The sequence below is a fragment of the Pseudomonas sp. ANT_H12B genome, from assembly GCF_008369325.1.
Classification (GTDB): domain Bacteria; phylum Pseudomonadota; class Gammaproteobacteria; order Pseudomonadales; family Pseudomonadaceae; genus Aquipseudomonas.
The window spans coordinates 1-112678 of the sequence record NZ_VOBI01000004.1; the positions used below are offsets into that span (position 1 = coordinate 1).

The following is a 112678-nucleotide window of genomic DNA, read 5'->3' on the forward strand; positions in this document are numbered from 1 at the left end:
CACGAATTGCTTGATTCAGTTGTTAAAGAGCGGTTGGTTAAGATCTTTCGTCTCAACCGAGGCGCGCATTCTACAGCAGCCTCTGTTGCTGTCAAGCGGTTATTTTCCGAAGTTTTCAAAGTTTCCTTTGCAACTTCAACCACTTGCGCTTTCGATCTCTCGTTAGCGGGAGGCGAATTCTACAGCGTTACTCGCTGCTGTCAACACCTCTTTTACACCGCTTTCGACCGAGAAGATCGAATCGTTAAAAGAGCCAAACAACCTCGCTCTTTCAACTCCTTCTGGGCTTCGATGACCTGAAGCAACTCGCTGTCGAAAACTGCGTAACTCTTTGTTTACAAAAGAGTTTTCCGTTTCGACTGCGCCGGAAGTGGGGCGAATTATAGACTTCCAGAATCTGCCGTCAACCCTTAATTACGACTTTCTATCAATAACTGCCAAAAAGTCGGAAGCACGCACCTTCTTCTATATAGAAGAGCTCGCTCCAGCCTCCAGCCACCACTCGTCGCTTCGCAAGACGCGCGCCAGATTACGTGACATGTCTGGCTTAAGGATTGCAAAAGACGCTCCCAGCAGCCCCAGAACGACGTAATTCTGACGCGGCGGCACCTAATTAACGCTTAAAGGACTCCAGCGATGCGCTTGGTCAGTCACCGGGAGATGTAACGTGTCAACTCTCAATGAAATCGCAGCGAACCACGCGAAAATGGCTAAGGCACTAATAGAAGAGCCGACCGCGCTGAGCGAGCAGCCCCTTCAGCTCGTGGCCAGTTTCGAAGTTCCATCCATTGATGTGCAACACATGCCGCTGCACCTCATCGTTGGCGCCCAGGACACCCCCCCCCGGACAAACCGCTAGCTACTTGCTCTAACGATGCTTGATCTGCCGCCGCAGTAATCGTCGATCATCACTTCCTGACCTAAACTCAACTGAATACCAGCCCGTCAATGAGCGACGGGCGAGGCGTTCCCATGCTCGAAGCTTTAGAGGTGCCACGCGTGAAGCGCTTCGCCGTGAACGCTGCCGGACGAGATTTCGCGGTCGGCGACATTCATGGCCATTTCACGCGACTGCAGGCCGTTATAGATGCGGCCGGGTTCAACCCCTTGGTAGATCGCCTGTTCAGTGTTGGCGATCTGATTGACCGCGGGCCCGAATGCCGTGACGTGCTCGACTGGCTGACCAAGCCATGGTTCCACCCGGTGCGCGGCAACCATGACGACTACGTGGTTAATTTTGATACCTGCGACATCGTCAACTGGCTCTACAACGGCGGCGCATGGTTCGCGGATCTATCACTATTGGAACAGCAAGCATTCGCGGCGCAATTCGCCGAGCTCCCTATTGCCATCGAAGTCGACACAGCACATGGCCTGATCGGCATCGTGCACGCCGATTGTCCATTTCCATCATGGGAGCAGCTGCGAAAGGAACTGCAAATGCCAGAAAGCAACAAACACCTGCAACGGGTGCAGACCTTTTGCATGTGGTCACGAAGGCGGATCGATCAGCGGGAGATGCATGGCGTTCACGGCCTGCGCGCACTGGTCGTAGGGCATACACCGCTTGATACACCAGTCCGCCTTGGCAATGTGTTCCACATCGACACCGCCGGCTGGAAGCCGGACCGTGGTTATTTCACCCTCCTGAATCTCGAAACGCTCGAAGCCATCCCCGCAATACGACCAGACCGGGAATAACCTGACGACTGTTTATTTGACGAGTCGCGTTTCCTTGGAAGGTCTGTATCCGAAGTACGAGCTATAGCACTTGCTGAAATGGCTCGGCGACACAAAGCCACAAGCAACCAGCACGTCCACTTGGGATAGTTCTGTGTGCTGTAGGAGTCGACGCGCCTCGGTAATCCGCAATTCCATGTAATACCGTTGCGGCGTCGTGCCCAATTGCTCTTTGAACAAACGCTCAAGTTGGCGACGTGAACGACCGGCATAGACAGCCAGTTGCTCTAACTCCAAGGGCTCTTCGAGGTTGGCATCCATCAGCTTGACCACCTCGCGTAACGGCGCGCTCACACAGATATTTTCAGTCGGCTTGATGCGCCGGTAGCGAGACTCCTCGAATGCCAGGATGTCCTCGATACCTTCGACGAGGGCTTTATCGTGCAGTCCTTTGATCCAGCCCAGTGCCATATGAAATGCCCCGGAGGGACTGGAAGCCGTGAGCCGGTCTCGATCGATGATATAGGGCTCGCTACTGACCTGCGTCGCCTTGGAGATTTCCGCGAGTGCGGGGCGATGTTCGGGGTGTATGGCGCAACGATAGCCGTCAAGCAACCCTGCCCTGCCCAGGAACCATGCGCCATTCCATAACCCGGCCAACGTAATCCCCAGATCTGATGCAGTCTTCAGCAAGGTGATGAACTCATCATTAGCCTTGAGTTCTGTCCTGTAGCCGCCGCAAATGACCAGCAAGTCCAGCTCTTTAATCACCGAACCATCAAAACGGGCATCTGGCCGAATGATCAGGCCCAGGTCGCTGACGACTTCCCCATCGGACAAGCCGAACGTTCGGGAAGAGAACAACCCGGGTCGTAGCAGATTCGCGGTCACAATCGTGTCCAGCGATTGAGTAAATGCAGGCAGCGAGAAATGCTCAAGCAGCAGAAATCCTGCTCGAACCATTTGAGTAGTCTCACCGGGGTTCTCATTCAGATAGCGAAGATTTTTCCCCTTCATGCCTCCGCTAAATTGGCGTCGTTCGATCAATGTTCGAGCACTCTGTTGCGTTAACGAACATGTAGTTTGATACGTTTCTAATGCGCACCACCAGAGACAAATAAAGCCAAGTGCTGTGGCCCCTACCTGACTACACCGGCACCCTCCCCTTTCACGTCGTTCAGAAAGGCATGCTCAACACCCTGCGCCGCATCAGCGCCAGAAACATCAGTCGACGCCTTCGTCGACGAACTCGACCTGGTCAATCTGAGCCACTGTTGCTTCGAATCTGCGCATTCACTCCCTCCGTGCCTCACTCAGGTACTGCCGCGGACACATGCTAAACCGGGCGCGAAACTCGCGGGAGAAATGCGCGCCGTCGGAGAAGCCGCAGTCCATGGCAATTTGGGTGATGCTGCTGTGGCTGTTCACGAGCAGCCAAGCGCCGTACTCGACCCGCAACGAGCGTTGGAACTCCATGGGTGAAAGCCCCAGCGACTGCTGGAACGCCCGTGTCAGTTGGCGTCTTCCGAGCCCCACGTAGCGCGCGATGGCATCCAGGGTCGGTAGGCTATCCATGCGCTGCTCGATGTAGTGCGCGGCCTGACGCACTCGCTCATCCTTAATGTCCGCCAGGTTTGCGTAGAAGTGCGCCTGTGGCTGCCGCCCCTGGCGAATACCTTGCAGCATCATATGCCGCACCGCTTGCTGGGCTTTTTCCCGTCCGCAATGCCGGGCCACCAGGTACAAACCCAGGTCGATGGCTGCAGTCGAGCCAGCACAGGTGATCAGATCGCCCTCGTCGATGAACAGATGATCCACCGCCGCTGGGCTCTTGGGGAAACGTGCGCGAAATGCATCCAGCACATTCCAGTGCACACATACCGAACGACTTCCGACCACGCCCGCCTGCGCCAGGGCGAAAGTGCCCGTGCAGATACCCAGCAACCGCGTACGACTCTTCGCGGCGCGCTGCAGCCAGTCACGCAAGTTATTGGGTATTTGAGTATTGAGGTAATCGTTACCACCGCAGATGGCCACGTAGTCGAACTCTTCCAGGTTCTGTGCCAGTCCCCCGGACACCTCCAGTGCGATCCCCGCGCTGGAGGTTCTTGGCAATCCGTCGACGCTCATCACGCGCCACGCGGTATGGATCTGCCGGCTACCGCCACCCAGGTCGGCGGACAAGCGCAACACATCGATAAAGCCGGAAAACGCAGCCAGTGTGAATTGATCCAGAAGGACCAGTCCCACTGAAAGCTGCGGACGGCCTCCCATCTCGGGCCCGAGGGAGTCTGGCAGATGGCAATCTCGATTTATCTGAGTCATTTTTGTCATGACCTAACTATTCAACTTTAAGACCCCGAAGTGCAAGCGCTCGAATCAACGATACGAGCAAGATGCAGGTAAGGGGAAAAGTCCAACAACACCCCAGAGGACACACGATGAAACTGAAGACAGGTAAGAAAATCACCGTCGCTCTTTTAGTTACCGGCTGCATCTCCTCACAGGCCGCCATGGCTGAGCAGCAAAAGCTGACCGTTGCGCTGTATGGCGGTAACTGGGGTGAAGCGTTCCTCAAATGTGTTGCAGAACCTTTCACGCAAGCAACGGGAATTGCCGTTGCAGCAGAGGTCGGTACCTCGACCGTCACCCTGGCCAAGCTCCAGCAACAGAAGTCCAACCAGACAATTGATGTGGCCTGGATGGACGGCGGTATCAGCGAGCTGGCCTATGCCGCAGGGGTCGTCGCCGATCTTGATCCCGCGGCCATTCCCAACCTGAAAAACATGCTGGACAAAGCGGTCTACGTCAATGCCGGCCATACCTTCGCCGTCAGCAGCGGCTTTTATTCCCTTGGCCTGACCTACAACACCAAGGAAATCAAGGAAGCGCCTACCAGCTGGAAAGATCTGTGGAAGCCAGAGTATGCCGGCACCATCGCCCTGCCCTCGCCCGCCAACTCTTCCGGGGTGCCCTTCGTGTTTTTCATGGCCGATGTCTGGGGCATCGACCGAGCCAACCTGGAGCCGCTCTACACCAAGCTGGGCGCGCTGGACACTGCGCTGTTCTTCGACAGCTCAGGTGCCGCCACCAATGCCTTTCAGAGTGGCGAAGCGATCATCGGCGCGCACTTCAACGTCGGTGCCTGGGACTTGATCGACAAGGGCGCGCCCATCGGTTTCACCATTCCCAAGGAAGGTGCCTGGGCCACCGATGCGCGCCTGCACCTGATCAAGGGGGCAAAAAACAGCAAGGCAGGCGAGCAGTTCATCAATACCGCCCTGACGAAGGAAGCGGCGTCCTGCCTGGCTGGAAAGCTGTACCTGGGGCCAGCGGTGAAAGGTGTCGAGGTCACTGAAGACGTGGCCCGCAAGCTGCCATGGGGTGTGGGCGGTTCGATCGACAGTCTGCGGTTATTCGACTGGAGTCAGATCAACGCGCAGCGTGCCAGTGTCACCAACGACTGGAACCGCAAAGTCACCGCCAACTAGCTCAAGAGGTCTGCAATGTCAGTTTTGTTGAGCATCGACAGTGTCTGTAAAAGCTTCGGGCCGTTCCAGGCGCTGGACAACATCCAACTGGACATCGAGCAGGGCGAATTCATCGTTCTGCTCGGCCCCAGCGGTTGTGGCAAGACCACTTTGCTGCGCTCGATCGCCGGCTTCATGCAGCCCGATTCCGGCAGCATCGCGATCGATGGGCAGGATGTGAGTCGCCTGCCCCCGTACCGTCGGCCTCTGAATACCGTGTTCCAGAACTACGCCCTGTTTCCGCACATGACCGTGCTGGAAAACGTTGCCTACGGACCGCGGCGCCAGGGTGTCAATCGCACCGAGGCACGGCTCAAGGCTCGAGAGGCACTGACGATGGTCGGCCTGGAAGCCCTCGAAGAGCGTTTTCCCCGCGGCTTGTCCGGTGGCCAGCAGCAGCGCGTGGCCCTGGCTCGCGCCATCGTCAACCAACCGAAACTGCTGTTGCTCGACGAGCCGCTCTCGGCCCTGGACATGAAGCTGCGCAAGCGCATGCAGTTGGAGCTCAAGCACCTTCAGGCCAAGCTCGGCATCGCGTTCATTTTCGTCACCCACGATCAGGAAGAAGCGATGACCATCGCCGACCGTATCGTGGTGATGAATGCCGGACGAATCGAACAGGTCGGGGCCAGCAGCGAGATTTACAGCGCACCCGCCACGCGCTTCGTTGCCGACTTCATCGGCGAGGCCAACCTGATCGGCTATCAGGCCAGCGATAGCGGCGAGATTCGTTTGGACATTCGTCATACCGCCATCACCAGCCCCGCAAAAGACCTGTTGCCTAACGGGGTGGCGGTGCTGCGCCCCGAACATCTGCAGGTGCTGGATGGATCGAGTCCCGAGAGCGCCGGTTGCTGTGAAATCAACGGCACAGTGACCGATATTGTCACCGTCGGCAGCCATACCCTGGTGCATTCCCTGATCGACGGGCAATCGATCGTGGCGCGCACCATGGGGTTCCCCCGAGCCGACCTGGTCACCGGCAGCGCCGTGCGCCTGGGCTTCAATCCCGCGCATTTGCACCTGATCGGAGAGCCGGTATGAAACGCCCGGTGCTCGCCCCGTCGTTGATGCTCTTCGGCGCCCTGGCATTTTTCACAGCGTTCTTTCTCGCGCCTTTCGCCGTGGTGATCTTCGCCAGTCTGACCAAGGGCGCCGATCAGGCGTTCACCCTCGAGCACTACGTGAGGGTGTTGGGCGACCAGTACCACTGGGATGTGATTCTGGTGACTTTCCGCATTGCCGCGCTGACCACCCTGATCTCGTTGCTACTCGGTTATCCGCTGGCCTGGTATCTGGTGCGTGTCGTGAAATGGCGTGCCTGGCGCCGAGCCTGCGTGATCCTGCTGGTGGTGCCAATGTTCACCAGCAATATCGTGCGCTCGTTCGGCTGGATGGTGCTGCTGGGGCGTAAGGGGCTGGTCAATCAGAGTCTTCTGGAAGCCGGCCTGATCGATACGCCGGTACGTTTCCTGGGGACCGAACTCGGCATCCTGATCGGCATGGTATACATCCTGCTGCCGTTTATCGTGCTCGCGGCCGGCAATGCCCTGGCGCAGGTCGACCCGGCCTTCGAGCAGGCCTCCGAGGATCTTGGCGCCAGCCCCCGCGCCACGTTTTTCCATGTAGTGCTGCCGCTGACCATGCCCGGCATCATCTCCGGCTCGATCATGGTCTTCACCCTTGCGGCAAGCGCCTACGTCACGCCGGCCCTGCTTTCCGGCGGCCGGATCTCCGTGCTCTCGATGCTGATTTTCCAACAATACAGTTCGGTCTTCGACTTCAACTACGGCGGAGCGCTGAGCGTCGTGCTGCTGATCTTTACCCTGGTCATGGTCGGGCTGGCCGGACGTGTGGGCAGTATCCGGGGGAGCAATCAATGATCACTCAAATATTGGTCAGACTGGTGGCCTGGGCCGTGCTCGGTTACATGCTGCTGCCATTGGTCGTCATTCTCGGCGTCTCGCTGACCGCATCGTCATTCCTGGCCTTCCCGCCACAGGGCTGGACGCTGGACTGGTACGCCAAAATGCTCAGCGATCCGAGCTATGTGGCGTCCTTTGCCACAAGCACCCTTCTGGCCCTGGTCGCCACCTTTGTCGCCGTGCTGCTCAGCGTGCCGGCCGCCCTGGCGATGGCACGCTACGACTTCCCCGGCAAAGCCACGATCCTCGCCGCCCTGACATCGCCCCTGGTATTTCCGCACATCGTTCTCGGGGCGGCGCTCTTGCAGTTTGGTGGCTACTTCGGATTGACCCGCAGCTTCCTGGCGCTGTTGATCGGTCACACCATCATCATCTCGCCGTTCGTCCTGCGCTCGGTGCTGTCGATGCTGACACCCGAGCAGCGCGCCCTGGAAGAAGCCTCGAGCGATCTGGGCGGTACACCTTGGGCCACCTTCTTTTTAGTGGTGCTGCCGCAGATCCGGCCGGGGATCGTGACCGGGTCGATCTTTGCCTTCATCTCGTCATGGATCAACGTGGAGCTGTCGATATTCAACACCACGCCGGACCTGAACACCATACCGGTGAAGCTCTTCAACTACGTGCAGTACACCGTCGACCCGACCATTGCCGCTGCCTCCGGCGCCACCATCATTGTGGTCGTAGTCGCCGTGATCATTCTGGATCTGTGCATCGGTCTCGACCTTTTATCAGAACGCAAATAACCCCCTCATACATCCCGTAAGCCAGGAGTTCAGTCATGCGCATGCAAGACACGTTCGATGTCATCTATACCCATACCGAAGGCGAACCACTGTGCATCGTCCACAGCGGCATTCCCTACCCCGCCGGCTCGAGCATTCTGGCCAAGCGTACCTTTCTCGAGCAGAACTACGACTGGCTGCGCAAGGCATTGATGCAGGAACCGCGCGGCCACAAAGACATGTTCGGCGTGTTTCTCACCCCGCCTTCAAGCAGCGAGTTCGACGCCGGGCTGATCTACATGGATGGCAGCGTGTATTCGCACATGTGCGGCCACGGCACCATTGCCGTGAGCATGGCGATGGTCGCCCTGGGCCTGGTGCCGCGCGCCGCCGATGGCATCACCAAAATCCGCTTTGAAACCACGGCCGGCCTGGTGGTCGCGGAGGTGGCTTCGGAAGGTGAGAATGTGCTCTGGACCCGATTCGAAAACGTACCGGCCTACGTCGCCGCCCAGGACATCCCGATCCACCTTCCCGACTATGGCGACCTCAAGGCCGACCTGGTCTGGGGCGGCAATTACTTCGGCATCATCGACCTGACCGATTGCGGCTTGCGCATCAGCCCGGACAACGGCAGCGAACTGTCGCGCCTCGGCCTGCTGGCTCGCGACCAGATCAAGCAGCAGATGAAGATCCAGCACCCCACCGAGGCCCATATCAACGACCTCAATTTCATAACCTTCTGGCACCCGGCGACCATCGAAGGTGCGTTCTACAAGAACGTCCACGTCTTCAGCGCCGGCCAGCTCGACCGCTCTCCCGGCGGCACGGGCACCAGCGCGATGATGGCCATGTTCGAGGCCCGGGGGAAACTCGGCCTGAATCAACCCATCCTGTCCGAAGGACTGCTGGGCAGCGGCACCTTCGAAGGTTGCCTGCTCGGCGAAGTCGACCTCAACGGCACGCGCGCGGTGCGTCCGACCGTCAAGGGCACCGCCAGCATCCTGGGAACATCACGCTGGGTGATCGAACGCAATGACCCGGTCGGGGCAGGTTTCGTCATCAACTGACACGCTGAAGCGGAAAGACCTGTATGAGCCAAACGCCCGGGCACTTCCTCGGGCGTTTTGTATTGTGAGTATCGGAATGTTCCGGACAGCGCATATCGTTTGAAAGAAACAGGTGTGTGCAAAGGATTATGCGACCCTTCGTGACAAGCAGACTCGACTAATGAGCAAGCATGAGATTGGCCAGGTCAGCCTTGCCACTGTGCCTTCTGTGGCCAGCCGGTTATTGCCTGGCCCCTTGGCGCGCTTCGTGATCGAGCACCCGAATGTGCAGATCAGCATCCAGGACGGCACCGCCGATAGCGTCCAACAGTTCATGAAGTGCCCTATCCCCGCCAATGCCCCCCTCGTACGACTGGCTCATTGTCTGACGCCCAGTTCCCGCGTATTTACGCAAAATGCGGCTATCGACTTGCCAATATCGGCTTTTTCACCCCTGCCCCCCTCCCTACAGTGTGTACGACTTCAACGGCGAGCAGCGCTCGCCCCGTTCAGGAATCGTGCATGCCCAGCTTGTCTTTGCGTATCGAACGGATCGACCCGCTCACGCCCCAAATTCGTCGCCTGATTCTGGTCGCTGACGCTGACCACCCCCTGCCCGGTTTCACCCCAGGTGCGCATATCGAAGTGCAGATACCAGGCAGCAAACCCCTGTGGCGTGCTTACTCGTTGGTCAGCCTGCCTGATGCCCCTCACTACGAGATCGCTGTGCAGTTGGAGGACCAGAGCAGCGGCGGCTCTCGCTGGATGCACGGGGTACAAGTCGGTCAGCAACTGGTCGTACGTGCGCCCAAAAATCATTTTCCATTGGTGGCGCCAGCCAGTGATTACTTGCTGATCGCTGGAGGGATTGGCATCACCCCAATGCTCGGCATGGCCCGCTCGCTCGCTTCCCGCCAGCAGCCATTCACCTTGCACTATGCCGGTCGCGACGCAGACCGCATGGCTTATCTGGAAGAAGTCCTGGCGCTCGGCACCGCCCGATGCTGGATCAGCGGCGGCGATCCGGCTCAACGCCTGCCGCTGACCAGCCTGCTGGACTCACCCACGAGCGGACGCCAGCTCTATGTCTGCGGCCCCAAGCCACTGATCAGCAACGTGCTGCAAACAGCCCGCGAGCTGGGCTGGGACAACAGTCAACTGCACAGCGAATTGTTCATCGGCAGCCTCGACGGCGAGACCGAAGGCGCTTTTGAAGTGGAGCTGCGCACCAGCGGAGTCACGCTCCAAGTGCCCGCGGGCAAAACTGTGCTGGACGCAATGATAGAAGCCGATCTGGACCCGATGTTCGATTGCCGTCGTGGTGACTGCGGGGTGTGCGTGGCCCAAGTGCTCGAAGGCGCCGCTGACCACCGCGACCTCTGTCTGTCGGAGCGCGAACGGGCTGACGGCAGCTTCTGCACCTGTGTATCGCGCGCCTCCAGCGCTCGACTGGTGCTCGATTTGTAAAGTGCGCTGCTGCACCGCGCACCTCTTTATGGCGGTTTAAAAGGAGACATCATGATTCCCTCGAACGAACAGATCGCGGCTCTGGTCCGCGACGACAGCGTGCACAAAAGCGTCTACACCGACCCTCAGCTGTTTGACCTGGAAATGCAGCGAATCTACGGTCAGGCATGGATCTACGTCGGCCATGAAAGCCAGGTCAAAAACGTCGGCGACTACCACACCACGCGCATCGGCGACCAGGACGTGATTCTGGTTCGCGGCGCCGACAAAGGCGTCAACGTGCTCTACAACCGCTGCCCGCACAAAGGCGCCAAACTCGTGGCCGAGGGCGACGGCAACGTCGGTAAGTTTTTCCGCTGCCCCTACCACGCCTGGACTTTCAAACTCGACGGCCAGCACCTCTCGGCCCCTCTGAAAAATGCCTTCGAAGGCACCTGCTTCAACCCTCAGCACCCGGACTTCTCGATGGTCGGCCTGGCGCGGGTCGACAGCTATCGGGGCTTCGTGTTCGCCAGCCAGATCGATCACGGTCCAGACCTGAAAAGCTTCCTCGGCGGCGTGATCACTTCCATCGACAACCTCTGCGATCGCTCGCCAGTGGGCGAAGTCGAAGTGGCTGGCGGTATTTTTCGGGTCATGCAGCGCTCCAACTGGAAAGTCTTCTACGAAAACCTCCACGACACCATGCACGCTCGCGTCACGCATGAATCCTCGGTGGACGCGGCCCGCAGCGAGGCCGAATCCTTGGGAGAAATGCCTTTCGAACTGCTGATCATGGACGGCAACGGCGAGCCTTACGATTTCTGGGAGAAGCTCGAACTGCGCGCCTACAACAATGGACATGGCTACATGGAAGCGATCTTCGACCCGGCGGCTGCCGAGCGCGACGATGTGTCCAAGGCCCACTTCGAATGCCTGACCGATGCCTATGGCGAAGAACGCGCCCGAGACATCATGGGGATGAACCGCCACAACACCGTGATCTACGGCAGCGGCTCGCCCCACACCGTGTTCATGCAGTTCCGGGTGATCCGGCCGATGGCCGTCGACCGCACCCTGGTGGAAATCCAGACGTTCCGCTGCAAAGGCGCACCGGATGCCGTATTTGACCGGGCGCTGACGTACGCCAACGTCATCAACTCGCCCTCCTCCAACGTCATGCCCGACGACGTCGAAGTCTATGCCCGCTGTCAGGAGGGCAACATGACCCGTGGCGGTGAATGGATCAGCATGCATCGTTATGTCGGCACCGACCGCTTGCTGCCCGATGGCGCGGTCTCGACCAATGGCACCAGCGAGCTGCCAATGCGCAACCAGTTCGCCGCCTGGAAGCACTACATGACCGCCACCCTGATCGCCAAGGAGAGCACCCATGCTGCTTGATCGCACCTTCGATGTCTCGACTAACGCCCTGATTGCAGCGCAGGTGCCCAGCGAAAGCGTGCGCGAGATCGAGCAGTTTCTCTATCGCGAAGCACGCCTCCTGGATGAGCGCCGCTTCTGGGAATGGGACCAACTGTTTACCGATTCGGGCATGTACTGGGTGCCGCAACAACACGGGCAGGTCGACCCTTTCGAGCACATTTCGCTGTTCTGGGAAAACCGCATGCTGCGCGAAGTGCGCATTCGCCGGGTAGAGAACGTACGTAACTGGTCGCAACAACCACCGACCCGCACGGCTCATCTGGTGGGCAACGTGATGGTCGAAGGGCTCGATAGCCAAGGGTTGCTGGTGGTGAGCGCGACGTTCCAGGTCAGCGAATGGCGTCTTGAACAGCGCCAGTTGGCCGGGCGCTACACCTACAAGCTGGCCAGTCAGGACAGCGGCGGCTGGAAAATCCAGCTCAAGCGGGTTGACCTGATCAACTGCAACGATGTGTTCGCCAACCTTGAGGTCTTTGTCTGATGGGGCGCCCGACCGTATTGGCCCTGCATTATCAGAACGACGTTTTGCATCCTGACGGCCGCATCCGGGTCGGGCTCGCAGCCGATGATCCGGCACGTGACGCCGTGCTGGACGCCGCCATCAGGCTGCAGCAAGGTGCCCGCGCACGGGGCTGGCCGATCATTCATGTGCGCGTGGCGTATCGGCCGGACTATGCCGACCTGGTACAGAACGCGCCGATCCTGCGTGCCGTCGCGGCCAGTGGTGCCGTCCAGGAAGGCACTTGGGGCGCGCAGTTCCATGACGCGTTGCAACCGCTGGAAGGCCCGGACGAGTTCGTCGTCACTCATACCCGCATCAACGCGTTTTACGGCACACCGCTGGACACTCTGTTGCGTCAGCTCGAAACGCGACAGTTGCTGATCGCCGGCGTCGCCACCCACTCGGTGGTGGAAAGCACGGTACGGCATGCCGTCGATTGCGGTTTTGAGGTCACGGTGCTCGCCGACGCCTGCGCCGCCGCCCGCCCCGCGACTCATCTGGCGGCGCTGGACAGCATGCGGTTGATCGCCACTGTCACGGATGTCGCAAGCACCCTGGAGTCAATGCCATGAAGTCCATTCCTACTGCCAACCTGCAAGGTCAGGTGGCGATTGTCACGGGCAGCACCCAGGGCCTGGGTACTGACATTGCTCGTCAACTGTTAAACGCCGGCGCCAGCGTCATGCTGGTCGGCCGCAACCGTGACACCGGGGCGGCATTGGCCAGTGAGTTGGGTGAGCGGTGTCGTTTTGTCGCCTGCAATGTCGAACTGGACGAGGATATCGATGACTGTATCGACACAACGCTGGCCGCCTTCGGCCGTCTCGACATTCTGGTCAATAACGCCTGTGTCTACGACGATCAGGGGCTACAGTCAGACCGCGAGCAATGGTTGAACACCCTCAACATCAACCTGGTGTCGGCGGCAATTTTCGTACAGAAAGCTACGCCACACATGAATGAAGGCGGCACGGTGATCAACATCGGAAGCACCGGCGGTAAGTTCGGCGCGGCCGGGCGAGCCCTGTACCCGGCGTCCAAGGCCGGATTGCTGCAGCTGACCCGAAACCTTGCGGTGAGCCTGGCACCGGCTTCGATCCGGGTCATCAGCGTCTCGCCGGCCTGGACCTGGTCGCCGTCGGTGGCGAACCTGAGCGGCGGCGACCTTGCAATGGCCGACCGTGTAGGGGCTACCTTTCACCCGCTTGGGCGCGTCGGGCGCGGCGAGGAGATTGGCCAGGTGGTCGCCTTTCTGTGCAGTCATGGCGCGTCCTGGATTACCGGGGTGGACATTCCGGTGGACGGCGGTTTCTCGATCCTCGGCCCCGATCAGGGCCTCTCGCCCCGCGTGTGGTTCGAGCGTTTGCGTGACCCGGCCTGAATCGCTCGACAGCTCCCATTGAACAGCGCCAATAAAACCTGATGATGAGTCGATAACGAGGTAACACCATGGGCAAGATGATCACCGTAAAAGCCAGCGACGGCAGCGGCAGCTTCACCGGTTACCTGGCGCTACCCGCCAGCGGCAAAGGCCCCGGCGTGGTAATCGGCCAGGAAATTTTCGGCATCAACGCCAACATGCGCGAAGTGGCCGATTTTTACGCCGAGGAAGGGTATGTAGCCCTTGTACCGGACCTGTTCTGGCGACTGGAACCGGGTGTAGAACTGGGCTATACCGAAGCCGACTTCGCCCGTGCCATCGAGCTGTTTCAGCGCATGGACGTGGACAAGGCTGTCGATGACATCGACGCCAGTTTCAAGGCACTCAGCGATTTTCCCGAAGTCGAGGACGTCGGTTTCGGCTATGTGGGTTTCTGCATGGGCGGCAAGCTGGCGTACCTGACGGCGACGCGAACCGAAGCGGCCTGCTGCGTGGGCTACTACGGCATGGGCATTGAACAGTTGCTTGAAGAAGCCGACAACATCAAAGGTCACCTGGTGCTGCACTTCGCCGAACAGGATGGCTACTGCGACGCCAATGCCCGCACGCTGATCAGCCAGCGCCTGGGCAGACGCAACAACGTCGAGATTTACACCTACCCCGACGTTGACCATGCCTTCGCCCGCAACGGCGGCATGCACTACAACAAACCGGCCGCGTTGATGGCCCATCAACGCAGCATCGCCGCGCTCAAACAGGCCATCGGCCCGAACTACAACCTGTCCGAGCTGTGGGAAAAGCACATCGAGTTCGAGTTTGCCGTTCGCGATGTTTCGGCGACCATGGCGACCATGGTCGCCGAACCTTACGTCAACCACATTCCGACCATGACGGGTGGCGTGGGCTACCGCGAATTGAGCCGTTTCTACCAGAACCATTTTGTCCATGCCAATCCGCCAGACATGAAGCTGGTGCCGATCTCTCGCACTGTTGGCGCCTCGCAAATCGTCGACGAGTTCGTGATGTGTTTCACCCACACCAGTGAAATCGACTGGATGCTGCCCAACGTCGCGCCGACCGGTAAATACGTCGAAATTCCGATGCTTGGGGTCATCAAGTTCCGTGGCGACAAGCTCTGCCACGAGCACATTTATTGGGACCAGGCGAGCGTTCTGGTGCAGATCGGTCTGCTCGACCCCACCGGGCTGCCCGTGGCCGGTATCGAAACGGCGAAGAAACTGCTAGATGAACAACGGCCGTCCAATACGCTAATGGGCAAGTGGGCGGACAGCACCGAACAGTAATCGAACACTGCACCCTTGTAGGAGCGCGCTTGCTCCTACAAGGGGCAGCGTTTGATTATCTGATGGCAGCCGTCTGATGCGGCAGTTCGCCAAAGCGCTCACGATAGTACCGGGCGAAACGACCGAGGTGGCCAAAGCCATGTTCCAGGGCGACTTCGGTAATGCTCAAGTCACGACGGCCGAGCAAACGATCACGCACCGCTTCAAGCCGCAGGTTGCGCAACCGCTCCATGGGCGTTTGCCCGTAACAGCGCTGGCACAGGGTATTGAGGCTGCGCTCGCTCATGCCCGCCGCGGCTGCCAGTTCACCCAGGGAAAGCGCTTCACCCAGGCGACGGCGCATCAAGTCTTCGATCTTATGCAACTGCCGCAATGCCTGACGCTGTGTCGGCGACTCAACGACCGCCATCGGTGACCCGTCGACTTTCGGTGGGTGGGTCAGCAGGAACAGCGGCAGGCTTTCTTCCAGATGTCGCAACCAGTGAGCATGCACCGGCTCGCCCGCGCTGGCCCCCAGTTGTTCGAGCAAATCATCGACCAGGCGCAACCAGCCGCGCGCCTGACCGGTGTCGAGCCGATAAGCGGCAGGCAAGCTGAAATCAGCGGCCAGCCCTCCTTCGTCCACCAGCCGTTCCTGCATCAGCCTCAACAATGAGCGCGGCACCTTGAGCAGCAATTGTTCGCAGCCACTGTGCCAGACCAGGCGGGCCTGGCGATTGGGCGAGAGCACCGCCACCTGACCCTCCTCCAGCTCAAGCGTCAGCCCGTCGCACTCGATACTGGCCCGCCCGCGCAAAGGCATCTGCATCAACACGAAATCGGTAAAAGGCCGTGGTCGCACCTCAACCTCGGCGCCATAGCGCAGGACAAACAATTGGCAACGCCCCACTTCGGCGCGAAAAAACGCCGTGTCGACATTGCCACTGCGCCAACTCAGATCGTGTTCGACCAACTCACGAGCAAGCAGCCGATGACTTTCTTGCCGCGAGCGGCTGGTGAAGACCGGTGTTTGGCACAGCCTCGACAGATCGAGCCCCGTGCCGGCGCCAGGTATCGGGTTGCCCGATAGCGCAGCCATGGCTCAAAGCGACCGGTTTCGGCGAGCTTCGTTACGTTGCAGGGTGGTGCTCGGCGTTTCATCGAACAACTTGCGATACTCGCTGGAGAACCGTCCCAAGTGGGTAAACCCCCAACCCATGGCGATCACCGAGATATTGCGCGCCGAATTATCCTCGAGGATTTCCTGGCGAACCGCACCGAGCCGGTGCTTCTTCAGATACGCCATGGGCGACATGCCGAAGTACTTCTTGAAACCTTCGAACAGCTTGAACCGCGACACGCCGGAAGTCGCCTCGATGTCTTCCAGGTGCAGCGCTTCGCGGGCGTTTTCGTGGATGTACTGCTTGGCTCGAATCAAGTAGTGCGGCAGCTTGACGCCGAGCACATCGCGCAATTCATCGGAGTAGTTGTTCGGCTGGGCGAGGATCAACCCCTTGATCAGCGAACTCTCGATGTCGCGAGTGAAAAACGTCTGGTCATACAGCTCGCGACTGCGCTCCAGCTCGCCGATAAAGTAGCGAGCCATGCGCCACCAGGACGCGGAGGAACCGTTGACGGCGTCCATCACCGGCTCGAAACGCAGGGGGGTTTCCAATGGCCGCTGCAGCATGTCTTCAAGGGACTTGCGCATGGCCGCGCGGGTGATGACGACCTGGATCTTGCGGCAATCACCGTTGATCGACAGCTCCTGGTTTTCGTGCGGCGAGACAATGATTGCGCAGTCGCGATCGGACGTCGCCTGACAACCGTTCTTGGTCAAATGCTGTTCGCCGACGAGGGGTAGGCTGACGCTGTAGCTGTTCAGGTGTTCGGCGTCTTCGATACCGACCGTGACGTCGGTGCCGTACTCGATCACCCCCAGGGTCGTGGACATCGATTTGAGCACATTGCCGCTATGATGGAACTGAATGCGGTTGGGGTAGCTGGTCTTGAGCAGATGCGGCCCACAGATCCCGGCCATCCACTGCCGCGCACCATTGAGGTCATAACGCTCGATACGAATGTCACGAACATGTACATCAGGACTTGTACTGATCACGGGGCACCCACGGCTGTTTTATGAACGCGCTCTAACGGCACGCCTCTATTTGAAAGAGCAATCTTCATGCCGCGTGCCTCCCTCCGGGGGCCGGGCGAAATATGCGGATAACATTCACCGAATAATCGGATAGGAACAGCGCTACGTCAGAACCGTCCATGCGCTGAGCGCCCTTCTCACGCCGTAAACAAAGGTAGGGCGCTGCAAAAAAGAGCAGACGCCAAGAGGCCGCACGATAGACACGCATTGAATGGCGGGCGTGATTGGGTATTACCTGCCCAGATGAGCAGGCAGGTGTTACCCCCAGGAATTGTTGAAGAGCTGGAGACGAAAATCTTGCTCGGGTCGTGCTGATCGCTTACCAGAATTTCCAGGTGTAGGTGGTGATCAGGCGGTTTTCGTCGAAGTCATTACCATGGCGGAACTTGACGTTGATGTTGCGCAGTTCGACGCCGAGGTTCTTCAGCGGGCCGTCCTGGACCACGTAGGACAGGTAGATATTGCGCTCCGATTCGCTGTTGTCGCTGAGGGCGCCGCGATCGATGTCGGTGCCGCGCATGTAACGCGTCATCAGCTTCAAGCCAGGCACACCCACACCGGCGAAATCGAAGTCATAGCGCGCCTGCCAGGATTTTTCGTTAGGTTTGACGAAGGCGATGGCGGACCAGTTCACCAGGTAAGGCTGCGGCGCGTAACCGTTGAGCGTCGGGAACGTGCTGTCGCCGAGCATCCGCTGATAACCCAGGCCGAAGGAGTGGGCACCTTTGCGCAGGGTGGTCATGGCGCCGTAGGAGCGGTTATCGATGCGACCATACAAGGCGTCGCCATCTTCCTTGTTGTTGAAATAGCGCAAGTCGGTTTTCAGACCGTAACCGCCGCCCAGGTCGGCCAGGTAGGTAGCGCCCAGGTAATGCTGACGGTAGATGTCTTCCAACTGCCCGTAGAAATAGGTCCCGGTCAGCGCCGGAGTGAAGGCGTAGCTGGCGCCGCCAAAGTTCAAACCGTCGCTGCGGCGCTGCACGTCAGGCCCGTTGAACAAGTACATTTTTTCGCTGTTAGAGGATTCGCGGCCGCTGATTTCGGTGAAGCGCCCGCCCGTCAGTGTCAGCTTGTCCACCTCTTTGGACTCGACCAAGGTGCCGTGATACGTGGTGACCAGTTGCCGCGAATCGTCGGTGTAGGCCACCGGCAGCGTTGGCCGATGCTCACCGTATTTCAACTCGGTCTTGGAATAACGCACCTTCGCCGTGTAGCCGCCGCGGCCGTAATCGGTCGCCTGTTCTTGCTTGCTGACGCTATAGGGAATGATGCTGTCAGGCCCCCTGCCACCACCGCCGTCGAGCCGGTAGGCGTATTGCATCGAAGCATCCAGGCCAAACTGCAGCGGCCCCTCGGTGTAGCCCGAGATGAAGCGCAGGTCGAAGCCCTGGGTCCAGCTGCCGACTCGGGAGTTCTTCGGGTTTTCGCCCTTGAAGTCGCGATCGATATAAAAATTTCGCAAGCCCAGCCCCAGGTGGCTGTCTTCAACGAAGTCCGCCTGGGCCATCATCGGTGTAATCATTCCGGCCAGGCTGGCCGTCTGCACGCAACGGGTAAACCAACTCGCTTGAAACATAACTTATCCCCTCTTATTTAATGTGCGAACACATCAAGTAGCGGCGCGACCAAAGTGATCACTCCAATAGTTGGCAGTTGTTTCTTTATTAAAATATTCAGCATGAGTCGTTATGGTTGATGTCGGTCCGGTGAGACAGCCAGCACGCATCGAGAATGATTAGGCAGCATTGGCGCCAGAGTCTCTATCCTGTTATTTCGAGACTCATATCCGTTTACTTCGATTTTTCAATCTCTCCTCGTTCGTTCTGCCGCGTCCAGCCAGCTATGGCTGGGCCAATGCACATTGGCCAATTTTATGGACTGTGTTTGCCGACAAAGCGGATAGACCCAGGCGCTGGCAACTTATTTAATGCGGACACCAACAACTTATTGAATGCACGAATTATCCCGATGCAACGAGGTATCGATTAATGAGCAGTGCAAAAAGCGTCGAACAGTGGAAAAGCTTTATTGAGGGCTGTCTGGACTTCCGGCCGGCAGAAGGCATCTTCCGAATTGCCCGGGACATGTTTACCGAGCCGGATTTGTTTGATCTGGAAATGGAGTTGATCTTCGAGAAAAACTGGATCTACGCTTGCCACGAAAGCGAAATCGCCAACAAGCATGACTTCATGACGATGCGCGCCGGGCGCCAGCCGATGATCATCACCCGCGACGGAGACGGCCAACTCAATGCACTGATCAACGCCTGCCAGCACCGAGGCACGACCCTGACCCGCATCGGCAAGGGCAACCAGTCGACCTTCACCTGCCCGTTCCACGCATGGTGCTACAAAAGCGATGGCCGCCTGGTCAAGGTCAAGGCGCCCGGTGAATATCCGGAAGGTTTCGACAAAGCCACCCGCGGCCTGAAAAAAGCCCGCATCGAAAGCTACAAGGGCTTTGTCTTTATCAGCCTCGACGTCAACGGCACTGACAGCCTGCAGGACTTCCTCGGCGACGCCAAAGTGTTCTTCGACATGATGGTCGCCCAGGCGCCCACCGGTGAACTGGAAGTGCTGCCGGGCAAGTCTGCCTACACCTACGACGGCAACTGGAAACTGCAAAATGAAAACGGTCTGGACGGCTATCACGTCAGCACCGTGCACTACAACTACGTGGCCACCGTGCAACATCGCCAGCAGGTCAACAGCGAGAAAGGCCTGGCCGGTGCCGACACCCTGGACTACAGCAAGCTCGGCGCTGGCGACAAGGAAACCGACGACGGCTGGTTTGCCTTCCACAACGGCCACAGCTTGCTGTTCAGCGATATGCCCAACCCGGCGGTGCGCCCCGGTTACGGCACGATCATGCCGCGCCTGCTCGAAGAATACGGCCAGGGCAAGGCCGAGTGGATGATGCACCGGCTGCGCAACCTGAACATCTACCCGAGCATGTTCTTCCTCGACCAGATCAGCTCGCAGCTGCGCATTATCCGTCCACTGGCGTGGAACAAGACCGAGATCAACAGCTTCTGCCTGGGCGTGGTCGGCGAGTCGGATGCCGATCGGGAAAACCGCATTCGTCAGTTCGAAGACTTCTTCAACGTGTCCGGCATGGGCACCCCCGATGACCTGGTTGAGTTTCGCGAAGCCCAGCGCGGTTTCCAGGCACGGCTTGAGCGCTGGAGCGACATTTCCCGGGGCGTGGGCAAATGGGTCGAGGGTGCGACGCCCAACAGCGAAACCATCGGCATCTCACCGGCACTGACCGGCACCGAGTTCACCCATGAAGGCCTCTACGTCAATCAACATGGCAACTGGCAGCGCTTCATGCTCGAAGGTCTGGCGCGCAAGGCCGCCGAAGAGCAACCGTTGAAACTGCGTGAGGTGTGAACATGAATTCGCAACTGCAATACCGCATCGAGCAATTCTTCTACCGCAACGCTGAAGCCTGCGACGCTCAGGACTGGGATACGTACCTGTCGATGTTCAGCGACGACAGCGAGTTCCACCTGCCGCAATGGGACTCGGAGCATGTCTACACCACCGACCCGAAAAAAGGCATGTCCCTGATCTACTACCCCAACCGTGGCGGCCTCGAGGACCGGGTGTTCCGCATTCGCACCGGCAAGGCCGCGTCGACCATCCCGATGCCGCGCACCCTGCACCTGATCAGCAATGTGCGCATTGCTCCGTTGGACAACGACGAGCTGGAGGTGCGGGTTAACTGGCACACCCTCTACTACCGCCTGCAAACCGCCGAGCAGTTCTTCGGCCGCGCCACCTACCGCCTACGGCCCGATGGCGAGAGCTGGAAGATCAGCCGCAAGCATGTGGTGCTACTCAACGACACCATCAATTCGGTGCTCGATTTCTATCACCTCTGACTGGCGGAAATCTGGATCATGAGTCACAAGGTCGCGTTCAGTTTTGCCGATGGAAAAACCTTGTTCTTCCCGGTAAAGAACAATGAAATCCTGCTCGATGCGGCGCTGCGCAACGGCATCGATATCCCGCTCGACTGCCGGGAAGGCGTGTGCGGGACATGTCAGGGTCGCTGCGAGTCGGGACAATACAGCCAGGACTATGTCGACGATGAAGCACTGTCGGCCGACGACCTGCGCCAGCGCAAAATGCTGACCTGCCAGACCCGGGTCCAATCCGACGCGGCGTTCTACTTCGATTTCGCGTCCAGCCTGTGCAATGCCTCGGGGCCGGATCGGCTCAAGGGCATCGTGCGGGCCGTCGAGCAGGTGTCGCCGAACACCGCGATCCTGCACCTGGACGCCGGTGCCGATGGCCAGCACCTGGACTTTTTGCCCGGCCAGTACGCGCGGCTGCAAGTGCCGGGCACAGAAGGCAAGCGCTCTTACTCATTCGCCAACCGCCCCAACAGCAGCAACCAGTTGCAGTTTCTGATCCGGCTGCTGCCCGACGGGCTGATGAGCAATTACATCCGCGAGCGCAGCCTGATCGGCGACGAGATCATGCTCGAAGCGCCCCTCGGCGCCTTTTACCTGCGCCATGTCGACAAGCCATTGGTGTTTGTCGCCGGCGGCACCGGGCTCTCGGCGTTCCTGGGCATGCTCGATGAGATCGCCGAGCGTGGTGGTTGCGGGCATCCGGTGCATCTGTACTACGGCGTGCGCAACGCCGCCGACCTTTGCGAAACCGCGCGCATCGCGGCCTACGCAGAGCGGATTCCCGGCTTTCGCTTCACCGCGGTCATCAGCGATCCGACCCCGGACTGGAGCGGCAAGCGCGGTTACATCACCGAGCATTTCGACCTTGCCGAGTTTCGCGACCTGGACCTGGACATGTACCTCTGCGGGCCGCCGCCCATGGTCGAGTCGATCAAGCAATGGCTGGCCGTCCAGGCTCTGGACCAGACCCGCCTGCATTACGAGAAATTCACCGAAAGCAACACCTGACACTGGAACCCACAGCCAAAACAAATTTCCAGGCACCCGGACATTTTTTACTGCCCTCAACTAACAACTACGTCACGCGCGATGCGGACTTCACTAAAGGCGGCACTATGAAAAAACTACTCGTGGGTACACTGCTGGCGGCCAGCTGCGTGGCCAGTCTGCTGGCCCAGGCCCAGGACCCGGTGCGCATCGGTTTTATCACCACCCTCTCGACCCCCGCCGGTTACCTGGGTGAGGACTCCCGCGACGGTTTCCAACTGGCCATCGATCAGGAAGACGGCAAGCTCGGCGGTGTGCCGGTGAGCCTGCTGGTCGAGGACGACGGACTGCAACCGGCGCGCGCCAAGCAGATCATCGACCGCATGAGCCTGGACGGCATTTCGCTGTACACCGGGGTGATCTTTTCCAATGTGCTGGCGGCGGTGGTCAACACGGCGACCAAGGACGGCTTCTACATCAGCAACAATACCGGCCCTTCGAGCCTGGCTGGCAAGCAGTGCAAGCCCAACTACTTCGTGGCCTCGTACCAGAACGACACAATCCATGAAATGGCCGGTGTCGCGGCCAACGACCTGGGCTACAAGAAGATGGTCATCCTGGCCCCCAACTATCAGGGTGGGCGCGATGCGCTGGAAGGCTTCAAGCGCACTTACAAAGGTGAGGTCACCGAGATCTACACCAAGCTCAACCAACTGGACTTCTCGGTTGAGCTGGCACGGGTGCGCTCTCTGGCGCCGGATGCGATTTTCGAGTTCCATCCCGGCGGTGCCGGCATCAACTTCGCCAAGCAATACGGCAGCTCGGGCCTGGGCAAAACCATCCCGATGGTGGTGCCCGTGTTCTCCATGGACGAACGCATGCTCGCCGCCACCGGCGATGTCGCCAAAGGCATGAACATCGTGACCCTGTGGAACCCTCAGTCGAACAACCCGGCCAATCAGGCGTTCGTCAAAGCGTTCAGCGAAAAATACAAACGCGTGCCGACGGTGTATGCCGCTCAGACCTATGACACGGCGCGGCTGATCGGGGCTGCACTCAAGAGCGTGGACGGCAACATGAAAGACCCCGAGGCGTTTCGCAACGCCCTGCGCAACGTCAAGTTCGACTCGATCCGTGGCGATTTCGCCTTCGGCAAGAACCAGCATGCGGTCATCGACTGGTATTTGCTACGCGTAGAAGCCGACGCCAACGGCAAGCTGGTCCAGGTGCCGGTGAAGACCATCGCCAAATCGCAAGTGGACAGTTTCGCCGCCGAATGCGCCCTGTGATCCGACCGCTCGGTCTCGTGCCTGGCTGCGTCAGCGGCCGGCACTTTTCGTAGGACTCCCCAGCATGCTGCTACTCGAACAAATTCTTAACGGTTTGCAATACAGCGCCTTGCTGTTTTTGCTCGCCTCCGGCCTGACGCTGATCTTCGGCATCATGGGCGTCATCAACCTGGCCCATGGCGCCTTTTACATGGTCGGGGCCTTCTGCGCCGCCTACACCGCGTCGCTCAGCGGCTCGTTCTGGCTCGCCGGGCTGGCCGCGGTGGTCGGCTCCGCGCTGTACGGGCTGCTGATTGAAACCAGCATCATGCGCCGGCTCTACAGCCGCGATCACCTCGACCAGGTACTGGCCACCCTGGCCGTGGTGTTTTTCACCAACGAGCTGATCACGGTGCTGTTCGGCCGCAGCCCGCCCGCCATGCCGACACCCGAGTGGTATGGCACCTTCGTCGAAGTCCTGCCGGGGTTGATGTACCCGGTCAGTCGCTTGCTGTTCATCGCCGCCGGAGCACTGGTGGCGATTGCCATGTGGCTGCTGATCAACCACACCCGCCTGGGAATGCTGATCCGTGCCGGCGCCGACGACCACGAGATGGTCGGCGCACTGGGCGTGAACATCGCACGCCTCTACACCCTGGTTTTCGTCTTTGGCTGTGTACTCTGCGGACTCGCCGGTTTCATGGCGGCCCCGCTGCTGTCGGTGGAAATCGGCATGGGCGAAAAGGTCCTGATCACCACGTTCGTGGTCATCGTTGTCGGCGGCGTCGGCTCGGTGCGCGGCGCGCTCGCCGGTGCCCTGCTGATCGGCATGGTCGACGGCCTGGGGCGCGCCTATATCCCGCAATTGCTTGACCAACTGTTACCCGCCGAAGTCAGCGGCACCTTAAGTGGCGGACTGATTTCCGCCAGCGCCTACATCGTCATGGCCGTCGTCCTGCTGGTCCGTCCACGCGGCCTGTTACCCGCCCGCGCCTGAGGAGAACTACATGTCCCGTCGAGTCCTTATCGATCTGCTCTGCCTGGCGACGTTCGCCCTCCTGCCGCTGCTTGCATCGCTGTTGCACGAACCCTTTCTGGTCAGCCTGTTCACGCGCCTGGCGATCTACGGTATGGCCGCGGCCAGCCTGGACCTGCTGATCGGCTATGGCGCGATGATCAGCTTCGGTCATGCGGCGTTCTTTGGCCTTGGCGGCTACATGGTCGGCGTCATCGGTTTTCACACCTCCCAGGCCATGCCGTTGTGGGGCTGGGATGGCTCCAGCAGCGCGCTGATCGTCTGGCCGCTGTCGCTGCTGGTCTGCGCGCTGTTTGCCGCAGTGGTCGGCTATCTGTCACTGCGCACCAGCGGCGTGCAGTTCATCATGATTACCCTGGCGTTCGGCCAGATGCTGTATTTCGTCCTCAGCTCACTGTCGCTGTATGGCGGTGATGACGGCATCCTGCTCAACGAACGCAATACGCTACCGGGGCTGGATATGGAAAATCCGGTGCAGTTCTACTACCTATGCCTGGGGCTGCTGGTGGCGTGGCTGCTGTTCTGCCGGCGGCTGGTCAACTCGCGCTTCGGCTATGTCCTGCGCGGCCTCAAGCAAAGCGAACGGCGCAGCATCAGCCTGGGTTTGCACCCGTTGCGCTACCGGCTGAGCGCCTTCGTCATCGCCGGGGTCGGCGGCGGACTGGCCGGGATCTTGTGGGCCAACTACGCCATGTTCGTCAGCCCGGACATGGGCGCCTGGCACAAGTCCGGCGAGTTGATGGCGATGGTCATTCTCGGCGGTGTTGGCACCCTGCTCGGGCCGATACTCGGCGCGGCGGTATACCTGGGACTGGAGCAGGTGTTGAGCCTGTGGACCGAGCACTGGCTGTTGATCTTCGGCCCGTTGCTGCTGGTGGTGGTGCTGTTCGGCAAAAAAGGTTTGTACGGCCTGCTGCTCAGTCCGTGGCCCCGCTGGCGCAAGGCCCCGGCGCCGGAAAAACCGCCCGTCATCGTCAGCAGCGAGGCACGTTCATGAACCCGCAATTGTCGATCCAGGATCTGCATAAAACCTTTGGCGCGGTCAAGGCCACCAACGGTGCAAGCTTCGATATCGCCCCGGGGGAACTGCACGCCATCATCGGCCCCAACGGCGCCGGCAAGTCGACACTGATTTCGCAGATCGCCGGGGAGATCCGCCCGGACAAGGGGCGAATCTTCCTCAACGGCCAGGACATCACCGACGTGCCCGCCCATCAGCGCCCTCGCCTCGGCCTGGCGCGGGCCTTCCAGGTCAGTCAGCTGTATCCGGAGTTCACCCTGCTGGAAAACGTCGCCGTCGCGATCGCCGCCCGGGAGGGTCAGACCTTCGGCATGTGGAAACCCCTGACCAGTGACCGCCGCCTGCTGGACCCGGCGGCTGACTATCTGCAACGTGTCGGACTCGCGGCACGCGGCCAGGCCTTGGTCAGCGAGTTGTCCCACGGCGAACGGCGGCAGCTGGAAATCGCCCTGGCCCTGGCCCAGGAAGCTTCGGTGCTGTTGCTCGACGAGCCGATGGCTGGAATGGGTGCGGAGGAATCGGCGCGCATGACGCAATTGTTGCTCGAACTCAAGGGCCGCTACGCGATCCTGCTGGTAGAGCACGACATGGACGCCGTGTTCGCCCTGGCCGACCGCATTACCGTGCTGGTCTACGGCCAGACCATCCTGACCGGCAGCGTCGAGCAGATTCGCAACGACCCGCAAGTACGCGCCGCCTACCTGGGAGAAGAACATGCTTGAAGTCAGTGGATTACAGGCCGGCTACGGCCTGAGCCAAGTGCTGTTCGACATGCACTTGAAGATCGAACAGGGCCAGGTGGTATCGCTGATCGGGCGCAACGGCATGGGCAAGACCACCACGATCAAATCGATCATGGGTCTGCTCAAACCCACCGCCGGCAGCGTCTTGATCCACGGTCGGGAAATGCGTGGCGCGCCACCCTACCGCATCGCCCAGGCAGGGCTGGGATTAGTGCCCGAAGGCCGGCGCGGCTTTGGCAGCCTGAGTGTGCGGGAAAACCTGCTGGCCACCGCGACCCGGGGCAAGTGGGACCTGGCACGGATCTACCAGTTGTTTCCACGCTTGCAGGAACGCCAGGACCAGTTGTCAAAAACCCTCTCCGGCGGTGAACAGCAGATGATGGTGGTCGCCCGCGCCCTGCTGACCAACCCGCAATTGCTGATTCTCGACGAGGCCACCGAAGGCCTCGCGCCGATCATTCGCGAAACCATCTGGAGTTGCCTGGCGAACTTGAAAGCCGAGGGCGAGACGATTCTGGTCATCGACAAGAACCTCAAGGAAATGGCGCGGGTGGTCGACTGCCATCACATCATCGAAAAGGGCCGACAGGTGTGGAACGGAACCCCGGCGCAACTGGCCGAAACGCCGGAATTGTCCCGGCGTTACCTGGGGGTCTGAATCATTGGCTGCAGGCCCCCTTCGGGGGAACGGGCTTGTTCAAGGGTGCCCCGGTCGCTTTATTGCAGCGGCGAAAAGCTCGCCGGCAGGTAGATCGTCGAATGCATGTCGCGCAGTTGCGGGCCCGAGTTTTCCGGCGGCCAGACGCCGTCCTGCACGGCGCGGGTGCGCACGTCCAAGCGTTGTTCGAGCGAGGCGTAGGGCCAGATGTGCAGGTAACGCGGCAACTGACCGTCGGTGGCGTAGAAAGCCGCATACACCGGGGAGTATTGCGCGCCGGTTCTTGGCCCTACGGCTTTTTTCCAGCCCTTGAGCGTGGGTGCCAGCCCCGATGACACCAGGTCGTAGACGCGAAGTTCGTAGAACGGCCCGTATCGCCCGGCAGGTAGCGGCTGGATAAAGGGAAACAGCGTGTAGTTTTCCACACGCATGTCCGTCAGATACGCCTCGATGCCAAACGCATCGGCACTCGACAGATAACGTTCGCGCTCAATCTGGCGAGATGCCTCGTCGGCAAAACCGCGCAACACCGCGATCTGGTTCAGCGGGCCGATCTCCGACGCCCAGCAACCCATCAATTTCACGCAGGCGTCATCTGTGGCCAGGCGCTGCTCCAGACAATCCATGGCGGTGGCGACAGTGCGCACACGCACGGTGAACGTGATCAATTCGTACAGCTTCATGACAACCTCGATTCAGGACCAGACAAGTGCGTGGATGACTTTCATCCACGACAAAGAACCGGCGCAGCCGTTGCAGCGCGCCGGTCATGTAACCAGGCCGTGAAGCTGTCGCTATCACACGTCAGCTCCACGCTCAGGACGTTGCCACGCCACCGTTAAAAACCGGCGATAACCCCATCAACTCGAGCTTGCGGGTGAACTCACCCAGCCTTTGCAGTTTGTAGGCCTCCAGGTCAACGTCCTGGTAATCATAAAATCCCTGACCTTCGCGCAGTCCGTTGCGCCCCTGGGCCATATTCTCGGCAATGACCTTGGGCGGCAGGAAGCGTGGATCGATGGCTTCAGCCAGGTAATGCGAGGCATAAAACAGAATGTCGCCGCCGCCCCAGTCGATAAACTCGAGCATTCCCAGCACGGAGAAACGTAGACCGAAACCGACGCGAATTGCGGTGTCGATATCCTCGGCGCTGGCCACCCCCTCCTCGACCATTCGTGCCGCTTCATTCATCGCCAGCGCCTGGATTCTTGGCACGATGTAACCGGCTGCCGGGGAGCATTGCACGGGCACTTTGCCGATTCGCTTGAGCAATGCCATCAGGCGTTGCACCACCTGCGGGCAGGTGTCTTCGCTGCGGCTGACTTCGACCAGCGGCATCAGGAACGCCGGGTTCAGCCAATGGGCATTGACGAAGCGTTGCGGGTGCGTGACCAACGCCGCCAACTGCGTCACCAGGAAGGTCGACGTGGTCGATGCAATCACCGTTTCATCGGCGCACACCGCACTCAGCCAGGCGAAAGTCTGGGCCTTGAGCTCAAGCACTTCAGGCACCGCTTCAAACACGACGGCGGCGCTTTGCAAATCGCCGCCGCTGCCCTCGCGGTCACTCAGGTGTAAATGACTCATCGCGTGCTCGGCTTGCGCCGGTTCGAGTGATCCCAAGCGCACAAGTGTCGCCAGTTCGCCTTGCAAATGGCCCTCGATCTGTCGGAAGTAGCGGTCCTGCGTCGTCTCATCGCGTTGCTTGATATCGATCAGGGTCACCGGCAATCCGGCGAACATGAACGCCAGGGCAATGCCCTCGCCCATACGCCCGGCGCCGACGATGCAGATACGCTGCAGATCGGCGCTCATGCCTGCAATCCCTGGTTCAGGCACTGCGCCATTTCGCTGCGACTCAGTTGATCCAGCCCGAGGTTTTCCAACGTCCGACCCTGGGCATACAGGTCAATGCCACTGACCACCGTGGCCAGGCTCAACAAGCCTTGCGCAACCGGCGTCGGCACGCCGGCCCAGCGCCCGACCGACACCAGAAACGACAAGCCCAGTCGTGTGTCTTCGAGCATGTAGCGGTGCTTTTGCAGGTCAATGTCTTCACGCCAGTCGCCGCTGTCGGTCAGTTTGCCGTGGGCGCCGCGACCATACATCCACTCATCGCCGTCGCTGGCGTAGTGATCGGCCAGAGGGAAATGCGGCGCGCCATAGCCCAGCGCTTCACGAATGGCGATACGCTCGGCGTCGAGGGCATTGGTCACGCGGCGAATCGAAGGCACCGTGCCTTCGTTGTGAATGTCCCAGGTGTCGAAATGTTCGAGGGGACCGGCATTCATCAGGATCAGCGGTGGATGAATGATCGGCCCGGCGTTCATCAGTGCGCCACTGAGGGCATCCTCGATGGGTTCGACGCTGGGGTAAGCCTCGCGCAGTACGGCGAACGCCGACTCGCTCAACCGACTCGGAAAAACCCCGGTCGGCAGACGGGTCGCATAACCGCTGATCACTACCTGATTGTCGCCATGCTTGCGCGCCAGATAGGGCAAGGTGCCGGTTTCGGCGAACGCCACCTCGCTGCGGTTCCCCTCCTTCGCCATCGCCTGGGCGAACACCAGGCTGCCGAAGGTACCCGGCGGCAGGAACACCACTTGCCCGTCGCGCAACAGCGGTGCCAGTTCGGTGGCAAGGGCTTCGTGGGATGTCGACGGCAAGGCAATGACCAACAACTGCGCATCGGCCACCGCCTGTGCCAGGTCCGTCGTCAAGGTCAGCGCATCACCGGGCTGTCCCAGGCTCAGCTGACGTTCGCCACGAAAGTCGCGCACCACCAGATGACCGAGGCCTTGCAGTTTTTCCAGCGCAGCACTGTCCCGGCGCCACAGACGCACTGAATGGCCTTTTTCCGCCAGCTCCATCGCTGCCGCATAGCAACCGTGACCGCCGCCGATAACACTGATATTCATGAATGCACTCCTGTAGAAGAGCCTCGATCCTAGCAACGGCTCCGGCGCCCTACTGCCCGAAACACGCAACTGTCATTCCGATTCTGCAACGCAATAACCTGGTCGTGTGCGGCCACAATCCTTGTGGGACCGAGCCTGCTCGCGAAGGGGCCGGCACATTCAACATTTACATCGCCTGACACTCCGCTTCCGCGAGCGGGCTTGCTCCCACAATGGGTCAGGCGTGTCGACGCGGGAACACGCTGTCGCGGTCAAGATAGTTGAGGTGGGTGCAGCCCATCAGATTCATGGTCCGCGCCAGTTCATCCGTCAGCAGGTCCAGCGCCCGACCAACACCCGCTTCACCCGCCACCGCCACGCCGTACAGGGTGGACCGGCCCAGCAGCACGGCATCGGCGCCAAGGGCGAGCGCTTTGACGATATCGCTGCCACGCCGGATCCCGCCATCGAGCAGCAGGCTGAGTTTGCCCTTCGCCTGGGGGGCGATGGCCGCCAGTGCGTCGAGGCTGCCGAGGGCACCGTCCAATTGACGGCCGCCGTGGTTGGACACCACCACCCCATCGAGCCCCAAGGCGATGGCACGCGCCACATCCGCCGGATGCAACACGCCCTTGAGCAATAGTCGCTCGCCCCATTGGTCACGCAAACGCGCCAGCATGTCCCAGTCGAGCAAGGTGTCCATCTGCTTACCGATAAACGCCATCGACCCCAGAGGATTACGCTCGCTCGGCGGCAAGTAAGGTTCGAGGTTGCCCATGCCGGGCAGACCCGAGGGCCACATCACCTGCTTGAGCCAACGCGGGTGGCGGACCACGTCGAACTTGTTGCGCCAAGCCAACTGTCGCGGCCTGGCGTAACTGCGCCGGTCCCATTCGCGATTGCCCAGCACCATCGCATCACAGGTCAACACCAGGGTCCGGCAACCTACGGCGGCGGCCCGTTGCAGCAAGTCGTTTTGCACCCGAGGGTCGCGCATGGCGTACAACTGAAACCACAGTTCGACCCCAGGCGCCGCCGCGACAAGGTCTTCAAGTGAAGTGTTGGACGCAGTACTCAGGCTGAAGGGCAAGCCACGCGCAGTCGCAGCCCGGGCCAAGTGAATGTCGGCATCGCGGTGCAGCAGGCCGTTGTAGCCCGTCGGCCCGATCAGCATCGGCATTGGCAGCACCCGGCCGAGCAAGGCACGAGAAGTATCGGGAGCATGGCACGGCACCATGGCCCTGGCGTGCAGGCCATATGCACTGAACGCGTCGAGATTATCCTTGAGCGTCAGTTCGACCTCCGCACCGCCGCTGAGGTATTCCCAGACGAAGTAAGGCAATCGTCGCCGGGCCATGTCGGCCAGTTCGGCAATGCTGTGAACACGATTCAAGTCGGAGCCGGTATAGAAACGGCGCATAAGCAGTCCTTGAAGGGTGGGATAAAAACCGCTGCGAAAAAAAACCCGGGAGGAGCGATCCGGGCGAAGACAAACCAGCGTTAAAAAAGTACACGGATGCGCGGGCAGACCCGGAAGCCGCGAACGACTCCCGGGGGGATTTCAGAACTTCCAGGTGTAGGTAGTGACCAAGCGGTTTTCCTGATAATCCGCACCCGACGCACTGCCATTGCCAAAGCGCGTCTTGACGTCGATGCGACGCCATTCGAAACCGACGTCCTTGAGCGGCCCGCTTTGCACCACATAGCCGAGTACGATGTTGCGTTCACTTTCGACGTTCTGGTCAAGGGCATTGTTGCCCCGGTCGACACCCGTGCCGCGCATGTAGCGCGTCATCAGTTTCAGCCCCGGCAAACCGATGCCCGCGAAGTTGTAGTCATAACGCAGTTGCCAGGAGCTTTCGTTCGGTTTGACGAACGCCACCGTCGACCAGTTCACCAGGTAAGGTTGCGGCGCATAGCCGTTGAGCGTCGGGAATGTCGTTTCGCCGAGCATGCGCTGATAGCCGACACCGAAGGCATGGGCGCCCTTTTTCAGGGTCGTCATGACCCCGTAGGACTTGTTGTCAATGTCGCCGTACAGCGCCTTGCCGTCTTCGCTGTTATTGAAGTAACGGAGGTCGGTCTTCAAACCGTAACCGGCGCCCAGATCATGGTTGTAGGTCAAGCCCAGATAGTGTTGCTTATAGATATCTTCCAGCTGACCGAAGAAATACGTACCGGACAAGTTCGGCGTAAACGCATACGTGGCACCACCGAAGTTCAAACCGTCACTGCGGCGTTTAACGTTGGGACCATTGAACAAGTACATCTTCTCGGTATTGGAAGATTCCCGAGAACTGATTTCGGTAAAACGGCCACCAGTCAGCGTCAGATTAGCCACCTCTTTGGACTCGAGCTGCACACCGTGGTAAGTGGTGATCAGTTGCCGCGAATCGTCCATGTAAGCCACCGGCAACGTCGGACGAAGTTCACCGATCTTCAGTTCGGTCTTGTTGTAACGAACTTTCCCGGTGAGCGCTGCACGGCCATAGTCGCGCACTTGCTCACCCTTGCTGGTGTCGTACGGGATGATCGTGTCGGGCCCCCGGCCACCGCCGCCGTCCAGGCGATAGGCATACTGCGCCGAAAGGTCCAGGCCAAACTGCAGCGTGCCTTCGGTGTAACCCGAGATAGCGCGAAAATCGAAACCTTGGGTCCAACTGCCGATCCTTGATTGCGGCGCGTCGTGTTGTTTGAAATCGCGGTCGATATAGAAGTTGCGCATCCCCAGACTGACTTGGCTGTCGTCTACGAAGTCGGCGTGCGCAACCATCGGTGTGAAGATCCCCATCACGGCCGCAGCGGTGACGCCACGGCTTACCCAGCTCTTCTGAAACATCAAACTTTCCTTCTCTTTTTTACATGCACAAAGGCACGACTAGTGGAAGCAGATCAATTCAGCAAAAGTGCAACTTTGGCAGTCAATCCACAGTATTGTTTTTATAACCACTTACTGCAAAAAAGTCGTAACACAGCCATTCGCCAAAACAGCGACAACCGCTTTATAGTTATTTTAAACACTCAACGATTACGGAAAGTCTTATCGTTATCCTCGGGTTGAAACAATATCAGGAAGTTGCTTTTGAGGCATCTCCCAAGCAGTGGTAGGCGCGATTGAAATACACCAGGCCTTCTTGGCTTTCGCCATTGCGGATACCCAACACTTCGCAATAGAAAATCGTGTGCGATCCGACTTCATGAGCCTGGGCGATTCGGCAGTCGAAACTCACCAGTGATTCATCGAGCAGCGGCGCACCGCTTTCCAGAGTGCTCCAGGATGCGCAGGAAAAACGCTGCTCGGTATCGAGGTTACGGTTGGAGAACGCCCCCGATACCTCCTGATGACCCGGGGTCAGCACGTTCACGCTCAACACGCCGTTGCTCTTGAAATGCATGTTGGAAAACGACGAGCGATTCATGCACACCAACAGCGTCGGCGGCTGGTCGGTCACACTGCACACCGCCGAAGCGGTAAAGCCGAAACGCCCCGCGGGGCCATCGGTGGTGATGACCGAGACTGCGCCACCAAGCATTGCCATTGAGTTACGAAATCCAGTTGTATCGACCATGGTCTTACCCTCCGGTCTATCAAATATCCAGCACCAGTTTCTTGGACTTGGCCCGGGAACAGCACACCAGAATCTGGTCATTGGCGGACTTTTCGTCATCCGTGAGATAGACGTCGCGATGATCCGGTTCGCCTTCGATAACGTCGCACAAGCACGTGCCGCAAACGCCTTGCTCACAGGACACTTCAATCTTGATGCCCACGGCTGTCAGTGCATCGACGATGCTCTGGCCCTCGGCAACCTGCACCGTTTTGCCGCTGCGCTGGGCGACCACTTCGAAACCGACACCGGAGGCGTCGACTTCGACCTGGAAGTATTCCCGGTGCACATGATCGTCGGCGTACCCCGCTTCCAGGGCCTGGGCAATGACCCAGTCCATGAAACCGGCCGGCCCGCAGACATACACGTGTACGCCGGCTTGTGGAGTGCCCAGCACGTTTGGCAGGTCGAGTTTCTGTTCGGCGGCTTCGTCGTCAAAGTGGGTGTTCAACCGCGACGCAAACGCAGCGTTACCCAGCTCCTCGAGAAAGGCGCTGCGGCTACGCGAACGACCGCAATAATGCAGTTCGAAATCGCTGTCGCGCGCATTCAGCGCGTAGGCCATGGCGACCATCGGGGTGACGCCGATACCGCCGCCGATCAGGATCGAGCGCTTGGCATCGCTGGCCAGCGGAAAGTGATTGCGCGGCAGGCTGATCTCGATTTCGCGACCTTCTTGCAGCAGTTCATGCACCGCCACCGAACCGCCCCGCGAGGCCGGATCCTTGAGTACGCCCAAGCGATAGGCGCCGGCGTTAGCCGGATCACCGCACAGCGAATACTGGCGAACCAGACCGGTCTTGAGGTGGATATCGACATGCGCACCCGCCTCGAAGGCGGGCAAAGGCTGTCCCGTCGGATCACTCAGATCCAGTACGACAACACCTTCGCCCTGCTCTTCGCGTTTGCGCACGACGACTTTCAATAATTGATCGCTCATACAGGACCATCCCGATTTCGTTGTAAGGAGGCGCATCTGGGCACCCCCGGCTGCTTTTTCAAACCGTGTAACCGTGGCCTCAGCGCATGAAGATCCCGCCGTTCACGTCCCAGGTCGCCCCGGTGGTGAAGTAGGCATCTTCGCTGGCCAGCTGCACGATCAGCTTGCCGATGAACGCGGCGTTACCCAATTGCTTGACCGGGATCGCCTCTATCAGTTTTTCCAGGCGCTCGGGTGGCACGGCGGCGCGCACCGCTGGCGACTCGATAGGGCCCGGTGCGATGGCGTTGACCGTGACACCGGACGCCGCCAGTTCCTTGGCGAAGATCTTGGTCAAGGTGATGATGGCGCCCTTGGACGCGGCGTAATGCGCGCCGGTCGCGGTGCCACCGTTCTGCCCGGCCAGGGAGGCCATGTTGATGATCCGCCCGTAACCCCGGGCCGCCAGATAGCTGCCGAACACCTGGCAGCCGACAAAGGTGCCGCGCTGGTTGACGCTCACAACACGGTCGAACTCTTCCGGGCTGATCTGCATCACCGGCGTGGTCATGGTCATCGCGGCGTTATTCACCACCACCTGCAGTCCGCCCCAATGCGCCACGACGGCCGCCAGAGCGTCTTCGAAATCGGCCTTGCTCGACACGTCGAGCTTGAGCGCCAGAACCCGCTCGCCAGTGGCGTCGAGTTCAGCGGCGGTGGCCTGTGCCGATTCCAGCGAACGGTCGCTGATCACGACCCGGTAACCGGCGTTCAGCAGTTGTTCGGCGATGCTCTTGCCCAGCCCCTGGGCCGCGCCGGTGACCAATGCAACCTGTGTCATGGCAACGTCCTCAGAGGATGTAACCGATACCGGCGAGGGTATCGGTGGAGTTGATCAGTTGAATCAGCTTGCGCTGAATCTTGAAACTGTCGTCGCTGCGCACCAGTTCAAACGTGACATCGGCGGTGTACTGCTTGAGCACATCCTTGCGGAATTCGCGCAGGTTCTGCGCACAGCGCACGGTGACAATCCCGTCTTCATCCGACAGCACGCGAAAGCGCGACTGACTGCGCACGGTGCGCGCCCGCGGGGTGGTCGAAATCGATTCGCCGCTGGTCAAACGGGTGACACGCAACTGACGCATGTGGTGGTCGTCGTAGGCGTAGTTCAGGGTGTTCTCGAAGTCGGTTTCCAGCGGATCGATCGGGATGATGTAGGTCGCGTTCTCGGTCCACAGATCGAGCCATTCGACGAAATCGCCGTGGTCGAGCATGTCCGCTTCCTGCCAAATGAAAGCGCTGACTTGGTTGAGCAATTGCAGGTTGTTCATGGTGTTCTCCGTCACTCAGGCCGACATCATCTTTTTCCACTGCTGGTAACCAGCGCGCATGCCGGTCTCGGCGCTCACATCGCTCACCCGCCCGTCTTCGGATTCCTTTTCACCCGGCAAGCCGCGGTTGAGCATGATCCACAGATCGGTGCCGGCACTGGCGCCACGCTGTACGCGCTCCCAGGCTTCGGAATCGTCCGGAGTGCCAAAACCCATCGGCCCCTGGAAGTGCTCATGCAGACGCAGGCGATAACGGTTGGCCACGGCCGGGCCACCGTCCATGGTGATGACGGCGTGATGGATTTCGGTTTCGTTCACCGCGATCGGTTGCAGCACCCGGAAGAACGCCATGGAGCAGGCGATGTTCGGGAACAGGTTGAGGTTGAAGCCTGAACCACCGACCGCACGCACGATGCGACGGACCGATGCTTCGTCCTGGCCTTCGGCGCGCAACTGCGCGGCCAGGTCTTCGAAACGCTCCGGGATTGGCAGGTCGAGGTTGGCTTCCAGATCGACCAGGTCGGGGATCATCACCATCACGCTGTGGCCGTTGCCGAGGTCTTCGACGTAGCCCGGCCCTTTGACGAAGTCGAACAATTCCAGGGTCTGCTCATCCACGGACGACAGGAACGACTTGTGAACCAGCGGGAAGTGGTAGGCGTCGGTGGTGTTTTCCAGCTGGATCTTCCAGTTACCAGGGAAGCGGAAGCGGTGCTCGCCGCCCACCTTGACCGGGTAGCCGGCGCCCTGCTTCATGAACAGGTCGATCCATTTTTTCGCCGGGCCGAGGTAATCAACCAGCGGCTCGATATCGTCCTTGAAGGTGGCGAAAATCATGCCGTTGTATTCTTCGACACGCAGGCTGACCAAAGGCAGTTCGGCCTTGTCCAGGCAGTCGGCGTAGCTTTCCGGGTGCGGCACACCGCGCAGGCTGCCATCCAGGGCATAGCTCCAGCCGTGATAAGGGCAGACGAAACTGTTGGTCTTGCCCTTCTTGTGCTCGCACACCGTCGCGCCGCGATGGCGACAGCGGTTGAGCAGCACGTGCACATCCTTCTTGCGGTCACGCACGACGATCACCGGCTGTTTGCCGACGTAGGTGCTCTTGTAGCTGCCGGAGTCGGGAATCTCGCTGGCGTGGGCAACCCAGATCCAGGTGCTGTAGAAAATCTTCTCCAGCTCCTCGTCAAAGAGCTTCGCGTCGGTGTACAGCGAAGTGTGGACGCGGTCATGCAAGACCAGGTCGGCCGGACTGGTTTCCAGCGTTACAGTGTTTATCAGGTTATTCACGATTACTCCTCGTCGGCGTGGCCCGCCGACTTTGATAATTCTGGGTATTACTCGCCGGATTTACCGGGTACGGGCAAATGTGCGTCGCTGTTCCAGCTGTCCACCGGACGGCTGAACAGGTTCTCTGTCTGGAAGTGCGACATGCACCATTGCCCTTGCTCCCTGGCGAACCGCACGGTCAGGCGGGCGCTGTTGAGGTGCGAGGCACCCGAGGCAAAGGTCGAGGTCTGCAACATCACCCAACTGGCATCCGCGACATCGCCGCTGACCCGGATCAGTTCCGAGGTCAGGAAGTGCACGTTCAGCGAAAAGTGCGCCGGTTCGATCATGTAGGTCGCAAACATCGCTTTGATCGCTGCGCGCCCGCGGTAACCGCCGAAGCTGTTCTGGTACTTGGCTCCCTTGCCTTCCCAGACCGCCTCGACGGTGAACAATCCGGCCAGTTCGTCGAGCGGGGAATCCACGCCCAGCTCGTCGCACAGGAACATGTAGCGGTTCATGCAGGCGCGGATCGCGTTCTCGCTTTCCAGCTGCTCGAGCCGCTGCTCCAGTGCGCGCAAATGCTCTTGTGATGACATGGCGACTTCTCTCGACTCAGCGCTGGATGATCAGTTCGCGACCGGTACGGGCCTCGACCTTGCAGTACTTCCAGAGTTTGTAAGGGCCATCGCCGACTTCCGTGGTGCGAAACAGATTGCACGCGGCGTGGACGGTTTCGATATCTGGCACATCGGCCAGCAGATAAGTGGTCCAGGGCCAGCCAGCGGACGGGCCAACCATGCTCTGATCGTCGTCCATGTTGCCCAGCACAGTGACGCCCGGCAGGTCGGCGATGCCGTTCCACATGGCGCCGAACGCGGCCCAGACTTCCAGCGCTTCGGGGCGCGGAGCATCGAAAAAGTTTTGGTTGATGCCAATGCAGAACAGGACTCGCAGCGCTTTTTTATCGGTCATGGGGTTCACCAATCAGTAGGAAAAAAATTACAGGTAGCCAGGCAGCGGCTTGTTGCCGAAGAAGATTGCGCCCGCGTTCTGGTAGGTCATGTCGCCCATGAAGGCGTGCTGTGTAATGACTTGGGTGTCGTTGACGAAGCGCGACAGCGGACTGGTGCGGTAGACCCCGCTCATGCCCGAAAGCATTTGCGCGGTGCGCGCAACATCGGCCGCAACGCGGGTGGCGTGGGTCGAGGACAAGCGCAGCATATTGGTCTGTTCGACACTCACCGGATCGCCGGCCAGTACGCTGGCCCAGGCATCGTCGATGGACTGGTAGAACCAAGAACGCGCGGCGCGCAGCGACGCTTCGGCCTTGGCCATCTCGACTTGGGCCAGCGGCCGGTCGGACAACGACGGCGCACCGGTCACGGAGATTCGTCCACTGGCCATGCCGCTCAACTCATCGAGTGCCGCGCGAGCAACGCCGAGGCCGACCACCGACAAGACTTGAGTGGCGAAAGACAGCGACGGGTAGCGGAAGAACGGTTCGTCAAGATTCGACGGACCACCGCGCACGAAGGTCCACTCCTCCGGCACCACTACGCCTTCGACGACCACGTCATGGCTCCCGGTGCCGACCAGGCCAACGACGTTCCAGGTTTCCTCGATCTGCACTTTTTCCCGAGGCATCACCGCCAGGCGTGGCAGACCGAGCATCTCTCCGTTTTTCGGGCTGATGCCCACGCCGATCAGCGAGGCCCCCATGCAGCCACTGGAGAATTTCCAGCGCCCGTTGACCTCCAGGCCACCCTCGACAAAGGATGCAGGCTGCGGTGGGAAGATCCCGCCGGCGAACACCACGTCAGGCGAATCGGCATAGATTTTCTTGATGGTTTCCAGCGGCAGTGCCGCCAGGTAAACCGGGCTCATGCCGAAGCTGGCGACCCAACCGGCGGAGCCGTCGGCGATGGAAATATCTTCGACCATCTGGCAAAACTCGGCCGGCGAACGCTCGTCACCGCCGAAGCGTTTAGGCACCAGGGCCCGATAGACGCCGAGCTTGCGGAACTGCTCGATAACATCCTGAGAGATAAATTTTTGCTGGTCGAATTCTTCGTTCCGCGCACGCGCACGAATCTCGACCAGCAGTTTCTGAAACGCTTCATTCGCGGTGATCGGCACGCAGCGCTGGTGCTTCAGCTCGCTTGGCGCAGTCATGGGTTTCTCCATAGTAAGCATGACGATTACTCTTCCAGGCGCCGAACCAGCTCGCGGGCGACTGCACACAGCAGTTCGTCCGCGCCATGGGCGGCAATAAGTTGAAGGCCTACCGGGAGTCCCGAAGCGCTTTCCAGAGGAATGCTCAGGGCCGGATGACCAGAAAGATTGAAAGCGCGCACCAGGGACGTCATGCCCAGGGCGGCGCGAGTGTCGGCCGCATCGGCGACCAGCAAGGGAAAGTCGGGCATGGTCGGCATGGCCAGAATCGGAGTGATGGCCAGGGCTGCATTCACTTCTGCGGTAAACGCGCGGCGGATGATTTCGGCCTCTTCAACGGACTCGGCAGAGGTCAAACTGGCGGCTCGCAGGCGGTCGGCAACATCGTTACCGACTCGACCGGTTTGCAGAAGATGGCCGCATGCTGCCCAAGTTTCGGCATTAATGACCACCATTCCTGCACCATAAGCCGCCGACATGCCGGGCAGTGATTGCTCGACCAGCGTGAAGCGCGAACGGCCCAGGGCCTGGTTCACCACAGCGTGGATTTGTTCGTCGGCGTGTACCGCGACGACCCCAATAGAAAGATTTCCAGGCACCGATATCGACTGGAATGTCGGGTCGATGACGTGCATCGCGTCGATCAAACAGTCCATATCCCGTGCCAGCGGCCCAACGCAATCGAGGGTGCTGTGCGCCGGCATGACACCCTGACGGCTGACACGCCCGAAGGTTGGCTTGAGACCGAAAACACCACAGCACGCTGCTGGAATCCGCACCGAGCCACCGGTGTCAGTGCCCAACGCAAAGTCGCAAAGCCCCGCCGCCACTGCAGCCGCCGAACCACTGGAAGAGCCACCGGGGATGTGACCCGGATAGCGCGGATTGGACGCTGTGCCGGTCCAGGCGTTGAGGCCGGTGGTGCCAAATGCCAATTCATGAAGACTGGTTTTACCGGTGATCTGGCAGCCCGCATCCAAAACAGCCTGAACCACTTGTGCATGTTCGTCGGCTGCCGGTGCATCGGCCAGTGCGTGGCTTGAAGCACGGGTCGGGTAGCCCGCGATATCGATGGTGTCTTTCACCATGACCGAAAGACCACTCCCCCCTAAGGCTAAATCCTCGACAACGATCGACATGCTCTTTACCTGCTCGTTATGTGTCACCAGAACGGATGCCCTCGGCACGAAGGCCGGGGTGAATGCTTAAATCTAAAATCGTAATATTTACGTGAAATGTCAATTGAATTTTACCAAATAAAATAGTGTGTATTTTCGGTGCAACTTTCAGCCGAACGCACCGATGACGTGCAATTTGGTAACACCACAGCACAAGCCGCGCAAATACCAATATTTTGATAAATACGTTAATTATCAATTAGTTATTACATATTTAAGCGAATACGATCGACGAAACATTTCGCAAAACTCATGGCTGAAGATTGCGCAGATATAAAAATAAAAAAATAAATACACAGTAAAAAATGGCGTGAATAACACATAAAAAAATCGCTATTTATTGATGTTTTTTAAGTTGTTTTTTTGTCATTTTTTCCCTTCCTTGATCCAGATCAAGGCCTTATTCGGTATGGCGTGGTGGGTATTTTTCGCCCGCCTGAAATCATCCCTGCCAGGCCATCGCAACGCCTTGGCCGGATCGTCTTGTAATGCGTCGGCTGAAAGTCTGCGGTAACGGCGTTTTGCCATCTTTGGAAAATTTTCTGGCATGCAATCTGCTTTTGCCCTGGTTGCCTTCGATCGATTACTCATGATCGACCGGTACCCACGCGCTCGGTAACACGTCATGGGGTGCCGCAGCAGTTCGCCAAATAAAAACAGGGCCGTACCTTGGGCCGTACTCGCATCACATCGTGATCGGGGCGGCTGGCCATTAGCCTTTTGCAGCGTTGCAACTCTTCGGAGAAAGTCATGCTTTTCAGAAAAGCCGTGTCCACGTTGTTGTTGAGTGCCGCCTGCGCCGCCGCCGCGCAGGCTGAAGTGAAAATCGGTGTCATTACCTCCTCCACCGGGCCGATCGCACTGGTCGGGCTGCCACAGAAAAACACCGTACCCTTGCTGCCGACCCAGGCCGGCGACCAGGCGGTGAAGTACATTTCTCTGGATGATGCGAGCGACCCGACCGCTACAGTGAAGGCGTTGAAAAAGCTGATCGACGAAGAAAATGTCGATGCCATCATCGGCCCGAGCGGTTCGCCTAACGCCATGGGCGTGATCCAGTTCGTCGCCGAGGCTGGGGTGCCGTTGCTGGCACCGGTTGGCACCGCCGCGGTGGTGCTGCCCATGACCGAGCAGAAGAAATGGGTGTTCAAGACCACGCAGAACGATGACCTGATCGCCAAGGCGCTGTTCGAACACATGGCCAAAAAAGGCGTCAAGACGCTCGGCTTTATGGGCACCAGCGACCCCTATGGCGAGAACTGGTCCAAGGTCATGGCCGGCCTGGCAGCGCAGCAAAACATCAAAGTCGTGGCCAACGAGCGCTTCCAGCGCCAGGACACTTCGGTCACCGGACAGAGCCTGAAAATTCTCGCCGCCCGTCCTGACGCGGTGCTGGTCGCAGCGCCGGGGAGCTCGGCCGTGATGCCGCAGACCACCCTGTTCGATCAGGGCTATCGAGGTCAGGTCTACCAGACCCACGGCGCGGCACTGCAGGACTTTCTCAAGCTGGGCGGCAAGAAAGTCGAGGGCACCATCCTCGCTGCCAGCCTGATGCTGGTACTCGATGAAATCCCGGACAGCCACCCCTCGAAGAAAATCGCCAGCGACTACACCGCAGCCTACGAAAAGCTCAACGGCAGCAAACCGGCGACCTTCGGCGGTAACACTTTCGATGCCGGCCTGCTGTTACAGCAGGCGATCCCGATTGCGGCCAAGAAAGCCGCCCCCGGCACCCCCGAGTTCCGTGCAGCCCTACGTGATGCGCTTGAGCAAAGCCACGAACTGGCCGGCACCCAAGGTGTTTACAACATGACGCCGCAAGACCACAGCGGATTCGACGAACGCGGTCGCGAATTGATCGTGGTCAAGAACGGCAACTGGATGCTGTTGCACGACAACTGATCGAAACCCGGACGCACAGCCCGCTGCGCGCCCTGCCCGATTGCCGGCGAGTCGATCTGCGCCGGCAGGCGGGCCTGATATTCAATCTGTAGAAAAGAGCTCTCATTATGAATTTCCAGATAGCCTTGCTGCTGGGCCAGGACGGTATGACCAACGGCGCGATCTATGCGCTGTTGGCCCTGTCGATCCTCCTGGTGTTCACCGTGACCCGGATCCTGTTGATCCCCCAGGGTGAATTCGTGACCTACGGCGCCTTGACCATGGCCACTTTGCAGAGTGGACACCCGACTGCTCTGGTCTGGCTGCTGCTCGGCCTGACGCTGATCGATTGCGCACTCGATGTGTGGGGTGCGGCACGTTCGAGCCAGGCGTTCCGTTTTCCCAAACGCATTCTCGTCAAGCTCGGCTATGCCGGGCTGATGGCCGTGCTGATCAATACCTTGCCGCTGGCCGATTTGCCAATGGCGGTCCAGGCGCTGCTGACACTGGCGTTGGTGGTTCCGCTGGGGCCGCAGATCTATCGTCTGGTGTTCCAGCCGATCGCCTCGGCCAGTTCGTTGGTCCTGCTGATTGTGTCGATAGCCGTGCACGTCAGCATGGTCGGTATTGCGCTGTTGCTGTTCGGCCCTGAAGGCGCCCGCACCCGACCGTTCTCCGAAGCCGGCCTGGAACTTGGCCCGGTCACCTTTAACAGCCAGACACTCTGGGTACTGGCGGTGTCCCTGGGGCTGATCGTCGGGCTGTACCTGTTCTTCGAGCGCACGCTCTATGGCAAGGCCTTGCGTGCCACCGCGGTCAACCGCATGGGCGCCCGGCTGATGGGTATTTCGCCGACCCTCGCGGGCAAGTCGACCTTCCTGCTCGCCGCGCTGATCGGCACGCTGTCGGGGATCCTGATCGCACCAATCACCACGCTGTATTTCGATTCCGGTTTCGTCATCAGCCTCAAAGGCTTTGTTGGCGCGATCATCGGCGGGCTGGTCAGCTATCCGGTCGCCGCGCTCGGCGCTCTGGCGGTGGGCCTGATCGAAGCATTCTCAATGTTCTGGGCCAGTACCTATAAAGAAATCATCGTGTTCACTCTCATTATTCCGTTCCTGCTTTGGCGTTCGTTCACCAGTCGTCATGTGGAGGAAGAAGAATGAATCCGCGCTACCTGTTGCTTGCCCTGCTGCTGGTGGTGGGCGTCGCGCCGCTGCTGCTGCCGCCGTACTACGTCACCCTGCTCAACTATATCGGCATGTACGCCCTGGTGGTGTTGGGGCTGGTGCTGCTCACTGGCGTTGGCGGCATGACCAGTTTCGGTCAGGCCGCGTTCGTCGGGCTCGGCGCCTATACATCAGCCTACCTGACCACCACCGAACAATTGCCGGCCTGGCTGGCCTGGGCCGGGACGTCGCCCTGGCTGACGCTGCTGGTGGGCGTCGTGCTCACTGCCGCGGTGGCGCTGATTCTCGGCGCACTGACGCTCAAGCTGTCCGGGCATTACTTGCCGCTGGGCACGATTGCCTGGGGACTTTCGCTGTACTACCTGTTCGGCACCGTGGAATCCCTGGGCGGCCATACCGGCGTCGGTGGTTTGCCCTCGATTTCGTTGTTCGGCCTGAAGCTGGATAAAGGCGAGAACATTTTCTACCTGATCTGGGCCCTGCTGCTGGTGGCCATCGTCATCACTCAGAACCTCCTGAACTCCCGCGAAGGCCGCGCCATTCGCGCACTCAAGGGCGGCCAGGTAATGGCCGAGTCGATGGGGGTCAACACCTTCCGCTCGAAGATGGTGATCTTTGTCATCTCGGCGGTTTTCGCGGCAATTTCCGGCTGGCTCTACGCGCACACTCAACGCTTCGTCAACCCGACGCCATTCGGCTTGAACATGGGCATCGACTACCTGTTCATGGCCTTGATCGGCGGTGTCGGCAGCGTTTGGGGCGCCCTGCTCGGCGCGGGCATCCTGACCCTGCTCAAACAGTGGTTGCAGGACTGGTTGCCGCTGCTGCTGGGTAACACCGGCAACTACGAAATCATCGTGTTCGGCATCCTGATCGTGGTCCTGATGCAGCGTGCGCCCGGTGGTCTGTGGCCACTGCTGACGCGCCTGATACCTGCCCGCTTCAGGGTGCGCGCCAAGGTGCAGAACATCGACGCCAGCGCGGCGCCTCTGCCGCGTCGGCAACTGCCCATACATGGCGAGCTGATCCTTGAAGCCCGGCACGTGACCAAGCGCTTCGGCGGTCTGGTGGCCAACAACGACATGAGCCTGGAAATCCGCTCCGGTGAAATCCTCGCTCTGATCGGCCCCAACGGTGCCGGCAAGAGCACCATGTTCAACCAGCTCTCCGGTGTCGATACACCGACCTCCGGCGACGTGCTGTTCATGGGCCAGATGATCAACGGCCTAAACTCGCGGCAAGTGGCGCGTATGGGCATTAGTCGTACCTTCCAGCACGTGAAACTGCTCGGCAACATGAGCGTGCTGGAGAACGTCGCCATTGGCGCTCATTTGCGTGGCAAGCAGGGCGTGCTGTCGGCGGCCCTGCACCTGGATCGTCGCGAGGAAGCCGAGCTGCTCAGCGAAGCCAAGCGTCAGCTGGAGCGCGTAGGCCTCGGTGACTATCTGTATGAAGAGGCCGGAAGCCTGGCCCTCGGCCAGCAGCGGCTCCTGGAAATCGCCCGCGCGTTGTGCGCCGATCCGTGCCTGCTGCTGCTCGACGAACCCGCGGCCGGTCTGCGCCTGAAAGAAAAGGAAGCCCTTGGCATCCTGCTCAGCCGCCTGCGCAGCGAAGGCATGGCGATTCTGCTGGTCGAGCACGACATGGACTTCGTCATGGGCCTGGTCGATCGCGTAGTGGTGATGGAGTTCGGCCAGCGGATCGCCCAGGGCCTGCCCGAAGACGTACAGAAGGATCCGGCGGTACTGGAAGCCTATCTGGGAGGAGTTGAATGATGAACATGCAAGTGGAACCGCAACTCGCACCGCACAACCAGGTCAGCGACGCCGTGCTGGAGATCAAGGACCTGAGCGTGGCCTACGGCAAAGTCGAAGCGCTGAGCAACGCCAGCCTGACGGTCGGCAAGGGCCAGATCGTGACCGTGATCGGCCCCAACGGCGCCGGCAAGACCACCCTGCTCTCGGCAATCATGGGCGTGCTCGATTCCCGGGGCCAGGTCAACTTCGACGGCAGCCTGGAAACCTTGCCGGAAGTGGAAGTGATGGTCTCGCGGGGCCTGGGCCTGGTGCCGGAAAAACGCGAGCTGTTCACCAGCATGAGCGTGGCCGATAACCTGCTGCTCGGCGCCTTCCAACGCCATCGCCGAGGCGATCGTCGCTACAGCGAGACCCTGGGTGAAGTCTACGAACTGTTCCCGCGTCTGTGGGAGCGCCGCGAGCAACTGGCGGCGACGCTGTCCGGTGGTGAACGGCAGATGCTCGCTGTGGGTCGCGCGCTGATGGCCAAGCCCAAGCTGCTGATGCTCGACGAACCGAGCCTGGGCCTGGCGCCGCTGATTACCCGGGAGATTTTCCGCATCATCACGTCCTTGCGCGACCAAGGGGTCTCGATCCTGCTGGTGGAGCAGAATGCCCGCGCCGCGTTGCGGGTGGCCGATTACGCCTATGTGCTGGAAACCGGGCAGATCGCCATGCAGGGCCCGGCGCGGCAACTGGCGGACGATCCGCGCGTGATAGAAGCCTATCTGGGCCTGGCCAGCAAGCACCAGGAAATGCTCGCTAACTGACCGCCGCCCTGCCCCGGTGCCCGAGACGGCGCCGGGCTGGCGTCGAGCCCGACCTTTCGAGGTCTTTCTGAACATCCGGAGTCGCGATGAACGCTTCCCCCCCGCGCATCGGCATCGCCGGTGCGGGTGCCATCGGCTGCACCCTGGCAGCACGTCTGGCTGGCCGCGGCCATACGGTCAACGTACTGGCCCGAGGTGAAACCTTGTCGGCCATCCGCCGTGACGGCATTCACCTGTCCGATCTGGACGGCGACCATCATGTGCGGGTTCACGCCAGCGACGACGCCGCCAGCCTGGGCGAACAGGACCTGATTTTTCTCTGCACCAAGGCGCCAGCGCTGGCCAGCCTGTTACCGCAGATCCAACCGATGATCAGCGCCGAGACCGTGGTCATTCCGGTCGTCAACGGCGTGCCATGGTGGTACTTCCATGGCGAAGGCGGACGCTACGACGGGCAACGAGTGAACGCGGTCGATCCCCAGTCGATTCTTGGCGAAGCCCTGGACCTGCGCCATGTGATCGGCAGCGTGGTGTTCATTACCGCCCACTGCACAGCCAACGCCGTGGTCGAATCGCACACCCCGCACCTGATGATTTTCGGCGAACCCGACAACCGCCTCAGCCCGCGCCTGGAGCGTGTGCGCGCGCTGATCGAAAGTGCCGGAATCGAAGCGCGAGCCACCGAACGCATCCGCGACAACCTGTGGACCAAGATCATCGCCAATATCACCTCCAACCCACTCTCGGTGATTACCGGCGCCACCCTCGATCAGCTTTACGGCCTGCCGGAGTTGCAGGATTTGGTCCGCACCTGCCTGCACGAAACCCTGCTCACCGCCGCCGCGCATGGCGCGCGCGTGAGCATCGACCCACAGACCTTTCTCGAACTGGGCGCCGGCATGGGCGCCGTGCGCACCTCGATGCTGCAGGACTATGAGAAAGGCCGTCCCCTGGAGTTGGCCGCCATCGGCGACGCGGTGCTGGAGTTGGCCGATTACATGGCGATCCCGATGCCCGTCACTCGACACCTCATTGCCCTGGCGCGCTTTCGCGGCGAACAGGCCTGCCGCTGACTCACTACGACAAGGATTCCGACATGAACCACAGCCCATTGGAAAAACCGCAACAGTACAGCGACGAAGAATGGGCACTGCGCGTGCAACTTGCGCATTGCTACCACCTGGTGGATTTCTTTGGCTGGACCGAGACCATCTTCAACCATATTTCTGCACGCCTGCCCGGCCCGGCGCACCATTATCTGGTCAACCCGTTCGGCCTGAATTACACCGAAGTGACGCCGGCCAACCTGCTCAAGGTCGACCTGCACGGCAAGAGGCTCGAAGACTCGCCCTATGACGGCAACCCTGCCGGTTTCGCCCTGCACAGCGCAGTGCACGGTGCGCGTTCGGACATTCAGTGCCTGATCCACACGCACACCACGCCGATTTCAGCCATCGTCATGAAAAAGGCCGGTTTTACCCATAACGACTTTTACGGTGCGCAACTTTACGGACGGATCGGCTACCACACCTTCGAAGGCATCACGCTGTTCGATGACGAAAAAGCCCGGATGACCGACAGCCTCGGCGACAAGCACATCCTGGTGCTGCGCAACCACGGCATTGCCGTTGGTGAAAGCAGCATCGCCAAGACGTTTTTCCTGTTGTGGACGGTGCAGCGCGCCGCCGAAATCCAGTGTCAGGCCGGCGCGTTGGGCGGTGAAGACAATCCGCTGCCGGAGGCGATCAGCCAAAAGTGCGCAGAACTCACGGCCATGCTCATTCGGGACAGCGGCTTCGCTGTGAAATTCTTCGACGCCATGGTGCGCAAAATGCGTGCTGAACGCGGCCAATGCTGGTAAGCGCGGGAGCGTCCAATGGGTAACTCAGTAGAACTCGCACACCCGGCCACCTCCCCGGGGCTGGAAGAAATCCCGATCTCGCGCCTGGATATCCGGGGCCATTTACTCGGCTGCAATGACGCCTATCTGGCGCTCAGCGGTTACACCCGGGAGGACTTGCTGAACCAGCCGCATGAGCTGATCAATCATCCGCTGATGCCCAAGCAAGTCATCGACCGTATGTGGGAGACCCTGCGCAGCGGCGTGCCGTGGACAGCGCCCATGATGGGCCGCGATAAACAGGGCACCACCTTCTGGTGCAATCTCTATGTGGTGCCGCTGCTCGAGGGCGGTCAGTTGAACGCGCTGGGTACGGCTTATCACCCGTTGGACGCCGCCCAAAGCCTGCGAGCGGAGAAACTCTATCGACGCTTGAATGACGGCCTCAGACCGCTGACATTTGCCCGGCGCGTGCAGGAACACGCCAGCAGCCAGGGTATCGCGTGGCTCTTGGGCCTGATAGTCATGGGCGCCATGATCGGTGAACAGATCAACTTGGCACCGGGCCTGCTGGTGCTCGGCGGAATGCTCGCCTCGGCTTGGCAGTGGCGAGCCAGACAGCGCGCGGATGTCCGCCGGATCATGGCCCGACATGATCAGGTCTACAGCGATGCCTTGCTGGCATCGCTTCAGGACGGCAGCGCCTGCGTCGCCAGCCGTTTTGACATGGCGCTCAACAGCCAGAACACGCGGATGCGCACGGTCATGGCGCGCATCCGGATCAACGGCGAGACCGTGCGTCAACGCGCGCAAGAATCGTCGATGCTGGTGCAGGCCCAGTCGGGCCACCTGCAACGGCAACTTGAAGAAGCCGAGCAGTCCGCCGCCGCAGTCCATCAAATGAGCGCCACGATTCAGGAACTGTCGCGCAACCTGCAACACGCGGCCGAAGCGACTCAAGCCGTGGACCACCTGGCTCACGACGGCGACCGGATGTCCGGGCAGAGCCAGCGTTCGATGACCGGCCTGTGCACCTCGGTCGAAGAGATCGGTCAGGCGGTCAGCCGCCTGGCGGAATCGATCGAATCAATCAGCGGCGTCGCTCATGTGATTCGCAGCATCGCCGAACAGACCAACTTGCTGGCCCTGAACGCGGCCATCGAAGCGGCCCGTGCCGGGGAGACAGGACGCGGTTTCGCGGTGGTCGCCGATGAGGTGCGCAGCCTCGCTACCCGAACCCGCGAATCCACCGAACAGATCCAGCGCTCCATCGAGCAATTGCGCGACGGCAGTGCCCTGGCGTTGGCCACAGCACAACGCGGCGAATCGGCCGCGCGGGAATCCCGCGAGGATGTGGCCCAAGTACAAACGGCGCTGCGGCGCATCTGCGAGGAAGTCGGGCAGATCTCCGGCATGAGTTTGCAGATGGCCTCGGCCATCGAACAACAAGGTCAAGTCGCCCAAGAGATCAATGGGCAGATTTCCCAGATCGTGAGCCTGGCGCAAACCAGTAGCGATCAGTCCCGACGCAGTACCCAGATCGGCGAGGAGCTGCACCAACTGGCCAACTCCCAACTCGACCTGGCCCGGCGTTTTCTTCAGGGCTGAGCAGATCGACCCTCAAGCGTCAGGCCTGACGTCGCAGGGTCTCGGACGGCAGGCAGCCGTATTGCTTGCGGTACTGCATCGCAAAATGACCGAAGCTGGCAACCCCGTGACACAACAGAACATCCGTCACGCTGTCGGCCGGTCCGGCCTGCTGCAAGGCCACGTGTACCAGGGCCAGTCGACGGGTGCGGACATAGTCGCTGGGGGTTTGCTGGAGAAAGCGCGTAAAGCCATTTTGCAAGGTGCGGATGGACACTCCGCAGAACTGCGCCAGACTCGCCAGGGCAATGGGTTCTGCCAGGTGCTGCTCGATGTAGTCACGGGCCTTCTTGATGTGGTGAGGCATCGGCTGGCGCTGGTCCTGCAGCAGATCGACGGAGTAGTTGTGCGGCAACTGAGTCAGCAGCACCGACAGCAAATAGTCCGACAGGCTCCCGCCCATGGCTGAGGTGAGCAGCGACTGGCTGGCGTCGCCATACAACTGGCAGATGTAGTCCAGGGTGGTGCGTACCGTCGCCATGCCCTGATGCTCGGCATCGACCTGAATATCGAAGACCAATGGCTGACGCAAGCGCCGGTTTAGCAACACTTGCAACTGGCGTTCGAGCGCTTCGCGGTCGACCCGCAGAATCAGGTTGCGGCAGTCCTTGTCGATGCGGATAAAACTGCGCTCGGAAGGCGAAGAAATAGTCAGCCCGCCCTTGCGTAGAATCGCGCTCTGCTTACCCAGGCTGACCATGCCACTGCCTTCGAGGGTGACCCGAATCAGGTAATAGTCGCTGATGTCCCCGGCGTCGATTTCCACCGGCGCGCCGTAGTGCAGATCGAACAGCGCCGAACTGCCGAAGAACACACCATACAGCTGCGATTGTAGGGCGCCGCCCTGCTGCATTTTCATCTGATGGGGCCACAGGTAATGGCTGACCCGGTCCTTGACTTCGCCGAACCCGTCGGAACTCAGGAGGCAATGATGACGGAGCGAAGAGCTGTGATCGAGCATGCTTGAGCGCCTCCAAAAAATGACATCGTTACCCGCAGGCACATCGATAATTTAGTGGAAATGGAAAGCAATTTTCACGCCATTGAAACGCTTTCTGCGTCCCCGGAACAACCTCTGCGCCTGGCGCATAGAGACACGGCAAACAACGGCTTAAAAAGGTCTTGCAACACACAAGCCAAGCAATTGGCAACCTGGAACCGCACAACAAAACCAATAAACGCACCAGGGCAAGGCGCTCGGGTAACGACGGCGTCACCAATACACCCAACTGCAACAACCGCTGCCGCCGACTGACTGATTGCCAACCCTGAAGGGGCCAAACAGCATGACCAGCAAAACACCGACCGAGGTCACCCGTAAAAGCTATGCCTACGAATGGTATGTCGTTGCCGTTTGCATGCTGGCCTACACTTTTTCGTTTATCGATCGTCAGATCCTGGCGTTGATGATCGAACCGATCAAACACGATATGCAGTTATCCGACACCCAATTCAGCCTGCTGCATGGCCTGGCTTTTTCGCTGTTCTATGCCTTCATGGGCATGCCCATCGCGCTGCTGGCGGACAAATTCTCCCGACCGAAAATCATCGCCATCGGCGTCGCGTTCTGGAGCCTGGCGACGGCCCTGTGCGGGGTGAGCAAAAACTTCCTGCAGATGTTCATGGCACGCATCGGCGTCGGGATTGGCGAAGCGGCGCTGTCACCGGCCACCTACTCGATGCTCAGCGACATGTTCCCCCGGGAAAAACTCGGGCGCGCCGTGGCGATCTACTCTATCGGCTCGTTCATTGGCGGCGGTGTGGCCTTTCTGATTGGCGGCTATGTCATCGACTTGCTGAAGAACCTCGACAGTGTCGCCGTGCCGCTGCTAGGCGAAATGCGGCCGTGGCAGGTGACGTTTTTTCTGGTAGGCCTGCCGGGCGTATTGGTTGCCCTGCTGATTGCCCTGACGATTCGCGACCCGGCCCGCAAAGGCTTGAAACTGGACGCCGCGGGCAAGGTCCACGCGCCCAGCATGAAACAGGCGTTCAGGTTCCTGGCAGTGCACCGCAAAACCTTCTTCTGTCACTACCTGGGGTTTTCGTTCTACGCGATGACGCTGTTCTGCATGCTCAGTTGGACCCCGGCCTTCTATATGCGAAAGTTCGGCCTCGCCCCCAGCGATACCGGCTACATGCTCGGGATCGTGGTTTTGCTGGCCAATACCAGTGGCGTGTTTTGCGGCGGTTGGCTGATCGATTGGCTGGCGAAAAAAGGTTACAGCGATGCGCCGATCCGCGCGGGAGTAATTGGGGCAATCGGCATGGCCGTGCCCGCCATCGCGTTCACCCAAGTCAGCGAACTGTGGATGTCCGTAGCGCTATTGGCACCGGCGATGTTCTTCGCTTCATTTCCAATGCCGGCGTCAACCGCGGCCATGCAGATCCTGCCGCCGAATCAGATGCGAGCGCAAATCAGCGCGCTGTTCCTGCTGATCTCCAATCTGATTGGCCTGGGTCTTGGTACCACGCTGGTCGCGCTGCTCACCGACCGGCTATTCCATAACCCCGCCATGGTCGGCTCGTCCATTTCCCTGCTCGATGCCTTCGCAATCGCTTTCACCCTTCTCTTGCTGATCAAGGGTTGCCGACACTTTCGTGAGAGTCTCAAACACGAAGGCCTCGCCTGAAGGCTTACCTAAGGCACGCTCCGGCGTGCCTGCTGGTTTTTTGCCGCGAGCGGCGCGACAATGGCGCCCGCTATCAAATCCAGCTCACCAGAAAGACTACGCCAACCTTTATGACCACCCCGAAAAAGCGCCTGAGCCGATACAACCCCGCCAGCGCAGACTTCAAGAAGGAAGAGTTTCCCTTCTACTGGCTGGCTCGCCTGCATGGCCGCTACTCCATGGCCATGGAGAAAGCGCTGAAGAAAATCGATATGGACATCCCGCGCTGGCGGATTCTGTTTATTCTCAAGGAAAATGGCGAGTCGAGCATTTCGGAAATCTCGATCCATGCCATCGCGAAACTCTCGACCATTACCAAAATCGTGTATCGCATGAAAGCCGACGGGCTGGTAGAGACCAATACCAGCGCCAGTGACGGGCGGGTGACTCAGGTCTCGCTCACCGATACCGGCCGCCATACCATCGAAGAAATCCAGCACGGTACCAGCGATATCTTCCGCACCAGTTTCAAAGGCCTGACTGAAGCCCAGATCACCAAACTGAACGGAACACTGGAAAAAATATTCAATAACCTGCCGGAAGACTGACCCGCGACGACCAACCCTGTGGGCACTGGCAACAACCTGCACGCCTTAAATAGCACCAGTGCACAGCAGAAACCCGATGAATCGGATTTCTGCTTTTTACAGGCGCAGCATTCACCACCGATAGCTCATCCCTTTACAGGCAATCGCTCACTGCCTGGCGCAGTGCGTGGATTACAGAGCGGCCAAAGACCTGACCTTACGATTACCGCAATCTGCAGGACTTTTACAACCAGCACTTTCTGGGTCTCAAATACGATTGGCAGATCGGCACCGGCACCCTGCGTACCGACCCGCGACACTTCGACAACCGCCATGACCCGGATTTCTACACCTTCGGCTACTACGACGACGGCGTCACCAAAGGCAAGGTCGACAGTCGCCTGAGCAGCGCGCAATTCACCTACCTGGTGAACGGCCACACCTTCGCCGCCGGCCTACAACAAGTCAGCGCCGACAGCGATGCAGTCTGGTTGAGCCAGGGCGACGGCTCGACCGCAGCATTGCCCTGCGCCACGCCTCACCGCGCACCGAAGTGTCCACACAACGGGGCGCTAATATCACAACACGACGCATTGACGTACATGCCCACTATCTCCCATTTCAGAGAGCTGATATTCGACCCTGCGAGGCAGCTCGCCGAAATCAACCCGCTCAATCAGACCATCATTGGCCAGCTGCCGCAGTTTGACGTGACGGATAGCAATCGACCGGTAGCGAGAGAAGCAATGAAAGGTAAAGTGGCACGCATCCAGAGGCAAGTCTGAAAAGTCCACGCTTTTTTAAGCCAGAGCAATGCGCAGGCTGGCTTCGTAAACTGGAAATCAGCAAGCCTTTGAAACGCATCAAGTCGACAAGGCAACCCGTCCTATCCCGGCAAACTCAACTTCCACTTGCACCCCGGCCGGCGCCCAGTAGATACCCGTCCAGCTACCACTAGCCACCAGGTCACCGGCTCGCAAGGGGGTGCCCAGTGCTGCAGCGTGACGCGCCAGCCAGGGCAGCGAACTGAGCGGCTCGCCGAATGGATGGCTGCCAAAGCCGACGAATTCAGGCTCCCCGGCCACCCGCAACGTCACCTGTCGACTTGACCAATCCGGCATTTCTCCCAGCGTTTGCGGTGCACCGAGTACCAGCGCGCGGTTGAGTTGCTGGTCGGCCAGCCGAAGCAGTGGCGCGGCTTGATCGCCCTGCAGCCAGCGCGTGCCACAGAGTTCGATGCCCGGCATCCACACATCGACTGCCGCACGGGCCATGGCCAGATCAGTGTGGTGGTCGAGGTCTCGCGACAGGCGCACGATCAATTCCCCCTCGATCCCGAAACCGAAGGCATCGCCCGGCGGAACCTGCCAACCCGACGGGTGTACCGCCATTGCCGGTACCCCGGCGGCGCTGATCAGCCCTCCCGGAGAGCCGCCCAGTTTCCAGGCCGCTGGGGGCCCGGAGGCGAACCAGCCGAGGGTTTCCGCTACCTGGTGCTGCACCGCATAGGCTTCTGCTTCGCTAGCCAGTTTCAGGGTTGGCAACGGTTGTTGGCGCCCCTCACGCCAACCACGAATCAGGATGGCGGCCACCTGCGCGACCGCACTCACAATGCCAACTCAGTCTTCCGTCGGCGCAGTTGCGCAGGCGCCGGGCGCTCGCACGGCAGAAACCGGCCCCGACCCGCCTCACCGCGCGGCTCGCCGTCCCAGACTACCTCACCGCGAGAGAGCGTCATGGCCGGCCAGGCGCTCAGCGTCATACCCGCGTAAGGCGTGTAATCGACGTTGTGGTGCAGCATTTCGTTGCACAGGTGCACCGACTCACCTTCGTTCCAGATCACCAGGTCGGCATCCGCACCAATAGCGATGCTGCCCTTGCGCGGATACAGCCCATACATCTTGGCGGCATTAGTGGAGGTCAGCGCAACAAAGCTTTGCGCGGTGATGCGCCCACTGCGCACGCCTTCGGACCAGAGCAGTGCCATGCGGGTTTCGACACCGGGAATGCCGTTGGCGATCTGGTCGAACGATACCTTTTCACCGTGAGCCTTCTTGCCATTCGGGCCATCGAAGCGAAAGGGTGCGTGGTCTGACGAGAAAATCTCGAACGAGCCGTTCTCCAGGCTATCCCAGATCACCTGCTGGTTTGCGGCATCGCGCGGTGGCGGGCTGCAGATGCACTTGGCACCTTCAAAGCTGTCGTCACACCCCAGCGAGTCGGCGGTCAGAAACAGGTACTGCGGGCAGGTTTCGGCGTACACCTTCAACCCCTGACTCTGGGCCCAGCGAATCTGCTCCACGGCCTCGCGGCCCGACACGTGCACGATCAGGATCGGTACGTCCACCAACTCGGCAAGGGCGATGGCACGATGGGTCGCTTCGCGCTCCACCAGCATCGGCCGCGACCCGGTGTGGTAGCGCGGCGCAGTCAGCCCGGCCGCCACAAGTCGCTCGGTAAGCCAGGCGATGCAATCGCTGTTCTCCGCGTGAAGCATCACCATGGCGCCCTCACGGCGCGCGACCGATAACGTCTCGAGAATCTCCCGGTCGCCCAGCTTCAGCGCATCGTAGGTCATGTAAATCTTGAACGATGTATAGCCTTCAGCAATCAAGGCCGGCAATTCTTCACGCAGCACCTGCGGGGTGGGGTCGGTGACGATCAGGTGGAACGCATAATCAATCACCGGCTTGTTACCCGCCCGACGATGGTAGTCATCGACGGCAGAGCGCAGGCTTTCCCCCTTCTGCTGGCAGGCGAACGGGATGACGGTGGTGGTGCCGCCGCAGGCCGCCGAGACCGTGCCGCTGAAGAAGTCATCGGCCATCACCGAGCCGTCGCCAGTCGGCTGGTCGAGGTGCACGTGGCTGTCGATGCCACCGGGGGTGACATGCCGGCCTGCCGCGTCGATTTCCTGGTGACCTTGCGGCAGGTCCAGGCCAAGGGAGACGATGCGCCCATCACGAATACCGATATCGCAGGTGAACGTGTCCGCGGCGGTTACCACGCGGGCGTTGCGAATCACCGTATCAAAAGGTTGCATATCAGGCCTCTTCCAGAAGTAACCGGCCCCGGCCAGTCAGGCGGCGCGTGTCTACGCCCATGGTTTTCAACATGTCCTTGACCACTGTGGTAACGCTGACGGATACCGGCTTAGTTAACCATCACCTCGTCCAGAGCCTGCGCGAGGGTGCTGACCGTGCGCTCGATATTGTGCAGCTTTTCGAGTCCGAACAGACCGATGCGGAAGGTCTGGAAGTCCGCCGGCTCGTCGCATTGCAACGGAACTCCAGCGGCGATCTGCAGGCCGAGGTCGGCAAATTTCTTGCCGCTTTTGATGTCGGCATCATCGGTGTAGCTCACCACTACACCAGGGGCCTGAAAGCCGGTTGCGGCCACGCTTTTGATGCCTCTGCCGGTCAACATTGCGCGCACTCGATCGCCCAGAGCCTGTTGTTCGCCGCGGACCTTGTCGAAACCGTAGGCTTGCGTCTCTTTCATCACTTCGTTAAACCGCGCGAGGGAATCGCTGGGCATGGTTGCATGGTAGGCATGTCCGCCTTGTTCGTAGGCCTGCATGATCTGAAGCCACTTTTTCAGGTCGCAGGCGAAGCTGCTGCTCTGCGTCTGTTCGATGCGCTCGAGGGCCAAAGAACTGAGCATCACCAGGGCGCAGCAAGGGGAGGCGCTCCAGCCTTTCTGCGGTGCGCTGATCAGCAGGTCGACTGCGCATTTGTGCATATCAACCCAAAGCGTGCCTGAGGCGATGCAGTCCAGCACGAACAGGCCTCCCACCGCATGCACGGCGTCGCCAACGGCCCGCAGGTACTCGTCGGGCAGGATAATCCCTGATGAGGTTTCAACGTGGGGAGCGAAAACAATCTGCGGCTTCTGCGCCGCAATGGCTGCCAGCACTTCGTCCAGAGGGGGTGGGGCGTAGGCAGGCTGGCGACCCGTGTCGACCGGTCGGGCTTTCAGCACCGTAGTGGCCGCCGGGATGTTGCCCATCTCAAGGATCTGGCTCCAGCGATAACTGAACCAGCCGTTGCGTATCACCAGGCATTGCTGGTCGGTGGCAAACTGTCGCGCCACCGCTTCCATGCCGAATGTGCCGCTGCCCGGGACCACCGCAACAGCCTGGGCGTTGTAGACCTGTTTCAGGGTCCTGGAAATGTTCTTCATCACGGCTTGAAATGACTGCGACATGTGGTTGAGCGAGCGGTCGGTGTAGACCACGGAGTACTCGACCAGTCCCTCAGGATCAATACTGGGATATAGCTTTGACATGGGGTGACTCCTTTGGCAGAGATGTCAGTGGTATCGACCCTGCCTTAAGCTTTGGCAAATGACAAGATTGCTCGGGACTGAGCGACTTCTGCCGAGCGGCAGGCTGTTCCCCCTGAGCTTTTTCACCACAGTGCGGTATAGCGCAGCATATTTTTGATCGGGCGTGATTGCCACGCCATCAAGTTCGTTCAAGCCAGGCACGGGCGATTTCTTCGCGCGTGGCAAACCAGACACCGGCGTGTTGCTTGGCATACTCGATGAATTGCTTGATCGCCCTTATCCGCCCTGGACGGCCCACCATACGTGGGTGTAGCCCGATCGACATCATGCGTGGCCCTTGAGCCGACTCTTCATAAAGGACCTCAAAGCTTTCTTTCATGTACTCGAAAAAATCCGATGCCTGCGAAAGCCCCGGAGAGTTCCAGTAACGGAAATCGTTCACGTCGGCGGTGTAAGGCACCACGAGATGACGCTTACCCTCGACCTCGACAAAGTAGGGAACATCGTCGTTGTAGGCATCGGAATCGTAGAGAAAACCGCCCTCCTCAGCGACCAGGCGACGGGTATTGACGCTGGCGCCATACCGGCAATACCAGCCAACGGGACGCTTGCCGCAGGTGCGTTCGAACGACTCGATTGCCAAACGCATGTGTTCACGCTCTTGCTCTTCAGTCAGGCGAAACACTTCCTCCCAGCGATAACCGTGACTGCAGATTTCGTGACCACCTGCAACTGCAGCGAGTGCAACATCCGGGTTCTGTTCAAACGCCACTGCGCAAGCATGAAACGTGGAACGAACCGATTGCTGGTCAAGAATATCCAGAATCCGCCAGATCCCGACGCGTGAGCCGTACTCGTACATCGACTCCATCGCCAGGTTGCGAGTGCCGTCGGGTATTGAATAACTGCCCCATTCGGTCATTGATTCCTGGTCTGGGTCGCCCATGGCCAGCGAGCGCTCGGAACCCTCTTCGTAGTTGATCACCAGGCTGATGGCCAGTCGTGCGCCATTGGGCCAGGTGCCTTGTGGGCGTTGTCTGCCGTAACCCACTAAATCGCGTGCAGGTGAAACCATCGGGATATTCTCCTGAAGTGACGGGTTGAATAAGTACGCGGTGAAAGTTGCGACTTAACAGTCGATATCTTCCAACCGATCATGGCTAAGGGTGCCGCTGTCCGACAGCCTCTCGCTGAAGGCCAGTCCCATGGCCAGGGTTTGCGCAATACAGAAAGACGCCGTGAGCGAGCGAAAGCCCAATAATTCGGCGTCGTTGACCTCGATCACGGTGTCAGCGATCTGCCCGATGGGGCTGAGAACGCTGTCGGTGATTGCAACCAGCGTCACGCCCGCTTGCGTCGCCTGGCGACAGGCCTCGACGGTGTCATTGGCGTAGGGCGGAAAGCTGACGGCTATCAATAAATCATCATCGGCAATGGCACTGACCTGCTCGGGCAGCGTGCCGCCAGCGCCGCTGATGTGCACGGTTCGCCGGCCCACGCGACTCAACGCGTAGCTCAGATACGCCGCCACCGGAAAGGCACGGCGCATGCCGATAACGAAGGTGGTGCGCGCGACCTGCAAATGGCCGATGGCCGCTTCAATATTGGCCTGTTCACCGCCTTGCGCCAGGTGTTCGAGAGAAACGATATTGGCTTGGCTGAATTCGCGCAGAATTCCCCCAACATCACTCGGATCCTCCAGCAATGTTTCACCACCGAAGTGGCGAATTCGCTCGCTGTGCGTATCGGCAGCCTGTTGCAGCGGCGCACGGAACACCCGCTGCAAATCCTTGAACCCTGCAAAACCCAGCGCCTGAGCCAGCCGAATATAAGCCGACGGTGCGATGCTTGAACGCTTTCCCAACTCGGCCACTGTGTTCAGTGCGATCTCATGCGGGTTGTCGATCAGGAATCGGGCAGCATCGCGCAGGCGACCTGTCAGTTGTTCATGCTGGGCCGCGATACAGTCACGCAGCTCTGGCAGGGTTTCAGGTAAGGCCATGGGGTAGGCTCGTAAAAGTTTGAAGTGTGTGCGTCAACGCAACGCGGTGATGGCTTGATCCAGCGCAGTGATGAGCCGGTCGACCTCTTCCAGCGTGTTGTAATGCGCCAACGACACCCGCACTACCCCGCCAAAACGGTCAAGCTCAAGGGCTTCGATAAGTCGCCGCGCATAGAAGTCACCAAAACGAATGCCGATGCGGTGCTCATCGATTCTGCGCACTACAGCCTCGGACTGCACGCCCTCGACCACGAAACTGATTGTTGGCACACGATCGCGGATGTGCGTTTTGCCAATGATGCGAACACCCTCGCGCTGGCGCAAAAATGTCAGAAGGCGTTCGGCAAGCAAATCTTCCTGCACCTCGAACGCATCGAAAGCAGCCTGCATACGTTTACGCTCACTGCCTTGAGCGCCCAGTCTCGCGCTGACGTCGAGCAGGTAATCGGTGATGCCGATGCAACCGAAGGACAGCTCATAATTGACGTTGCCCGGCTGCAATTTATAAGGCACCACGTCCTGGCCGATAAAGAAGTGGTTCAGGCTCGGCAGTTCCAGCAACAGGTAACGACGTCCCCAGAGCACGGCAAAATGCGGGCCGAAGGTTTTGTAGAAGCTGTAGACGTAGAAATCGGCGCCGCTGGCCTGCACATCCACCAAGCGGTGCGGCGCATACGCAACCGCGTCCACGCACAGCTTGGCCCCCACCGCGTGAACACGCCGCGCAACTTCGGCCACTGGATTGATCGAACCGAGAATATTCGAGGTGTGGGTCATGGCCACATAACGGGTTTTCTCATTGAGCAAGACCTGCAGGTCATCCAGCTCCAGCTCACAACTATCCTGGTTGACCTGCCAGACGCGCAGGGTCGCACCGCGGCTTTCGCAAAGCTTGACCCAAGGGCCGATATTCGCCTCGTGATCGCAATTGGTGACGATGATTTCATCGCCTGGAACGATTGACGGGGCGATGGCACGACACAGTATTTGCAACAAGTGGGTGGTCGAACCGCCCATGATCACTTCTTCGGGATGCTCGGCGTTGATCAACTGCATCACCGAATGCCGCGCCTGCATCACTCGGGCCCCGGCGTCGACGGAAGGTTGGTAGGAAGCGCCCAATTGCACGCTGCTGTGGAGCATGTAATCAACGACCCGCTCCGCTACGGCGCTCAGCACCATTGAACCACCGGCGTTGTCCATATAGGCAAAGCCATCGGCCAGACCTGGAAATTGCTTGCGAACGTAATCAATATCGAGAGGATTCACTCTACTTTTCTCCAGCCGGATTCAATGATGCAAGATGGCCTGCAGGAACGCTTGTGTGCGAGGTTCCTGAGGTGCGGTAAAAAACGGTTCGGGGATGTTCTGCTCAACAATGCGTCCGCTTTCCATGAAGATCACCCGGTCGGCGACCCGACGGGCAAAACCCATTTCATGAGTGACCACGACCATCGTGACGCCGGAGCGCGCGAGGTTTTGCATGACATCGAGTACCTCGCCAACCATTTCCGGGTCCAGCGCCGAAGTCGGTTCATCGAACAGAATCGCGCGAGGTTCCATCGCCATGGTGCGGGCAATCGCAACACGCTGCTGTTGGCCGCCAGACAATTGGCTCGGGTATTTGTGCGCGTGATCGCCCATCCCGACCTTCACCAATAATTCCCTGGCCCGCGCATGCGCGTCACGCCGGCTCAGACCGCGCACACGGATCGGCGCCAGCGACACATTGTCGAGCACAGTGAGGTGCGGATAGAGGTTGAAACTCTGAAACACCATGCCTACTTCACTGCGGATGGCGGCCAGTCGCGGGCCGTTCTCCACCCGCTCACCGGCCACGCGGATATCGCCTTGCTGGTAGTTTTCAAGCAGGTTGATGCAGCGGATCAAGGTCGATTTTCCCGAACCGGACGGGCCAAGAATGACCACCACTTCACCTTCTTCAACCTGCAAATTGATGTCGCTCAACGCTTGGAAGCTGCCGTAGTACTTGTCGAGCTTTTCGATGTCGATCAAGGTGCTCATGCGGTTTTTCCTCCAGAGGCATTACGACGCTCAACCCAACTGACCATTTGCACCAGCGGCAACAGCAGCAACAGGTACAGCAAGGCGGCTCCAACCAGCGGTGTCGGGTTCGCAGCCAGTGCCTGAGCCTGGGTCGCCTGTTTCAGCAAGTCAGGCATCGCTACCACCGAGGCGAGCGCCGTGTCTTTCATGACGTTGATGCAATTGCTGGTCATGGGCGGCAGTACGATGCGGATGGCTTGCGGCAAAACAACGTCGCGCATGGTGTTGAAAAAGCTCATGCCTTGAGACGCCGCTGCTTCGAACTGGCCCCGGGGAATGGCCTCGATGCCTGACCGAAAAATTTCTGCGCTGTAGGCGCAGGAGACAAGCGAGAGCGCACTGGCAGCGGCCGCAAAAGAAGACAGTCGGATGCCCACAAAAGGCAGCGCGTAATAGATGAGTACCAGCAAAACCAGCAACGGAATGGAGCGCATGATATCGATGTAGATTCGTGCGAGCGCTCGAATGGGTGCGTAGGAGTACAACCGGAGCAACGCTAGCAAAAGGCCACCGACCAGGCCCAGGACGATGCTCACCACCCCAAGCAAAATGGTCACGCCCAAACCACGCATCATCAGCGGAAGCGAATCGACGAGCACGTTCCAGTTGAAGAATGTCTGCAAAAGATCCATGGGATACCTCGGTCAATACAAGTGGCGCACGGGTGTCGCCACTTTCACGCATTATCGGCAGGGCTTACTTGAGGACAGGGGTCACTTTCATAGTGCTCGATTCTTTATCGGCGTCAGTGCCGAACCATTGTTTGTGGATTTTTCCAAGCGTGCCGTCTTCTTTCATCTTGCTGATGATGTCGTTGACCTGATCGCTCATCGCCCAGCCTTTGGCATGCATCAGCGAGTAGCGCTCACCGGTAGGGATTCGAGCAACGATGTTAAATTGCGGCTTGTCCTTGATGTAGTAGAGCACTGCCGGAATGTCACTGAGGTAGCCATCGATTCGCCCCGAAGCCAAATCGAGCATGGCCGGAGAGAGTCCTTCGTAGCGCGAAACATCAGCGAACTTGTACTCGTCCTTGTGTTGGCCGATCCACATGTCGCCGGTCGAGCCGGTATCGACGCCAACCACTTTGCCATTCATGTCGGTCAGGCTCTTGACCTTGGACGTCGTCAGCGAGGTCAGGGACTGATCGCTGTCGAAGTAAGGCTGTGCGAAGGCCACCGACTCCAGGCGCTTAGGGGTGATGGTGATCGACGAAATAGCTATCTCGACACGTTTTGATTGCACGGCACTGAACAGGCCGTTGAAAGGAATATTGACGAACTCGACGCTTTTTCCGGCGCGTTTGGCCACCTCTTTTACAACATCGACTTCAAAGCCGACAAACTCACCTTTGGAATCCTGAAACTCCCAGGGAACGTTGCCAACGTTAGCACCTACGGTCCAGTCCGCGGCCCAGGCTGGCAGTGAAACTGCGGCCGTCATGAACAATCCCAACATCACTTTCGCTTTCATGTCTGCTCCCGATTGTTTGTTTTTTTAGGTGCTAACAGCGGTTGATCTCGTACAACGTGAAACCGAGGTTAAATCAATGGAGTATTTATTTCAATAGCTATTGAATATGGATTTTTTACTCCACGGCCATCATCAGTTTCCCGTAAATGTCACGTCCAAAGGGCTAGGTGCGGTCAGAACAGACCGAGGAGGACACTCACACCTCGCCGCAGGCAGGAAACGACCCAAGCTGTGTGAAAACGCCAGTGATTGTCTAACCTTCTGATCGTCTAGATCGTATCGGGGGCGATCATGAAGCGATTCATTGAAGGTGAGGGTCGGACGCAAGTCACGTTGCTGCCTGAGCGCTTGGACGATTACATAGCTGAAGAAAATCCAGTGCGAGTGGTCGATGTTTTCGTCGATGAACTCGACCTGGGCGCGGACTTCAAAACCATTGCCGACTTTCGCAAAGACAACGGAAAACCATTTGCAGCGTATGCCGCCAGTTTGTAGTTCTTTGCCGCAACCTCAATCTCTTCTCTCAGTCGATCATCGCCATCGACGGCAGCAAATTCAAAGCCGTCAATAATCGCCGCCGCAACTTCACTCAGGGCAAGGTGAAGGCACGCATGCAGCAGATCGAGCAGAGCATTGATCGATATCTGGCGGCGATGGATTCGGCGGATCGGGCAACGCCCGAAGTGGCCGAGGCCAAAGCAGAGCGGCTTAAAGAAAAGATCGAAACACTGAAAAAGCAGATGCAGAAACTCAAGGACATCGAGGCGCAGCTCCACGAAAGTCCAGACCAGCAGATCTCCCTCACAGACCCAGATGCCCGCTCAATGGCTACGAGCGGCCGAGGCACCGGAACGGTTGGCTACAACGTTCACATCCATTGTTTGAGCGTCCCGAAGGGATGCTCAACAGTCCGTTTTCGGACTCGCATCATCTCCGGTGCATTGCTCAGCCGGGCCTGCACTTCCTCCAGTACAGCTTCATGTTCCCAGCGTCGAATTCGTCGTTCCGTGCTCGGGGTACACTGCGATTTCAACGCGCAGCCCCGGCATTTCGAATTCCAGTAACGATGCAGCTTCAGGCCTTTTTCAACGTAGGAGTAGTGCCAGATCAGCGCCTCTCCAGCCGGGCAAATGTATTCGTTTTTTGCCGCGTCATAGATGAAGGCATCGTTATTGAAACGCCCGTCAGCCTTGGCTCCAGAGGTCATCGGCTTGGGCATATAGGCGGTGATGCCTGCATCGTGACAGGCCAGGATTTGTTCGCTTTTGAAGTAACCTCGATCAGCCACCACCGACAACGTATCTGACGCCATCGCCTCGCGGGCCTGCTTGGCCATCGAGCTGAGTTGATCGCGGTCGGAACCGACGTTGGTCACTTCATGCCCGGCGATTCATTGAGCTGGATTTCGATCGCCTGAAGCTCCTTCATTTGAGTTTTGAGCTTGGCGATTTTCTCTTCCAGCCGCACGGCGCTGGCCTCGGAAGCTGTTGGTTCTTGCCGATCGGCAGCATCGAGTGCCGCCAGGTAACGATTGATGCTCGATTCAACTTCTTCCATTCGCCGTTTCAGTTTGGCGCTGATGAAATTGCGGTCGCGGTTGTTGACTGCTTTGAATTTACTGCCATCGATGGCGACCAGATGTTCTCCGAACAGCCCCAACTGCTGGCACAGCACAACGAACTGGCGACAGACCCCTCTGATGGCTTTGCTGTTGTCTTTTCGGAAATTGGCGATGGTTTTGAAATCAGGCATCAAACGCCCGGTCAACCACATCAGTTCGATGTTGCGTTGGGCTTCTCGCTCCAAACGTCGGCTCGACTGGAGGCGGTTGAGATAGCCGTAGATTTAGATCTTCAGCAGGACCGAGGGGTGGTAAGCCGGCCGGCCAGTATCGGCTGGAATGGCACCTTCAAAACCCAGATTGACCAGGTCGAGTTCGTCGACAAGACGTCGACTACACGCACCGGATTGGTATCGCTGACGTAGTCGTCGAGGCTCTCGGGAGCAAGGGTTCGCGGAGGCGTTTTTACACACTCTGGGCGGATAGTGGCCGGCTTTAAGGATCACTTCATCCTGGACATTCGTTGCTAAGGCCTGCGATGCCTTGACGATATGATCGCCGCCCCCTCGCTCCGCCCCCAGTGCCAGCACCGGTATATCAAGCTGCTTCTCAGCGCGAAGCCGGTTTGCGGCAACCCCCTCGGGCGACAACGCGGACTGGTAGTACCCGTTCACTGCTCGCAATGCGCCAGGTGCGGCAAGCTGGCGTGCATAGACGGCAATATCTTCAGCTGTAATAGTCCAGGGCTGAAGTGACTTGACCCGAAACAGCCAGTGAGGAACTGTAGCAATGGTCATAGGAATCACCGCGAGCACCGAACCCAGTGCGTAAGCGGTGACCATCTGGCCGGCCATCGCGGAAGAAATGGCAAGATTTTCGCTGATCAGAGGCAACAGACCGGCAGGCAAAGTTTCAGTTACGACGCAAACGAAACCGGTCATGGCCAGGGCGAGCAAAGCCCCCATGGGCAGACGATCAGGCGATGGCGAGAGGGAGGTTTAGCGTGGCACGGGAAACTCCTTGATTGACAGCTTCATCCTTGAATACCGATGTTAGGGTCGATCATGGTCGGCCGCCGCGCTCTTCAAGAACTTGTTCACGCAACGTGTCGAGAAATAATTTGCTCGCGCAAACCGGCACTGGCATTTCTCATTGTCCAGCGAGCAACGCTCGACTAGGCAGCGGCGTGGCGCCCGTGCCACAAATGCAGGAGGCCGGGGTGGCGATATCCCTGGGAGTGGATGGCGTGGCGTCGAACGAGTCAGGAAGTATGGTGGGTGAAGCGCACACGGCGTGGTTGATTCATCGGGCTGGACAGGGGGCTTCGGCGACCACCGCAGAAGATGTCATCCATTGGGGCTCTGCCGGCGGCGCGCAGGTGTTGGGGTTAGGTTCGGTCGGTACGCTGGAGATTGGGCAGGCTGCGGATATCGTGATCTATGGTCTTGATCATCCGCGGTTCTTTGGCTTCCACGATATCGCACTGGCGCCGGTGGTTGCTGGGGAACCAATTACCGTGCAATACAGCATGGTCGGGGGGCGACTAGTAGTTGACCAAGGTGTGATTCCGGGCCTCGATCTAGAGCGTATGCGCGCTGAAGCTTGGGAGGGGGTTCAAAAGTTGATGCATGTCGTCGTCTGAATCAAGCCTCAGCCAACCAGTTATTCCTGTGGCGCAAGCTGTATCAGGACGGCAGCCTGTCGGCGGTCAGTGCCGGTGAAGCCGTGGTGCCTGCCTCCGAGCTGAGCGATGCGCTCAAGCAGATCCGTGAACTGCAACGGATGCTGGGCAAGAAAACGATGGAAGCGGAAATTCTCAAAGAGGCCGTGGAGATCGCCCGGTCGCGAAAATGGATTGCGCACTCACCCTTGTTGCCGGGGGACGACCAATGAAGCTGGTCAGCGAATGTCTCGGTGTGTCGCGCTCGCAAATAACGGTTCGAATCAAGCAATCGGTATCGCCCAAAGTATGGCGAAGCAGGCCTGTGGACGATACTGCGCTGGTGGTCGAAATCCAGCAACAGGTCAGCGAACTACCCAGCTATGGTTACCGTCGTGTCTGGGGATTGCTGCGTCGTGCACGTGAAATCCAGTCGCTGCCCGCGATCAATGTGAAGCGGGTTTACCGGGTGATGCGTGATCACAACCTGCTGCTTGAACGCCGGATCAAGCAGCCCGGCGTGCGCGTCGACACGAAGGCCGTATTGCCGAAAACCAGCGATACGCGTTGGTGCTCGGACGGCTTGCGCTGTGCCATTTGACCGCCGAATGCGGCGACGTGGGTCGTTTGATCTTCGACGCCACTGCGGACAACCGAGTCAGCCAGCACGAAAAAGCCCAAGGCGATAAAGCCATCCAAGAAGCCATCGAGCCAGGCCAGCAGGCTTGGGAGTTTGGTCCGCATGTCGGGCCTCCTATAAGAGACTAGATTATTACCCTCAGGTAATCACAAAGTAACACCTAGAGGGAATTTACCTTTCGGTAACAGGGAACGATGATTCGCAGATGGAATTATTCGAAATTAGGCGCGAGAACTTGCGCCACCTCATGCAGCAAAAATTCGAAGGCAAGCAGTCAAAGCTGGCGGACGCTATCGGGAAAAATGCGAATTACATTTCCCGGCTGCTATCCACGACTATGGCTGCTGAGAATCGGAAGAATATTGGCGAGGATGTAGCGCGAGATATTGAGCTGAAGCTCGGCTTGCGCCGGCATTCGCTCGACTATGTAAATCTCGAATTGCCAGCGCAGATACCAGAGTCAAACGCCCAATATCTCGGCCCTATAGATGTATGGGATGACGACACACCCCTGGATGATGACGAGGTGTATGTGCCGTTTCTCAAGGAAGTAGAGCTATCTGCTGGAAGCGGACGGACCGCAGTTCACCAGTCCCACAAGCAAAAACTCAGATTTGGCAAAATGACCCTGAGGCGGCAGAACGTGCAGCCCAGCGAAGCCGTGTGCGTCACGGTGAACGGGAACAGCATGGAGCCGGTGCTTCCGCACGGAAGCACGGTCGGCGTAGATCAAGGCTGCACCACCATCACCGACGGAAAGATGTACGCGATCAACCATGGCGGTCAGCTTCGCGTGAAAACGCTATATCGCCTGCCTGGCGGAGGAGTACGGATGCGCAGCTACAACCGCGAGGAGCATCCAGACGAGGAATACACGGCTGAAGAGATGATCGCCAAGGAGATCATCTTGATCGGCAAGGTCTTCTGGTACTCGGTGCTGCTGTAGTCATCTGGCGCGGCCGCGATCTGAAGGGCACGTTTTGCCGAGCGATGTATTCGCGCTAACAATTGAAAGACAGAGCAATACCCTGCGGAAGGGTTGATCAATGCCGAAGAAACATCAGGAAGGCAAAGCAGCAACCGCTGCGGACATCGAGAGATCCATCCAGGCCCTAAACAAAATGGCTGAGCGTCTTTGGGGAGAGGGTCGAGAGGCCGAGGCGAAAGCCCTCCTCGATGCCTTGGATGCGTTAAACCGGGCACTAGACCGGATCAGGATTGGCGAAAGTCGCAGGGTTCTTCATTGAAGACCATCCTGGATCTGGAGCGAGGGTTGATGGCATGGCGCACTCACTTCAATACCAGATAACCGAATCCGTTCGCGTCGTCGAGATCGAGGTGGGCAAGCTGCTCGATTTGGCAGCGATGCTGAAGGACGCTGGAAACGATGTCCTGGCGGCGGCTGTCTCGAACCAGGCGAATAAACTGCTTGAGGCTGCGGTAGCGCTGAGAATTGCTATGGCAGGCTGACTGCTTACGCTGATGAGGTGCGGGACGGGGTGGTGGTGAGGCCTTCTGGAGATTGATTTATAGCCCGTTTTTGTGTCGCATGACTTTTTAGCGAGCATGTCGTCTTAGAAATGTTGATCGAATGGTCCTTAACGCCAAAAATTGGATTTTAGGTTTAGCCCACGGACAGGGAGGGGTAAATAAAAAGTATCGAGTCGCCAAGCCGCCTCATCGGGGTGGGCATTTACACTACAGCCGAGGCAAGCCTGTACACCGGTATCCCGGCTAAGGATATACGCCGCTGGATGTTTGGGTACAAAGCTCACGGCGTGGAGCATCCCGGTCTTTGGAAGCCAGAGTTATCCTTCCTAGAAGAGAACTTGCTGGGGTTTCACGACCTTCTCGAAATTCGATTTGTACATACCTTTCGACAGCACGGCGTTAGCCTTCAGGCTATCCGTAGTGCTTCCAAGCATGCCATGGAACTTTTTAACCAAAAATATCCCTTCACGTGTAAGCGCTTCCAGACGGATGGGCGGATATTTTTGCGACAGTTCTAGATGAAACTGGCGACGAAGCGCTCCTGAATTTGGTCAGGCGGCAATATGCTTTCAAGCAGGTGATCAAGCCTTCCCTTTACGAAGGGATTGACTACACCGGAAGCGGCGGTGCTGAGTGGTGGTATCCGCTCAAGCGTAGCAAGGCAGTCGTCCTGGACCCTGCTCGCAACTTCGGCAAGCCATTGCTTGCGAAGACCGGCGTAGACACCTCGGCGATTTATCAGGCCTACCAAGCTGAGGGCCAAAGCATAAAGCGTGTCGCTATGCTCTTCGAAATCCCTCCTGCTGCAGTGGATGCGGCAGTCACCTACGAGCATGGAATCGCTGCTTGAAATTTTTGATAGATAACAATCTTCCACCTTCTCTCGCACGCGCCCTCAACGAATTATCAAAGCCTGAAGGGCATTCTGTATTGGCGCTAAAAGATCGATTCCCTCCGGATACCAAGGACGTCGATTGGATTCTAGAGCTTAAGGCGGAGGGAGGATGGGCAGTCATCTCTCAAGACAGGTTTTCCAAAGGTGATGCAGAGAGACGAGTGTTCCGTGAATGCGGCCTGCCGATTTTCTGCTTAGCAAAACAGTGGTCAACAGATCCGTATTGGAGCAAAGCCCAGAATCTGGTTAGGTGGTGGCCAGCCATTGAGCCAGGCGGAGTTGATCAAAGGCGGTGCGGCTTTCAAGGTCAATTGGAAATTCCTACACCCTGGAAGATTTGAGCAAATCAAAATATAGCCCGGCCCAGCGCCGGGCTTTTCGTATCTGCCCTGTCACGCCTTCGTCACACCGTCCAAGCACAATGCAGTCAGCCAAAGGGATTTGGCCCCGTCTACAGAAAGCCCGGCTAAGTGCCTAATGTTGTTCACTTAAGTGCCGGGCTTTTTCATTTCTGGCCAGCGCCGCCCATGCACTCTGCGGTGCTCGCAAAAGATGTTCCCGCTTGCTGAGCCAGCTTGCGCCACTCGTCGCTATTGATGAGCCCGGACCGCTCCATGTGATCCGCCGCCCGCAGCAACTTGTCGTAGCGAGCCTCGTCGCTTATGAGGTTTGCAGCCAAAGAGAACAGCTTTCGCCAGTTGGTCAGCGCCTGCTTCCTTAATTCACCCTTCATACGATCTCTGTATTGATTGCTTATGGCGTGCAGTCCATCGAGTAATCTCGGAAGTCACTATCAGAGCTTATCACCTGCATGGCCTTTTGATATCTCAGGGTACAAAAGCGCTCTCCCTTCGGCTTGCCTTTTACCCATGGATAAAATACTGTCCATCCATACAGTAATCAGAGGAATATCATGGCTAAGGCAAAAAAAGCACCAGCGGTTACCACCCCGCCCTCCCCGCTTGATCTGATGGGGCTGCGCGTGCAGAAGATCATCAACTCGCCTGCCGCACAGAAAGCCAAGGAGGCAACGCTATACCGCTCGCCGGATGAGCCAGAGGACGACTGGAATCAGCTAATGCAGGACATTGGCGAGAACGAGAACGTCACTGTGGAGCACCAGGAGGACGGCGGTGCGTTCATCCACTGGACAGTGCCCAGCGAAGATTGACCGCAGCGAATGAATGAAGCCCGCCGGTGTGCGGGCTTTTTGTGACCAACCTACTTTATGGAAGCCTGCTCGGGAGCGAGGGGCGAAGGCCTGCCAGTGACATCGTCCGGCAGTGTATACATGGCGCCGGTCAGCGGATCGACTATCAGCATTCCTATCAAGCCGCCGAACACGATATTTCCCCAGTACCAGCCGTTAACGGTTGTCTTCATCGGCACCGTGCTTTCTTGGTACCCCTCTTTACGAAAAGTAACTTTGTAATCTTCGCCCTTGAAATACCCGCGACCACTTTCAAGAAGCACTCGCCCAGGGGTTACGCCGCTTGCAACGATAATGCCTCGGCTGTTGGTTATGCTGTACTTAGCGGTCGTGGGCAAACTGTAGATTCCAACCTCCGGCTTGCTGTCGCTCACAATGCTTGCGCAGCCTGACATCGCCACCAATGTTGCCGCCGCCATTACCGCTACCACTCTCCCACGAATCATCACAGCTCACCCACTCCATATCGCCATCATTGGCTTGGCCGGATTCGGCCGGTCGCGATTGTATAGCAATGATGGCAATTAGACATCCCGCCACCAAGCGGGATTTTTATGGACACGTAAAAAAATAATTACCCATAGGCATTGCATATAAAGTTACCCATAGGTAATGTCTACTTCATCGCAACCGGCACCCAATCAGGGGCCAGCTGCGAAGGGTCGAGAGATCCGCCGCTCTTTAACAGCTCAGGATCCTCGCCATCGACAACCCCGGGTTCATCCGGTAAGTGCGAGCAATAAATAGTCGATGCCACGCCAGCTCTGGAACTGGCCGTGCTCACCAGATGTGAGTACGCGAAACCACGCAAGCCAGCCGTACCAGCCAATCTGGCTACGGTTTTCGAGCTGACCCGCTACAACCACATGATCGCCAAAGCGCTGAAAGAGAAGTGGGAGAACAGCGGTGTAGAAGCCGACATGGTCCGTCGCGCTCAGGAAGCCATCGACGAAGTTCTAACTAAAGACCAGATGCCCGAAGTGGTCCGCCTGCAAGACCTTCTCGAAGCATTCATCGACAACCACAAGGAAAGCGCCGCAGAGGAGCGCTGGGAGCGTCCAGATATTCGCTTTCAAGAGTCCGAATACGGCGGCCTGCACATCTACTTCGACAAGAAACCAAAAGAAGAATCGCCCTATAGCAGCCGCGAACGCAGCGAGTACAACCTGGATAACGCGATCCACATCTCGTTCGATAAGCGCGGCGGCGACCGTGACGAGATAGGCCGTCAAGTTGGCACTGTCTATGCCGCCCGCATCGACAACGAGAAAATCGGTCAAACCCTGCGCTTCAGATCGAAGTTCGAGAAGTTGCTCGCCGCCCTTTACTTCGGCGCCTCCAAGATACTGGTGGATTGCGAAGAAGACGATTTCAGCTACGGCATCTACGACTGACAGCATCACCTCTGTCCATTCGCTGAGTGGGCAGACGGATGTAGGCCTACATCAAACACGGCTCGACAGAGCAACAGGTAACATCAAATGAAATAAGGAATCGACAATGACTGTGGACATCAGCAATTTCACCATCGCGACTTCCCTTCCAATTTCCGAGACCAACCCGATTGCACTTGAGCTAATTGGCTGGCGGGCGCTGATTGAATGCCCTGACATCGTCTCAATGCTTCCAGACGGTTCGCTGCAGATGACGGCGCCGACACTCGGGGCTTCCAGTAAAAGCACGAAGCGTACCCGCTGCGAATGGAAGGAGCCGGGTTACTGGTTATTCTCCAGCGCGGCAGATCACTGGAATCGCCAGGAGATGCGCCTTCTGAAGGTCAACTCGCTTCAGAAAGTCGTCGTCGGCCAGATCCATGTGAAGGGTTCAGACCGCCCGCCTGTAAAGGTGTTCTGGAACAAAGGCAGAATCACGATGGGGTTCCGGTCGAGCTACCTACAAGACGATCCGGTCAACACGACGGTGTTGGATAACGTGCCGCTCGGCGCACTGTTCAAGATCAACATTCACGCCAACTCAAGCGGCGCCGTCTCCGTGTCGGCGAGCTGCAACGGCGTTAAATCTACCTCCGCAATCATGCGCCTCGACAACACCTGGGACACCAAGACTCTCGCCTTTCACGGCGGCGTCTACAACCAGATCGATTACTCGGACACCACAGACCCTGAAGACGGCTCGGTTTGCATCATCAGCGACCTTTCCATAACCCACGGCTGAGAAATCTCAACCCGTCAGCCTGACGATAACTGCCCGATCCTCTCTATGAGAGCGCATCGGGGTGTGATCTGTAGTTGGTCTCGGCGGATCAGGGGCCCCTCACAACGTAGGTGCGGTCGATTAGGTAGCGCTGCCGAAGTCGACGTAAGTCTTTTGGGTTCGAATCCCCGCCAGATCACACCCCGATGCGGACGAGAACACACCGCGAAGGCGGCCTCCTGCATTGCCCAATTCCAACTAGTGCAAAAAATGCACTAGTTCAACCCAGCACGGAGGATTTGCAGTCATGCACCAGTAAGCGATCCACCCGCGTGGCACAGCAAGCCTGAAGGCTGCGCCCAACACCCATACAGGCAGCGGACAGCAGGGCCGACGATGTGACCGCGTATCAGCCGAAAGGTAGGCCCAACCTGAAGTCACCAACACTGCTGATGCTGCAAACCCAGGCCATCGCCAGTAGCGGGCCTGGGGATTTCATAGAAGGGAGATCAGAGCGGGTTAGTCGTCTCTATCGTCACGATCGCGATCGTGATTGCGATCATACCGCCGATCATCGTCACGACGATCATATCCACGGTCATGCCGCCGATCATCGTCATACCTTCGGTCGTACCTACGATCGTGATCATGCCCTCGGTCACGATCTCGACCGTACCTTTCTCCATCTTCCCAGTGAGGCCCACAGCCTCCCAGTAGGAGAGAACCTGAAATGGCCAAAAACATTAATACTGCGCGCTTCATTTGAACATCCTAAAAGCAAAAGTCATCGATATGACCGTGAGGTTGCTCTTTGATTCATTGGTGAGATACAGCAAACCAAAAAGCCAAATTCAACGCTGAGCCCCTTCCCCTCCGACACCACCCGCATGCACTCCCCTCCGCGCCCAACGGCAACCAGCGGAAAGGATGAGTGCAGCCGAGTTTTGTTGGATCAACACCCGCCACTCTGGAGGCGACCATGGCAACCAGCTATGCAGACAGTGCGCAGGCCCGGGAGTGGGACAGGCGCTACGACGCTTGGGATCGCGAGAAGAAAGCGAAGCCTGAAGAGTTCCACGACTACGAAGCCGCCGAGTTGATGCGTACCCAAGCTCTGTCTGAGCGCCGTGAGCTTGAAGATCGTAAAAGTCTCAAACGGCGCATTGGCCTGGCCATGGCGCAGATGGAAACGGTCTGTCCGCCAAAAGGAGGCGCAGCGTGAACACTGAAGCACGGGATCACCAGACTGCTGTCACCTGGATCGAAGGCGAGATCAACAACATGATCCGCGACCTTGGCAAACCAAACGCCAGTTCGGCGGCGACATCGGTCATTACTCTGGCCTACCTGTTGCGCGTCATCGACGACGGTGAGCAGCGTCACAACAGGGCGCGCATCGATCAGATCTACGCCACCTATAACGAATCGATCCGGCAAGGAGCTGCAGCATGACGACCGCACCAGTTAAATCACTAATCGACGAGCAGCTCGACGAGATTGAATCGAAGCTGGTCCTGCTGGGTTTTGGCCTACCGTTCAACGAGGTGATTGGCAGGTCTCGCGAAGCCCTAGTTGCCAATGCGCAGAGCGTTGGGCGGTGCCGATCGTCTGGCTTGAATTCCGGGACAACGAGGCCGGGTTTGAGATTGTCGACTTCGAGAGCGCAAGCCGCCAGGGTGAGCCGTTCGAGTCGCTGATCCGCAAACGGAAGTATTTGCCCAACCCAGTGACCAGATTCTGCACGATCGAACTGAAGATCCGGATCATCCACAAGTAGCGGGGCAAGAAAGGGCTGTATCAATAATTACCCAGCCCAACGAGCCCGAATGCGAGCGTCAGATACGCCTCGCAAAAAAATTAAGCACCATAGCAGTGCGTAGTCGCGATGATCGTCAAATGCTTTTGCGTCGCCGCGTTACCCGCGAATGCGTGGATGACAGCCAATCCAGCCACTACAACCCCCGGTCGACAGCGCGGCCGTGAGCAAAGATTGGAACAGCTCTGAGCAAATGCACCGCAAGGACGAGGTGTATCGCCAGGGCATTGTCGTCGAACACAATACGCCAGCTGCAGCCAAGGGTGGCTCGTGTATTTTCATGCACATTTGGCGCTCCAACAGCACCCCGACCGATGGCTGCACCGCCATGGACCCGCAGAATATCAAGCACTTGCTCGATTGGCTGGACCCTCAGAAAAACCCGCTGCTGGTACAAATGCCAGTGGCGCAATATGAGCTTTACAAGGAGCGCTGGAAACTTCCGGAGCGTTGAAAATGGCGTAGCACCGGGCACGATTCAGAGATTCATCCAACCATGGCGCCACACTTCAGTCCCCTATGAACCCATGGGAGGAAGTACCCTCCCAGGTTGCCGGAAACCACATCGTGCTCATGCCCTGCGCGCTAATCCCATATCGTCAATGAGGAAAACCCATGATCTGATTCGGCTCAATGGGTTTTCCGTAGATGAAGGTTTCCGTACCGCCCGACAAGTTGTCTGCTCCGGCAGCACTATTCAAACCGCATTATGTAGAAGCCGTTTTCTGCGACGAATAACCAACTGAAGTTCCTGACTCTGAACCTGAAAGTGTGACTGACAACTACTGTTTCTTACCCCCGTGACGGGCTTACCTCCTTGTATGTAGGGTAAGAGTGCCCATACAGATTATCGTTGAATCACCTCATGGATGCCCGCTTTGGGTTTGGATTTGCGACAGTCGTGACAGGCAGAAATCGGCCAGAAGCGGTCATTCTCAAAAGTCGAAAATCATAGGAGGGCCGCACAACCGCAGCCCTCACCTAAAATCTTTCCTTTCCGACGATTAGCACGCTGTTTCTTCTCGCTATAGGAGAAACCGGCCGCAGATCGTTGTCGTATCACCTGCAGGCACACCGTTACTATCAAGACGCTGATACGGTGGGCTATGGGGAAAGCTTGCCCGCGTAGTGTCTTTTATTGCAGAGGTGGTGAGATGAGCGTGAGACCCATGCTTGGTATGTGGGTGGTGGCTGCAATTACCTCAGTCATGTTGACGCCAGCGTCAGCGGATCACTGGCGAGGCGGACGCGAGGGTGGCGAGTGGAAGGACGAATACAGGGACGGGCCATGCAAGGTAAAGATCGAATCCAAAGACGATGAATACAAGGAAGAGATCAAATGCCCGAATGGCCGCGGCGCCAGTTGGCGTCGCGGCGAGTGGAATTGTAGCGGTCTAATGAAACCGGACACCCATTTAGGCGAGAATGCTCGCCAGATTGAGGTGTCAGATGACTAAACAACGCCGCTCCTTTACTCCTGAATTCAAGCGCGAGGCTGCCGACCTTGTGCTCAAACAAAACTACAGCTACATCGAAGCCAGCCGTTCACTCGGCATTGGTGAATCGGCATTGCGCCGCTGGGTTGACCAGATTCAGAAAGAACATAAAGGCGTCACCCCGCAGAGCAAGGCACTGACTCCGGAACAGCAAAAAATTCAGGAGCTGGAAGCCCGGATTGCTCGGCTTGAGCGAGAGAAATCAATACTAAAAAAGGCTACCGCGCTCTTGATGTCGGAAGATCACGAGCGTTCGCGCTGATTGACCAGTTGAGCGCCCATGAGCCGGTTGATTGGCTGTGCAAGGTGTTTGACGTCACTCGCTCGTGTTACTACGCCCAGCGCCTGCGGCGCCGCACGCCCGATGTTGAACGGCTTCGATTGCGTAGTCGCGTCAGTGAGCTGTTCTCGCAAAGCCGCAGCTCTGCGGGCAGTCGCAGCATCCTGTCGCTGATGCGTGAAGACGGTGAGCAACTCGGTCGATTCAAAGTGCGTAGCTTGATGCGCGAGCTTGATTTAGTCAGCAAACAACCCGGCCCCCATGCCTACAAACGAGCAACAGTAGAAAGACTGGATATCCCGAACACATTGAACCGCGAGTTCGACGTGCCAGCGCCCAATCAAGTCTGGTGCGGCGATATCACCTACATTTGGGCGCAAGGAAAGTGGCATTACCTGGCTGTCGTCCTGGATCTGTGTACGCGTCGGATCGTGGGCTGGGCGCTGTCGGAAAAGCCAGACGCTGAGCTGGTGATCAAAGCGCTGGATATGGCTTACGAGCAGCGTGGCAGGCCTTCGGATCTGCTATTCCACTCGGACCAGGGATCGCAATATGCAAGCCGACTCTTTCGCCAGCGGTTGTGGCGATACCGCATGCGCCAGAGCATGAGTCGACGAGGAAACTGCTGGGATAACGCACCGATGGAGCGCGTATTTCGCAGCTTGAAAACAGAATGGATACCGACCGTGGGCTATCGAACTGCGCAGGAAGCACAGCGCGATATCAGCCATTTTTTGATGCATCGCTACAACTGGATTCGGCCTCATCAATTCAACGATGGGTTGGCGCCAGCGCGGGCCGAGGAAAAACTTAACGTCGTGTCCGGGATTAGTTGACCACTACAAATGACGAATTCCGGGAGCACGGCTGCAAGGTCAAGATTGAAGCCAAGCGAGATGAGTACAAGAAAGAGATCAAGTGCGATGGCGATGATTGATCGGTTGCTCGGGCCCCGCGTGAAACGGCGTAGTCAGCGCGATTAGGCGACAGGCAGACAACGGCCATAAGCGGACATCGGACCATTCGACGAATACTAAAAAATCCGTACTCTAGTAAGTTTGACCGCACATGCTAACCGTAGGAGTTGGGCCGGCCGCGATCTAATGCATGGCGACCTCGGACCAATTCAGGTGCTCTTATACGTCCTACCCAACAAAGGCCTCACGCTCGGCGAAGATACTCGCCATTTCAGCCGCGTTCTGGGTTCCCCAGACGCACAGGGGGAGAATTGCCTTAGACAAGCTGCTACCCAGCGGCGTGAGGGTGTAGTCCACGCGCGGCGGTACTTCCCGGTAGTCATTGCGTGCCAGCACGCGATCACATTGAAGATCCTTTAGCTGCTGGATCAGCACTTTGTCACTCACTCCTGGGATCAAGCGTTTCAACTCGCCATAGCGCTTGGGACCATCGCGTAGAAAAAAAAGGATCAGCGGTTTCCACTTACCCGAAATGACACGCAGCGTCGCATTGAGCCCGCAGCCAGTACCGCAAACTTCATCAGATGTGGTCATATCTCTCCTACTTACTAAAAGGTGCATACTTGTCCTTAGGTTATCAGAGATGCATCCTTGCCCTCAAGCAAGCAGTTCTGCTTGCGTCAACCTGCAACCAAGGATGCACAACATGACCAGATTGAATGGCAAGACCGCCGTGATCACCGGTGGCGCTACCGGCATCGGCCGCGCGGCAGCGAAGCGTTTCATCGAAGAAGGCGCTTTCGTCTTCATCTTTGGCCGCCGACAGCAAGCGCTGGACGCCGCAGTGGCAGAACTAGGGCCCAACGCCCGTGCAGTGAAAGGCTCGGTCTCCAGTGAAGCCGACCTCGGCCGGCTCTACGCAGCAGTGAAGGCCGAACGCGGAAGCCTCGACATCGTCTTTGCCAATGCCGGGGCAGGGAGCCCACTTGCGCTTGGCCATATCACCGCCGAGCACATTGACGAAACCTTTGACACCAACGTCAAGGGGACAATCTTCACGGTCCAGCAGGCGCTGCCGCTGATGGGCTCGGGCAGTTCGATCATCCTCACCGGATCGAGTGCCGGCACCACGGGTGCTCCAGCCTTCACCGCCTACAGCGCGAGCAAGGCAGCAGTGCGTAACCTCGCACGGACCTGGGCTGAGGACCTGAAAGGCACCGGTATCCGGGTCAACGTGCTGTCGCCCGGGGCGACCGCGACCGAACTCGCCAAGGAGGCGTTAGGTGAAGAAGGTCAGAAGGCCTACGCTGCGATGACTCCGCTCCAGCGAATGGCCGAGCCATCAGAAATCGGGGCGGCAGCAGCCTTTCTCGCATCCTCGGACAGCAGCTTCATGACCGCCAGCGAGCTTGCTGTCGACGGCGGCTTGGCGCAACTCTGAACCCCGCGCCCCACACTCATTCCATTATTTGAAGCGTTGTCGGGTGTGGTAAACCCAAGGAGAAATAGTATGAACTACGCAATTATCGGCTTCGGCAAGATCGGCCAAGCTCTTGCGAAGGCGTTTGCCCGTAAAAGCATTGAGGTGTCCGTGGCAAACACTCGTGGCCCGGAAAGCTTTGCAGCCGATGCGGCCGTTATCGGGCCTACGATCATTCCAAAAACGCTGACGGATGCCGTCAAGGCAGATGTCATCTTTTTGGCCGTCCGCTTTGAGTCACACCGCGATGTCGCGAAGGCGCTGCCAACCTGGAAGGGAAAGACCATCATCGATGTGACCAATGCGTACGGCGTATCTACTGAGGAACTGGATGGTGAGCCATCTTCCAGGTTCGTTGCTCAGGCGTTTACGGGGGCTAGACTGGTGAAGGGCTTCAACCATTTGGGCTCTACTGTCCTTGACCAGGATCCGGCCGTTCAGGGTGGCAGAAGAGTCGTGTTTTTAGCGAGCGACGATGACGCTGCCGCTGAGGACATTGGCTCGCTCGGGGAAACGCTCGGCTTCGCGCCGATCAAACTAGGCGGCCTTTCTGAAGGCGGGCTACTCGTGCAAGCGCGCGGGAATAGCTGGGGGCAGTTGATCTTCAAGGATCTCGTCAAGTTCGACTGAGAGATCGCGATTACTGATTTTGATGCGACCGCGCCTCGTTTAAAAAAATTGCCACAGCTTAATTGGCAGTGTACGCGTTGCGATTGTCTGCTACCGGCCACCACAGACATTCGGGGCGCACAGGGGGTCGATGACCAGCCGTCAGATGGAGGTGACGACACCCGCTGGCCGTCCGCTCATTCGTTACCCGCTGGAAAGATACATCCGCCCTCGCGCAATAGCGCTTTCACCTCTTCGCTCACCTGTGCGGGACTTTGGCTCAACTGGTCAAAGAGCTTCGAGCCTGGCCGCACGTACGATTGCGAATCGTGTTTCGCGCTCCACAGGACGATGTTCAGCAGAATCGGAATGAGGTCCAGGCCCTTCTCGGTCAACGCATAAAAGTCCTTGCGCCGGTCATCGGGGTTGGGCTTCTTCGACAGAATTCCCTGCTCCTCAAGAAAGGCAAGACGAGAAGCCAAGACGTTAGTCGCGATTCCCTCTTCAGACTTGAGGAATTGGCCGTAGGTCTTTTTCCCAGTAAAGACGATGTCGCGGATGATCAGCAGCGACCACCGGTCGCCGAATGCCTCCACGCCATAATTCACTGCACAGTGAGACCGAAAGGCCTCTTTAGGTGTCGTTTTCATCGACGGATCTTAGCATCGCTTGCGCAGAGCAAGTAAAATTTCAGATTATTACTTGCTTTTTGCAAGTGAAAAGCTCAGCATGATTTCCACACCGAACGCGGTCGCCGAATCGTTCGACGCCCTGCCCCATGAGGATTCAGCATATGAGCACTATCAGCATCATCGGCTCGGGTGACCCAGATCGAGTACGACACCGAGTGGTTTCCCGAAAAACCGTAACCCATCCCCACCTTCTGCCGCCACGCGCGGCATGGAGCACTTATGTCTGCAGAACTGGCGCAGGCGCCCTCCCGGCCCCGGCGCGAAAACATACTTCCCCGCTTCATTCGTGCCGGTGCTGCGCCCATCTATCTGGGCATGTGCCGCGCCGAGTTCGACAAAACCGTCCGCCCTTATGTCAGCGAGTTCCCGATCGGAGAACGCGGTGTTGGCTTCGACCGGGAAGAACTGGACGACTGGGCCACGGCCTACGTCGCAGCGAAGGCAATTGATAAACATGGCGCTTCGGAGCAACAATCGCCCCGCAGCGAGCGCCAGAAAGGAGATAAATCATGGCGCGAAAATCGATCACAGGCCTCTCCGAGAGGAAAGGCATCTGGCATATCGACAAGAAAATCAATGGAGAACGACTTTACGAAAGCACTGGAACTGGTGACCGGGAAGAAGCGGAGCGCTACCTGATCTACCGGCTGGAGCAGATCCGGCAACAGAAGGTGTACGGCTTAAAGAAGGTCAGGATCTGGCGGGAGGCGGCGACTCGCTTCCTGCTGGAGTTCAAGGATCAACCTTCAATCAAGCTTTCAGCTCACCACCTTTCTCAATTGGACCCGTTCATAGGCGACATGCAGCTGACCCATATTGATGATCAGGCCCTGGCGCCTTTCATCAAGGATAGGCTGGCAACCAAGAAGCTCGATGACGGGAAGGTCAAGAAAGGTGTCAGCAACAGGACGGTGAATATCTCGATCGAGCGTGTGGTTCGGGTTTTGTCGTTGTGTGCCAGGAAGTGGCGAGATGATGAGCGCAGGCCGTGGCTGGATAGCGTGCCGATGCTCACGAAGCTGGAAGAGAAGAAGTCGAGCCGCAAGCCGTACCCGATGTCGTGGCCGGAGCAGTCGATTCTTTTCGCGGAATTGCCGGCACACCTGCAAACGATGGCGCTGTTCAAAGTGAACACCGGCACCCGGGAGCAGGAGGTCTGCAAGCTGAGATGGGATTGGGAAATTTCGGTGCCGGAGCTCGGGACCAGCGTGTTTCTGATTCCGGCTGATTTTGGCGGCAGACACGAACGGTCTGGAGTGAAGAACGGTGACGAGCGACTGGTCGTGCTCAACAGCGTGGCAAAGTCGATCATCGAGCAGCAGCGCGGACTGAGCAAGGAGTGGGTTTTTCCTTACAACGGCACCGCGATGCATCGAATGAATGACTCGGCTTGGAAGAAGGCTCGGGTGAGAGCGGCGAAACTCTGGCAGGAGGAAAACCTTCGCCCCGCTCACCCAGGTTATGCATCCATAAGGATCCATGACCTAAAACACACATTTGGCCGTCGGCTGCGCGCAGCAGGCGTAACCGAGGAAGACCGCAAGGCTCTTCTGGGCCACAAGAACGGCAGCATCACCAGTCACTACTCGGGCGCTGAGCTCGGGCATCTGATTGAAGCTGCGAACATGGTATCAGCAACCGATTCGCGTGGGCCGGTCCTGACAATATTGAAGAGAAAGCAGGCGTGAAAATTAAAGGAGTCACGCAAATCTCACGCGCATGAAAAAGCCCAACCTGAAAAGATTGGGCTAAGTCATTGAAAAATATGGTCGGGACGGAGTGATTCGAACACTCGACCCCTAGCACCCCATCTCCTTTTTCATACTTCTTGAAAGATTCCAAAATTTTACTCTGGATTTTTCTAAGCTAGTATTTACTTGAGCTCCAGCGGTGTTCTGCTCTACGAGAGTCCAGGAACGTCCATCAAGAGCCGACGTTTTTGTGGGGGTAAAAGTAGGGGGAGTCCATTTCATGGCCAAAATCACCATCAAAGAACTTGAGTCGCTGACCGTCAATGATGCCGGCCGGATCCTCCGCGAGGATGGTAATCTCGCCGGTCGAATCTCAGTCCGCAAGGACGGCGTGTCAGTCAGCTTTTTCTACCGTTATCGCTGGGGCAATCAAAACAAAGAGTACGCCTGCGGAACCTGGCCGCGCAAATCCCTGACGGACATCCGCAAGGCCCGCAACCAGGCCCGGGCGCTCATTGATGAGCAGATCAATCCCAGCGAGCAAAAGAAAACCGCCAAGGCCCAGGCATACGCCGCTACTAACGTAGAGGCTGAACAAGTAAAAACGACGAAGGTGAAAACGCTGACCGTCCAGGATCTGGCCAGCGCGTGGCTGCTGGATGGCGTAGCGCGGAAAGATGGCAATGCTGAATTGCAACGACGCTTTAACAAGGACCTTTATCCGGCACTCGGCAAGACCGCGGTGAGCAGCGTCTCCGAACACGATGTTCGGGCGCTGATCCGCGCCGTGGTCAACCGCGGCGCTCACCGGCAAGCCATCAGTTTCTTCGCCGACCTCACTCAGATGTTCAGCTGGGCCAGAAAACGTCAGCCCTGGCGGGCCTTATTGATCGAGGGCGATCCGACGGAACTGGTCGACATCTCCCCTCTGATCCCAGCCGACTACGAGGCCGAAAGAAGCCGCATCCTTTCACCGGCTGAGCTGTTGGAACTGCACAACCGCTTCCAGCAAATGACTGCCGATTACAACGCCCTGCCCGCCGGGCAAAAATACGACGGCATACGGCCGCTAAAGAAAGAAACCCAACTCGCACTCTGGATCAGCCTGGGTACGCTGTGCCGGATTGGCGAGTTGCTCCAGGCCGAATGGAAAAATGTCGATCTTGACCGGCAGACCTGGTTCCTCCCCAGTGAAAACGTCAAAGGCACCCGGGGCAAGAAACAGGACCACCATGTGTTCCTCTCGCCATTTGCCCTGCATTTCTTTCAGGAACTCAAGACGCTGACGGGAAACTCTGAATGGTGCTTTCCCAACAAGCAGGATGATGGGCATGTGGATGTGAAAGTGGTGAGCAAACAGGTCGGCGATCGTCAGGCTCGGTTCAAAAACCGTAAGGCCCTCTCTAGACGGCGTCATGACGATACCCTGGTGCTTGCTGACGGCCAGAACGGTGACTGGACCCCGCATGACCTGCGCCGTACCGGCGCGACCATGATGCAGGCCTTGGGGGTCAGCCTGGACGTCATCGATCGCTGCCAAAATCATGTGTTGGCCGGCTCTAGGGTGAGGCGTCATTACCTGCATCACGACTATGCCGAAGAGAAGAAAAGCGCCTGGAACCTGTTGGGCGATCGGCTCAGTGCCGTTCTTTCTTCAACCTACGAGCATCCTCCGGTCGAGTCGATGATGTCCTTTCCAGACTACGCAGCCGCAGAGACTCTGCCGTCGTCATAAGTCGAATTCTTATAACGCTGAACTCCTTGTAGTTATGTATATATCGCTGAGAGCTCGGTTCGGGTCGATTCCGACCCGACATGACACGCAGCAATCGGCCAATAGCGGTATAGCTGGTTCTGTTATTTTCCCGCTGACAGATCGTCGGAGAGCTTACTTGCACGTCAGTTATGTGAAACAGAGGTATGCTATTAAACAACTAACACTAATCGCGTATACGCCCCTTCCGCCATAGGCAGAGCACTACCAGAAACCCGCCCATCGACATCAGTGCTGCACAGAGAAATATCGCAGCAAAACCAAAACCTGACGCAACCAGGCCCATCACCGGACCGGCCATCCCCACTGCAATATCGAAGAATAATGAAAGGGCGCTGAGCGCCGAGTTACGGTTCGCGGCCGGAGTGCTAGCCAAAGTCTCCACCCCAAGCCCCGGATAGACCCATGACACCCCTATCCCGGTTAACGCCCCGCCGGCAATGGCCAGCGCAGGCGAAGGCGCGAGCCATATCAGCAGCATGCCCAATGTCTGCACAAGCAGGCAGCCGCCCACCACTTTGTACCCTCTGAATCGCTGCAGTATTCCTGGCGACGACAATCGGGCAACGATAAAACCTGCGCCGAAACCACTTAAGCAATAGGCGGCGTAATCCCAGCCGAGACTATCGAAATACAGTGCGACGAACGCCGTAAGCCCGCCAAATCCCACCGAGCTGCAAACCAGGACCAGGCCATTGGGCATGACGGCGAACAGGACTCGGTGAAATGCCAGACGGGCGCCTGCAACCAATGGCGCTGGGCGCTTGCCCAGAGCCAAAAGCAGGAACGCCAAGCCAAGCAACACGGTGCACAACCCCACACTGGCGATACCCATCGAATTGCGCAGCAGCACACCCAGTGGCGCGCCAACAGCCGTGCCGCCGTAAGCCGCTATTCCGTTCCACGACATGACCTGTGCCGCCCGCGGGGCACCACATAACCCGATGGCCCAGGTGCAGCAGGGCGTGGAGATCATGGCCGTGGACGCCCCCAACACCAGCCTCCCCAGCAGTAATAGCGTCAGGGTCAACCAGGGTTGGGTGGGCAGGATAATGGCGAGCGCCGTCAGGGCGCCGCTCAACATCAAGCCACTGAACCCGCACACAACCGCGTATTTGGCACCCAGGCGATCGGCCACACCACCGGCCAAGGGGCGGGCCAGGAGCGTCGCCAGGTATTGCGAGCTGATAACCACGCCGGCGAAAACCGAGGTCAGGCCCAGGTCATTGAGGACATAGCCCGGCAACACCGCAAGCGGCAAGCCACTGCATATGTACGAGATAAAGTTGAAGCTGATAATGGACAGGATCAACCAATCGCTGCGGATTGCCTTGCCGTTGCTACGGATTGAAACACCGATATCGCTCATCACTCATGCCGCTCTATACCTCGTATGACATCCGCCAGTAGCTGCGGGTGTGATACGAACGGCTCGTGCGCCGTATCTATCTCGATAACCACGCCCGCGCCAGCACGTTGCGCAAAACGGCGTTGCCAGTCGACGGGCAGGATGTTGTCGCGCAGTGTGATGATGTAACTCGCCGGAATCATTCCCAGGTATCCCGCACGACTGATGGAGTCTGTCGCCACACAGAGTGGCGTCGTGTCCTGGCTCGCTTCGCTTAACAACCAACTCATGGTTTGCTCACTCAAGTCCTGACCGAACATGGCCACCGCCAGCGCTTGAGGGGTTGTGTGCGCGGGGTCCAGCGGCCAGCCGACATGTTCCGGGCTTTCGCCATGCAGCGTTGTGCCAAGTAACTCCAGAATCGATTGGCCTTCACTGGGCAATGCGCAGGCCAGGTAAACCAGCTGCGAATATAGTTGCGGAGCAGCCAACACCATCATTGGCAGCACGACCCCCGCAATGGAATGCCCAAGCAACACGGCCTGGTTCACACCGAGTGCATGCAGGTCGTCATTAAGCTCCTTGACCACATCGTCGAGCCGCAGGGACGCAACATCTCGACCGCGCTTCTTGCCGCACCCAGGCATATCCAGAGTGATCACTCGTTTGAAACATCCGGGTTGTTGGTTTAACGCCTCCACAAAAGGCTTCCAACACCACGAGCCATGGTTGCCGCCATGCAGCAATACTAAATCAGTCATGCGCACACTCCTTGCTGCGGGCGCCGGTGGTCCCTGTTTTGATCACTTGATTGCATAGCAGCCCACGGCGACGACGTATCCATTAACCCGCTGCAGAAAAGTCCTCTTGTATTCATTCTGCCCCGTCATAGGGTTACGCCATTGATAAGTGATCTCCCCTGCTTCATGCGTGTTCATCTGCTTGAGTATGTCCTCGCCAATCGGCTTGCCGTCGGTAGAGCGCAATGACTTGAAGTCGGTGCCGATCAGCCGGGGCGAAAAGCCGTGAGCGATGAACCGCCTGGTTTTCAGGTCCACCACAAAGGCATAGAGATCATCCTGGGTGAGCTGCTTATCGTGCTGATTAATGCGCCCGACAGTGGCTTTTGCGTCGCTGGCAACTTGCGCCGAAATCTGGCGCAGCAGCTGTTGTGCCTGTTCAGGGCTGGACCGTGGCATGTAGTAACCCACGGAGATCACCCGATCTTTCACACGTTGATAGAACACGCGCTTACGCTCGACCTTACCGTGTTGCCAGTTCCACCAGCGGTATTCGGCGCTACGCACGATGCCGTCGTCTGGCTGCGAAATCGCTTGCTGGAATGCAGCCTTGAGGTCGTCGTCCAGAACGCTGACCACCGGTTTTCCGACCAGTGAAACCGAAGGCCCTCCGCTGGCAAGCATCACGCCGGAGGTATCGACAACGTAGATGTACAGCTCTCCATCGACATAGGCTCCCTGGCGACTGAACTCAGCCAGGGCGGTGTCGCCCTTGGCTTTGTATTCGGCGACAGCTTTTAACAGCAAGGCGTTGGCACGCTGGGTGTCGGCACCATAGGCATCCACTGGCGCTTGTTGAGCCATGCCGACAAGAGAGACAAGGCACAGGCCAAGAACAGTGAACGCTCGATAGAGGCTCATGGGTGTTGTTCCTCTGGTGATCTTTTTGATGGCCGAAGGTCCACCGTCAGATTGTCAATGAGCCGCGTTTTGCCGATGCGCGCCGCCACAAGAATCACAAAGTGAGTATCGGAGCTGGTCAGAGGTTTTAAATCCTGAGCATTCCTGACTTCAAAGTATTCCGGCTGAAAACCGGCGTCGCTTATACGTTGATGACATTCAATCAACAGGTGCTCAGTCACCCGCCCCTCAACCTGGATACTCGCCTCCATTTGCTTCAAACAAGCGTAAAGGACGGGGGCCACCGAACGCTCATGGTCACTCAGATAGCCGTTGCGCGACGATAATGCCAAGCCGTCCGCGGCCCGGATCGTCGGTGCACCGACAACGTCAGTCACCATATTCAGATCCCTGACCATGGAGCGGACGACTGCCAGCTGCTGATAGTCCTTTTCCCCGAAAACAGCCACGTCTGGCTGAACAATGTTCAGCAGCTTGACGACGACAGTGGCCATGCCATCAAAGTGACCAGGACGTGCCGCAGCGCAAAGACCTTCAGACACGTTCGGCACACTGACGATGGCCTGATTGAGCATTCCATCTGGATAGATCTGTTCGACAGCAGGGGCAAACAGCGCATCACACCCGGCGTTGACCAGTCTTTCGCGATCGGCGTCGGGGGTCCGAGGATAGTTGGCCAGATCCTCATTCGCCCCGAACTGGAGTGGATTGACGAAGATGCTGGCGACCACAAAATCGGCTCGCTGCTTTGCGCAATGAATCAGGCCGATATGACCGTCATGCAGGTTGCCCATTGTCGGCACCAGCGCGACTTTCTTGTTTTCACCTCGTGCACGGGCCACGAGCGCACGAAGCGCGCTAACCGTATCGACTGTCAGCACCGCTTCACGCCTCTTGGACCAATTGAGCTTCGATTGCTTCAAGCAAACGAGGATCATCAGCCGCGATGTCTGGAGCGAAACGGGCAACGACCGTGCCCTGCCGATCAATCAGAAACTTTTCGAAATTCCAGAGTACGTCCGTTGTGTTGTCTGACTTGATGCCATAACCCGTCAAGCGCTCTCGGAAAGGACCTTCACCCGTGGACTCGGGCTGTGCAGCAGTCAGCTCGGCGTAGAGAGGATGCTGGTCCGCGCCGACAACCGAGATTTTCGAGAACAACGGAAAGTGAATGTCATAGTTCACTGAACAGAACTCAACGATTTCCACATCGCTACCCGGTTCTTGCTCCTTGAAGTTGTTGGCGGGGAAACCCAGTATTTCCAGGCCTTGGGATTTTTTGTCTTGGTACAGTTTTTCCAAGCCCTCGTATTGCGGGGTCAGCCCGCATTTTGAAGCGACATTGACCACCAACAGGACCTTGCCCCGATAGTCGCCAAGGGTGCGGACGCTTCCATCGATCTGCTTCAGCGAAATGTCGTAAAGGGAATTACTCATCTGTTTGCCTCATGCAAATGTGCTTCAAAGGGTACGGCCGATAATTTCTTTCATGATTTCAGAGGTGCCGCCATAGATGCGCGCGACCCGGGCGTCAACCCAGGCGCGGCTGATCTTGTATTCGCTCATGAAGCCGTAGCCGCCATGTAATTGCAGAAACTCATCAAGCAGCTTGCCTTGCATCTCCGAGCCCAGCAGCTTGGCCATTGCCGCGATTTCCGGCGTCAGTTCACCGCGCATCACTTTGGCCAGACAGTCGTCGACGAACACCCGCAGCATGGTGGCCTGGGCCTTGGCTTCAGCGAGTTTGAAGCGGGTGTTCTGGAAGTCGAGCACCGGTTTTCCGAAGACCTTGCGCTCCCGGGTGTAGCCGATGGTTTCTTCCAGCAGCGTGTCGATGGATTGCGCGGCACGGATCGCGATGATCAGGCGTTCCCAGGCCAATTGATGAGTCAGGTATTTGAATCCCATGCCCTCCTCACCCAATCGATTGCCGACGGGCACCCGGACTTCATCAAAAAACAATTCGGCAGTGTCTTGCCCTTTCAGGCCAATCTTTTCCAGCAGACGCCCCTTGGCGAAGCCGGCTCGGTCTTCCTCAACGCAGATCAGTGTGAGTTCCTTGGCCGCCGGATCAATCTTGGTGGCGGTGACCACCAGTCCGGCATTGCCGCCGTTGGTGATAAAGGTCTTCTGGCCGTTGACGATGTAGTCATCACCGTCACGCCGCGCCGAAGTGCGCATGGCACGCAGGTCGCTGCCGATACCCGGCTCGCTCATGGCGATGACGCCGATCAACTCACCACTGACCATACGTGGCAGCCATTGCTGCTTCTGCTCTTCGCTGCCATAGGCAACGATGTAAGGCGTGACGATTTCCGAGTGGGTGGTGAAACCCACGGCGGTAGCGTTGGCCCGCGCCAGCTCTTCGATCATCACCGCCGAGTGACCGAAGTCGCCTCCGGGGCCACCGTATTCTTCAGGCACCGTGGAGCATAACAAGCCGTTCTCACCGGCCTTGAGCCAGACTTCCTTGGGAACGATGCCGTTTTTTTCCCACTCATGCAGGTAGGGCACGATTTCGCGGTCGACGAAACGGCGGGCCTGATCACGGAACATGTTGTGGTCTTCTCGAAATACGCCACGCATTTTGCTTACTCCAGATCGATTCTTGTATTAGGCGATGGGTAATCAGCGGTCCTGGTAATTGGGATCGCGCTTGTCGACAAAAGCCGCCACCGCTTCATGATGGTCTTCGGTGTGATGCGCCAACGCCTGATACGCCGCCGACAATTCCAGCAGCGAATCGAGGCGCATATGTTGGCCTTCGCGCAGCAGACGCTTGCACAGGCGTAACGCATGACCCGGGTTGCTGGCGATTCGGCGCGCGAGCGCCTGCGCTTCCGATTGCAGCGTTTCGTGGGTGCAGACTTGCTCGACAAGCCCCCATTCCAGCGCCTTGGCTGCATCGATAGCGTCACCGGTAAACGCCATCAGACTGGCTTTAGGGATACCAATGATGCGCGGCAACAGCCAGGCGCCGCCGTCACCCGGAACGATGCCCAGACGCACGAAACTCTCGGCAAAGATCGCCTTGGGCGCCGCCAGCCGGATATCGCACATACAGGCAAGATCGAGGCCCGCACCGATCGCCGGGCCGTTAACCGCGGCGATCACCGGGATATCCAGCTCATAAATCGCCAGGGGAATACGCTGAATGCCGTCCCGGTAGGTATTGCGCAGTTCATACGGCGAGCCGGCGAAAATGCCGCCGCGCTCGTGCATGTCCTTGACGTTGCCACCGGCACAGAAAGCGCTGCCATTGCCGGTAAGCACCATTACCCGTACCGACATGTCACGGCGCAGTTCAGCGCAGAGATCGACAAACTCCTGGATCTGCTCGCGCGTCGTCAGGGCATTGCGCGTGTCGGGATGGTTCATGCGCACGGTGACGATGCCGCCCTCACGCTCAATCTGTAGAAACGGGCTCATACCGGATTACTCGCGAGACGGGTTAAGGGTTGTTGGCCATGGCTGGTGAGCAAGGGCCAGTATCCATCGCTGCCGCCTTGGCATATCTGAGTACCCAGGCGTTGACTCCAAAGGCTGGCCGAGCCGAATTCACTGCGCCACGCCCACAACCGACGGGTGAGCAGATGCAGCGGATATTCCTCGGTAAAGCCAATGGCGCCATGCACTGAATGGGCGATGCTTGCGCCGACGCTTGCGGCTTCTGCGGTGCTGATTTTTGCCGCGGCAATGGTCAGCGCCGCGAGCCCCGCACTGGATTCCGTGAAGGCCGCCTCGGCCGCGATGCCGGCGGCGGCAGCCTGCTCAGCGAACACTGCAAGCTGTTGTTGAATGGCCTGGAAAGAACCAATTGCCTTGCCGAACTGCTTGCGTTCACCGGCATAGTTGGCGGTCATGTCCAGTAGGGCGTGCAAAGCCCCGGCGGTCTGCGCCGCGCGCAGCATCGCGCCGCCCAGTTCCAGGACGTTGGCGTCGAGCCCGCCGGGCAACGGTGCTTGTGCCAGTACCTGGGCACTGGTGAAACCCAAATCATCGCGCGGTTCGCCTGCCACATTCAGACTCAACGTCAGTTCACTCGCCGCGATTCGCGACAGCAGCACCACATGCGCCACGCCGGTTGGGCTATTGGCGATGGCGACGACCGCTTCAACGTTGCGCCCCCAAGGGACCGAGTAGACGGTGCCGTAAACGCGCTCGCCCTCAAGTACCAGATCGGCGTTGGCGGCCACGCTGATGGCACCTGCCCTGCCCTCCAGGCCAGCCCTGCTCAGCAGCCAATTGCCGAGCAGGGCTTCACCCAAAGGTGCAGGTACTGAAAAGCGCCCAGCGGCACGGATCAGCACATACATATCGGCCCAACTGGCCTCAGCGCCGCCCAGCGCTTCGGTGACACCCGCCAGGGTGAAGCCCGACTCGTCCAGCGCAGCCCATAACTCGGCCGGCCATTCGCCGCCTTCACAGCTCATCACATAAGCCGGCGTCGCCAGATCGGCAAACAGGCGTTCAATCGTCGCTTCGAATATCTCGCGCATTATCGCAACCCCAGGCCGCGGGCAATGATGCCGCGCAGAATTTCGCGAGTGCCCCCGCGCAGTGAGAATGAGGGCGCCATCTGTGTCAGGTAGGCCAGCACGCGTGCGTGCTCGCTGCCGCCGTCCTGCCGTGGCTCGGTTTCCAGCAACAGCTGGGCTACTTCGGGAATTTCCTGCTCAAAAGCATTGCCAAGGTCTTTCACACAGGAGGCCGCCCAGGCTGGATGTTCACCCGCTGCCAACTGTGCCGTGACCGACAACGACATATTGCGCAGCGTCAGCAGCTTGGCTGACAGTCGCCCGATCTCCCGCGCTTGTAGTGCGTCAGGGGACTTGCCCACCGCGTCGATCAGTGTTTTCAACAACGCCATACAACTGAGGAAGCGTTCAGGGCCGCTGCGTTCGAAGGCCAGTTCGGCGGTCACCTGGTCCCATCCCTTCCCTTCAGTGCCGATCAAAGCGTCGGCGGGTAGCCTTACATTGTCGAAGAACACTTCGTTGAAGTGCTCGCCACCGGCCAGGTCGCGAATCGGGCGAATGGTGATGCCGGGCAGGCTCAGGTCGACGATGAATTGCGACATGCCCTCATGCCGGGCCGCTTGTTTCTCACCGGTACGCACCAGGGCAATCATGTACTGCGAATGGTGCGCGTTGGTGGTCCAGACCTTCTGGCCATTGACGAGCCAGCTATCGCCATCACGCACAGCAGTGCTTTTGATCGAAGCCAGGTCCGAGCCGGAATTGGGCTCGCTCATGCCAATGCAGAAGTAACTTTCACCCCGGCAAATGGCTGGAAGAAAGTGCTGTTTTTGTTGCTCGGTACCGAAGCGATTGATCAGCGGCCCACTTTGCCGGTCGGCGATCCAGTGAGCCGATACCGGCGCACCGGCGGCCAGCAATTCTTCAATGATCACGTAGCGTGCAAAAGGACCCGCCTCGCCACCGCCGTAGGCTTTGGGCAAGGCCATGCCCACCCAGCCCCGCGCGCCGAGCTTCTTGCTGAATTCAGCGTCGAAGCCCATCCAGGACTGTGCACTCAAGGTCGGTGGGTAATCGGCCAGTGTGTCGAGAATGAACGCCCGCACTTCGGTGCGAAGCGCTTCCGCCTCGGGAGGAATATTACTGTAGGAAAATTGACTGATGGCCATATGCGCTCTCTAACGCTGAACACAGGCGCAATCGCTTCGAACGAAGCGACCACAGATCGGCAACCGCTCCACAGTCGCCGTTGGCCGGCGACTGTAGGAACAGCGGCAACTTACAACGCGGTTTGCGCGTCAGCCTCGGCAAACATCGCATTGATGTCGCCGGAGGTGACCGGCTTGTTGTCGTGACGACCATGATCGGCACCACCCAAGCCCAGTGCTGGCTCGGTGCTGACGTGCGTGGCCTGAGCCCGCAGCGCGCCGACCGTGCAGTTTTCCCGACCGTGGATAGCGAACGGATCGAAGGAAAACTCACGCATTGCGTTCAAGTGAGTGACTTTGTCGATCATCTCTTTAGGCAGGTGCTGCAACCCTTCCCAAGCGGTTTCCGGCGAGTTCGGCCAGGTGCAGTCGGAGTGCGGGTAATCGCTTTCCCACGTAACCATCTCGGCGTTCAGATAATCGAGGTTCTTCAGGCCGAAATTATCTTCAATGAAGCAGGTGATGAAGTGCTTGTTGAAGATGTCGCTGGGCATCTTCCCGTCGAAGTTGGAATTGGTCCACGCGTTATGGTGACGGTGGGTGAAGTCAGCACGCTCCAGCAAATAAGGAATCCAGCCGATGCCGCCTTCGGAAAGCGCCATGCGCAGGTCCGGGAATTTCTTCCACATCGGCGCCCAGATCCAGTCTGCGGCGGAGTTGGCGATGGAAATCGGCATGGAGGTGATCCAAGCGTCGATAGGCGACAAATCCGAAGCGTGTTGAGCTTTCACGCCGGTACCGATATGGCAGCAGATCACCACCTTGTTATCGCTGCAGGCTTTCCACAGCGGGTCCCAGTAATCGCTATGGATCGACGGGTAGCCATGAATAGCCGGGTTGTCCGACAGCGAAAGCGCGTGCACACCTTGTCTGGCCAGACGTTCGACTTCGGCAGCCGCGGCTTTCATGTCCCACCACGGCACGATCATCAGCGGAATGAAACGGCCTGGCGCAGCGTTGCACCAATCGTGCAAATGCCAGTCGTTGTAGGCCTGGATGGCCGCCATCGCCACGTCTCGGTCAGCGTGTACCTGGAAACGCTGTCCGGCAAAACCCGGAAAGGTGGGGAAGCACAATGAACCGAGTACGCCGTTGGCGTTCATGTCGTCGACGCGGTCCTTGATGTTCCAGGTGCCACGGCGCATTTGCTCGTAGCCCAGCGGCTCCATGCCGTATTCCTCTTTTGGTCGACCGACCACGGAATTGAGGCCCATGTAGCCAGTGGCCTGTTCCTCGAAGACCCACACATCACGATCACCCTTTTTGACCACATGCGGCTCACGACCCTTGAAGCGGGCGGGCATGTGGCGAGCAAAAGCATTCGGCGGCTCGATCGCGTGGTCATCGACGCTGACAAGAATCAGATCTTCAACTTTCATTGTTTTCCCCTTCGCATTCGGGCTTGTTGTTGTGCCTGAATCATAGTGCACATCTCTATTTAATTAAACACATTTTTTGAATCTGTTCATATTAAATCGAGTGCGCATCTCCATCAGTCCCACAGCACGTGCAAATAGTGCGGACCGCGCAGCTGTGCGCCGACGATCTGCGGCCCGGGTTTGTCAGGGTCGAGACGGATGTTGGGCATCAGGTCGAGGATCGCATTCAGTGCGCAGTTGATCTCGGTTTTGGCCACGAATTGACCGATACACATGTGTGGGCCAAAGCCGAAGCCAAACGAAGGTTTGGGCTTGCGGTCGATGTCGAATTTATCGGCGTTTTCGAATGCATCTTCGTCGCGATTGGCCGAGGTCACGATGCATTGCACCATTGCCCCTTTGGGGATGGCTACACCGCGGATCTCCAGGTCCTTGGCGGCCTGACGCACCTTGAAGGTGGCCACAGGCTCGAAGCGCACCGCCTCGTCGATGGCCTTGTTTACAAGGCTACGGTCATTACGCACCCGCTCCAGCACCTCCGGATTTTGCAGCAGCAACGACATCAAGGTACCGAAGGTGCGAGTCGTGGTTTCGCTGGCAGCCGGGAGCAGTGAGCGTACAAAGGTGGCGATTTCATGATCGTCCAGCGACCGTCCTTGATACTCCGCGTTGATCAGCCGGCTGATCAGGTCATCGCCCGATGCGCCCTCGGCGCGACGCTCGGACACCACCACTTTCACCACATCGTACAGAGCCTGAGCGGCCTGCATGGCCGCGCCGCGGGCCGCGGCGGCTTTTTCCGGATCGACTTGCGGGCCCGCCAGGATGGCCAGCGCCCAGGCCGCGTACTGCTCGATCTGCTCGGGACGATCCTCGGGAAAGCCGATCAACGCGTAAATCACCCGGATCGGAAAATACAGGGCAAAGTCCATCAGATCGGCACCCTTGGCCGGGACCATCGGCTTGAGATACTCCTCGCGAATCACCCGATCGATCTTAGTTTCTTTCCAGCGATTCACCGTCTCGGGCATGAATACCGGTTGCAGCAGATTACGGATGTTCTTGTGAGCATCCCCGTCCATTGCAGTGAGGATCAAGCCATCGAAAAACGCACCCAGCCCCTCGGCGATAAAACCGCTGGTAAAGGTGCCGGCGTCACGCATGACCGCCATGACATCGTCGTATTTGAACAGTGTGAAGGTTGGCCGGCTGGCATCCAGGCCGGCAATCGACGGCACGCCCAGACTTGCCATGAAGTTGCCTTGCAGCACGGGCGAATTGGCGCGCATATCGCGGTAAGTCGCGTGCAGGTCGATATCGCTGGTACCGCGATAATTACTGGCTACGTCGGTGAAAGCCTTCGTCAGATCGTTCTGCACCGGTGTGGACATGATCGTCTCCGCTATTTTTGTCATTATTTTTTGTCAGGTAGCTGCTTAAGGCCATACCTTCTGGCTGATAATAGGCCTGACTAGATCGGTATTGGACACTTATTAATAATTCGATCAACTATTTGTGCTGCGAGACGTGTCAATAGGCCTGCTGCACCAGTGTCATGCGGCCACCCGCCAACATCAGGGCGCAGTACAGCCCCAGCTCTGCCACCTGGGCGTCAGAGAAAAACTCCCCGAGTCGCAAGAAATGCGTGTCGTCGATCTCCAGGTAATCGCTGGCAAACAACTCGGCATAACGCAACGCGGCACGTTCGGCTGGCGTGAAGGACTCGCTGTCCGTCGCCATGCACGCAATATCCTCTTCAGTAACTGAGTCGGACTTGCGCGCCAGTTGGCAGGCCTGGCAAGTGGTGATGCTGGCGATTTTCAGCCGCACCAACTCGCGTAAACGCTCATCGAGCAGGCTGTCGCTGTGCAGGCTCTCCATCAAACCCAGCCAGGCCAGGGCTACCTTGGGTCGGTGAGCCCAGACCTGCACCGGCGTCGTTGAACTGAGCATGCGACTGCGCCGGCCCCGCTCCACCGCGTCTTGCAACGCAGCCGGCATGGCATCCAGTGGGATCAGCGGTAGGCGCGCCATCTCAATCGAGCCGTTCGATAATGGTCGCCGTGCCCATGCCGCCGGCGCAGCAAATGGCTTGCAGGCCAAAACGCCCGCCGCGGCGCTCAAGCTCGTTCAACAAGGTGGTCATCAAGCGTGCACCACTGGCGCCCAATGGATGACCGAGGGCAATAGCGCCACCGTTGACGTTCAACTTGTCGTGCGACACACCGGTCTCCTGCATCCAGGCTAGCGGCACCGAGGCAAACGCTTCATTGACCTCGAACAAGTCGATGTCGTTGATGTTCAGCCCGGCCTGGCTCAACACCTTTTGGGTGGCAGCAATCGGCCCGGTGAGCATTAACGTCGGATCGGACCCGACGGTTGTGAACGCCACAATCCGCGCTCGAGCCCTGAGCCCGAGTTTTTTCGCGGTTTCGGCACTCATCAACAGCAATGCCGCTGCTCCGTCGGAGATCTGTGACGAGTTGCCAGCGGTGATTCGACCGGTGTCCGGACGAAAACTGGTTTTTAGCGTCGACAGTTTTTCCCGCGATGTATCACGGCGAATGGTTTCGTCCTCGCGCAACACAGCAACTGGCTCCGTCAGCACTTGCTCTCGTAGCTCCTCGACCGCAACCGGCACTATTTCATTATCGAAATAACCAGCATCGGACGCCGCGGCAGCACGCTGATGGCTGGCAAAAGCGAAATCATCCAGCGCATCGCGACTGAGCGCCCATTTGTCGGCGATACGTTCAGCAGCCTCGCCCTGACTGGTCAGTTCATAGCGTTGCACTGCCATCCAGCCAAACGCTTCGCCGTGAATTTCACGGTTACTGCCCATGGGCACGCGGCTCATGTTTTCCGCACCACCTGCCACCACGATATCAGCGGATCCAGCCGCGATGGCGCCAACGGCCAAATGCACGGCCACTTCGCCCGACCCACATTTACGGTCGATGGTCAGGCCCGGCACGGTGACCGGCCAACCGGCACCGAGCAAGGCTGTACGGGCGATGTTGGCGGACTGCTCGCCAATTTGCGTGACATTGCCAAATATCACATCGTCGACCAACGTCGGCGACACATCGACCCGTTCCAGCAACCGGCTGAGCACCAGCGACCCGAGGTGATCGGCGCGCACGCCGGCCAGGCTGCCGCGGAACTTGCCGATTGGCGTGCGTACCGCATCAACTATGACGATGTCTTTCATAACGCACTCGCCTTGAGCCCTGAACCTGGTACTTGTTTACCGTCTTCGTAGCGGTAAACCCCCTGCCCTGACTTTCGCCCCAGTCGCCCGGCAGCGACCATTTTGATGATCAGCGGGCACGGCCTGAATTTCTCACCCAGGGTCTGATGCAGATAACGCAGAACAGACAGCCGCGTATCCCAACCAGTCAGGTCACCCAGCTCCAATGGGCCCATCGGATGGTTAAAGCCCAGGCGCAGAGCCGTGTCGATGTCTTCAGCGGTCGCGGTGCCTTCCTGCAGCATCCACATTGCCTCGTTGCCCAACAGCGCAGACATGCGACTGGTGGTCAATCCTGGTGACTCATTGACGATGATCGAGGTTTTGCCAATCTGCTCGCACAAGGTACGCGTGCGCGCCACGACCTCATCACTGGTAGCCAGCCCCCGCACGAGCTCCACCAGTTTCATTTTGTGCACCGGATTGAAGAAGTGCATGCCGATCACGCGATCTGCACACTCCACTGACGCCGCAATTTCGGTCACGCTCAGGGCCGACGTATTGGTCGCTATAATCGCGTCCGGTGCCAGCAGTGGCGCCGCTTGCGCGAGCACCGCCTTCTTCACTGCCAACTGCTCTGAGACTGTTTCAACCAGCCAATTGGCGCCACTCGCCGCTTCAGTCAAGTCGCTGCAGGTCAGTAGATTGGCCAACGATTGCCGGGCTTTTTCTTCGCTGACTTTGCCCAGGCGCACGCCATCGGCGAGGATTTTTTCGATGCTCGCCCTGGCGTTTGTCAGGGAGGCGGCATTGGTATCGACCAACAAGGTACTGAAACCGGAGCTGGCGAACGCATGCGCAATACCGGTGCCCATCAGACCCGCACCGACGACGACTACTTTTTCTTTATTGGCGTTCATGTTTGGCTCTCGATTAGGCGCGGTTCTTTTTACTGACCACATTGCGCAACGTGCCAATGCCTTCGACGCTGGCTTCGACCACATCGCCTTCCTTGAGGAACAGACCGGTGCCCATCCCCACTCCCGCCGGCGATCCCGTGAACAACACATCGCCACAGGCAAAACTCGAGCGCTGCTGGACAAAGCGGATCAGATGATCAACACCCCAGGTCATTTCGCCGGTGGAGCCGTCCTGGCGCGTCTCACCATTTACTTTCAAGGTCAGGCGCAGCGTTGGTGACCCTTGCGCAAATTCATCCTTCGTGACGATCCAGGGACCAAGTCCAGTAGTCCGATCCTGGCTTTTGGCCGCGAACAGATCCATGCCGATGCCCGCCGGCCCACTACGCTGCAGATCGCGCGCGCTGACGTCATTGCCGACGGTGTAACCGAGCACGCAGGCAAGCGGGTTTTCCAGGTCAATCTCGTCAGTACCGATGACCGCCACCAATTCAACTTCGTGATCGAGCTCCTCAGTCAACGGTGGAAAGCGGATCGGGTCATTGGCGCCAATCAGCGCGCCATAAGCCTTGAGAAAGGCGACTGGCTGGGACGGCGCACTCAATCCAAACTCCACCAGATGCTTGGCGTAATTAGCGCCAGCCACGACCACCCGGTTGACGGGTTCTATCGGCGGCAACAGGCGCACTTTGGAAAGGGGGAGCGCTGGCCCGGCGAATCGCAACGAACTGATGCCGCGTCCGGCAGTCACGCCGGGCGCCCAATCTTTGAAATTGCCGGAAATTGGCGTCACCTGGTCCTGGGCCTCATCCACGACAGCCCAAAAAACGCCGGTAGCAAAATACTCACATCGTGCCAGCTTCATCAGGCACCTACCTTGCCCAACTTGGCGGGATCGATGTGCAGCAAGCGGCATGCGTTTTCATAGCGAATCTTGCGCAAGTCGGCGTCGGACAACTTCAGGCCATGGGTCAGGTCGTGACGCACGGCATCGCTACCGCCGAAGTTGCTGCCGTACAGCACATGGTCTGCACCGATGATATCGACCAACGCCTGGCGCATCGGTACTTCATGCAGCTCAACGTCGAAGTAGAAGTTTTTCATGTACTCGAGCAGCGGCTTTTTGTTGTATTTGACGTCGAGGTTCTCGTTGGTCTTGGCCAGACGACCGAGCTGGTACGGGACATAGCCGCCGCCATGGGTGATGTACACCTTAAGGTCAGGGAAGCGATCCAGTACGCCGCCGCAAATCAGGTTCCAGAAACAACGGCTTTCGTCGTACTGCATGCCAACGATGGCGGTGGTTTCGTAACGGTCGTCGTTGGCGTTCTTGCCCCAGGTGACCGACTGGTTGTAGCCGTGAATAAACATCGGCAGATCCAGATCACAGAGGGTTTTCCACACCACGTCGAGTTCCGGCGAATCGAACTCCAGGCCGCCGAAGTTGGCGCCGCCAGCGACCAGACCTTTAGCGCCCAGTACGGTGCAGGCGTAGCGCAATTCAGCCGCCGCCGCTTCTGGCGCATTCAAAGGCACGTGAGCCCAGAACATCAAGCGATCAGGAGCTGCGGAGCAGTATTCAGCCAATGTCTCGTTGACGGTACGGGCGAAAGGCACGGCGAATTCGGCTTCGGTCCAGTACATGTAGCAGTGGGACGGTACGGACACGACCTGCAGGTTTTGTCCCGCCGCATCCATGCCAGCCAAGCGCACTTTCGGATCAGCCCAGCGCGCAAAATACTCTTCAAGCTTGGGCCCCTTGCCGGAGCGCACGGCAGCCTTACGCTCTGGCGACCCAAGACCGAGAATCCAGTCACCGACACGCAGCTTGATATCGCCATCGGCGTGCTGCTCAAAGAACGGCCCCCAGTGAGGGTGCTGGTTGTAATAGCCAGGGTGCGGTGCGTGGGCGTGAAGATCGATAAGCATGTCTAGGTACCTCGAAGTTGGCACTTTTTGTTGGTTATTTGTGCGGTGCCTTCACGTGGCCTGGATCAAATTGCCGCGAAAAGGGGAAGCCGACGGCTCACTGCCAAGACCAGAGCTTAAGATTAAATTGAGCAGAAATCAAAATACTGTTCAATTTATTTTATTTGCGCGCGGAGAGGCCTGACCCAGAGCCCTCAACTCGCGTCGAAAAATGCTTAGAGGGGTCCAAAACTTCGAGTCAGCCTCGAAAAAGAGTGGAATGCAGGAGGGGAAAAATTAGCGTACGGAAACGCAAAGCCCCCGATAAACGGGGGCTTTTGTTTGCGCGATGGGTAGTTCTTTAAGGTCAGCGGCGGGTGCGCGAGGTAGAACCCATGATCAGCGCGCCCAGGAGTTTTTTCACCCGGACCGGGAACAATCGACGCCCCGCGGCTTCTGGCACGAGGATTTCGCTCAACACGTAACGAATGATCATTTCGCAGATCAGCTCACGGTCAAGACGCACCCCGAGGCGTTCGTCCCAGTCGTCGAAAACGATGCCCAGGCCATCCTGAAAGCGCACGATCGAATCGTGGAAAATCCGTCGGAAGAAGCCCAGCGCGTAGTCGGGTGCAACCACCAGAAGACGCCGAGCCCGACTTTGCTCCAGGTAGTTGTCGAGATAGGCAAACAGCGCATTCAAGCGCGCTTCAGGATCACTGATGTGACCGAGTTCCTGGGACAGCGAGCTGTGAAAGCTTTCGCGCTTGTGGCGTGAAAAGGTGTCCAGCAAGTCCTCTTGCGAAGCGAAATAGCGATAAAAGGTGCCACGGGAAACGCCCGCTACCTGGCACACATCCAGGATCGAAATACGATCCGCGCCAGACATCAGCACGACTTCCTCAGTGGCTTTAAGGATGTTGGCAATGGTTTCTTCCGAACGGCGATTCGGCTTGACTTTGGTTCCTGCCACTGAGTTGGCAGCAGCACGTCGCTCGACGGGTTTAGCCGGGCTCGCCCCTGCTTCAGGTGGCGCATTTTTTTTGGGTTTGCTAGCCGGCGCTGGCGCCTCTGCTTTCTTGGGTGCGGCTTTTGGCATGGCGTGACAGGCTCATGAAGAGTAAAGATTGTGCAACGTTAGCACAGGATCTGTGCATAAATAACACTATATGTTCAACTTATTGCTAAAGACATTTAAGACGTTTGTATTTAGAATCAGATTCTCTCTTCAAAATAAAATCAGGCAACCCGACCGCTTACGGATGCCTAAAGGAGAAAACTGATGGGTAGCAGTGGAAATCCAGACACCTGGGCAGTGGGAGAACGAGACACTGTCATTGACGCGTTAGATCGCGCGGTAGCAAGGCATCCAGACAAAATATTGCTGGATTTCAGCGGTGAGTTATACACATATGCTCAGGTTGACTCACTTTCCACCAAGATGGCCAACGCACTTGCCACCCTGGGCGTCAAGGCCGGTGAAACCGTGCTGACGATGCTGGATAACAATATCGATGCCGTCACCACCTGGCTGGCCATCAACAAGCTCTGCGCCGTGAGTGTGCCGATCAACACCGCGCTCAAGGGCGAGTTCCTCCGCCATCAGATCGCCGATACCGGCACCTCGGTGGTAATTTGCGAAGCAGCCTACCTGCCACGCATCACCCCGCTCGCCTCACAACTGCAGGACGTCCACCACATTCTTCACCGTGGCACCCTCGAAGCAGTTCCTGATTGCCCGATTCGTATTGCGCCACTGGATGAATGGCGTGGCCATGACGCCACCCCACTCGTCAATAAACCGCAACCTTCAGACCTCGCCTGCCTGATTTACACCTCGGGTACAACGGGCCCTTCCAAGGGCTGCATGATCAGCTACAACTTCATGTGCAATCTGGCGCGCCTGCAACTACGTGCCGGTCCGGCCAGTGCCGACGACGTCACCATCACGCCGCTGCCGCTGTTTCACATGAATGCGCTGTGTGTATCCATCATTGCCAGCATTCTGGTGGGCGCGCGCGCCGCCATTCTTGCGCGGTTCTCGGTCTCGAATTTCTGGCCGGAAGTGGAGCGCTCGGGCGCGACCATTGCCTCGATCCTGGGTGGCATGGGCGGCCTCCTCGCCCAGGCGCCAGATAACGAAGCGATGTTGCGCTGCGTCGGGCAGATCCATACCGCCCGTGGCAACCCTTATACCGAAGAAACCAAAAAGATCTGGCGCGAGCGCTTCGGCACCAAGCTGGTAGGCGGCAACGGCTATGGCCTGACCGAAGCCTGCGTTATCACTTCGCTGGCTGCCGGGGAATACGCCGCGCCCGGCTCGTCGGGTAAACGTATTGCAGATTTTGACGTTAGGATCGTCGACGACCTCGATCAGGAAGTACCGCCCAACTCCCCTGGCGAAATCGTGGTGCGCCCGCTCCGTCCCGACATCATGTTCCAGGGCTACTGGCGTCGTCCGGAGGATACCCAGAAGCTGATGCGCAACATGTGGTTCCACACCGGCGACGTTGGCAAATTCGATGATGATGGCTTCTTCTACTTTGTCGACCGCAAGAAGGACTACATGCGTCGCAGGGGGGAGAACATTTCCAGCTTTGAAATGGAAGCAGCCTTTGCTTCTCACCCGGCACTGGCCGAAGTGGCGGTGCATGCCGTGCCTTCTGATAAAGGCGAGGATGATGTGAAGGTGACTGCCGTACTGCATGAAGGCGTGACGCTAGACCCGGAGCAGCTGTTCCATTGGGCCACCGACTCGGTGCCCTACTATGCCTTGCCGCGCTACATCGAGTTTCGCAGCAGCTTGCCGAAAAACCCGCAGGGTCGGGTGTTGAAGTATCTGCTGCGCGATGAAGGTAAAACCGCCGCCACCTGGGATCTGGAAACCACATCGATCGTGGTGTCCAAAAAGTAACGGTCCTGCCCGGTATGTCTCGTCGATCCAACGTCGAAAGCCCGCTTTGAAGCGGGCTTTCGCGTCTCTTGGGCCTGGAGCCTTCTTTGCAGGAGCGAGCTTGCTCGCTCCTGCATCAACCGGGGTAATCAATACTCGCGCACGGGAATGCCTTTGGGGCGGGAGTTGTAACCGGGTAAGTGCAGGCCACCATCGACGTGAATGGTCTCGCCAGTGATAAAGCGCGACATCTCCGAAGCGAGGAATACCACCACCGGCCCGATATCAGCTTCAGGCTCGCCACAGCGCCCCAACGGACGCATCGAAGCGGACATTTCGGCAAACCCCGGGTTCTCTGCAGCGAGTTTGTGAAAGGTCGCACCCATCGCAGTCGGTGCGATGGCATTGGTTCGAATGTTGAACCGCCCCCATTCAGAAGCCGCGCTACGAGTCAGCCCCACGATCGCTGCCTTTGCCGTGTTGTAGTCGCCGTGCAACCAGGCGCCGATCTCGATATCGATGGAATAGAAGTTGATAATCTTGCCGCCGCCTCTCGCTTTCATGTGGGGCAGTGCGGCTTTCATCGCCCACCAGGCCGCCCACACTGTAGAACCGAGGGTTTTCTCCAGCATCGCGTCGGTTTTTTCTTCCAGAAGGACATTGGGTGTTGGCGCAAAGGCGTTGTTAACCAATATGTCCAGACCACCGAACTGATCAACGGCCAATTGCACGGCAGCTTCGATATCGGCCTTGCTGCACACGTCGGTCTTGATGAACACCGCTTGGGCACCCAGCGCTTTGAGTTCGGCGACTATGGCCTCGCCACTGGTGACATCCAGCTCGGCGACCACCACAGCAGCGCCCTCTTTGGCAAAGTTCAGCGCGATACCGCGGCCTATTCCGCCACCTGCACCGGTAATCAACGCGACCTGTTCGTTTAGCAGTGCCATAGCCACTCCATTTCTTGTTTTTTAGTGAACATTTTTGGTTATAGTGTTCAAATATAGCTGATTTCGTCAGCCTGAACAGCATTGAAGCAAGGATATTGAGGATGAGTGTATTTCGTCGCCGCGTAGACATCATTGCTCATCCCGGCAATGGCACGGGCGAAGTCCGAGCCGCGCTGGAAGACGACTTCCACCACTTCCGTGTCTGGGTCTGCCACCATCAAGGTGAAGTCACCGCCATTGGCGGCGAAGCGCTTCGCTACCCTTATTCCTTGTGCCCTCAGGCTTGCGATCAATTACAGCACCTGGTGGGCATGAAACTGGACCGGATAGCCCACTCGGTCACCCGTCAGACCGATGCCAGTCATCAATGCACCCATCTGCTGGACCTCGCGGGCCTCGCTGTCGCGGCGGCCGCTCGAGGCCCCCACCAGCGCCGTTATGACATCAACGTCGGCCAGCGTATTGCCAATCACACTCGCGCTACGTTGCTGTGCGACGGCGTTGAAAAGCTGAGCTGGGAAGTCGATGGCACCCTGATCGAAAGACCAGCCCCCTACTGCGGCATCAACCTTCGCGAAGGTATGGCACGCTGGGCACTGAGCACCCTCAATGAAGAAGCCGCCGAAGCGGCTCTTTTGCTTCGCCGCTGCACCCTGATTTCGATGGGGCGTGCGTACAACCTCGACGCCCAGATTCACGCCGCTACCAGCGCCCTCTGCTACAGCCAGCAACCCGAACGTGCGGAGCAGGCACTGCGCATGAAAGGCTCGACTCTGGATTTCAGCCACGAGCAGCTCAAGTTGTGCGCAGAGGATCAGCAATGGCTGAGACAACAGCAATAGCCGCTTCGCTCTTGCGTCAAGAACAGAGCGGCCAATGCCTTCAAGGTACGGCGATCCGGGTTCAAACCAGACCGCCGGTACGAACTAGAGGAAGACGGCCAGATTGGGTGTTCCAAGCACCGCCTGGTCAATGATGACTTCGCGCCGCGCCAACTTGAATCCCACTTCACTCAGGCGCAGCACATCACGCCGTTCGCCACTGATAATGTCGACGTGGTGGTCCTTGAACCGGCTACGGGTCAGCAGCAGGTAACTGGTCACCACAAACTCATCGCTCTTGTCGGTTTCTTCGACAAACACGTTGGTCACCAGACGTCGGGTACGCGAAGGAGGATCTTCCGCCCAGGCACTTTTGCCGGACAGGCGCAGGATTCGGCCCATGATCGAGCGGTAGTCATCGTGGTAATGCTGAACGCTGCGCACGATGGTGGTTTTCAACTCGGCGGCCAAGCGCGTCTGGCGTAGCGGCACTGTGTACACCAGGTCGGTGTCCAGGCGTTCGGCCCACTCCTGCAGGCGAATCTGGTCCAGCAGCGTGGCTTCCTCGTAGAGAAAGGTCACCACATCGTTGTAAATCGGCGAGCCTACCGGTACTCGCTTGGTACCGACTGGGGAACCCGGCTGGATATCCTCCACACCGCGTTGTTGAACCTGAGCCATGAGTCATTCCCTCACTTTTATTCTTGTTAATGCGGTTTCCAGCAACTGCGGCCCCTCAGGACCGCAGTCATACCAGGCGTAACAGACGCTTTACTTGTCGTCCGATGCAGTCATCAGCTCATGCCAGTACAACCACCAGTGCCACTGGGTATCGTCCTTGGTGAAACCTTCGTTGACGATGCCCGGGCCAGGCCAGCCTTCCGGCGCCCCCGTTTCAAAGACTGCCTGGTACTTCATCGTGCTCTTGCGGCCCATCGCCCCCTTGGCAGCCAGCGTCATGTGCGGCCAGGTATCGGAGTCATCCTGCTCGACCATGCCGGACGTGCCGAACAGCTGGATGGTTTGCTTGAGCATCTTGTCGCGCAATTCCGGGGAAGCGTCTTTCTCGGCAAATACCCAGTTGACGAACTCGAGCTTGTCCGGACCTTGCGGCACGTAGGCGTGCAGGGTCATCGAGCCGACGACAGTGCCATCCGGCTGCGGAATGTAGACAAAACCGAAAAGAATGTTCGGGAACATTCCACCGACTTGCGGCGGCATGCTGGTGAGCACTTTCAACTGATCTTCGGTCAAGTTGCGTGCCAGCTGTTCGACCATGTCGGCGGTCATGCCGGCAGGCGGCAATGCTTCGAGCTTCTGCTGCACACTCAACTCTGCCGGATCGAGGCCGGTCAGGCGCTTGATCTTGCGCGCCAGGTCGATGCAGCGCAGGGCATGGCCATGGGGCGAGCTGATTTCAACTCCGATCATTTCCGGGCTGAGGTCGGCTGTTTCACCCTCGCCTTTCTTGGCGTAATTGCCCACTTCGCCCAGCCAACGGTGCAAGGTCAGTGTGTGGAAACCGTCAGCCGCCGATTGCTCGCCAGCCGTTTTCCAGTTGGCGTTAACGATAAAGCGCTGCGGTGGGCCGAGTACTTCCATGCCCTTGTCGGAGCGGCAGAACAGCATGTCGTAATACCACTTGGCATCGCCGAGGAATTCGTCAAACGACGGCCCATCGATATTCCAGGTCGCAAAGACCAGACCGCCGTACAGCGTGACCCGTGCCTTTTTCAGGCCCAGTTCTTCTTTTGGCAGCATCTTGCCGTGCATGCACTCACGCTCGACGGGTGAGCCGACAAAGTCGCCATTCGGGCGGAAGGCCCAGCCGTGGTAGATGCATTTATGAATTTGCGTGTTGCCACAATCGGCGGTGCTGATGCGCATGCCGCGGTGCGGGCACACATTGAGGTTTACAAACACCTCGCCCTCTTTACCACGGGCAACAATGACCGAGTCGGAGCCCAGGTCGCGGACCATGAAGTCCCCGGAATTGGGGATCTCCGACTCGTGACCCAGGAGTACCCAGATCTTGCCGAAGATTTTTTCCATCTCCAGCTCGTAGATTTCGCGGTCAGACAACACGCGCATTTGTACTTCACGGCTAGAGGGATAGATGAGGTCAGAGACCTTGGTTCCATCAGACAATACGGGGCTTGTTCTTGTTAGCATGATTGCCTCCTGATCAGAGCGTCACGACAGTAGTCGCAGCGAAATATAAGACACTTTCTCTATTTATGTACATAGAATTCACTTTGTACTTGTAAGTGAATTCTTCCGTCATTCACGTACGCGTCAATCCTTGTTCGATGCCTTGCCCGCTTGAGTGCGCAGCACACCAATGCCGTCGATCTCCAGTTCAACCACATCGCCAGGCTTCAAATAACGCAATTGCTCCAGGCCGCAGCCGTTGCCGACCGTGCCGGAGCCCAGAAACTCGCCGGGGTACAGGGTTTCCGAGCGGGACACGTGGGCAATCACGTCTTCGAAACTCCAGCGCATATCGCGGGTATTGCCGCGCCCCCACTCCTCGCCATTGACCCGGGCGACCATGTTCAGGTCATAGGGATCACCCAGCTCATCGGCTGTCACCAGACAGGGGCCCATGATATTGGCGGTATCAAAATCCTTGCTCTTGGCCGGGCCGAGCATGCCGGGCATTTCCAGGGCCTGGGCGTCGCGGGCACTCATGTCGTTGAAGATGGTGTAGCCGACGATATGCGCCCGGGCGGCTTCACGGCTGATGTCCTTGCCGCGCTTACCGATGTAGCAACCGAACTCCAGTTCGAAATCCATCGCCCGGCTGTAGCTCGGCCATTGAAATTCATCGTCGATGCCAATCACCGCGAAACGGTTGCCCTTGTAGTAAATAGGCTGCTTGTTGAAAGTCTCGATGACCCGATCGTCAGCGCGGGTGTTCATCGCTTTCAGCGTGGCTTCCGGGTCTTCGGTACGCAGCGCACGGGCACGACGGGCCGCCGCGAAGCTCTGGCGCAGATGCAATTCGAAGCAGGAACAGTCGCGCATTTGTGGAGGCGGCTGGATCGGTGCACGCAGCTTCACGCTGGCACGCTCCAGCACCGCCGCCGAGGGTGCCTTAGCGACCAGTGAGCGGGCCAATTCCAGCGCCGGTTCGCCGGCCTCTACCAAAGCCAGAATGCTGCTCAACGCCACACTGTCACGACCTTCCAGCAAGCGGTAAGCGTGTTGCAGGTCGAGTACCTGCTGATCCCGATTGAGCAATGCACCCGCGCGCTCAAACCCTTCGGCGTCGGTATACGTCACCAGTCTCATACGCGACCACTCACGGGGAGCAGCGCACCGGTTACTGCTGCGGCTTCGTCGGATAAAAGAAACGCCACTACCGCCGCCAACGCCTGCGGAGTGACCCAGCGGCTGCTGTCAGCATCAGGCATGTCGGCGCGGTTGGCGGGGGTGTCAATGATGCTCGGCAGCACAGCGTTGACCGTTACACCACGATCCTTCAGTTCCTCGGCCAACGCCTCGGTCAACCGGGCCACACCGGCCTTGGAGGCGGCATAAGCCCCCATACCTGTTGCGGCTTTGACAGAGGCCAGCGCGCCAATGTTGACGATGCGCCCGGCCTTGGAATCCAGCAGGTGTGTCAACGCGGATTGAGAACTGACCACTGCGGTACGTACGTTCATCTGATAGAGGCGATCCCAGGTCAGCAGGCTGCCACCTTCGACGGTCTCCCAGGCAAACCCGCCCGCGACATTGACCAAACCGTCGATGCCACCCAAATGCCCCGCGACCTGCTCGAACGCAGCGCTGGCCGACTCGCTCGAAGTCAGGTCGACACCACCCAGGCACAGCAGGTTTTCCGTATCCAGCAAGGCAGCTGGGGCCTCGCTACGATCCAGCAACGCCACCCGGGCGCCTCGCGCCAGCAGAAATTTGCCAAGTGCGCTGCCGAGGGCACCAAACCCGCCGGTGACGACTACCCTCTTGTCCAATAGTGATTGGGACATCGCGAAATCCTCTTGTTGTTGTTTTACGGCGCGAACGGTCGATTCGCGCCTTTGTCCGGATGAATATATGACACTTTTAGAAAATATGTACAAATGATACCGTATGACTTCAAGTCAAACACTCACCTGCGGACCGCTGATGCCTAGAAAACTGCCTGCACTCAACGCCGACAACCGCGCCTTCTGGCAAGGCGGTCAACAGGGCGAACTGCTCGTTCATCGCTGCGCAGCCTGTAGCCGGTATTTCCACCCGCCCGCCCCGCTCTGCCCGCATTGCGCAAGCTTCGACGTGGCGCCGCAAGCGGTGTCCGGCAAGGGCACCGTACTTAGCTTCACCATCAACTATCAACCCTGGACCCCCGACCTGGAGGTGCCCTATGTGGTGGCGATCATCGAGCTCGTTGAGCAACCCGGCTTGCAGTTCGTGAGCAACGTGGTGGGCATGCCGGTCACGGATGTACATATCGACATGCCGGTACGGGTCAGCTTCCTCAATGTCGAGGATGTGTGGTTGCCTCTGTTCGAGAAGGATCAGTGATGTTCGATCATCGTTATGAAAAAGACGTAGCCATTACCGGTATCGGGCAATCAGAGATCGGCCGACCGTCTACCAAGTCAGCGATGCGCCTGACCCTGGACGCCTGCCTGGAAGCCATTGCGGACGCCGGCCTGCAACGTAGCGACATCGACGGCGTGGCCTGCTGGCCGGGTGATAACAACAATGGCGACCCGTTCTCACCGGTCGGTCCCAGTGCGCTGAAGAGCGCCCTTGGGCTCAACGTCAACTGGTTCGGTGGCGGTTATGAAGGGCCCGGCCCGCTTACCGGGGTCATTAACGGGGCCATGGCGATTGCGGCGGGCCTGTGCAAGCACGTACTGGTGTTTCGCACCATCACCGAAGCGTCAGCCCGTATGCTCAACAAACAGGCCGGCGCACTGACCAACAAAACCCAGGGTCGCGACAGCAGCTACGCCTGGCAGTGGTTTACCCCGTTCAATGTGCAATCGGGCATCAATCTGATGGCGTTGTATGCCCAGCGTCACTTCCATGAATACGGCACCCGACCGGAGCAGCTGGCGCAGATAGCCCTGACGTGTCGCCAGAACGCCATGCGCAACCCCAAGGCGCTGTACCGCACGCCGATGAGCATGGACGACTACATGGCATCGCGAATGATTTCAACGCCTCTGCGCATGTTCGACTGCGACGTGCATTGTGATGCGTCCACCGCCATCATCCTGTCCCGTCGTGATATCGCCCAGGACCAGCCAAATAAACCAATTCGCATCGAGGCCATGGGCGCAGCGTTGAACCAGCCCTGGTCGTGGGATCAGATCTCCCTGACCAAAATGGCCGCCTTCGATGTTGGCGAGATGATGTGGGCACGCACCGACTACACCCCGCAGGATGTTGAATCTGCGCAGTTGTATGACGGATTTTCGATCTTGACCCTGATCTGGCTTGAAGCCCTGGGCCTGTGCCCCATTGGGGAAAGTGGCGCGTTCGTCGAGGGTGGCACGCGCATCGCACTGGAGGGCAGCTTGCCCATCAATACCAATGGCGGGCAGCTGTCTGGCGGACGCACCCACGGCCTGGGTTACGTGCATGAAGCCTGCCTGCAACTGTGGGGTCGTGCCGAAGGCCGGCAAACCCGCGAACACCGCGTCAGTACGGTGGCAGCCGGAGGCGGCCCGCTGGGGGGTAGCCTGCTACTGGTTCGCGAGTAACGGCGCGCCTCAGTAGAGTACGCCGGCCACTTCGCTGCAGAACTCGATCAGCGCCTTGCCCAGTTCGGCAAGGCCCTCTTCATCCCGTTGGCCACGGAACATCACCGCTGACACGGTGAAATCGATGCTGTTGGTTGGTGAGAAGACCGGCGCCGCAATGGCAAGAATCCCCCCCGAAAAATGCCCATCGTCCATTGCCCAACCGCGCTCGGCGGCCTCTCTCACTTCTTCGCGATAGACCTCGAGCGACAGCGGCTGGGCCCAGCGAATCGTCTCGAAACTGCTCTGTACTTCCGGATCGTCGAGGTCGATCTGCGTAGCGAACAACCGGCCGCTGGCGCCCATCAGAATTGGCAGACGCTGACCTTCAGCCATGTCGATACGCACATCGGTCGGGCTCGCGGCGGAACTGACAATGACGATGCGGTCAGGGCTCATTTTGCGCCACAGGGTGATGGTCACCCGCTGGCGTGCAGCCAGGTTCTGCAACAGGGGTTTGGCCATTTGCACGCGGTGACCCTGAGTCACCAATTGTTCAACCAGGCGCGCCAGGCCCAGGCCCACGGTGTAACGCTTGGAAAGGGCACTGAAATCGACCACCTCCTCTTGCACCAGGGTGCGCAGGATGTTGAAGCAGGTACTTGGATTGATTTTCAGTTGCCGGGCGATGTCCACTGAACGTTCCGGCGTGCCCACCTGACTGAGATAGCGCAAGATGCGTATGGCGTTGGATACAGGCTTGACGAGGGTTGCGCCGGCCGATTTGCTGCTGTCGTTGACGTCAGTGAGTTCCATGCCCAATCCAGTAACTTTAGAGTGGCGCCATTCTAACCTGAGAATGATTGGCGCCGTAAAAGTTTTATCTGGGAATTACTCGAACACTTCAATCGGTTAATTTCACTGGCGGCTGATAGATCAAACGACGGGTTTGCAGATCTTCGCGACGAAAACGCTCGATGAGACGCTCTTGGGCCTGGTCGGCCTGGGTCACCCGAACCTGTTGGCGCAAGTATTCCAGCCATGACTCGACAATAAAGCGCTCGCTGTAGAGTTGCGGGTCCGCCATGTCGCGGTACAAACGCCAGTTTTGCGCACCGTTGCGCCGTCGCGCCTTGCCTACCGCGTATACGGCAGCCAGAAATTCATCGCGGTCCGGCGCCGCCACCTGGTACACAATCTCCACCGATACCGGTCCTTCGGAATGGGACACCGGACTGGCCAGCTGGAGTGTGTCGGTCAACTGCACCTCGGCAAAGTCTGCTTCCTGGCCCAGTTCCACATGGCCATTTCGGGTCAGCGCGATGCCGACCAGCAACAACAGTGTCGAGAGCAGCAAGCTCTGGCTCAATCCCAGATACTCGGCCAATGCCCCCCATATCGCACCGCCGGCCGCCATCGCGCCCATCAGGATCAACACATAGACCGATGCGACCCGTGCGCGCACCCAATTGGCGGCATAGGTTTGCACCACCGTTGAAATGGTCGCGTTGACCGCCATCCAGCCGAACCCTGCCAGCAGCAGCATTGCGCAGACCGCGTAGCGGTTGTTGGATAGCGCGGCAGTGAGGGTGGCGAGGGCAAAGGAAATGGCGCCGCAAACCAGCAGATGACGCATGCCCAATACGCGATACAACCGCGGCAAGCTCAGCGCAGCCAATACTGCACCGGCACCAAGAAACGCCATGAGCAAGCCATAACCACCAGCGTCCATACCCAATTCCTGCTTGGCCACCAGTGGCAGCAAGGCCCATAAAGCACTGGCACTCATGGTGAACACAAGAACCTGCTTCATGGCGCTGAACAGGACCGCTGAATGCCGGATATAGCGCAGGCCACTGCGCATGCCACCGGTCAGGGTTTCCGGTGGCAAGCCCACGGCAGGCGGGTTGGGCGCGATACGAAAGAGGAAGAGGAGCACCGCGAACATACACAGCGCGATCACCAGAAATACCGAGGTCGTGTTCCAGTATGCAATCAGTGCACCCGCCAACGCGGGGCCCAAAGCCCGGGTGGCATTGATGGAAATTCCGTTCAAGGACACTGCAGCCGGCACCTGGTCGCGAGGCAGTACGCCGACCATGGTCACCATCCACGCCGACATGCCCAGCGCACTGCCAGTACCGAGCACAAAGGTAAACGCCAACAAGCCCCAGGTTTCCATGTGCGCGCTGTACGCCAGCACACACAACACCAGTGCGGCGAACAGCATCATGCACTGGGTAATGATCAGCCAACTGCGACGGTCTACCCGATCGGCAATCACCCCACCGGGAAAGGCAAACAGAAATACCGGTAGGGTCACGGCGGTTTGCACCAGAGAGACCATGGCTGCCGACGTCGTCAATGTGGTCATGATCCACGCCGCGGCGACCGTCTGCATCCAGATAGCCATGTTGACCACTGCGGCTGCCAGCCATAAACCGCGGAACGCTTTGTTGCGAAACGGCGCCCACGCCGAACCCTCGCTCATCATCACTCCTCAGCGGCTACGCCAGTCAGTTTCAGGGATTACTTGTCCAGCGGCTGACCCAGTCGCCCCGCCGCACGGGCGGGGATGAGTTGGCGTGGCGCAGCGATGGTATTGCTCTGTCGACCGATACCTGCAATCTCAGCCTCGACCCGATCACCCGGCCGTAAAAAACGCCCGCTTTCCAGTCCTACGCCGTGGGTGGATCCGGTAAACACCAGGTCGCCAGGACGCAGACTGATGCGTGCATCCAGATAATTGAGCAACTCATCCAGGGGAAAAATCATCTGCCGGGTATTGTCCTGCTGGCGCAGTTCATAGTTAACGCTCAGGCGCATATCTAAAGCCGGTTGCCCCGTTACACCCAGTTCGTCCGCGGTCACGATCCATGGACCTACCGGTGTGGTGCGGTCCATGGCTTTCTGGGTCAACAGGTCCAGACGACCAATCTGCTTGCCGGCATCGCGCGCACTTATGTCATTGCCCACCGTATACCCCAGCAGGCAGTCGCTGGCATGCGGTTCATCCAGCAACGGGCGGCCCACTACGGCGACCAGTTCCACCTCGTAATCAAGCTGGGTGGTCAGCGGCGAATAATCGATCTCGTCATAGGCACCAACCAGCGCTGACTCCGGTTTCATGTACGCCAACGGGTGCGCCGGAGAATCACTGCCAAGGCGCTTGAGGTGGCTGAGGTAATTGAGGCCCACACCAAAAACCCGGCTACCGGGTTCCAATGGCGCAAGCAGGCGCGCAGCCGACAACGGCAACCATTCGCCACTCGGGTCGAGGGCGTCTGGCGCAAGATCCGCCCCTAGCCCGGCCCAGTGGGCGAAAGGAGCATTAATTCGCCGAAAGCAATCAGCTTGCGCATTCAGCAACGCCCAGAACGCTTGCCCGGCAACTTCGACCCGCGCCAGACGCATGTCAGCGCTTGGCCAAGTAGGTCGGCAGGTACTCGGCGTCGAGCACTTCTTCCGGCGTCTTGACGCTGGCGCCGAGAATTGGCCCGACCATTTCGTGGCCCCACAGGCTGAGTTTTTCTGGATTCAGCTCATAGGGATCGCCTTGCCATGGCTCGATTTC

General features: G+C 58.6%; 111 protein-coding genes and 12 pseudogenes (1 of these 123 cut by a window edge). 59 read left to right on the plus strand and 64 right to left on the minus strand.

Annotated elements, in window-relative coordinates; all coding sequences use genetic code 11:
• The 3 genes and pseudogenes from FQ185_RS30345 to FQ185_RS07495 all read left to right on the plus strand — a co-directional run.
• Positions 1–300 (plus strand): annotated as a pseudogene (locus FQ185_RS30345) (hypothetical protein); the annotation flags it as partial.
• Positions 301–667: 367 nt separating this feature from the next.
• Positions 668–872: pseudogene (locus FQ185_RS30470) on the plus strand (hypothetical protein).
• A 100-nt stretch (positions 873–972) separates the two neighbouring features.
• Positions 973–1701, plus strand: coding sequence for a metallophosphoesterase (locus FQ185_RS07495; protein ID WP_149416960.1), 729 nt, complete (start codon positions 973–975; stop codon positions 1699–1701).
• A gap of 12 nt (positions 1702–1713) precedes the next feature.
• Here the strand turns inward: FQ185_RS07495 and FQ185_RS07500 are convergent, their stop codons facing one another.
• Complete coding sequence (locus tag FQ185_RS07500) at positions 1714–2697, minus strand: GlxA family transcriptional regulator (protein WP_149417214.1); 984 nt, start codon at positions 2695–2697, stop codon at positions 1714–1716.
• A 276-nt stretch (positions 2698–2973) separates the two neighbouring features.
• The gene (locus FQ185_RS07505) at positions 2974–3930 is read right to left on the minus strand and encodes a GlxA family transcriptional regulator (protein ID WP_218575885.1); all 957 of its coding nucleotides are present in this window, start codon (positions 3928–3930) and stop codon (positions 2974–2976) included.
• A gap of 191 nt (positions 3931–4121) precedes the next feature.
• On the opposite strand from FQ185_RS07505, the gene FQ185_RS07510 reads away from it, so the two are divergent.
• From FQ185_RS07510 to FQ185_RS07565, 12 genes and pseudogenes are all read left to right on the plus strand, one after another.
• A complete protein-coding gene (locus tag FQ185_RS07510) occupies positions 4122–5171 on the plus strand; it encodes an ABC transporter substrate-binding protein (RefSeq protein ID WP_149416962.1) in 1050 nt (349 codons plus the stop codon).
• Between the two features lie 15 nt (positions 5172–5186).
• Positions 5187–6254 (plus strand): ABC transporter ATP-binding protein, encoded by a 1068-nt coding sequence (locus FQ185_RS07515; protein WP_149416963.1) that lies wholly within the window; start codon positions 5187–5189, stop codon positions 6252–6254.
• A complete protein-coding gene (locus FQ185_RS07520; protein WP_149416964.1) occupies positions 6251–7093 on the plus strand; it encodes an ABC transporter permease in 843 nt (280 codons plus the stop codon). Before FQ185_RS07515 ends, FQ185_RS07520 begins: the two co-directional genes overlap by 4 nt.
• Positions 7090–7878, plus strand: coding sequence for an ABC transporter permease (locus FQ185_RS07525; protein WP_149416965.1), 789 nt, complete (start codon positions 7090–7092; stop codon positions 7876–7878). The genes FQ185_RS07520 and FQ185_RS07525 overlap by 4 nt, the downstream gene beginning before the upstream one ends.
• Positions 7879–7913: 35 nt before the next feature.
• Complete coding sequence (locus FQ185_RS07530) at positions 7914–8927, plus strand: proline racemase family protein (protein ID WP_149416966.1); 1014 nt, start codon at positions 7914–7916, stop codon at positions 8925–8927.
• A 163-nt stretch (positions 8928–9090) separates the two neighbouring features.
• Positions 9091–9243 (plus strand): annotated as a pseudogene (locus FQ185_RS30475) (LysR substrate-binding domain-containing protein); the annotation flags it as partial.
• A gap of 185 nt (positions 9244–9428) precedes the next feature.
• Positions 9429–10373 carry a PDR/VanB family oxidoreductase gene (locus tag FQ185_RS07540; protein ID WP_149416967.1) on the plus strand — a complete coding sequence of 315 codons (945 nt, stop codon included), beginning with the start codon at positions 9429–9431 and terminating at the stop codon, positions 10371–10373.
• A 51-nt stretch (positions 10374–10424) separates the two neighbouring features.
• On the plus strand, positions 10425–11756 hold the full coding sequence (locus FQ185_RS07545; RefSeq protein WP_149416968.1) for an aromatic ring-hydroxylating dioxygenase subunit alpha: 1332 nt from the start codon (positions 10425–10427) through the stop codon (positions 11754–11756).
• A complete protein-coding gene (locus FQ185_RS07550; protein WP_149416969.1) occupies positions 11746–12279 on the plus strand; it encodes an aromatic-ring-hydroxylating dioxygenase subunit beta in 534 nt (177 codons plus the stop codon). Before FQ185_RS07545 ends, FQ185_RS07550 begins: the two co-directional genes overlap by 11 nt.
• Positions 12279–12872: a cysteine hydrolase family protein gene (locus FQ185_RS07555; protein WP_149416970.1), complete on the plus strand. Its 594-nt coding sequence runs from the start codon at positions 12279–12281 to the stop codon at positions 12870–12872. Before FQ185_RS07550 ends, FQ185_RS07555 begins: the two co-directional genes overlap by 1 nt.
• A complete protein-coding gene (locus tag FQ185_RS07560; RefSeq protein WP_149416971.1) occupies positions 12869–13681 on the plus strand; it encodes an SDR family oxidoreductase in 813 nt (270 codons plus the stop codon). Before FQ185_RS07555 ends, FQ185_RS07560 begins: the two co-directional genes overlap by 4 nt.
• A gap of 68 nt (positions 13682–13749) precedes the next feature.
• On the plus strand, positions 13750–14985 hold the full coding sequence (locus FQ185_RS07565; RefSeq protein ID WP_149416972.1) for a dienelactone hydrolase family protein: 1236 nt from the start codon (positions 13750–13752) through the stop codon (positions 14983–14985).
• Positions 14986–15040: 55 nt separating this feature from the next.
• Here the strand turns inward: FQ185_RS07565 and FQ185_RS07570 are convergent, their stop codons facing one another.
• The 3 genes from FQ185_RS07570 to FQ185_RS07580 form a co-directional block, all read right to left on the minus strand.
• Positions 15041–16063: an AraC family transcriptional regulator gene (locus FQ185_RS07570; protein WP_149416973.1), complete on the minus strand. Its 1023-nt coding sequence runs from the start codon at positions 16061–16063 to the stop codon at positions 15041–15043.
• Positions 16064–16066: 3 nt separating this feature from the next.
• Entirely contained in the window at positions 16067–17083 is a 1017-nt protein-coding gene (locus FQ185_RS07575; RefSeq protein WP_371926601.1) for an AraC family transcriptional regulator, read from the minus strand.
• Between the two features lie 358 nt (positions 17084–17441).
• Positions 17442–18698 (minus strand): OprD family porin, encoded by a 1257-nt coding sequence (locus FQ185_RS07580; protein ID WP_149416974.1) that lies wholly within the window; start codon positions 18696–18698, stop codon positions 17442–17444.
• Between the two features lie 412 nt (positions 18699–19110).
• Between FQ185_RS07580 and antA the strand changes: the two genes are divergently transcribed.
• The 8 genes from antA to FQ185_RS07620 all read left to right on the plus strand — a co-directional run bounded on the left by antA (position 19111) and on the right by FQ185_RS07620 (position 26757).
• Entirely contained in the window at positions 19111–20514 is a 1404-nt protein-coding gene (antA, locus tag FQ185_RS07585; protein WP_149416975.1) for an anthranilate 1,2-dioxygenase large subunit, read from the plus strand.
• 2 nt (positions 20515–20516) lie between these two features.
• The gene (antB, locus tag FQ185_RS07590; protein ID WP_084377596.1) at positions 20517–21008 is read left to right on the plus strand and encodes an anthranilate 1,2-dioxygenase small subunit; all 492 of its coding nucleotides are present in this window, start codon (positions 20517–20519) and stop codon (positions 21006–21008) included.
• An 18-nt stretch (positions 21009–21026) separates the two neighbouring features.
• Positions 21027–22052, plus strand: coding sequence for an anthranilate 1,2-dioxygenase electron transfer component AntC (antC, locus tag FQ185_RS07595; protein WP_149416976.1), 1026 nt, complete (start codon positions 21027–21029; stop codon positions 22050–22052).
• A gap of 107 nt (positions 22053–22159) precedes the next feature.
• On the plus strand, positions 22160–23320 hold the full coding sequence (locus FQ185_RS07600; RefSeq protein WP_149416977.1) for an ABC transporter substrate-binding protein: 1161 nt from the start codon (positions 22160–22162) through the stop codon (positions 23318–23320).
• A gap of 64 nt (positions 23321–23384) precedes the next feature.
• Positions 23385–24296 (plus strand): branched-chain amino acid ABC transporter permease, encoded by a 912-nt coding sequence (locus FQ185_RS07605; protein WP_149416978.1) that lies wholly within the window; start codon positions 23385–23387, stop codon positions 24294–24296.
• Between the two features lie 10 nt (positions 24297–24306).
• Positions 24307–25332 carry a branched-chain amino acid ABC transporter permease gene (locus FQ185_RS07610; protein ID WP_149416979.1) on the plus strand — a complete coding sequence of 342 codons (1026 nt, stop codon included), beginning with the start codon at positions 24307–24309 and terminating at the stop codon, positions 25330–25332.
• Complete coding sequence (locus FQ185_RS07615; protein ID WP_149416980.1) at positions 25329–26078, plus strand: ABC transporter ATP-binding protein; 750 nt, start codon at positions 25329–25331, stop codon at positions 26076–26078. The genes FQ185_RS07610 and FQ185_RS07615 overlap by 4 nt, the downstream gene beginning before the upstream one ends.
• Positions 26071–26757 carry an ABC transporter ATP-binding protein gene (locus FQ185_RS07620; protein WP_149416981.1) on the plus strand — a complete coding sequence of 229 codons (687 nt, stop codon included), beginning with the start codon at positions 26071–26073 and terminating at the stop codon, positions 26755–26757. The genes FQ185_RS07615 and FQ185_RS07620 overlap by 8 nt, the downstream gene beginning before the upstream one ends.
• Positions 26758–26816: 59 nt before the next feature.
• On the opposite strand, the gene FQ185_RS07625 is transcribed toward FQ185_RS07620, so the two are convergent.
• The 15 genes from FQ185_RS07625 to FQ185_RS07695 form a co-directional block, all read right to left on the minus strand.
• Entirely contained in the window at positions 26817–27440 is a 624-nt protein-coding gene (locus FQ185_RS07625) for an NIPSNAP family protein (protein ID WP_149416982.1), read from the minus strand.
• A 133-nt stretch (positions 27441–27573) separates the two neighbouring features.
• The gene (locus FQ185_RS07630) at positions 27574–28572 is read right to left on the minus strand and encodes a 3-hydroxybutyryl-CoA dehydrogenase (protein WP_149416983.1); all 999 of its coding nucleotides are present in this window, start codon (positions 28570–28572) and stop codon (positions 27574–27576) included.
• Entirely contained in the window at positions 28569–29675 is a 1107-nt protein-coding gene (locus tag FQ185_RS07635; RefSeq protein WP_149416984.1) for an NAD/NADP-dependent octopine/nopaline dehydrogenase family protein, read from the minus strand. The genes FQ185_RS07630 and FQ185_RS07635 overlap by 4 nt, the downstream gene beginning before the upstream one ends.
• Positions 29676–29892: 217 nt before the next feature.
• Positions 29893–31074 (minus strand): alpha-hydroxy acid oxidase, encoded by a 1182-nt coding sequence (locus tag FQ185_RS07640; RefSeq protein WP_149416985.1) that lies wholly within the window; start codon positions 31072–31074, stop codon positions 29893–29895.
• A gap of 141 nt (positions 31075–31215) precedes the next feature.
• Positions 31216–32493 (minus strand): OprD family porin, encoded by a 1278-nt coding sequence (locus FQ185_RS07645; protein WP_149416986.1) that lies wholly within the window; start codon positions 32491–32493, stop codon positions 31216–31218.
• Positions 32494–32722: 229 nt separating this feature from the next.
• The gene (locus tag FQ185_RS07650; RefSeq protein ID WP_149416987.1) at positions 32723–33223 is read right to left on the minus strand and encodes a flavin reductase; all 501 of its coding nucleotides are present in this window, start codon (positions 33221–33223) and stop codon (positions 32723–32725) included.
• 19 nt (positions 33224–33242) lie between these two features.
• The gene (locus tag FQ185_RS07655; RefSeq protein WP_149416988.1) at positions 33243–34202 is read right to left on the minus strand and encodes a PDR/VanB family oxidoreductase; all 960 of its coding nucleotides are present in this window, start codon (positions 34200–34202) and stop codon (positions 33243–33245) included.
• Between the two features lie 79 nt (positions 34203–34281).
• Entirely contained in the window at positions 34282–35022 is a 741-nt protein-coding gene (locus tag FQ185_RS07660; RefSeq protein WP_149416989.1) for an SDR family NAD(P)-dependent oxidoreductase, read from the minus strand.
• A gap of 10 nt (positions 35023–35032) precedes the next feature.
• Complete coding sequence (locus tag FQ185_RS07665) at positions 35033–35512, minus strand: aromatic-ring-hydroxylating dioxygenase subunit beta (RefSeq protein ID WP_149416990.1); 480 nt, start codon at positions 35510–35512, stop codon at positions 35033–35035.
• 15 nt (positions 35513–35527) lie between these two features.
• Positions 35528–36802 (minus strand): Rieske 2Fe-2S domain-containing protein, encoded by a 1275-nt coding sequence (locus FQ185_RS07670; protein WP_149416991.1) that lies wholly within the window; start codon positions 36800–36802, stop codon positions 35528–35530.
• Between the two features lie 47 nt (positions 36803–36849).
• Positions 36850–37380 carry a nuclear transport factor 2 family protein gene (locus FQ185_RS07675; protein WP_149416992.1) on the minus strand — a complete coding sequence of 177 codons (531 nt, stop codon included), beginning with the start codon at positions 37378–37380 and terminating at the stop codon, positions 36850–36852.
• A gap of 16 nt (positions 37381–37396) precedes the next feature.
• Positions 37397–37756, minus strand: coding sequence for an IacB protein (locus tag FQ185_RS07680; protein ID WP_138965562.1), 360 nt, complete (start codon positions 37754–37756; stop codon positions 37397–37399).
• A 27-nt stretch (positions 37757–37783) separates the two neighbouring features.
• Entirely contained in the window at positions 37784–38956 is a 1173-nt protein-coding gene (locus FQ185_RS07685) for an acyl-CoA dehydrogenase family protein (protein ID WP_149416993.1), read from the minus strand.
• A 26-nt stretch (positions 38957–38982) separates the two neighbouring features.
• The gene (locus FQ185_RS07690; RefSeq protein ID WP_149416994.1) at positions 38983–40095 is read right to left on the minus strand and encodes an amidase; all 1113 of its coding nucleotides are present in this window, start codon (positions 40093–40095) and stop codon (positions 38983–38985) included.
• Positions 40096–40500: 405 nt separating this feature from the next.
• On the minus strand, positions 40501–40725 hold the full coding sequence (locus FQ185_RS07695; RefSeq protein WP_149416995.1) for a hypothetical protein: 225 nt from the start codon (positions 40723–40725) through the stop codon (positions 40501–40503).
• A 159-nt stretch (positions 40726–40884) separates the two neighbouring features.
• On the opposite strand from FQ185_RS07695, the gene FQ185_RS07700 reads away from it, so the two are divergent.
• From FQ185_RS07700 to FQ185_RS07730, 7 genes are all read left to right on the plus strand, one after another.
• Positions 40885–42036, plus strand: a complete 1152-nt coding sequence (locus FQ185_RS07700; protein WP_149416996.1) for an ABC transporter substrate-binding protein — start codon at positions 40885–40887, stop codon at positions 42034–42036.
• Positions 42037–42143: 107 nt separating this feature from the next.
• A complete protein-coding gene (locus FQ185_RS07705; RefSeq protein WP_149416997.1) occupies positions 42144–43181 on the plus strand; it encodes a branched-chain amino acid ABC transporter permease in 1038 nt (345 codons plus the stop codon).
• Positions 43178–44980 (plus strand): ATP-binding cassette domain-containing protein, encoded by a 1803-nt coding sequence (locus FQ185_RS07710; protein ID WP_149416998.1) that lies wholly within the window; start codon positions 43178–43180, stop codon positions 44978–44980. The genes FQ185_RS07705 and FQ185_RS07710 overlap by 4 nt, the downstream gene beginning before the upstream one ends.
• Before the next feature lie 5 nt (positions 44981–44985).
• Entirely contained in the window at positions 44986–45771 is a 786-nt protein-coding gene (locus FQ185_RS07715) for an ABC transporter ATP-binding protein (protein WP_371926604.1), read from the plus strand.
• An 86-nt stretch (positions 45772–45857) separates the two neighbouring features.
• Entirely contained in the window at positions 45858–46844 is a 987-nt protein-coding gene (locus FQ185_RS07720) for a ketopantoate reductase family protein (RefSeq protein WP_149417000.1), read from the plus strand.
• Positions 46845–46867: 23 nt separating this feature from the next.
• A complete protein-coding gene (locus tag FQ185_RS07725; protein ID WP_149417001.1) occupies positions 46868–47632 on the plus strand; it encodes a class II aldolase/adducin family protein in 765 nt (254 codons plus the stop codon).
• A 15-nt stretch (positions 47633–47647) separates the two neighbouring features.
• Entirely contained in the window at positions 47648–49219 is a 1572-nt protein-coding gene (locus FQ185_RS07730; RefSeq protein ID WP_149417002.1) for a methyl-accepting chemotaxis protein, read from the plus strand.
• 19 nt (positions 49220–49238) lie between these two features.
• Here the strand turns inward: FQ185_RS07730 and FQ185_RS07735 are convergent, their stop codons facing one another.
• Entirely contained in the window at positions 49239–50219 is a 981-nt protein-coding gene (locus FQ185_RS07735) for an AraC family transcriptional regulator (protein ID WP_149417003.1), read from the minus strand.
• 325 nt (positions 50220–50544) lie between these two features.
• On the opposite strand from FQ185_RS07735, the gene FQ185_RS07740 reads away from it, so the two are divergent.
• From FQ185_RS07740 to FQ185_RS30845, 3 genes and pseudogenes are all read left to right on the plus strand, one after another.
• Positions 50545–51888 (plus strand): MFS transporter, encoded by a 1344-nt coding sequence (locus FQ185_RS07740; protein ID WP_218575886.1) that lies wholly within the window; start codon positions 50545–50547, stop codon positions 51886–51888.
• 110 nt (positions 51889–51998) lie between these two features.
• Positions 51999–52475 carry a MarR family winged helix-turn-helix transcriptional regulator gene (locus FQ185_RS07745; RefSeq protein WP_084377539.1) on the plus strand — a complete coding sequence of 159 codons (477 nt, stop codon included), beginning with the start codon at positions 51999–52001 and terminating at the stop codon, positions 52473–52475.
• A 166-nt stretch (positions 52476–52641) separates the two neighbouring features.
• Positions 52642–52972: pseudogene (locus FQ185_RS30845) on the plus strand (OprD family outer membrane porin); the annotation flags it as partial.
• Positions 52973–53032: 60 nt separating this feature from the next.
• Here the strand turns inward: FQ185_RS30845 and FQ185_RS07755 are convergent.
• From FQ185_RS07755 to FQ185_RS07800, 10 genes are all read right to left on the minus strand, one after another.
• Entirely contained in the window at positions 53033–53248 is a 216-nt protein-coding gene (locus FQ185_RS07755) for a helix-turn-helix domain-containing protein (RefSeq protein ID WP_149417004.1), read from the minus strand.
• Between the two features lie 69 nt (positions 53249–53317).
• Positions 53318–54064, minus strand: a complete 747-nt coding sequence (locus FQ185_RS07760; RefSeq protein ID WP_149417005.1) for a 2-keto-4-pentenoate hydratase — start codon at positions 54062–54064, stop codon at positions 53318–53320.
• Complete coding sequence (hydA, locus tag FQ185_RS07765) at positions 54061–55497, minus strand: dihydropyrimidinase (protein WP_149417006.1); 1437 nt, start codon at positions 55495–55497, stop codon at positions 54061–54063. The genes FQ185_RS07760 and hydA overlap by 4 nt, the downstream gene beginning before the upstream one ends.
• A 110-nt stretch (positions 55498–55607) precedes the next feature.
• Complete coding sequence (locus FQ185_RS07770; RefSeq protein WP_149417007.1) at positions 55608–56741, minus strand: aminotransferase class V-fold PLP-dependent enzyme; 1134 nt, start codon at positions 56739–56741, stop codon at positions 55608–55610.
• A gap of 178 nt (positions 56742–56919) precedes the next feature.
• Positions 56920–57816 (minus strand): allantoinase PuuE, encoded by an 897-nt coding sequence (locus tag FQ185_RS07775; protein WP_149417008.1) that lies wholly within the window; start codon positions 57814–57816, stop codon positions 56920–56922.
• Between the two features lie 54 nt (positions 57817–57870).
• On the minus strand, positions 57871–58743 hold the full coding sequence (locus FQ185_RS07780; protein ID WP_149417009.1) for a MurR/RpiR family transcriptional regulator: 873 nt from the start codon (positions 58741–58743) through the stop codon (positions 57871–57873).
• 33 nt (positions 58744–58776) lie between these two features.
• Complete coding sequence (locus tag FQ185_RS07785; protein ID WP_149417010.1) at positions 58777–60012, minus strand: cysteine desulfurase-like protein; 1236 nt, start codon at positions 60010–60012, stop codon at positions 58777–58779.
• 21 nt (positions 60013–60033) lie between these two features.
• Positions 60034–60768 carry an amino acid ABC transporter ATP-binding protein gene (locus tag FQ185_RS07790; RefSeq protein WP_084379280.1) on the minus strand — a complete coding sequence of 245 codons (735 nt, stop codon included), beginning with the start codon at positions 60766–60768 and terminating at the stop codon, positions 60034–60036.
• A complete protein-coding gene (locus FQ185_RS07795; RefSeq protein WP_084379279.1) occupies positions 60765–61442 on the minus strand; it encodes an amino acid ABC transporter permease in 678 nt (225 codons plus the stop codon). The genes FQ185_RS07790 and FQ185_RS07795 overlap by 4 nt, the downstream gene beginning before the upstream one ends.
• Before the next feature lie 64 nt (positions 61443–61506).
• On the minus strand, positions 61507–62283 hold the full coding sequence (locus tag FQ185_RS07800; RefSeq protein WP_149417011.1) for a transporter substrate-binding domain-containing protein: 777 nt from the start codon (positions 62281–62283) through the stop codon (positions 61507–61509).
• Positions 62284–62574: 291 nt separating this feature from the next.
• On the opposite strand from FQ185_RS07800, the pseudogene FQ185_RS07805 reads away from it, so the two are divergent.
• Positions 62575–63152 (plus strand): annotated as a pseudogene (locus FQ185_RS07805) (IS5/IS1182 family transposase); the annotation flags it as partial.
• A 2-nt stretch (positions 63153–63154) separates the two neighbouring features.
• Here the strand turns inward: FQ185_RS07805 and FQ185_RS07810 are convergent.
• Positions 63155–64328: pseudogene (locus tag FQ185_RS07810) on the minus strand (transposase); the annotation flags it as partial.
• A gap of 298 nt (positions 64329–64626) precedes the next feature.
• Positions 64627–64809, minus strand: a pseudogene (locus FQ185_RS07820) (MFS transporter); the annotation flags it as partial.
• Between the two features lie 155 nt (positions 64810–64964).
• Between FQ185_RS07820 and FQ185_RS07825 the strand changes: the two are divergent.
• The 8 genes and pseudogenes from FQ185_RS07825 to FQ185_RS07865 form a co-directional block, all read left to right on the plus strand.
• Positions 64965–65486 (plus strand): annotated as a pseudogene (locus FQ185_RS07825) (amidohydrolase family protein); the annotation flags it as partial.
• A pseudogene (locus tag FQ185_RS30485) lies at positions 65456–66096 on the plus strand (IS3 family transposase); the annotation flags it as partial. The pseudogenes FQ185_RS07825 and FQ185_RS30485, both read left to right, overlap by 31 nt.
• A gap of 26 nt (positions 66097–66122) precedes the next feature.
• Positions 66123–66272, plus strand: coding sequence for a hypothetical protein (locus FQ185_RS31005; RefSeq protein WP_371926602.1), 150 nt, complete (start codon positions 66123–66125; stop codon positions 66270–66272).
• A gap of 77 nt (positions 66273–66349) precedes the next feature.
• Entirely contained in the window at positions 66350–67090 is a 741-nt protein-coding gene (locus FQ185_RS07845; RefSeq protein ID WP_306108873.1) for a helix-turn-helix transcriptional regulator, read from the plus strand.
• Positions 67091–67190: 100 nt separating this feature from the next.
• Positions 67191–67391, plus strand: a complete 201-nt coding sequence (locus FQ185_RS30490; RefSeq protein ID WP_149417014.1) for a hypothetical protein — start codon at positions 67191–67193, stop codon at positions 67389–67391.
• Positions 67363–67614 carry a hypothetical protein gene (locus tag FQ185_RS07855; protein ID WP_256730385.1) on the plus strand — a complete coding sequence of 84 codons (252 nt, stop codon included), beginning with the start codon at positions 67363–67365 and terminating at the stop codon, positions 67612–67614. The genes FQ185_RS30490 and FQ185_RS07855 overlap by 29 nt, the downstream gene beginning before the upstream one ends.
• A 179-nt stretch (positions 67615–67793) precedes the next feature.
• Positions 67794–68485 (plus strand): annotated as a pseudogene (locus tag FQ185_RS30495) (DUF433 domain-containing protein).
• Positions 68482–68887, plus strand: a pseudogene (locus FQ185_RS07865) (hypothetical protein). Before FQ185_RS30495 ends, FQ185_RS07865 begins: the two co-directional pseudogenes overlap by 4 nt.
• Before the next feature lie 148 nt (positions 68888–69035).
• Here the strand turns inward: FQ185_RS07865 and FQ185_RS07870 are convergent.
• Entirely contained in the window at positions 69036–69263 is a 228-nt protein-coding gene (locus FQ185_RS07870) for a hypothetical protein (protein ID WP_149417015.1), read from the minus strand.
• A gap of 180 nt (positions 69264–69443) precedes the next feature.
• Here FQ185_RS07870 and FQ185_RS07875 point away from each other — a divergent pair, with 180 nt between their 5' ends.
• Complete coding sequence (locus FQ185_RS07875) at positions 69444–69701, plus strand: DUF1654 domain-containing protein (RefSeq protein WP_149417016.1); 258 nt, start codon at positions 69444–69446, stop codon at positions 69699–69701.
• Between the two features lie 50 nt (positions 69702–69751).
• Here the strand turns inward: FQ185_RS07875 and FQ185_RS07880 are convergent, their stop codons facing one another.
• Positions 69752–70159 carry a hypothetical protein gene (locus tag FQ185_RS07880; RefSeq protein WP_256730386.1) on the minus strand — a complete coding sequence of 136 codons (408 nt, stop codon included), beginning with the start codon at positions 70157–70159 and terminating at the stop codon, positions 69752–69754.
• A 357-nt stretch (positions 70160–70516) separates the two neighbouring features.
• Between FQ185_RS07880 and FQ185_RS07885 the strand changes: the two genes are divergently transcribed.
• The gene (locus FQ185_RS07885; protein WP_256730387.1) at positions 70517–71134 is read left to right on the plus strand and encodes a hypothetical protein; all 618 of its coding nucleotides are present in this window, start codon (positions 70517–70519) and stop codon (positions 71132–71134) included.
• 106 nt (positions 71135–71240) lie between these two features.
• On the plus strand, positions 71241–71915 hold the full coding sequence (locus tag FQ185_RS07890) for a polysaccharide lyase family 7 protein (protein ID WP_149417017.1): 675 nt from the start codon (positions 71241–71243) through the stop codon (positions 71913–71915).
• Positions 71916–72413: 498 nt separating this feature from the next.
• Here FQ185_RS07890 and FQ185_RS07895 read toward each other — a convergent pair whose 3' ends face one another.
• The gene (locus FQ185_RS07895; protein WP_149417018.1) at positions 72414–72656 is read right to left on the minus strand and encodes a hypothetical protein; all 243 of its coding nucleotides are present in this window, start codon (positions 72654–72656) and stop codon (positions 72414–72416) included.
• Between the two features lie 217 nt (positions 72657–72873).
• Here FQ185_RS07895 and FQ185_RS07900 point away from each other — a divergent pair, with 217 nt between their 5' ends.
• The 5 genes and pseudogenes from FQ185_RS07900 (at position 72874) to FQ185_RS07925 (ending at position 76322) form a co-directional block, all read left to right on the plus strand.
• Complete coding sequence (locus tag FQ185_RS07900; protein ID WP_149417019.1) at positions 72874–73116, plus strand: hypothetical protein; 243 nt, start codon at positions 72874–72876, stop codon at positions 73114–73116.
• The gene (locus tag FQ185_RS07905) at positions 73113–73346 is read left to right on the plus strand and encodes a hypothetical protein (protein WP_149417020.1); all 234 of its coding nucleotides are present in this window, start codon (positions 73113–73115) and stop codon (positions 73344–73346) included. The genes FQ185_RS07900 and FQ185_RS07905 overlap by 4 nt, the downstream gene beginning before the upstream one ends.
• Positions 73347–73470: 124 nt before the next feature.
• Positions 73471–73668 (plus strand): annotated as a pseudogene (locus FQ185_RS07910) (Nin-like protein); the annotation flags it as partial.
• 205 nt (positions 73669–73873) lie between these two features.
• A complete protein-coding gene (locus FQ185_RS07915) occupies positions 73874–74164 on the plus strand; it encodes a L,D-transpeptidase family protein (protein WP_306108874.1) in 291 nt (96 codons plus the stop codon).
• 995 nt (positions 74165–75159) lie between these two features.
• Positions 75160–76322 (plus strand): IS3 family transposase gene (locus tag FQ185_RS07925; protein ID WP_149417220.1). Its coding sequence is split into 2 segments (ribosomal slippage): positions 75160–75415 and positions 75415–76322, totalling 1164 coding nucleotides; the frame shifts between segments, so codons are not numbered across the junction.
• A gap of 309 nt (positions 76323–76631) precedes the next feature.
• Here the strand turns inward: FQ185_RS07925 and FQ185_RS07930 are convergent.
• Positions 76632–76997, minus strand: coding sequence for a helix-turn-helix domain-containing protein (locus FQ185_RS07930; protein ID WP_149417022.1), 366 nt, complete (start codon positions 76995–76997; stop codon positions 76632–76634).
• Positions 76998–77109: 112 nt separating this feature from the next.
• Here FQ185_RS07930 and FQ185_RS07935 point away from each other — a divergent pair, with 112 nt between their 5' ends.
• Both FQ185_RS07935 and FQ185_RS07940 read left to right on the plus strand, forming a co-directional pair.
• On the plus strand, positions 77110–77844 hold the full coding sequence (locus FQ185_RS07935; RefSeq protein WP_048381746.1) for an SDR family NAD(P)-dependent oxidoreductase: 735 nt from the start codon (positions 77110–77112) through the stop codon (positions 77842–77844).
• Between the two features lie 69 nt (positions 77845–77913).
• On the plus strand, positions 77914–78513 hold the full coding sequence (locus tag FQ185_RS07940) for an NADPH-dependent F420 reductase (RefSeq protein WP_048381744.1): 600 nt from the start codon (positions 77914–77916) through the stop codon (positions 78511–78513).
• A 176-nt stretch (positions 78514–78689) separates the two neighbouring features.
• Here the strand turns inward: FQ185_RS07940 and FQ185_RS07945 are convergent, their stop codons facing one another.
• On the minus strand, positions 78690–79142 hold the full coding sequence (locus FQ185_RS07945; protein ID WP_149417023.1) for a helix-turn-helix domain-containing protein: 453 nt from the start codon (positions 79140–79142) through the stop codon (positions 78690–78692).
• Positions 79143–79403: 261 nt separating this feature from the next.
• On the opposite strand from FQ185_RS07945, the gene FQ185_RS30500 reads away from it, so the two are divergent.
• From FQ185_RS30500 to FQ185_RS07955, 3 genes are all read left to right on the plus strand, one after another.
• Positions 79404–79823 (plus strand): hypothetical protein, encoded by a 420-nt coding sequence (locus FQ185_RS30500; protein ID WP_256730388.1) that lies wholly within the window; start codon positions 79404–79406, stop codon positions 79821–79823.
• Positions 79709–80872 carry a tyrosine-type recombinase/integrase gene (locus FQ185_RS07950; RefSeq protein ID WP_256730395.1) on the plus strand — a complete coding sequence of 388 codons (1164 nt, stop codon included), beginning with the start codon at positions 79709–79711 and terminating at the stop codon, positions 80870–80872. The genes FQ185_RS30500 and FQ185_RS07950 overlap by 115 nt, the downstream gene beginning before the upstream one ends.
• Positions 80873–81155: 283 nt before the next feature.
• Positions 81156–82610 (plus strand): site-specific integrase, encoded by a 1455-nt coding sequence (locus FQ185_RS07955; RefSeq protein ID WP_057005066.1) that lies wholly within the window; start codon positions 81156–81158, stop codon positions 82608–82610.
• Between the two features lie 205 nt (positions 82611–82815).
• Here FQ185_RS07955 and FQ185_RS07960 read toward each other — a convergent pair whose 3' ends face one another.
• From FQ185_RS07960 to FQ185_RS08040, 17 genes are all read right to left on the minus strand, one after another.
• Entirely contained in the window at positions 82816–84018 is a 1203-nt protein-coding gene (locus FQ185_RS07960) for an MFS transporter (RefSeq protein ID WP_057005065.1), read from the minus strand.
• A complete protein-coding gene (locus FQ185_RS07965) occupies positions 84018–84758 on the minus strand; it encodes an alpha/beta fold hydrolase (RefSeq protein WP_057005064.1) in 741 nt (246 codons plus the stop codon). Before FQ185_RS07965 ends, FQ185_RS07960 begins: the two co-directional genes overlap by 1 nt.
• Positions 84759–84800: 42 nt before the next feature.
• Positions 84801–85658, minus strand: a complete 858-nt coding sequence (locus tag FQ185_RS07970; RefSeq protein ID WP_057005063.1) for a cache domain-containing protein — start codon at positions 85656–85658, stop codon at positions 84801–84803.
• Positions 85655–86539 carry a pantoate--beta-alanine ligase gene (panC, locus tag FQ185_RS07975; protein ID WP_149417025.1) on the minus strand — a complete coding sequence of 295 codons (885 nt, stop codon included), beginning with the start codon at positions 86537–86539 and terminating at the stop codon, positions 85655–85657. The genes FQ185_RS07970 and panC overlap by 4 nt, the downstream gene beginning before the upstream one ends.
• Before the next feature lie 4 nt (positions 86540–86543).
• Positions 86544–87095 (minus strand): glutathione peroxidase, encoded by a 552-nt coding sequence (locus tag FQ185_RS07980; RefSeq protein WP_057005061.1) that lies wholly within the window; start codon positions 87093–87095, stop codon positions 86544–86546.
• A gap of 24 nt (positions 87096–87119) precedes the next feature.
• Positions 87120–88244, minus strand: a complete 1125-nt coding sequence (locus FQ185_RS07985) for an acyl-CoA dehydrogenase family protein (protein ID WP_057005060.1) — start codon at positions 88242–88244, stop codon at positions 87120–87122.
• Between the two features lie 42 nt (positions 88245–88286).
• A complete protein-coding gene (locus tag FQ185_RS07990) occupies positions 88287–89087 on the minus strand; it encodes a crotonase/enoyl-CoA hydratase family protein (RefSeq protein WP_057005059.1) in 801 nt (266 codons plus the stop codon).
• Complete coding sequence (locus FQ185_RS07995; protein WP_057005058.1) at positions 89084–90157, minus strand: acyl-CoA dehydrogenase family protein; 1074 nt, start codon at positions 90155–90157, stop codon at positions 89084–89086. Before FQ185_RS07995 ends, FQ185_RS07990 begins: the two co-directional genes overlap by 4 nt.
• Complete coding sequence (locus FQ185_RS08000; protein ID WP_057005057.1) at positions 90157–91305, minus strand: acyl-CoA dehydrogenase family protein; 1149 nt, start codon at positions 91303–91305, stop codon at positions 90157–90159. Before FQ185_RS08000 ends, FQ185_RS07995 begins: the two co-directional genes overlap by 1 nt.
• A 110-nt stretch (positions 91306–91415) precedes the next feature.
• Entirely contained in the window at positions 91416–92723 is a 1308-nt protein-coding gene (locus FQ185_RS08005) for an amidohydrolase family protein (RefSeq protein WP_057005056.1), read from the minus strand.
• A 113-nt stretch (positions 92724–92836) separates the two neighbouring features.
• Positions 92837–94114: a cytochrome P450 gene (locus tag FQ185_RS08010; protein WP_057005055.1), complete on the minus strand. Its 1278-nt coding sequence runs from the start codon at positions 94112–94114 to the stop codon at positions 92837–92839.
• A gap of 139 nt (positions 94115–94253) precedes the next feature.
• Positions 94254–94757, minus strand: coding sequence for a carboxymuconolactone decarboxylase family protein (locus FQ185_RS08015; RefSeq protein ID WP_169850674.1), 504 nt, complete (start codon positions 94755–94757; stop codon positions 94254–94256).
• A gap of 1 nt (position 94758) precedes the next feature.
• Positions 94759–95934 (minus strand): thiolase family protein, encoded by a 1176-nt coding sequence (locus FQ185_RS08020; protein WP_057005054.1) that lies wholly within the window; start codon positions 95932–95934, stop codon positions 94759–94761.
• Entirely contained in the window at positions 95931–96833 is a 903-nt protein-coding gene (locus FQ185_RS08025; RefSeq protein WP_057005053.1) for a 3-hydroxyacyl-CoA dehydrogenase, read from the minus strand. Before FQ185_RS08025 ends, FQ185_RS08020 begins: the two co-directional genes overlap by 4 nt.
• Positions 96834–96846: 13 nt before the next feature.
• Positions 96847–97698: a fumarylacetoacetate hydrolase family protein gene (locus tag FQ185_RS08030; protein ID WP_057005052.1), complete on the minus strand. Its 852-nt coding sequence runs from the start codon at positions 97696–97698 to the stop codon at positions 96847–96849.
• Positions 97698–98762: an amidohydrolase family protein gene (locus FQ185_RS08035; protein WP_020300781.1), complete on the minus strand. Its 1065-nt coding sequence runs from the start codon at positions 98760–98762 to the stop codon at positions 97698–97700. The genes FQ185_RS08030 and FQ185_RS08035 overlap by 1 nt, the downstream gene beginning before the upstream one ends.
• Before the next feature lie 346 nt (positions 98763–99108).
• Positions 99109–99840, minus strand: coding sequence for a TetR/AcrR family transcriptional regulator (locus FQ185_RS08040; RefSeq protein ID WP_057005051.1), 732 nt, complete (start codon positions 99838–99840; stop codon positions 99109–99111).
• A gap of 183 nt (positions 99841–100023) precedes the next feature.
• Between FQ185_RS08040 and FQ185_RS08045 the strand changes: the two genes are divergently transcribed.
• Positions 100024–101655: an ATP-dependent acyl-CoA ligase gene (locus FQ185_RS08045; protein ID WP_057005050.1), complete on the plus strand. Its 1632-nt coding sequence runs from the start codon at positions 100024–100026 to the stop codon at positions 101653–101655.
• Between the two features lie 128 nt (positions 101656–101783).
• On the opposite strand, the gene FQ185_RS08050 is transcribed toward FQ185_RS08045, so the two are convergent.
• A complete protein-coding gene (locus FQ185_RS08050) occupies positions 101784–102584 on the minus strand; it encodes an SDR family NAD(P)-dependent oxidoreductase (protein ID WP_126588877.1) in 801 nt (266 codons plus the stop codon).
• 101 nt (positions 102585–102685) lie between these two features.
• Here FQ185_RS08050 and FQ185_RS08055 point away from each other — a divergent pair, with 101 nt between their 5' ends.
• Complete coding sequence (locus FQ185_RS08055) at positions 102686–103426, plus strand: DUF2889 domain-containing protein (RefSeq protein ID WP_057005048.1); 741 nt, start codon at positions 102686–102688, stop codon at positions 103424–103426.
• Positions 103427–103510: 84 nt separating this feature from the next.
• On the opposite strand, the gene FQ185_RS08060 is transcribed toward FQ185_RS08055, so the two are convergent.
• From FQ185_RS08060 to FQ185_RS08075, 4 genes are all read right to left on the minus strand, one after another.
• Positions 103511–104086: an aromatic-ring-hydroxylating dioxygenase subunit beta gene (locus FQ185_RS08060; protein ID WP_057005047.1), complete on the minus strand. Its 576-nt coding sequence runs from the start codon at positions 104084–104086 to the stop codon at positions 103511–103513.
• Between the two features lie 90 nt (positions 104087–104176).
• Entirely contained in the window at positions 104177–105577 is a 1401-nt protein-coding gene (locus FQ185_RS08065; RefSeq protein ID WP_057005046.1) for an aromatic ring-hydroxylating dioxygenase subunit alpha, read from the minus strand.
• Between the two features lie 123 nt (positions 105578–105700).
• Positions 105701–106699 (minus strand): fumarylacetoacetate hydrolase family protein, encoded by a 999-nt coding sequence (locus tag FQ185_RS08070; RefSeq protein WP_020300788.1) that lies wholly within the window; start codon positions 106697–106699, stop codon positions 105701–105703.
• Entirely contained in the window at positions 106696–107397 is a 702-nt protein-coding gene (locus FQ185_RS08075; protein WP_020300789.1) for an SDR family NAD(P)-dependent oxidoreductase, read from the minus strand. Before FQ185_RS08075 ends, FQ185_RS08070 begins: the two co-directional genes overlap by 4 nt.
• A 139-nt stretch (positions 107398–107536) precedes the next feature.
• On the opposite strand from FQ185_RS08075, the gene FQ185_RS08080 reads away from it, so the two are divergent.
• Together FQ185_RS08080 and FQ185_RS08085 are read left to right on the plus strand one after the other, a co-directional pair.
• Positions 107537–107935, plus strand: coding sequence for a Zn-ribbon domain-containing OB-fold protein (locus FQ185_RS08080; RefSeq protein ID WP_020300790.1), 399 nt, complete (start codon positions 107537–107539; stop codon positions 107933–107935).
• Complete coding sequence (locus tag FQ185_RS08085) at positions 107935–109125, plus strand: thiolase family protein (RefSeq protein ID WP_020300791.1); 1191 nt, start codon at positions 107935–107937, stop codon at positions 109123–109125. The genes FQ185_RS08080 and FQ185_RS08085 overlap by 1 nt, the downstream gene beginning before the upstream one ends.
• A gap of 9 nt (positions 109126–109134) precedes the next feature.
• Here the strand turns inward: FQ185_RS08085 and FQ185_RS08090 are convergent, their stop codons facing one another.
• The 4 genes from FQ185_RS08090 to FQ185_RS08105 form a co-directional block, all read right to left on the minus strand.
• A complete protein-coding gene (locus FQ185_RS08090) occupies positions 109135–109920 on the minus strand; it encodes an IclR family transcriptional regulator (protein ID WP_020300792.1) in 786 nt (261 codons plus the stop codon).
• An 88-nt stretch (positions 109921–110008) separates the two neighbouring features.
• Positions 110009–111595 (minus strand): MFS transporter, encoded by a 1587-nt coding sequence (locus tag FQ185_RS08095; protein WP_020300793.1) that lies wholly within the window; start codon positions 111593–111595, stop codon positions 110009–110011.
• A 38-nt stretch (positions 111596–111633) separates the two neighbouring features.
• Positions 111634–112518, minus strand: coding sequence for a fumarylacetoacetate hydrolase family protein (locus FQ185_RS08100; protein WP_020300794.1), 885 nt, complete (start codon positions 112516–112518; stop codon positions 111634–111636).
• 1 nt (position 112519) lies between these two features.
• Positions 112520–112678: the final stretch of a VOC family protein gene (locus FQ185_RS08105; protein ID WP_032904513.1), read on the minus strand. Its footprint extends 792 nt past the window's final position; the window shows 159 of its 951 coding nt (coding positions 793–951); its start codon lies beyond the right edge, outside the window; the stop codon is at positions 112520–112522.

What these genes read in the sequence shown, in the direction of transcription:
- FQ185_RS07685 (WP_149416993.1), bottom strand. Translation starts at nt 38,956, where the DNA reads ATGACTGCGCCAAGCGAGCTGAAGCACCAGCGCTGCGTGCCGATCACC.
- FQ185_RS07870 (WP_149417015.1), bottom strand. Translation starts at nt 69,263, where the DNA reads ATGAAGGGTGAATTAAGGAAGCAGGCGCTGACCAACTGGCGAAAGCTG.
- FQ185_RS08070 (WP_020300788.1), bottom strand. Translation starts at nt 106,699, where the DNA reads ATGAGACTGGTGACGTATACCGACGCCGAAGGGTTTGAGCGCGCGGGT.
- FQ185_RS07640 (WP_149416985.1), bottom strand. Translation starts at nt 31,074, where the DNA reads ATGCGCCGTTTCTATACCGGCTCCGACTTGAATCGTGTTCACAGCATT.
- FQ185_RS08100 (WP_020300794.1), bottom strand. Translation starts at nt 112,518, where the DNA reads ATGCGTCTGGCGCGGGTCGAAGTTGCCGGGCAAGCGTTCTGGGCGTTG.
- FQ185_RS08040 (WP_057005051.1), bottom strand. Translation starts at nt 99,840, where the DNA reads ATGCCAAAAGCCGCACCCAAGAAAGCAGAGGCGCCAGCGCCGGCTAGC.
- FQ185_RS07725 (WP_149417001.1), top strand. Translation starts at nt 46,868, where the DNA reads ATGAACCACAGCCCATTGGAAAAACCGCAACAGTACAGCGACGAAGAA.
- FQ185_RS07660 (WP_149416989.1), bottom strand. Translation starts at nt 35,022, where the DNA reads ATGACACAGGTTGCATTGGTCACCGGCGCGGCCCAGGGGCTGGGCAAG.
- FQ185_RS08000 (WP_057005057.1), bottom strand. Translation starts at nt 91,305, where the DNA reads ATGGCCATCAGTCAATTTTCCTACAGTAATATTCCTCCCGAGGCGGAA.
- FQ185_RS07610 (WP_149416979.1), top strand. Translation starts at nt 24,307, where the DNA reads ATGTCCCGTCGAGTCCTTATCGATCTGCTCTGCCTGGCGACGTTCGCC.
- FQ185_RS07510 (WP_149416962.1), top strand. Translation starts at nt 4,122, where the DNA reads ATGAAACTGAAGACAGGTAAGAAAATCACCGTCGCTCTTTTAGTTACC.
- FQ185_RS07895 (WP_149417018.1), bottom strand. Translation starts at nt 72,656, where the DNA reads ATGAAGCGCGCAGTATTAATGTTTTTGGCCATTTCAGGTTCTCTCCTA.
- FQ185_RS07565 (WP_149416972.1), top strand. Translation starts at nt 13,750, where the DNA reads ATGGGCAAGATGATCACCGTAAAAGCCAGCGACGGCAGCGGCAGCTTC.
- FQ185_RS07780 (WP_149417009.1), bottom strand. Translation starts at nt 58,743, where the DNA reads ATGGCCTTACCTGAAACCCTGCCAGAGCTGCGTGACTGTATCGCGGCC.
- FQ185_RS07665 (WP_149416990.1), bottom strand. Translation starts at nt 35,512, where the DNA reads ATGAACAACCTGCAATTGCTCAACCAAGTCAGCGCTTTCATTTGGCAG.
- FQ185_RS07625 (WP_149416982.1), bottom strand. Translation starts at nt 27,440, where the DNA reads ATGAAGCTGTACGAATTGATCACGTTCACCGTGCGTGTGCGCACTGTC.
- FQ185_RS07630 (WP_149416983.1), bottom strand. Translation starts at nt 28,572, where the DNA reads ATGAGCGCCGATCTGCAGCGTATCTGCATCGTCGGCGCCGGGCGTATG.
- FQ185_RS07740 (WP_218575886.1), top strand. Translation starts at nt 50,545, where the DNA reads ATGACCAGCAAAACACCGACCGAGGTCACCCGTAAAAGCTATGCCTAC.
- FQ185_RS07735 (WP_149417003.1), bottom strand. Translation starts at nt 50,219, where the DNA reads ATGCTCGATCACAGCTCTTCGCTCCGTCATCATTGCCTCCTGAGTTCC.
- FQ185_RS08045 (WP_057005050.1), top strand. Translation starts at nt 100,024, where the DNA reads ATGGGTAGCAGTGGAAATCCAGACACCTGGGCAGTGGGAGAACGAGAC.
- FQ185_RS08005 (WP_057005056.1), bottom strand. Translation starts at nt 92,723, where the DNA reads ATGAAAGTTGAAGATCTGATTCTTGTCAGCGTCGATGACCACGCGATC.
- antA (WP_149416975.1), top strand. Translation starts at nt 19,111, where the DNA reads ATGAGCAGTGCAAAAAGCGTCGAACAGTGGAAAAGCTTTATTGAGGGC.
- FQ185_RS07775 (WP_149417008.1), bottom strand. Translation starts at nt 57,816, where the DNA reads ATGGTTTCACCTGCACGCGATTTAGTGGGTTACGGCAGACAACGCCCA.
- FQ185_RS07890 (WP_149417017.1), top strand. Translation starts at nt 71,241, where the DNA reads ATGACTGTGGACATCAGCAATTTCACCATCGCGACTTCCCTTCCAATT.
- FQ185_RS08055 (WP_057005048.1), top strand. Translation starts at nt 102,686, where the DNA reads ATGAGTGTATTTCGTCGCCGCGTAGACATCATTGCTCATCCCGGCAAT.
- FQ185_RS08035 (WP_020300781.1), bottom strand. Translation starts at nt 98,762, where the DNA reads ATGCTTATCGATCTTCACGCCCACGCACCGCACCCTGGCTATTACAAC.
- FQ185_RS07700 (WP_149416996.1), top strand. Translation starts at nt 40,885, where the DNA reads ATGCTTTTCAGAAAAGCCGTGTCCACGTTGTTGTTGAGTGCCGCCTGC.
- FQ185_RS07530 (WP_149416966.1), top strand. Translation starts at nt 7,914, where the DNA reads ATGCGCATGCAAGACACGTTCGATGTCATCTATACCCATACCGAAGGC.
- FQ185_RS07520 (WP_149416964.1), top strand. Translation starts at nt 6,251, where the DNA reads ATGAAACGCCCGGTGCTCGCCCCGTCGTTGATGCTCTTCGGCGCCCTG.
- FQ185_RS07960 (WP_057005065.1), bottom strand. Translation starts at nt 84,018, where the DNA reads ATGAGCGATATCGGTGTTTCAATCCGTAGCAACGGCAAGGCAATCCGC.
- FQ185_RS07500 (WP_149417214.1), bottom strand. Translation starts at nt 2,697, where the DNA reads ATGAAGGGGAAAAATCTTCGCTATCTGAATGAGAACCCCGGTGAGACT.
- FQ185_RS07970 (WP_057005063.1), bottom strand. Translation starts at nt 85,658, where the DNA reads ATGAGCCTCTATCGAGCGTTCACTGTTCTTGGCCTGTGCCTTGTCTCT.
- FQ185_RS07550 (WP_149416969.1), top strand. Translation starts at nt 11,746, where the DNA reads ATGCTGCTTGATCGCACCTTCGATGTCTCGACTAACGCCCTGATTGCA.
- FQ185_RS07875 (WP_149417016.1), top strand. Translation starts at nt 69,444, where the DNA reads ATGGCTAAGGCAAAAAAAGCACCAGCGGTTACCACCCCGCCCTCCCCG.
- FQ185_RS07800 (WP_149417011.1), bottom strand. Translation starts at nt 62,283, where the DNA reads ATGAAAGCGAAAGTGATGTTGGGATTGTTCATGACGGCCGCAGTTTCA.
- FQ185_RS08015 (WP_169850674.1), bottom strand. Translation starts at nt 94,757, where the DNA reads ATGGCGCGCCTACCGCTGATCCCACTGGATGCCATGCCGGCTGCGTTG.
- hydA (WP_149417006.1), bottom strand. Translation starts at nt 55,497, where the DNA reads ATGCAACCTTTTGATACGGTGATTCGCAACGCCCGCGTGGTAACCGCC.
- FQ185_RS07605 (WP_149416978.1), top strand. Translation starts at nt 23,385, where the DNA reads ATGCTGCTACTCGAACAAATTCTTAACGGTTTGCAATACAGCGCCTTG.
- FQ185_RS07635 (WP_149416984.1), bottom strand. Translation starts at nt 29,675, where the DNA reads ATGAATATCAGTGTTATCGGCGGCGGTCACGGTTGCTATGCGGCAGCG.
- FQ185_RS07560 (WP_149416971.1), top strand. Translation starts at nt 12,869, where the DNA reads ATGAAGTCCATTCCTACTGCCAACCTGCAAGGTCAGGTGGCGATTGTC.
- FQ185_RS08030 (WP_057005052.1), bottom strand. Translation starts at nt 97,698, where the DNA reads ATGAAGCTGGCACGATGTGAGTATTTTGCTACCGGCGTTTTTTGGGCT.
- FQ185_RS07710 (WP_149416998.1), top strand. Translation starts at nt 43,178, where the DNA reads ATGAATCCGCGCTACCTGTTGCTTGCCCTGCTGCTGGTGGTGGGCGTC.
- FQ185_RS07690 (WP_149416994.1), bottom strand. Translation starts at nt 40,095, where the DNA reads ATGTCGATCGTTGTCGAGGATTTAGCCTTAGGGGGGAGTGGTCTTTCG.
- FQ185_RS07845 (WP_306108873.1), top strand. Translation starts at nt 66,350, where the DNA reads ATGGAATTATTCGAAATTAGGCGCGAGAACTTGCGCCACCTCATGCAG.
- FQ185_RS08095 (WP_020300793.1), bottom strand. Translation starts at nt 111,595, where the DNA reads ATGAGCGAGGGTTCGGCGTGGGCGCCGTTTCGCAACAAAGCGTTCCGC.
- FQ185_RS30500 (WP_256730388.1), top strand. Translation starts at nt 79,404, where the DNA reads ATGTCTGCAGAACTGGCGCAGGCGCCCTCCCGGCCCCGGCGCGAAAAC.
- FQ185_RS07720 (WP_149417000.1), top strand. Translation starts at nt 45,858, where the DNA reads ATGAACGCTTCCCCCCCGCGCATCGGCATCGCCGGTGCGGGTGCCATC.
- FQ185_RS07515 (WP_149416963.1), top strand. Translation starts at nt 5,187, where the DNA reads ATGTCAGTTTTGTTGAGCATCGACAGTGTCTGTAAAAGCTTCGGGCCG.
- FQ185_RS07705 (WP_149416997.1), top strand. Translation starts at nt 42,144, where the DNA reads ATGAATTTCCAGATAGCCTTGCTGCTGGGCCAGGACGGTATGACCAAC.
- FQ185_RS07940 (WP_048381744.1), top strand. Translation starts at nt 77,914, where the DNA reads ATGAACTACGCAATTATCGGCTTCGGCAAGATCGGCCAAGCTCTTGCG.
- FQ185_RS07540 (WP_149416967.1), top strand. Translation starts at nt 9,429, where the DNA reads ATGCCCAGCTTGTCTTTGCGTATCGAACGGATCGACCCGCTCACGCCC.
- FQ185_RS07945 (WP_149417023.1), bottom strand. Translation starts at nt 79,142, where the DNA reads ATGAAAACGACACCTAAAGAGGCCTTTCGGTCTCACTGTGCAGTGAAT.
- FQ185_RS08065 (WP_057005046.1), bottom strand. Translation starts at nt 105,577, where the DNA reads ATGCTAACAAGAACAAGCCCCGTATTGTCTGATGGAACCAAGGTCTCT.
- FQ185_RS07995 (WP_057005058.1), bottom strand. Translation starts at nt 90,157, where the DNA reads ATGCGCGAGATATTCGAAGCGACGATTGAACGCCTGTTTGCCGATCTG.
- FQ185_RS08025 (WP_057005053.1), bottom strand. Translation starts at nt 96,833, where the DNA reads ATGAACGCCAATAAAGAAAAAGTAGTCGTCGTCGGTGCGGGTCTGATG.
- FQ185_RS08020 (WP_057005054.1), bottom strand. Translation starts at nt 95,934, where the DNA reads ATGAAAGACATCGTCATAGTTGATGCGGTACGCACGCCAATCGGCAAG.
- FQ185_RS08090 (WP_020300792.1), bottom strand. Translation starts at nt 109,920, where the DNA reads ATGGAACTCACTGACGTCAACGACAGCAGCAAATCGGCCGGCGCAACC.
- FQ185_RS07545 (WP_149416968.1), top strand. Translation starts at nt 10,425, where the DNA reads ATGATTCCCTCGAACGAACAGATCGCGGCTCTGGTCCGCGACGACAGC.
- FQ185_RS07790 (WP_084379280.1), bottom strand. Translation starts at nt 60,768, where the DNA reads ATGAGCACCTTGATCGACATCGAAAAGCTCGACAAGTACTACGGCAGC.
- FQ185_RS07900 (WP_149417019.1), top strand. Translation starts at nt 72,874, where the DNA reads ATGGCAACCAGCTATGCAGACAGTGCGCAGGCCCGGGAGTGGGACAGG.
- FQ185_RS07580 (WP_149416974.1), bottom strand. Translation starts at nt 18,698, where the DNA reads ATGTTTCAAGCGAGTTGGTTTACCCGTTGCGTGCAGACGGCCAGCCTG.
- FQ185_RS07620 (WP_149416981.1), top strand. Translation starts at nt 26,071, where the DNA reads ATGCTTGAAGTCAGTGGATTACAGGCCGGCTACGGCCTGAGCCAAGTG.
- FQ185_RS08050 (WP_126588877.1), bottom strand. Translation starts at nt 102,584, where the DNA reads ATGGCACTGCTAAACGAACAGGTCGCGTTGATTACCGGTGCAGGTGGC.
- FQ185_RS07615 (WP_149416980.1), top strand. Translation starts at nt 25,329, where the DNA reads ATGAACCCGCAATTGTCGATCCAGGATCTGCATAAAACCTTTGGCGCG.
- FQ185_RS07730 (WP_149417002.1), top strand. Translation starts at nt 47,648, where the DNA reads ATGGGTAACTCAGTAGAACTCGCACACCCGGCCACCTCCCCGGGGCTG.
- FQ185_RS07745 (WP_084377539.1), top strand. Translation starts at nt 51,999, where the DNA reads ATGACCACCCCGAAAAAGCGCCTGAGCCGATACAACCCCGCCAGCGCA.
- FQ185_RS08010 (WP_057005055.1), bottom strand. Translation starts at nt 94,114, where the DNA reads ATGTCCACACCGGTGCAGAACGATCTGACGAAGGCTTTCACCGACGTA.
- antC (WP_149416976.1), top strand. Translation starts at nt 21,027, where the DNA reads ATGAGTCACAAGGTCGCGTTCAGTTTTGCCGATGGAAAAACCTTGTTC.
- FQ185_RS08080 (WP_020300790.1), top strand. Translation starts at nt 107,537, where the DNA reads ATGCCTAGAAAACTGCCTGCACTCAACGCCGACAACCGCGCCTTCTGG.
- FQ185_RS07650 (WP_149416987.1), bottom strand. Translation starts at nt 33,223, where the DNA reads ATGGTCGATACAACTGGATTTCGTAACTCAATGGCAATGCTTGGTGGC.
- FQ185_RS07680 (WP_138965562.1), bottom strand. Translation starts at nt 37,756, where the DNA reads ATGACCGATAAAAAAGCGCTGCGAGTCCTGTTCTGCATTGGCATCAAC.
- FQ185_RS07935 (WP_048381746.1), top strand. Translation starts at nt 77,110, where the DNA reads ATGACCAGATTGAATGGCAAGACCGCCGTGATCACCGGTGGCGCTACC.
- FQ185_RS07930 (WP_149417022.1), bottom strand. Translation starts at nt 76,997, where the DNA reads ATGACCACATCTGATGAAGTTTGCGGTACTGGCTGCGGGCTCAATGCG.
- FQ185_RS07715 (WP_371926604.1), top strand. Translation starts at nt 44,986, where the DNA reads ATGCAAGTGGAACCGCAACTCGCACCGCACAACCAGGTCAGCGACGCC.
- FQ185_RS07695 (WP_149416995.1), bottom strand. Translation starts at nt 40,725, where the DNA reads ATGAGTAATCGATCGAAGGCAACCAGGGCAAAAGCAGATTGCATGCCA.
- FQ185_RS08085 (WP_020300791.1), top strand. Translation starts at nt 107,935, where the DNA reads ATGTTCGATCATCGTTATGAAAAAGACGTAGCCATTACCGGTATCGGG.
- FQ185_RS07655 (WP_149416988.1), bottom strand. Translation starts at nt 34,202, where the DNA reads ATGAGCGATCAATTATTGAAAGTCGTCGTGCGCAAACGCGAAGAGCAG.
- FQ185_RS07555 (WP_149416970.1), top strand. Translation starts at nt 12,279, where the DNA reads ATGGGGCGCCCGACCGTATTGGCCCTGCATTATCAGAACGACGTTTTG.
- FQ185_RS07965 (WP_057005064.1), bottom strand. Translation starts at nt 84,758, where the DNA reads ATGACTGATTTAGTATTGCTGCATGGCGGCAACCATGGCTCGTGGTGT.
- FQ185_RS07985 (WP_057005060.1), bottom strand. Translation starts at nt 88,244, where the DNA reads ATGCGTGGCGTATTTCGAGAAGACCACAACATGTTCCGTGATCAGGCC.
- FQ185_RS07955 (WP_057005066.1), top strand. Translation starts at nt 81,156, where the DNA reads ATGGCCAAAATCACCATCAAAGAACTTGAGTCGCTGACCGTCAATGAT.
- FQ185_RS07600 (WP_149416977.1), top strand. Translation starts at nt 22,160, where the DNA reads ATGAAAAAACTACTCGTGGGTACACTGCTGGCGGCCAGCTGCGTGGCC.
- FQ185_RS30490 (WP_149417014.1), top strand. Translation starts at nt 67,191, where the DNA reads ATGCCGAAGAAACATCAGGAAGGCAAAGCAGCAACCGCTGCGGACATC.
- FQ185_RS08060 (WP_057005047.1), bottom strand. Translation starts at nt 104,086, where the DNA reads ATGGCTCAGGTTCAACAACGCGGTGTGGAGGATATCCAGCCGGGTTCC.
- FQ185_RS07795 (WP_084379279.1), bottom strand. Translation starts at nt 61,442, where the DNA reads ATGGATCTTTTGCAGACATTCTTCAACTGGAACGTGCTCGTCGATTCG.
- FQ185_RS07525 (WP_149416965.1), top strand. Translation starts at nt 7,090, where the DNA reads ATGATCACTCAAATATTGGTCAGACTGGTGGCCTGGGCCGTGCTCGGT.
- FQ185_RS07675 (WP_149416992.1), bottom strand. Translation starts at nt 37,380, where the DNA reads ATGTCATCACAAGAGCATTTGCGCGCACTGGAGCAGCGGCTCGAGCAG.
- FQ185_RS07645 (WP_149416986.1), bottom strand. Translation starts at nt 32,493, where the DNA reads ATGTTTCAGAAGAGCTGGGTAAGCCGTGGCGTCACCGCTGCGGCCGTG.
- FQ185_RS07570 (WP_149416973.1), bottom strand. Translation starts at nt 16,063, where the DNA reads ATGGCTGCGCTATCGGGCAACCCGATACCTGGCGCCGGCACGGGGCTC.
- FQ185_RS07980 (WP_057005061.1), bottom strand. Translation starts at nt 87,095, where the DNA reads ATGAGTAATTCCCTTTACGACATTTCGCTGAAGCAGATCGATGGAAGC.
- FQ185_RS07990 (WP_057005059.1), bottom strand. Translation starts at nt 89,087, where the DNA reads ATGAGCCCGTTTCTACAGATTGAGCGTGAGGGCGGCATCGTCACCGTG.
- FQ185_RS07495 (WP_149416960.1), top strand. Translation starts at nt 973, where the DNA reads ATGCTCGAAGCTTTAGAGGTGCCACGCGTGAAGCGCTTCGCCGTGAAC.
- FQ185_RS07770 (WP_149417007.1), bottom strand. Translation starts at nt 56,741, where the DNA reads ATGTCAAAGCTATATCCCAGTATTGATCCTGAGGGACTGGTCGAGTAC.
- FQ185_RS07880 (WP_256730386.1), bottom strand. Translation starts at nt 70,159, where the DNA reads ATGGCGGCGGCAACATTGGTGGCGATGTCAGGCTGCGCAAGCATTGTG.
- FQ185_RS08075 (WP_020300789.1), bottom strand. Translation starts at nt 107,397, where the DNA reads ATGTCCCAATCACTATTGGACAAGAGGGTAGTCGTCACCGGCGGGTTT.
- antB (WP_084377596.1), top strand. Translation starts at nt 20,517, where the DNA reads ATGAATTCGCAACTGCAATACCGCATCGAGCAATTCTTCTACCGCAAC.